The organism is Cupriavidus sp. 2TAF22 (genome assembly GCF_052115045.1).
Classification (GTDB): Bacteria; Pseudomonadota; Gammaproteobacteria; order Burkholderiales; family Burkholderiaceae; genus Cupriavidus.
The window spans coordinates 1-115,343 of sequence record NZ_JBFRFX010000009.1; the positions used below are offsets into that span (position 1 = coordinate 1).

Genomic DNA, 115,343 nt, shown 5'->3' on the forward strand with positions numbered 1-115,343 from the left:
GCGCGCCATCGATCTGCAGATGAATCACGGCAAGACCACCATCATCGAGATCATGTGCACCCGCGAGCTCGGCGACCCGTTCCGCCGCGATGCGCTCGCCAAGCCCGTGCGCACCCTCGACAAGTACAAGGACTTCGTCTGAGTCCCTGTGAGGCCGGCAGGTATCGGCAGCCATGCAGATCAGCAGGCGAGCACGCGATACGCCCTTGCCCGGCCCGCCGGGCAAGGGCGTATCCGACCCTCGCGTCAGGCGGCCGCGCGCAATGCGGCACATGACGCAACGACCACGGCCCCCGGGGCGGCGAGCCAATCGCCGACCTACTATAGAAACCGTGGCGCATGACCCCTGAGCAATCCAGGAGACTAAGCAAAGTGATTCACGATCAGCAGCAATCAAGCGGCCTCAAGCACGGGCTGAAGCAGCGCCACATGACCATGATCGCGCTGGGCGGCGTGATCGGCGCCGGCCTCTTCGTCGGCAGTGGCGTGGTCATCCGGTCCGCGGGTCCCGCCGCCGTCCTCTCCTTCCTCATCACCGGCCTGCTGGTGGTACTGGTGATGCGCATGCTGGGCGAAATGGCGTGCGCGCTGCCCACCGTCGGCTCCTTCTACGAATACGCCCGCGAGGCCTGGAGCGACCGCCCGGCACTGGGCGGCCTCGCCGGCTTCCTGACCGGCTGGATGTACTGGTATTTCTGGGTGATCGTGGTCGCGCTCGAGGCCGTCGCCGGGGCCGACCTGGTGCGCTTCTGGCTACCCGATGTGCCGGGCTGGAGCATCAGCCTGGTCTTGCTGGTGATGCTCACGCTGACCAACCTGATCTCGGTGAAGTCCTTCGGCGAGTTCGAGTTCTGGTTCGCCTCGATCAAGGTTGCCGCCATCGTGGTGTTCCTGTTCCTGGCGGGGCTGTTCGTGCTGGGCATGTGGCCCGGCGCCAGCGCCAGCGTGGCGCACCTGAGCGCGCATGGCGGCTTCGCGCCGAACGGGATCATGCCGGTGCTGACCGGCGCGGTCGCGGCAACGGGCTTCTACTTCGGCGCGGAGATCGTCACCATCGCCGCGGCCGAGACCGCCGAGCCGCAAAAGGCAGTGGCCAAGGCAACCAGCTCGGTCATCACCCGCGTGCTGGTGTTCTACGTCGGCTCGGTGCTGCTGGTGGTCTGCCTGGTGCCGTGGAATTCCGCCGGCATCGCCACGCCGTATGTGAGCGCGCTCAAGGCCATGGGCATCCCGGCGGCCGCGCAGATCATGAACGCGGTGGTGCTGACCGCCGTGTTGTCCGCGCTGAACTCCGGCCTGTACGCCTCCTCGCGCATGCTGTTCGCGCTGACCAAGCGTGGCGATGCGCCCAAGGCGCTCGCCACGCTGAGCCGCAACGGCGTGCCGGTCAGGGCCATCCTGTTCGCCACGCTGTTCGGCTACGGCGCGGTGGTGATGTCCTACGTCTCGCCGGACAAGGTGTTCGCCTTCCTGGTCAACTCCTACGGCACCGTCGCGATCTTCGTCTACATCCTGATCGCCATCTCGCAACTGCGCCTGCGCAGCCGCCTCGAGCGCGAAGCGCCGCACCGGCTCAAGGTGCGCATGTGGGCCTTCCCCTACCTGACCTATGTCGCCATTGCCGGCATGGTCGGCATCGTCGTCGCCATGGCCTTCATCCCCGACCAGCGCACCCCCCTGCTGCTCGGCGTGGCCAGCCTCGGCATCCTGCTCGTCGCCTACGCCGTGCGCCAGCTATGCCGCAAGCATGGCGTCGCCGCGCACATGCCGGAGATACGGCGCGCCGACTGACGCACCGCCCGGCCGACCCGCCCCGCGATGCCGGCATCGCGGCGCCAGCGCGCCGCCGGGACCGCGCTCGTGGCCGTGTACATGCTGCCTGCGGCGCTCCTGATGCGCAGCTGCGGCTAGCCCATCGCAGCGGCCCGTTCCGCCCGCCGCTGGCCCAAACGATTGGCGCGCTCTGGCCCTACTGCATTGCACGCCATCTCACTATGCTGACGTCATAAGGCGCGCCGCTCCGCGTGGCGCGCCATTCACCAACGATATCCCGGAGACCCCGATGACCACGTCCCAAGTTACCACCACGACCCTGCAGGCCTTCGCCGACGCCTGGAACCGCCACGATATCGAAGCGCTGATGAGCTTCATGGCCGACGACTGCGTGTTCCATGCCGTGGCCGGCGGCGAGCTGTTTGGCCGCACCTTCGCGGGCAGGGAGGCGGTGCGCGAGGGCTTCCAGCTGGCATGGCAGGCATTCCCCGATGCCGCCTGGCTGGATGGTGAGCACTTCGTCAACGGCGAGCGCGGCGTGAGCGAATCCACCTTCCGCGGCACCAGGGCGGACGGCACGCGCATCGAAGCGCGCATGGTCGATGTGTTCACCTTCCGCGACGGCAAGATCGCCGTGAAGAACGCCTACCGCAAGGACCGCCCCCCTGTCGCGGTGAACCGCGCAGGCAACTGAACCGGATCCGGCCCCGCCAGAGGGCACATGAGGAAGACAGACATGGATGCCACCGCAGCACGACTGATCCTGCCCGAAGACCGCGCCACCGCGCCTTCGCGGCCCTACGATCCCGCCTACGACCCGCTGGTCGCGCCCACCCCTGGCCAGGGGCGCGAGTACGCGCCCACCTACTGGATCGGCACTGCCGGCGAGCCGCCGCCCGACGACGGTCCGATCACCCACGATATCGACGTGGACGTGGCCATCATCGGCTCCGGCTTCACCGGCCTGACCTGCGCGATCTTCCTCGCGCAGGAACACGGCATCAAGGCCACCGTGCTGGAGGCAAACCGCGTGAGCTGGGGCTGCAGCACGCGCAACGGCGGCCAGGCGCAATGCGCCTCGGGCCGGCTCAAGCGCTCGCAGTGGATCCAGCGCTACGGCCTGGACACCGCGCTGCGCCTGCACGAGGAAGTCTGCGACGGCATGGAGACCTTCAAGGGCCTGATCAAGGACATCGACTGCGATCCGCAGCCGGGCGGCCATCTCTATATCGCCCACCGCGCCAAGGTCATGCCCGCGCTGGAGAAGGAAGCCAAGGTGCTGCGCGACGTGTTCAAGTACGACGCGCGCATCCTGGACGCCGACACCGTCAAGCGCGAATACGTCGACGACAAGGAAGCGGCAGGCGCCATGCACGAGCCGGAAGGCATCGGCATCCACGCCGGCAAGCTGGCCTTCGGCTACTTGCGCCGCGCGCGCGCGCTGGGCGCCAGGGTGCATCCGTCCAGCCCGGTGCTGAGCTGGGAGACCCGTGGCGGCGTGCATTACCTGAAGACGCCGGGCGGCATCGTGCGCGCCCGCGCGGTCGGCGTGGCGACCGGCGGCTACACCTCGCCGGACCTGCACGCCCAGCTCAAGAACCGCCTGTTCCCGATCCTCTCGAACTCCATCGTCACCCGCCCGCTGACGCCCTCGGAGCGCGCCGCGTGCAATTTCCGCACGACCCAGGTCATCACCGATACCCGCATCCTGCGGCACTACTACCGGCTGATGCCGGACGGGCGCCTGCAGATCGGCAGCCGCAGCGCCATCACCGGCAACGATGCACCGCAGCACAAATACAAGGACAAGCTGGTCAGCGACCTGCACCGCAAGTTCCCCGCGCTCGAAGGCATCCAGATCGACTATTCTTGGTGGGGCTGGGTGGATGTCAGCCACGACATGATGCCGCGCATCTTCCAGCCCGACCCGGCCCAGACCATCTATTACGCAATGGGCTACGGCGGCAATGGCGTGATGTACTCCGCGCAGGCGGGCAAGCGCATGGCGGCGCTGATCGCGGGCAAGAGCGCCGGGCCGGAGCTGCCGATCTTCCGCTCGGCGCTGCCGTTCCCGAATGTGCGCGAGATGGTGGAGGCGCAGGCGTTCGCGCCGTTCCGCCGCTTCGGGCAGTGGTTCCTGTATCGCTGGTATCACATGAAGGATGAAGTGATCTAGCCGATCACGGGCTGGCACCAAGACCCAAGACCATAAGAAGACGAGGAGACAGGCATGGACCAAAAGCACCATCCCGCACCATCCCGGCCAGGCCGCCGCGGCGCGCTGCGCGCCCTCGGCGCGCTGGGCGCAGGCGCGGCGCTGACCCATCCCGCGCTCGAAGCGCTGGCGGCCGGCGCTGCCGGTGCGCGGGTCGAGATGCCGTTCGAGAATGGCGAGCGCGAGCTCATCGCCTTTCCCCAGAAGCGGCCGCTGATCCTGCTCACCAGCCGGCCGCCGCAGCTCGAAACGCCCTTTGCCGTGTTCAACGACGGCGCGATCACGCCCAACGACGCCTTCTTCGTGCGCTACCACTGGAGCGGCATCCCCACCAGCATCGACCCGCAGGCTTACCGCCTGCGCGTAGGCGGCAAGGTCAACACGCCGCTGGAACTCTCGCTCGACGAGATCAAGCGCCTGTCCACCCCGGTGGACCTGGTGGCGGTCAACCAGTGCTCGGGCAACAGCCGCGGCTTCTTTTCGCCGCGCGCCAACGGCGGCCAGCTGGGCAACGGCGCCATGGGCAACGCGCGCTGGACCGGCATCCCGCTCAAGGTATTGCTGGAGAAGGCCGGAGTGCAGGCCGGCGCCTTGCAGGTGAGCTTCGACGGCATGGACCGCCCACCGCTGGAAGGCGGCCCGGACTTCGTCAAGGCGCTGGCCATCGACCACGCGCTCGACGGCGAGGTGATGCTCGCATGGGCCATGAACGGCGCGGACCTGCCCATGCTCAACGGCTACCCGCTGCGGCTGGTCGTGCCCGGCCACTACGGCACCTACTGGGTCAAGCACCTGGCCAACATCCAGGTGCTCGACAAGCCGTTCGACGGCTTCTGGATGACCGCCGCCTACCGCATCCCCGACAACGCCTGCGCCTGCGTGGCGCCCGGCACCGCGCCCGCCCGCACGGTGCCGATCAACCGCTTCAACGTGCGCTCCTTCATCACCAGCCTGGCCGATGGCGCCAGGCTGCATGCCGGGCGCCAGACCGTGCTGCGCGGCATCGCGTTCGACGGCGGCTTTGGCGTGGACGAGGTCGCCTTGTCCACCGACGGCGGCCGCACCTGGCGCGCGGCGCAACTGGGCAAGGACCTGGGCCGCTACTCCTTTCGCGAATGGACCGCGACGTTCACGCCGCCGAAGAAGGGCGAGTACGAGCTGAAGGTACGCGCCAGCAATCGCATCGGGCAGAGCCAGCCGCTTGCCGCCCTGTGGAACCCGGCCGGCTATATGCGCAACGTGGTGGAAACCACCCGCGTGGTGGCGGCATGAAGGAGGCAGCCATGCAACTCGTCAAACCCGGGCGCCGTGCCGGCTTCATGCTGGCGCTGGGCTGCCTCGCCGGCGTGCCGGCCGCGCACGCGCTGGAGATCACCCTGCCGCCCGAGACGGCGCGCTACACGCCGAGCGAATTGCCCGGCTACCGGCTGGTGCAGCAGAACTGCATGACCTGCCACTCCGCGCAGTACGTGCAGACGCAGCCGCCGTCGTCGCCGCGCGGCTACTGGGATGCCACCGTCAAGAAGATGAAGAAGCCCTTCGGCGCGCCCTTCCCGGATGAAGACATTCCGGCCATGGTCGACTACCTCAGCAAGACATACGGGGCGGAGCGCACGGCCTACGCGGGCACGGCGGCGCCGCAAGGCGCAGGGGCCGCGGCACCGGCTGCCGTCGCCACCGCCGGCAGTCACGATCCCCTGGCCCTGATGGCGGCCAACAACTGCAGCGCCTGCCATGCCGTCGACAAGAAGATCGTAGGACCGGCGTTCAGGGACGTGGCGGCAAAGTACGCGAACCAGCCCGGCGCCGCGGCGCTGGTGGCGCAGAACATTGCCGCCGGCGGCGCGGGCAAGTGGGGCCAGGTTCCGATGCCGCCCTACCCGGGCCTGGCCAAGGAGGACCTGCAGAGCCTGGCGCAGTGGATCCTCGGCCGTTGAGGGGAGCGCAGCGGCCACGCCATCGCTTCTTGCACGCCGCCCGCCGGCCTGCGGGCAACCCGCATATCGCCGGGGCGCGGCATCGCCCATAATCTGCCGCTCGTCACGACGGTCACGACAACTCAGGCAGGAGCGGGAGCGCAAGCGGCATGGCAAGCATGGGCAAGGCGAACACTTTCTGGAACCGGCTGTTGCAGCTATCTCCCGATTCCGGCGTCAGCCTGCAGGCGCAGTTGCGCCAGCGGCTGGTGTCGGCCATCCTGGCCCGGCAGTTGCCGGAAGGCAGCGCCCTTCCCTCCAGCCGCGAACTGGCGGCCACCCTCGGCATCGCGCGCAATACGGTGATCCTGGCCTTCCAGCAACTGGTCGAGGAACACTTCCTGGAGACCCGCCCGCGGCGCGGCTACTTCGTGGTGGAGCAACTGCCCAGCGCGGCCAGGCCGGCAACGGCATCGTCGCAGGCGGCGTCCACCGGCGCCAACGGCGCCTGCGCGGGCGAGACCGCGGACGGCGCCCAGGGCGGCGGCCCCGACTGGACCGCGCGCCTGCCGGACATGACCGGCAGGCGCGCCATCGTCAAGCCCAGCGAGTGGCAGAACTATCCCTACCCCTTCATCTACGGCCAGTTCGATCCCGCCTTGTTCCCCACCGCCGACTGGCGCGAATGCTCGCGCATGGCGCTGGCCGTGCTGGAGATCCGCGGCTGGGCCTCGGACCTGATCGACCGGGACGATCCGCTGCTGATCGAGCAGTTGCAGAAGCACATCCTGCCCCGGCGCGGCGTGTGGGCCAACCCGGACGAGATCATGGTTACGATGGGCGCGCAAAACGCGCTCTACCTGCTGGCCGACCTGCTGATGCAGGGCGCGCGGGTCGGGCTGGAGGAGCCGGGCTACAACGACGCGCGCCACATCTTCGGCATGCGCGCGCGCGAAGTGGTGCCGCTGCCGGTGGACGAGTCCGGCCTGTGTCCGGATGCCGCGCTGGCGCAATGCGACTACGCCTTCATCACGCCCAGCTACCAGTGCCCCACCACCGTCACCATGCCGCTGGAGCGGCGCGAGACGCTGCTGCGCGAGGCGCGCCGCCACGACGTGGTGCTGATCGAGGATGACTACGATACCGAGAACCCGGCGCTGACCCAGCCCGTCCCCGCGCTCAAGAGCCTGGACCGCGACGGCCGCGTCATCTACGTGGGCAGCCTGTCGAAGTCGTTCGTGCCCGGCATCCGGCTCGGCTATATCGTCGCCCCCGCCGCCGTGATCCGGCAGGCGCGCGCGCTGCGGCGCTTCATGCTGCGCCATCCGCCCGCCAACAACCAGCGCGCCACCGCGCTGTTCATCTCTCTGGGCCACCACGATGCGCTGCTGCGCCGCGTGGCGCCGATCTTCCAGCGCCGCGCCGGAATCCTGCGCGAGATGCTGGCACGCCACCTGCCGCAGGCGCGCGCGCACAACTCGCCCGGCGCTTCGTCGTTCTGGGTGGAAGGCCCGCCGGGGCTCGACGCCCGCAAGCTGGCCGCGACCGCGCTGGCGCACGGGGTCATCATCGAGCCAGGTGACGTGTTCTTCTCCACCGATGCGCCCTCCCCGCATTTCCGCATGGGCTACACCGCCATTGCCGACGAGCGCATCGAAGAGGGCGTCAAGCTGCTCGGGCAGCTGGTCGGCCAGGCGGCGGGCCCGGCCGGGCGCTGATGCGGCCCCTGGCCGTGCGGCCCTGCCGCCGGCACGCACACGGCGGGCAAGGAGTAGCATGACGCCCTGCCCCAGCCATCGATCCAGCTCATGCGTTCCACGCGATCCCTGCCGCCCCTCCTGTCATTGCGGGCCTTCGAAGCCGCCGCGCGGCGGCTGAGCTTCAGCCAGGCCGCGCAAGAACTGTTCGTGACGCAAAGCGCCGTCAGCCACCATATCCAGCGGCTGGAGGCCGACCTGGGCGTGGCGCTGTTCGAGCGCCGCACGCGGGCCGTGGCGCTGACCGAGGCCGGCCAGGCCTACTACGCGCAGGTACACGCGGCGTTCGAGCTGCTGCGCCTTGGCACCGAGCAGGTTCGCGCCCCCGCCGCCGCGCGTACCGCGCTGAGCGTCGGGCTGCTGGCGTCGTTTGCCACCCGCTGGCTGGCGCCGCGGCTGCCGGCGTTCACCGCGGCCCGTCCCGACATCGACCTGCATCTGCGTCCCGATATCGCGCTGGCCGACGTCGCCGGCGGCGAGGTGGACATGGCGATCCGCTATGGCCAGGGCGCATGGCCCGGCGTGCGCGCGCAGCTGCTGATGTCCGAGCGCCTGTCGGTGGTATGCGCGCCCGCACTGATCGCCGGTCCCGCCCGCCCGCGCCAGCCGCAGGACCTGCTGCGCTACCCGCTGCTGGCCTCGCATGCGAAGCAACCGTTCGAGTGGAACGCGTGGGCGCATCGCTTCGGCCTGGACCTGAGGCAGGCGCAGACCGTGCAACTGCACGACTACAACATCGTGGTGGAGGCGGCGCTGGCCGGGCAGGGCCTGGCGATGGGCCGCCACCGCCTGATCGCCCCGCAGCTGGCCAGCGGCAAGCTGGTCCAGGCGCTGCCCGGCACCATGCTGGACGACCCCCGCATCGGCTGGTGGCTGGTCATGCCGCGCGGCACGCCGGGCGAGGCCGCGCAGGCCTTCCGCGCCTGGCTGATGGAGGCCGTGGCGCAAGATCCGGCAGGCGCCATGCATTAGCCCTGCTCATGCATGGTGCGCAAGAACTGGTTTGTCACAGGCTCCCGCTGCCCGTAGGATGAGGCTTTCCCGTCCCGGCCGGCCGAAGCTGCGCCAGCCGGGCTAACCAGGCATCCCCGACATGACCCAATCCCTCGGCGCCCGCGTGGCCGATCTCGGCCTCACCCTGGAACCGGCGGCCGCGCCCGCCGCCAACTACGTGCCGTTCGTGCTGGAGGGCAATGTGCTCTACGTCTCCGGCCAGATCTCGCGCAGGGACGGCCAGCCGGCCTATCTCGGCCGCCTCGGCGACAATATCGCCGAGGACGACGGCGTGCAGGCCGCGCGCCTGTGCGCGCTGGGCCTGCTGTCGCAGATCGCCGCCGCCACCGGCGACCGGCTGGACCGCGTGGCGCGCGTGCTGCGCCTGGGCGTGTTTGTCGCCAGCACGCCTGACTTCCACCGCCAGAGCGCCGTCGCCAACGGTGCCTCGGACCTGATGGTGCAGGTTTTCGGCGAAGCCGGCCGCCATGCGCGCAGCGCGGTCGGCGTGGCGGCCCTGCCCAGCGGCGTGGCCGTGGAAGTCGAGGCCGTGATCCTGCTGGCCCAGCCCTGAACCCTGTCGCGCGCCTCCGGAGGTCCCATGCCTGCTCCCCTCACACCCGCCGCCGTGGAGGCGCTGCGCGCCCGCGCGCCCGGCACCCGCACCACCACGCATTTCAACCATGCCGGCGCCTCGCTGCCGTCCGCCGCCACGCTGGAGGCGATACAGGCCCAGCTCTTGCGCGAAGCCACGGCCGGGCCGATGGAAGCCGGCGTGGCCGCGCGCGCGCAGACGGCACGCGCGCGCTCCCTCGCCGCGCAGCTGGTCAACGCCGAGCCCGCCGAGATCGCCCTGACCACCGGCAACTCGCCCGGCTGGGGCGCGGCATTCGCCGCGCTGCCGTCGTGGCGGCCCGGCGACCGCATCCTGGTCGCGCGCCACGAATGGGGCGGCAACCTCGCGGCCATGCGCCTGGGCGCGCAGCGCGCGGGGGCGACGATCGAGGTGATTCCGTCCGACCACAGCGGCGCGGTCGATCCGCGGGCGCTGGAGGCCATGCTCGATGAGCGCGTGCGGCTGGTCTCGCTGACCTGGCTGCCGGCCAATGGCGGCCTGATCAATCCCGCCGCGGCCATCGGCCAGGTGACACGCCGCCATGGCATCCCGTACTTCATCGATGCCGCGCAGGCCGTAGGCCAGCTGCCCATCGACGTGGCCGAGCTGGGCTGCGACGTGCTGACCGGCGCAGGCCGCAAGGCGCTGCGCGGCCCGCGCGGCACCGGGCTGCTGTACGTGCGCAAGGACTTCCTGCCCCGGCTCACGCCCGCCTTCGTCGACACACACTCGGCGCCGCTGGGCGCGGACGGCGAGCCCGTGCTGCGCGGCGACGCCGCCCGCTTCGAGTCGGCCGAAGCCGCGAAGGCAATGCACTGCGGGCTGGCCAATGCCTTGCAGGAAGCCCTGGAAATCGGCCTCGGGCCCATCCGCGCGCGCATCGACGCCACCGCGCAGGCACTGCGCGCGCAACTGGCGGCGATCCCCGGCGTGACGGTGCTGGACCAGGGCCGCGAGCGCTCCGGACTGGTGGCCTTCAACCTGGCCGGCCATGGCGCGGCAGACGTGCAACGCAGCCTCGCGCAGCGCGGCGTGACGATCGGCAGCAATGGCATTGCCTATACGCCGCTGGACATGAACGCGCGGGGGCTCAGCGAGGTTGCGCGCGCTTCGGTCAGCTACCTCACCACCGAGGCGGAGATCGACAAGTTGATCGAAGCGCTGCGCGCGCTGGCCCGCTAGCTAGCCCGCAAGCCCGGTAGCCCGGCAGGAACCGGCTATGCAAGACCGGAGCCGGGCGTCATGTCAGGCCTTGATTTCATTGCTCAGCGCCTGGCCCGACGCGAATTCGGTCACGTTGCGCAAGGTCGTCTCGCAGATCGTCGTCATGGCTTCCCGCGTGAAGAAGGCCTGGTGGCCGGTCACGATGACGTTGGGAAAAGAGACCAGGCGCTGCACCACGTCGTCCGAAATGATGGTGCCGGAGAGATCGCGGAAGAACAGATCGGCCTCCTGCTCGTACACGTCGAGGGCCAGCCCGCCCAGCTGCCCGCTCTTCAGCGCCTCGATCGCGGCCTCGGTATCGACCAGCCCGCCACGGCTGGTATTGACCAGCAACGCGCCGCGCTTTGCGCGGGCCAGCGAGTCGGCATTGATGATGTGATACGTCTGCGGGGTCAGCGGACAGTGCAGGGAAATGATATCGGCGCTGATGCCGATCTCGCCCGGAACGGCATAGCGAGCCCCCAGGGCCTCGAACTCGGGCGAGGGGAAGGCATCGTAGCCGATGACCTCGCATCCGAAACCGATCATGATCCTGGCGAACACACGGCCGATCTTGCCGGTGCCGACCACGGCGACGGTCTTGCCGCAGAAATCGAACCCCATCAGCCCGTCGAGGGAAAAATTGAAGTCCCGCGTGCGGTTGTAGGCCCGGTGGATCTTGCGGTTGACCGCCAGCAGCAGGGCAACGGCATGCTCGGCGACCGCGTTGGGCGAGTAATTGACCACGCGTACCACCTTCATGCCAAGCCCTTGCGCGGCCTTCAGATCAACGTTGTTGAATCCGGTGCAGCGCAGTGCGACCAGGCTCGTTCCGCCACGCTTGAGCGCATCGAGCACCGCGGCATCCGCCGTGTCGTTCACGAAGATACAGACCGCGTCGCAGCCCGCGGCAAGGCCGACCGTGTCCATATCCAGCAGGTCATCGAAGTACTTGAGCTGATGCCCCTCGGCGGCGTTGGCCGCATCGAGATACTCGCGGTCGTAGGGCTTGGCGCTGAATACGGCAATTTTCATCGCGTGTCTCCCAGGAGGATGGAGGTTCGCTGTTCCGGGGAACGTGACGACCTGGCGAGGCTAGCCCCCGGCCAATGCCCCGACGATCTGCACGAACAGGATCTTTGCAATCGTCATCGAAGGAAAAATCATGGCACAGCCGAGGTCGGGCTGGTCCGTGGGGGCCACACGATTGGCAAAGGCCAGGATCGCCGGATTCCCGGTCGCGCCGGAAATGACGCCCACGGTGATGTCGAACGGCAACTTGAAAACCCACAGGCAGATCAACGCCGTGATCAGCACCAGCGCCAGCACGATGGCAATGCTGTAAAGCAGGAAGGAGATCCCCGTCACGCTGATGGTGGCAAAGAACTTCGGCCCCGAGGCGATGCCCACCTGCGCCAGAAAGATGGTCAGGCCGAAATTGCGCAGAACCAGATTGGCCGACAAGGGCATGGTCCACACGAACGGCCCGGACCGGCGGATCTTGCCAAGATAAAGCGCGACCAGCAGCAGCGCGGCCAGCCCGAGGCTCAGCTTGCCGGCGCCCGGAATCGGCAGCGGGATCATGCCAGCGAGCAGCCCCACCGCCGCACCGATGCCGATCGAGATGAAACTCAGCTCGGCGGTGCCCTTGATGGAGTCACCGAAGAACTTGCGCATCGCTTTTACGTGGGCACGATTCACCAGCAGGCCGACGCGGTCGCCGACCTCGAGGACGAGGCCGGGGCCAGGCAGCATGTCGGCATCGCCCCTGCGCAACTGCACGATCGAGCAGACAACCCCCTCGGGAAAGCGGATGTCGCGCAGCGCCAGCCCGACCACCGCGCGGCTCGATGCAAACACGCGGGCATAGTCGAGATCCTCCCGGTGGCTGCTCATCCGCCCCGGCTGCAACTCGCCCAGGAGCGCGGCTGCGTGCTGGAGCACCGCCGGGTCGGTGGCGGTCGCCAGCAGGACATCGTCGGCCCGCAGGACCAGGTCCTCGCTGGGCAACTGGTTATGGTGTTCGCGGCGCACCGCGGCAATTGCCATCCCGGCGGGCAGGCGCGCCTTCAGTTCGGCGAGCTTCAGGCCGATGAACTCTCGGTTCATCAGGGAAATCTCCGCCGTTTCGATGACCTTTTCCGGCGGCGGCTCGATCTTTACCTTGAGCACCGCGCCAAGGACATAAAGGGCCAGGATCGGACCGGCCACGCCGAAGGGATAGGCCACGCTGTAGCCAACCGCGGCGCCGTCGTTCTTCATGACCGCAATGATCGCCTGCAAGGTCGCCGTGCTGGTGCCTGAACCCGCGAACATCCCCAGCGATTCATCCAGCTTGACACCGAACAAGGGCACCAGCGCCAGCGACACGAATCCGGCGCCGACCACGCCCAGGGCGGCGGCGGCATTGGCCTTCAGTCCTCGAGCACTGCTCAGGCCCGCGAAAAACTGGCCGCCGTACTGGATACCAATGCCATAGAGGAACAGCAGCAGGCCGAGAGTCCCGATGAGTGCGGGTGGCGCCGCTTTCGGCGCAAATCCCCCAATCGCCAATCCGACGAACAGCACGGCCCCCGATCCAAGCGAGACCCCCTTTACATTGATCTCGCCGACAACGTAACCCAGGGCCACGGTGAGGAACAAAGTGAACAGCGGCTGGGTCTCGAACAGCGTCCTGACTGCATCCATGGCCGGCTCCTTCTTGTCGGAACAGAGGATCCGCGCATCGGCGCGCGCACGGATCAGCTCAAGCCGTCGCGCGCGACCCGGATTCCCTCAATCGGGTGAGATTCGCTCGGCAGGTAAACCTGGCCATCGTTTCGCGCCCGGTGGCGGAGGGCGGAACGGCATTCAGTGCGGCATCACGTCGATCAGCGACCTGGTATGCCTTGCGATCATCAGTTCCTCGTTGGTCGGGATGACCCACACGGACACCTTGCCGGAGGCCGTGCTGATCCTCGGCCCGCCCGCGGCGTTCGCCGCGTTATCCAGGGCAACGCCAAGCCAGGCCGCCTGCCGGCAGACCTGCTCGCGAATCAGCGCCGCATGCTCGCCGACGCCCGCGGTAAACACCAGCGCGTCCAGGCCTTGCGCCGCGGCGGCAAGCGAGCCCAGCTCCCGCCCGATCCGGTACGTATAGAGCTCGATGGCGAAGCGGGCGAGCGGCGCATCGCTGGCGAGCAGCGCGCGCATGTCGCTGGAGACGCCCGAAACGCCGAGCAGCCCGGACTGGCGGTAGATCAGGTCTTCGATGGCACGCGCATCCATGCCGAGCTCATCCATCAGGTAAAGGATGACACCGGGATCCAGATTGCCGCAGCGCGTGCCCATGGGCAGCCCGTCCACCGCGGTGAATCCCATCGTGCTGGCGACACTCCGGCCAGCCACCAGCGCGCACATGCTGCTGCCGTTGCCCAGATGGGCCACCACCGTCCGGCCCGCCGCGGCGCCAGCGTCGACCGCCGGCAGGACGCTGGCGATGTATTCGTAAGACAGCCCGTGAAAGCCGTAGCGCCGCACGCCGTGCCGCGTGACCGAGGCAGGGAGCGCGAATGCCTGCGCCACTTCCGGCTGCGCCCGGTGAAACGCGGTGTCGAAACAAACCACTTGCAGCAGTTCCGGTCGCCGCTGCGCGAGAATGCGGATCGGCTTGAGGTTGTGCGGCTGGTGCAAAGGCGCCAGCGGGCTCAGGGCCTCGAGCGCCGAGACCACCTCGGGAGTGGCCCTGGTTGCCTGCGTGAACTGCATCCCGCCGTGCACCACGCGGTGCCCCACCGCGACCAGATGATGGCCTTCGCCGTGCCCGCGCAGGAAATCCGCGAGGAATGCGATGGCCCCGCCATGCCCCAGTTCATTCCCGTCGCCCCAGTGCTTGCTCTCCACCTCCGCGCCGGACGCATTGGTGGCGCGAAAGGCGGGCGAGGTGTAGATCCCGTCGAGACTGCCGCGCAGCACCAGTTCCGGCTCGTCGCCGTGCGCACCGAACGCACTGAACTTGATGCTCGACGAGCCTGCGTTGAGTACCAGTATCAAGTCGGCCACAGCGTCACCCCATTGTCTTTCCCGCCTCGCGGCGCGCCTTTGCCACCAGCGCGGCAACCGCGCAGGATGCCAGCCGGGTCGACACGGAGTCTGCCCTGCTGGTGAGAATGATGGGCACCCGCGCGCCGAGCACGACGCCGGCCGCATCGGCGCCAGCGAGAAAGGACAGGCTCTTGGCAAGCATGTTGCCGGCCTCCAGGTCGGGCACCAGCAACACATTGGCGCGACCCGCGACCGGCGAATCGATCTGCTTGATGCGCGCGGCCTCCATGTCGATGGCGTTGTCGAGCGCCAGCGGGCCGTCGACGATCGCGCCGGTGATCTGGTGGCGGTCTACCATCTTGCACAGCGCGGCAGCCTCGATGGTGGACGGGACCTTCGGATTGACGGTCTCCATCGCCGACAGGATCGCCACCCTTACTTCCTTGAATTGCAGCGCATGGGCCAGATCGATGGCGTTCTGGAGGATGTCGGCCTTCTCGGCGAGCGTGGGCGCAATGTTGACAGCCGCGTCGGTGATGATCAGGGCTTCCTCGTGCCCCGGCACGTCCATCACAAAGCAGTGACTGACACGCCGGGCAGTGCGCAAGCCGGTGTCGCCCCTGACCACGGCCGCCATCAGTTCATCGGTGTGCAGGCTGCCCTTCATCAAGGCCTCGGCCTTGCCTTCGCGCACCAGTTGCACGGCAGCGGCGGCGGCCGCCTGGCTGAAGGGCGCATCGACGATCGGGTACAGGCTGATGTCGATACCGCTGGCCCTGGCCGTTTCCTCGATGCGCGCGCGGGGGCCTACCAGTGCGGGGGCGATCAGCCCCAGCTCCGCGGCTTCTACCGCGGCCTCCAGCGAGCTCCGGTCACACGGATGCACCACCGCCGTCGGCGTTGGCGGGATGGACCTGCAAAAATCGATCAGCCGCTGGTACTTCTCGTGCTTGGTGTCCACCCGCAATCCTCCTGCTGTCAACGGCCGTGGCAAGCTGTATCCCGGCGCCCTCAGGCACGCGCAAGGGTGGCCGCGCGGCGCGCGCGCTCTGGCTTGCCTGCCAGGGTTGTCCGGATGCGCGCGAGCATCGCCACCTGCTCGGCCGTGGGCTTGCTGCCAAGCACGCGCGCGTCTGCCGACAGCTTGTCGAGCAGCGCCAGCAGCCGTTCGCGGTCGGCGGGATCCTGGAGCAGGACCGGCAGCGTCTCCAGGGCCTGCTCCGGTGCATACCGCACGGTGATCTCCTGCTGGCCGCGAATCTTGCGCCATTCGTGGGGCGCCAGTTCGGGCAGGTATTCCGCATAGTCGGCGACCATCTCCTTGCGCATCTCCAGGCGCGAGAGCGGCAGCGGCTCCCCGTGGCGCATCAGCAGCAAACCCACCCGGCTGAGCGCCTCCACATAGCCGCCGCTGGCCACCGCGGCCAGGGCCGCCGTGACCTCCGGCAATGCCGCCGGATCGACAGCCGCGGCCGGCGCGGTCCGGGCAGACCCCTTGTCGCCAAAATACAGCGAGAACATATTGGCGTAGATGCCGAAGAAGGACGCCTCCGTCATGGCGTCGCGCATGGCCCTGTAGCCATCGAGCGCCGCACTGACGACCTCGGCCCCGGCCTGCTCGCGCTGGCGCAGCGGATGGTCGGGCTCCATGGCCTGCCGGTTTGCCCTGACGGCGTCGGCGGCGGGGCCCAGCCAGGCAAGCCAGGGATTCATATCCGACAGCGCCCAGTTCTGCACGCGCAGCGGGTGAAACTCCCGCAATAGCCGTGCGGACATATCGCTGGACATTGCCTGCACGAACGGTTGCGCGAACAGTTCATAGGCGCGCTGGTTGAAATCGGACAGCGCAGCCACCGCCTCGAACGGCTTCTCGTCGGCACGCTGGAAGCGATTGAGACGCGCAGCGACGTCTTCGAGGCGATGCTCGCGGAACTCGACGTCATATTCGACCTCGCCGTTTTCTCCTTTTTGCGCGCGCTCGGTAATGACCATGCCATACAGCCCGGGCGGCAGCAACTCGATGCTCTTGAGTACCGAAACGATCTGCGCGTGCTCCTTTTGCGCAACCTTCCCGGAAACGAAGATGCCCAGGTGACCGATATTCTGGTGAACCATGCCGACGATGACCTGGCCTAGCGCCTTGATCTGCTCGGTGCTCTCATACAAATCCACGACCCAGTTGAATGCCTGCTGCGGCGGGGTGATGTTGTCCCCCATCGAGGCGAACAGCACGATGGGGGATTTGATGGCACGCAGGTCGAAACCCTTGCCGCCCGCGCCCTTCACATCGCCGGACCACAGCTTGTTACCGACAAACAGATTGCGGGTGATCCACTCGATCTCCTCGCGGTTCATCAGGTAGTAGCCACCCCACCAGCGCTCGAACTCCAGGAAGCGCGGCGGTTCCGTGTCAGCCTTGTTGTAGAGGTTGAAGTATTTGTCCCACAGGCTGTTGGCGGGATTCAGGTTCTCGAAGTTCTGCACCAGATGGGCGCCATCGAACTTGCCGTTGCCGAGATCCGCGGTGAAAGAGGACAGCCAGGTCCCGCCCAGCAGCCCCCCTGCATAGCGCATCGGGTTATCTCCCTCGTCCTCGCTCCAGGCTCCGCTCCAGTACGACATCGGCGCACCGTTGATCACGATGGGGCCGGTGTCGTCCGGGTCGGACGCGGCCAGCATCATGGCCGCCCAGCCACCCTGGCAATTGCCGATGATGGCCGGCTTGGGGCTGTCCGGATGCAACGCACGGACCTTCCTCACGAACACCTGCTCCGCTTCGCAGACGTCGAGCAAGGTCTGGCCCGGTTCGGGATCGCGGAAGAAAATAACGAAGTAGACCGGATGACCCGCACGCAATGCGACGCCCACCTGCGAATCGTCCTTGAAGCCCCCGATGCCGGGACCATGACCGGCGCGGGGGTCGATGATCAGGTAGGGGCGGCGGTCCTCGCCGACCTGCACGCCCTCGGGAGGCGTGATGCGCAGCAGCGCATAGTTCACCGGCCGCGCGAACTGGCGGCCGTCGAGGACGAATTCGTAGTCGAAGTGCAGCACCGGCTTCAGGCCCTGCACCGCGTTCTCGACAAACTGATTGCCGCGCTGGCGCAGCGTGTCCCAGAAGAGAATGGCGCGCTGCGCCGCATCCCCCCCGTATGCGTAACAACTCAAGGGATCGGCGCCGGCCATCAGCCTGGCGGCGGCCACCGCGCCATCCCCACTGCCATCGCCATCGCCATCGCCATAGGCGGACCTTACCCGACGACCCAAGGCCGCTTGCGCGTTCTTGATGCGTTTCTGGAGCACCAGACCGGTCTTGATTCCGATCTCATGGGCATGCTCAAGTTGCTTTCYGGCATCCATGGTATTGACCTCGACAGCGAGTCCTTCGGGCATCCGGGTCCCAGTACTCTCCGGGCAACCGGCGCAGTGCATCTCGTTCGTCCAAGCTAAAACCCGCCGCCGGCAGAGCGCCTGTTCCTGCGACGCTGCAGGGCTCGCATGAGCGGCTCGCGCCATCGGACGTGCGGCAAAGCGAAAACGCCAACCACTTGCTGCTTGTGTCTCTATCTTCTTCGCTCCACCCGCCGACACATTGACTCGTCGCAAAGAAATGGCTGCCTTGTGACAGGAATACGTCCTGGCGAGCCTGCGGGGCCACGACATTGGGGTGCATAAGACACATCTACAAAACCACGCCGCCATGGAAGCGCCGATTCTGCTGGAAGGCCTGTGTCAAAGGCGGGATGCCGCCTGAAATAAAAAGCCACGATGTGGCCGGCTGGTGGAGTATAGGAAGGGTTGCCGCCGATCGCTAGGTTGCCCCGCTTCAGTTCCTTGGGCCGGGATGCCGGCGCCGTGTGTTCTTCACCGATCCACGGTGGCGCAGCTCGGGATGACCGAGCTGGCGCTCGACGACGCGAAACGGGCGCTCCATGTGGTGCGCCAGCAAGTCCGCCCGACTTCAATCCGTGGGCGTTTTCCCGCCGCCATCGTCAGTGAAATTGTAGAGATGCGTGTTGTCCGGAGTCTCCCCGATCTTTGTACCGCGCGGCTGGAACCGGATATGGCGACGGAAATTCTCGCTGTCCGACCTGGCGCTCTGGGTGGCAAGCTCGACTGCCTCGGGATAAGCCATCGGGCGCTTCTCCTTTTCGATCTCGAGCAGCATCGTCTGTTCGCTCACCCGCACGCTGTATTTGCCCAGATTGTAGAGGAGATACATGGCGAAGAGGTTGTCGAAGTCCTGGTAGGCGCCCTCCTCCCTGCGGAAGTCCAGGGACAAGACCGAGGGGAAGCGATTGGGCAGGTCTTTGAAGGCCACCTTCTCCTCCTCGTGCGGATCCACATAGGTCGAGCCGCCGTACTTCTTGTACAGCACCACCTCCATGCCGTACTGGCGCTTGCCCCACTCCTTGATCAGCTTCATCGCCATCTCGGTAGGGACGTTGGCCCTGGCGGCCGCCACCACCCGCCGTCCGGACAGAAACCTGGCGCTGGTCACTTCCAGGTCCTTGTAGCCAGCGCCAAACTTGAATGCGGCGCCGATGGTCTTGGCGCAGTTGAGGCGCAAGTAGTCGTACTTGACCTCGCCGCTGTGATACTCGGTATCCCTGGCCCGCTGGTGATAGTCGTCATTGATGCGTCCGAAGTAAGCCGCCAGGGCCTCCTTGTCGCTGGCCGGTACGCCGTGCACGCGCACGCCGATAACCGAGCGTTTGTAGATCTCGCCGAAGTCGAGGCCAAACGAGGCCGTCTCCCCGACCGAGGAGACAGTCTTGAACAGGTATTCCTTCTTCGGGATGGCAACCATCAGGTCCGTGGTGTAGTAGCCACTTTCGTGCTTGCGCGTACGGTCGGCATAGAAGTTGGCCGAGTAGACCAGATCGTCGCCACGCGCGTCGTCCCGGATCGCCAGCGCGAAATGGCCGGCCGATCCGCCCTTGGAGGTGCCGAAACTGATCAGCAATTCCAGGTCATAGGGATCCTCGCGAAGGAGGTCGGCAATCTGATCGATATTGGCGGGCTCGGGACCGGCCTTGCTACCGAAGTCGGCGGCGGCCGCCCCCGCTGACAAGAGAACGGCTATCACCACGAAACAAAGCGCCAGCCTCGTCTTCATGACTCCCCCTGTGCCCTCGAATACCTCGGATACCGCGGCTCCGCCCGCAGTGGTTCATGGCCCATTATCGGCTGCCGGGGGCCTTGATGCATCGCTGAATATCCGTCGAGGGGCCCGGCGAGTCTTCAGGTTCCGGCCTTGCCCGTTGAATCCGCCCCAGCCAAGGCCGAAGCCAGCTTGCCGGCCCGGTGACGACAAGCTGTGCGGGCGGGCCCTGTCTCTTGCTGCGCTACCGCGACAAGACGCCGTCATGGGCTTGATCGAGCACAATCATTCTGGATGGATTCTTCTTATTTCGACTTCTGAAAAATTTCATGGTGGCGTGCGTGACGGTTGCGCCTAGAGTGGGCACAAAGGACCTACAGAACACAAATGTCCGTCCGGTTTCCCTCTGACTTGTGGCGCGGGCTTCGAGGGAAGCCGGAGCTTGTCTCGCCCTGGTTCCGGAGCAGCCCAGGCTACATAGCCACCGGACCCAAGAATACGGCTCTCCAGATCCGGGCGGGAACGTTCGCCGGTGCGCTTGCCGGACATTGCCGTGTCCCTGAGCGAGCGCGGAGCTGGGGCACGAAGTCCGATAGGGTGTCCGGCTAAACCGGGCCCTGGGAGGATTGGGGATGAACCTTTGGCTGAGGTGTTTGTTCCGTCATGCCGGCGCATGGCTGTTCGCCGCTCTGACGATGATTTCCTTCAACGCTCATGCGCAAGCCGCATCGGACCAGCCGGCCGCCTTCAAGCCGGAAGAACTCGAGGCACTGGTCGCGCCCATCGCGCTCTACCCCGATTCCGTGCTGTCCCAGGTCCTGATGGCATCGACGTATCCGCTCGAGATCGTGCAGGCCGCACGCTGGGTCAAGGCCAACCCGAAAGTAAAAGGCGACGCCGCGCTCAAGGCGGTAGAGAACCAGTCATGGGATGTCAGCGTGAAGTCGCTGGTTGCCTTTCCGCAGGCTCTCGAGCCGATGAACGACAAGCTCGACTGGACGCAAAAGCTGGGCGACGCTTTCCTCGCCCAGGAGAAAGACGTGCTGGCGGCGGTGCAGCGTCTGCGGGCGCGGGCGCAGCAATCGGGCAACCTCAAGTCGAACGAGCAGCAGAAGGTGATCGTGGAGCCGGCCGCGGCGCCGGCTGCGGCGGCGCCGGCGCAGGGACAGCCCGCCAGCCAGACGGTCGTGCGGATCGAGCCGGCGGACCCGCAGGTCATTTACGTGCCTTCCTACAATCCGACCGTTGTCTACGGCGCCTGGAGCGCCCCCGCCTATCCGCCGTACTACTGGCCACCCTATCCTGCCTACTATCCGGGTGCCGCACTGGCCACCGGCTTTGCATGGGGCGTCGGCCTGGCCGCCGCCGGGGCCATCTTCGGCAACTGCAACTGGGGTGGCGGCGACGTGAACATCAACGTCAACAAGGCCGCCAATATCGACCGCAACTTCGACCGCACCAAGGTGCAGGGCGGCGGAAAATGGCAGCACGACGCCGCGCATCGGAAAGGCGTGGCATACCGGGATAACGCTTCGCGCGAGAAGTTCGGCGGCAGGAGCGGGGCCGGTGCCGACAGGCGCGACGATTATCGTGGCCGGGATGGCGGTCGGGGCGCGTCTGACCGGGCGTCCGTGGCCGACCGCCAGGGGCGTGGCGACCGCGGTGGTGCCGGTGACCGTGGTGGTGTCGGCGACCGCGGTGGTGCCGGTGACCGTGGCGGTGCCGGCGACCGCGGTGGTGCCGGCGATCGTGGCGGTGTCGGCGACCGCGGTGGTGCCGGCGACCGTGGCGGTGCCGGCGATCGCGGTGGTGCCGGCAATCGTGCCGGCGTGTCGGATCGTGCCGGGGGCGGTGGCGGAATCGGAGGCGGCGCGGGCGGCGGTCGCGATAACGCCTTCCAGGGCGTAGGCGGGGGTGGCGCCTCGGCCCAGCGTGACTTCGACCGGGGCCGCTCCAGCACGCAGGCTGCCGGACAACACCAAGGCGGCGCGGCCAGAGGTGGCGGTGGCGGATTCAGTGGCGGTGGCGGTGGCGGCGGTGGATTCAGTGGTGGTGGTGGTGGTGGTGGTGGTGGCCGTGGTGGTGGCGGATTCGGAGGTGGTGGCCGTGGCGGCGGTAGGCGCTAACCTGGGGGAAGCGATCATGGACTCGACACAACGACTTCCCCGCTCCCGGTCTTGCGCCTGGGGCAGTGCCATCGCCATGGTGCTGGCGCTGCTTGCCTGGGGTATGGCCCCGGCCCATGCGCAGAAGGATTTCAGCTCTCCCGAGGCTGCGATGAACGCCCTTGGCGACGCAGTGGCCACCAGCGACGATGATGCGATGAAGTCCCTGTTTGGCGCCAACTATCACGACCTGATCCCGCCGGTCGGCGCAGACATTCGCTACCGCTTCCTTGAGGCCTGGAGCCAGTCGCATGCCATTCGCCCGGAAGGGAAAGACCGCGCCCGGATTACGGCCGGCAACGATGGCTGGACCTTGCCCATACCACTGGTGAAGAACGCCAAGGGATGGCATTTCGATATCCGCGCCGGCGCCGAGGAAATGCGTGTGCGCCGCATCGGCCGTAACGAGCTGGCGGTGATGCAGACCTTGCTCGCCGTTTGCGATGCGCAGAACGAGTACGCGCAGATGAGCCAGCAGGCACAGGGCATATCGGTGTATGCCATGAAGCTCGTCAGCACGCCCGGCAAGCGCGATGGCCTGTATTGGCCAACCAAGCCCGGTGAACCGCAAAGCCCGCTGGGACCTGCGTTCCTCGAGGCAGGCATGCGCAGCAAGGCCCAGGGCGGCTACTACGGCTATCACTACAAGCTGCTTACCTCGCAGGGCAGCCATGCCCCGGGCGGCAAGTATGACTATGTCGTCAATGGCAAGCTCTTCGGCGGATTCGCGGTGATCGCGTGGCCGGTTCGCTACGGGGATACAGGGATCAAGAGCTTCATGGTCAGCCATGACGGGCGGGTCTTCGAAAGCGACCTTGGCCCGAACGGCCAGGACAAGGCGCTGGCGACAAGGTCCTATGACCCGGGCCCGGGCTGGAAAGAGGTGACCCCGTGATATCCATCCCGATGCCTGCAAGTATCGGCGCCGATGCCGACGATAAGGAAACAGGCGCCTTCCTGGCCAGCTACGGGTTTCCTGCATCCGACAAGACCGGTTTCTGGAAAGGCAGCAAGGCCGGCGCGCCGGTGCTGCAGGAGCGCTTCAATTAGCACACCGCCCGCCGGGATCGTGGGGCGATTCGCAAAAACACGGAAGGGAGAACAGCATGAAAGGAAAGACACTATTGGCCATGGCCATGCTGATGGCAGCTACCGCATCGGTCCGGGCACAGCCCGAAACGAAAATGGATGTCACGCAGGCCCCCGGGCAGACGAGTGCCACGGCTACGGCCAAGACGACCGCCAAGATCACCAAGATCGACGCGCCGACGCGAACGGTTTCACTAAAGAGGAGCGACGGCAAGGTCGTGGACCTGGTGGTAGGCGAGGAAGCCAGGAACTTTGACCAGCTGAAGGTTGGCGATGTCGTGTCCGTCGAATACCGCGAGGCCTTGAGCCTGAGCCTGAAGAAGGGCAGCGGTCCGCTCTCCCTGCACGAGCGCGAGATTTCTGACCGCTCCGCGCCGGGCGCAAAGCCCGGTGGCACGATTGGCCGGGAAGTGACGGCCACGGCCGATGTGGTTGCGGTGAACACCGCGGCCAAGACCGTCACCCTGAAGGGGCCAAAGGGACGCACCGTCGACCTGATGGTTGACGATCCGGAACGGCTCAAGAATATCAAGAAGGGAGACCGGGTCCAGGCGGTCTATACGGAGGCCCTGGCGGTGTCCGTGGAGCCGGCCGCCGCCAAGTAGCGGCACGGCAGGACCGGCGTTCCCGGGCGTTCATCCTGGCAGCGTTTGCCGTGGCGGCCACACCCCGTCCCGGCAGCCATGACGTGTTGCCGGATGCCGCCACCTGCTTCGAGGAAGTCCATTTTCGCGACGGAGACACGACATGGCTGCGACTGAAGCAATGGCACCCGGGTTCGAGCTCAATCAGTTCTTCTCGGCCTGGGAAGCGCGTATCGACCGCTGGCGCATCCTGAACCGCATCGCCCGGACCCTGGCCGCCCGGCGGGCGCAAGACACCGACGAATTGCGCCAGCAAGCCAGTGCGGTGCTGGAAGAAATACGTCCCATCGAGGAACTGAACGCATACCCTGGACCGAACCTGACCGCACAGGTGAAAGAGCGCCTCGACAAAGGCGATTGGGTCGGCCTCGAACGCCTTGTGCAACGTATCAGCGGCGCCCTGCTTTCCAATAGCTACCGGGATGACAGAGAGGCCTGGATCGCCGAGGACGAAGGCGAGTCGCACCTCCCGGATATCCTGCCACCATCGATCGGCCACGGACAGAGCCGCAAGCCGTATTTCGAGGTGTTGCTGGTGGCCGCCGGCGAGCGCTCGACCTGGCCCGACTTGCGGGAGACATTTCGCAGGCTGCGGCGCAATGACGATCATTTCATTTATGAAACGGTCGTGGTTGGCAGTTTCGAAGATGCGCTGCTTGCGGCAATCTTCAATTGCAACCTGCAGTCGGTGGTGATCGTCGATGGCTTTGGCTTTACCTCGCAATACACGTCGCCGGTGTTGCGAGACATCATCGTGCGCAATACCCCGACGGGGACCGGAGCGGCCATGGAGGACTCGGGTACGGCGCTTGCGCGCCTGCTCCGCGGCCTGCGCCCTGAGCTCGACATGTTCCTGTCCACCGACCGCGACGTCGGTCACCTCGCCGGCTCCGAGGAGGCCGCGCCACTGCGCCGGATCTTCTACGGCGCGGAAGAAACGATGGAAATCCATCTGGCCATTCTCGATGGCATCAAGGATCGCTACGAAACGCCGTACTTCGACAACCTGAAGGACTACGCGGCGCGTCCGGTTGGAACCTTTCACGCCTTGCCGATCGCGCGCGGAAAGTCGATTTTCAAGTCGAACTGGATCCGCGACATGGGTGAATTCTATGGCGCCAACCTCTTTCTCGCGGAATCATGCGCCACCACCGGCGGGCTGGACAGCCTGCTGGAGCCGACCGGCAATATCAAGCTGGCCCAGGACAAGGCCGCGCGCGCCTTCGGCGGCGACCGCTCCTTCTTTGTCACGAATGGCACCTCGACCGCCAACAAGATCGTTCACCAGGCGCTGCTCACCCCGGGCGACATCGTCCTGATCGACCGCGACTGCCACAAGTCGCACCACTACGGCATTGTGCTGGCTGGCGCGCAGCCGCTCTACATCGATGCATACCCGCTCACGCAATACTCGATGTACGGCAGCCTTGCGATCCGCCCCATCAAGCAGGCCCTGCTGGCGCTCAAGGCCGAAGGCAAGCTCCACCGGGCCAAGATGCTGGTGCTTACCAACTGCACGTTCGACGGCCATATCGCCAACGTGGAACGGACCATGCTGGAATGCCTTGCCATCAAGCCCGACCTGGTCTTCCTGTGGGACGAGGCATGGTTCGGCTTTGCGCGCTTCTCGCCATTGCTGCGCATGCGCACCGCGATGGGCGGCGCCGCCAGGTTGCGCGAACTGATGCATGACGCGGCCTATCGCGACAAGTACGAGGCGTTCAGACAATCGATCGATGGCATCGGCGACACCGATCCGCGGCTGCTCGACATCCCATTGCTGCCTGACCCGGACCAGGTCAGGATACGGGTCTACCAGACGGAGTCAATCCACAAGTCGATGTCGGCCCTGCGCCAGGGTTCGATCATTGTCGTGGCCGACCAGCAATTCCACACAGTCGAGCCGCAGTTCAAGGAAGCGTTCTTCACGCACACCTCGACCTCCCCGAACCTGCAGATCATTGCGTCCATCGACCTGGCCAGACGGCAGATGGAACTAGAAGGCTACGAGCTGGTGCAGCGCGCCATACAACTGGCCATCGAGATCCGCAAGGAGATCAACAATCATCCGTTGATCTCGAAGTACTTCCACGCCGCCACGCCGGCGGAAATGATTCCGGCGGAGTATCGCGTCACCGGATTTGCCGATTACGGCATGCCAGGCAGCACCATCGCGGATGCCACACAAGCCTTGCGCACCGACGAGTTCTTCCTCGATCCGACCCGTATCACGCTGCTTTGCGGCAACGCGGGGTACGACGGCACCCGTTTCAAGGGGCTCCTGGCCGAAAGCTACGACATCCAGATCAACAAGACCTCGCGCAACAGCGTGCTGGTGCAGATCAATATCAACAATACCCGCAGCGACATGGCGCACCTGATCAAGGCGCTTGCCGATATTTCCCGCGCGCTGGATCGCGAACTGGACGAGGGCGACGAAGCCGCGCGCGCCAGTTTCCAGGCTCGCGTGAAGGGATTGGTGGAGGACGTGCCGGAACTGCCGAACTTCAGCCGCTTCCACAACGCGCTGCGCGAGAACAGCGAGAGCGCAACGTCGGAAGGTGACATGCGTGCCGCCTACTACCTGGCCTATGACCCGCAGGCTTGCGAGTGCATCCGCCTGAACGACCCCCGCATCGACGAGCGACTGAAGAATGGCCCCGAGCTGGTGTCCGCCAAGTTCGTGATCCCCTACCCTCCCGGCTTCCCCATCATGGTCCCCGGGCAGGTGATTACGCCGGAAACCATTGCCTTCATGCGCAAGCTGGATGTGAAGGAGATCCACGGATTCAACGCGGCGCGCGGCCTCGAGCTGCTTAAGCCGGAAGCCCTGGACGCCCTGAACAAGGCACGCTGACCCGACGCGCGCTTGCATCCTATCCGTGATCCGCAGGAAGCACTGGATGGACTGAAGCGGAAACGTGTGACTTAACCTATCGAAAAAAAAGCGGGAGAAACGCCATGTCCTGGTTCGTGACAACGCTCAGAGCCTATCCGGAAATCGCCATTTTCCTTGCGCTGGGGATCGGATACTGGATTGGCGGGAAAAGCTTCAAGGGCTTCAGCCTGGGCGCCGTCACCTCGACGCTGCTTGTGTCGATTGTCATTGGCATCCTCGGCGTGAAGATTTCCCCCAACGTGAAGTCCGTCTTCTTCCTGATGTTTCTGTTCGCCGTCGGCTATGGCGTAGGTCCGCAGTTCGTACGCGGCATCGCCAAGGATGGGGTGCCACAAGCCATCTTCGCCTTGGTCATGTGTCTGTTGTGCCTGGCCTCCGCCGTCGGCGCGGCGCTGATGGCCGGATACGACCTGGGCTCCGCCGCGGGGCTTTTTGCCGGATCGCAAACGATCTCCGCATCGATGGGCCTCGCCACCGACGCGATCAATCGCCTTGGCTTGCCACCCGACGAGGCAAAACAACTACTCGACAGCATGCCGATCGCATACGCCGTTACCTATATCTTCGGCACTGTCGGCTCGGCGATCATCCTGGCGCAGATCGGCCCGAAGCTTCTGGGCATTGATCTGGTAGCCGCGTGCAAGGACTACGAAAGAGAACTGGGCGCCGGAGCGCCGGGTGAAGCCGGCACGGAATGGCATGAATTCGAATTGCGCGCCTATGCCCTGGCGCCAAACAGCCCTTATATCGGCAGGTCGGTGGGCGAGCTCGAGGCGGGAACCCAGGAGGGCGTGCGAGCCTTTGTCGAACGCATTCGCCGCGGCGGCAAGATCATGGAGGTGGACCTCAGTACCAGGCTCGAGGCCGGCGACGTTGTCGCGATCGGCGGAAAGCGCAATCAGCTGATCGAGCGCCTCGGCCCAAGCGGACGGGAGGTCGAAGACGCGGAACTGCTCGATGTCCGCACCGAGGGCGTCGATATCTACGTCACCAACAAGGAAGTCGATGGTCGTCCTTTGCAGGACCTGGCCCGCTGGCCGGGCGCGCGCGGCGTGTTCCTCAAGAAGATCAAGCGCGGGCCGACCGAAACCGTGATCCCGGTGCTGCCCAAGACGAAGCTCTATCGGGGCGACGTGATCACGGTGGTCGGTCGCACACAGGATATCAACGCGACCGCGAAGCAACTTGGCTATATCGATCGGCCCACGTCGGTCACGGACGTGGCATTCATGTCACTCGCGATCACGGTTGGCGCGCTGATCGGCGCGGTCGTCCTGAAGATAGCGGGGGTTCCGATCACCCTATCCACGGCGGGTGGCGCGCTGATCGCCGGCATTATCTTCGGGTGGTACAGAGCCATACATCCGACCTTTGGCCGCATCCCGGAGCCGACCGTCTGGTTCATGAACTCCGTCGGGCTCAATGTCTTCATCGCCGTGGTGGGAATCTCCGCCGGCCCCGGCTTTGTCGCCGGCCTGCAAAAGCTTGGGATCAGTCTTTTCCTTTGGGGCATCTTTGCAACGGCGGTGCCGCTGATCATTGGCATGCTGCTCGCCAAGTTCGTGTTCCGCTTTCATCCCGCCATCCTGCTCGGCGCGTGCGCTGGCGCGCGGACCACCACGGCTGCACTGGGCATGATCTGCGAAGCGGCACAGAGCCAGGTTCCGGGTCTTGGCTACACCGTCACCTACGCCGTAGGCAATACGTTCCTGACGATATGGGGCATGGTGATGATCATGATTCTCGCGTGAGCGCACCATGAAGAACCTGCTCGCGACCCTGACGATCGGCGCCATCCTGTCCGTCTCGGGTTGTACCTACTATGGCTATCCGGCCACCACCGCGCCCGCGAACTACGACCGCTCGTTCTTCGCGGCGGCGGACGCCTTGCGTGAACAGGGTGTGGCGATCAACGTGCAGGACCAGGCAAGCGGGACGGTCGCGGGCCTGCGCGATGGCACCAGTGTGAGCGCCAGCGTGCGGCAACAGCCCGACGGCAGCGTGCGGGTGCAGTTCAACGCCAGCGATGCGCGCGATCCCGGACTACTCGACCGCGTCTCGCGCAGCTACGACCGCCGGATGGGCCGCTGATCCCGCGTTTGCATCGATTCGCAAGTCTTTTTTGCCACGTACCATTTTTGGAGGAATGCGCCATGAGCAAGCCAGATCCGTCGAAGTTAGCGAATCTCTCGCCTTTTGAACTCAAGGACGAATTGATCAAGCTGGCTGGAAGCGTCTCGAACCGGTTGATGCTCAACGCCGGACGCGGCAACCCCAATTTCCTTGCAACCGTTCCGCGCCATGGCTTCTGGCAGCTTGGCCTGTTTGCCATGACCGAATCCGAACGGTCCTTCTCTTACCTTTCGGAAGGTGTCGGGGGTTTTCCGCGCAGGGCTGGTATCGAGGAGCGCTTCGATCTCTTCGCGCGATATCACCGCGACACGCCGGGAGTGAAGTTCCTGACCGGCGCCGTCTCGTTCGTGCGAGACCAGCTCGGCCTGGATGGGGGCGACTTCCTCTATGAAATGTGCGAAGGCATCCTGGCCTGCAACTATCCGGTGCCGGACCGGATGCTCAGGATCAGCGAAAAAATCGTCAAGCAATACCTGCGCAAGGAAATGATCGGCGCGCATCCCTTCCTGGGCGATTTCGACTTGTACGCGGTCGAGGGCGGTACTGCCGCCATGACATATCTGTTCAATTCGATGCGGGCCAACCGGCTACTTAAGGCGGGTGACAAGATTGCATTGGGCATGCCCATATTCACGCCATATATCGAAATTCCGGAGCTGAAGGAATATGACCTGACCGAGCTCACGATCGACGCCGATCCGGCGGCTGGCTGGCAATACCCCAAGAAGGAACTGGACAAGCTGCGCGATCCGGACGTAAAGGCTTTTTTCCTGGTGAACCCGAGCAATCCGCCTTCCGTCCGAATGAGCGACGAGGGTCTTGAGTATCTCGCTTCCATCGTCAAGGAGCGGCCGGATCTGATCATCCTGACCGACGACGTGTATGGCACCTTTGCCGACAACTTCGTGTCGCTGTTTGCCATGTGCCCAAAGAACACCATCCTGGTGTACTCCTTCTCGAAATACTTTGGCGCGACCGGCTGGCGACTGGGCGTCATCGCCACCCACAAGTCGAATCTGTTCGACGAGAAGATAGCGGAATTGCCGAAGGCGGAACGCCAGGAGCTGAACCACCGCTATGCCTCCATCACCACGGAACCCGACAAGTTGCTGTTTATCGATCGTATCGTGGCCGACAGCCGCACCGTGGCGCTCAATCACACGGCGGGCCTCTCCACTCCGCAACAAGTGCAGATGGTGCTGTTCTCCCTGTTCTCCCTGATGGATTCGTCGGACAACTACAAGGACGCCATGAAGCGGCTGATCCGCAGCCGCAAGGCCGCCTTGTATCGCGGAATGGGCGTCGCCCCCGAGCCGGTGGATTCGAACGTCGTCGACTATTACACGCTGCTCGATGTCGAGCAGCAAAGCAGGGAAGTCGGCGAGGATTTCGTCAAATGGCTGCTTGATACCGTCGAGCCGCACGAATTGTTGTTCCGGCTAGCCGAGGAAGCCGGCGTGGTGCTGCTGCCCGGAAAGGGATTCGGTACGCGCCACCCATCGGGACGGGTTTCGCTGGCCAACCTGAACCAGGAAGACTATGTGAAGATCGGTCGTTGCGTTCGCAAGCTGCGCGACGAGTACCTGGAGCGCTACAGGAAGTCCGGCGGGAAGGCGGAGAAGGGCAAGAAGAAGTAGACAGACCGGCCGGATGACGTTGATAGCGCCGCGGCCCCCCCGGTGCCGGCCATGTCGRCCGGGCTGCCGGGAACGGCCGCGGCGCGGACATGGTGAGCTGGCACGGGTGTCGCACGAGCCGACGGGTTGCATCCGGCACATCATCCATTCGGCCATGTCGCCCGCGGTGCCCCGCAAAGAACCGGCAGCCCGGTCGTGCGGTCATGCAACGACCAGCGAACACCCGGAGGCAACTCCCGACGGCGGCGCAGCCCGGTACGCCGGCAACCCGCCCGTCAACTTCGTAGCAGGCATCCCCGGTTTGCGCCGCGAGGCAGCGGCAGGCACATGAGACGGGTCGCCGAATGCGGTAGCGAGAACGCACAGTCCATCCGCTTGCGTAAGGCCCGAGCCAAGCGCCTCAGGTTTTCCCTGACTGTCCCAGGATGCAAAATTGATGTCCCGGATCATCAAACCGTGTGCAACTGATCCTAGATACTTGTCATCAGTTGCGACCGGACGCTGGCAGGTGCCGTGGAAGGAAGCGTCGACTCACCGGCCCAGACCGCCGGGAGTGCAGTCAAAGTCTTCCATCAGAGGCATTTATGCTTGGACAACGTTCCACACATTCCATCATGGCAGTAAATCCGGTCAGGCCAGCCGGGACGCATCCCTACTCGTGGGTGGTCTTCGCACTGGGCTTTGGCCTGCTGCTGTCAGACTACATGTCCCGCCAGGTGCTCAATGCAGTATTTCCGCTGCTGAAGAACGAATGGGCACTGACCGACACAGAGCTGGGGGCACTCGGCGGCGTTGTTGCGCTGATGGTGGGCGTGCTGACCTTGCCGCTGTCGGTCCTGGCCGACCGCTGGGGCCGCGTCAAGAGCCTCACGCTGATGGCGGCCCTGTGGAGCCTCGCCACGCTCGGCTGCGCGGTGGCGACAAACTTCGGCGAGATGTTCATCGCCCGCATGTGCGTGGGCATCGGCGAAGCCGCCTACGGCAGCGTGGGCATTGCCATGGTGCTGTCGGTGTTCCCCCGTCGCCTGCGATCCAGCCTGAGCGCCGCGTTCATCGCGGGCGGCCCGTTCGGGTCGGTTTTGGGGATGGCACTGGGCGGCGCCCTCTCCGCCCACCTCGGGTGGCGCTGGGCGTTTGCCAGCATGGCCATCTTCGGCCTGGTGCTGGTCGCACTGTTTCGCGTCGTGGTGACCGAGCCGCGCCTGAAGGCGCAGCGCGAACTGATCGGCGAGGACAAGGGCGACGAGGCGGCACCCAAGCGCCTGGCATTGCGGCCCCTGGTTTCCGCCCTGTTTTCGGCGCCTTCGATTCTTTGTGCCTATGTCGGCAGCGCCATGCAGTTGCTCGTCACAGGTGCGCTGCTTGCGTGGATGCCAAGCTACCTGTCGCGCTACTACGGCATGGCCACGGACCGCGCAAGCCTGACGGCCGCCGCCTTCGTGCTGGCCGCCGGCGCCGGCATGATTGTCTGCGGCGCGCTGACCGACTGGGTTGCCCGCAACGCCCCCACCCGCAAGTGGCTGATGGCCATTGCCTACAGCACCACCAGCTGCGCACTGCTCCTGGCCGCCTTCCACACGCCCCCCGGCGCGGCGCAAATGGTCCTGATCTGTGCCGGCATGTTGCTGGTCGGCGGTACGGCCGGACCGGCAAGCGCCGTGGTGGCCAACCTGACGCATCCAAGCATTCACGCGACAGCCTTCGCCACGCTCACGCTGGCCAACAACCTGCTGGGCCTGGCACCCGGGCCTTTTGTGACGGGCGTCATCGCCGACAGGATCGGTCTGCTCGGCGCCCTGCAGATCATTCCGCTGGCCGGGCTGTGCGCCACCTTGGCATTCGCGATCGGGCGCAAGTACTACGCCAACGACCTGCGTCGCATTCAAAGCCAGCGCGCCGCGCAGGCGCGGCCCTGACCTCTCCACCCCCCACCCTTTCATAATGATTGACCCCAACACCACAATCCTGATGGTGCCTGGTCTGCGCGACCATGTGCCGGAACACTGGCAGACGCTGCTCCAGGCGCAACTGCCGAATGCCCGCTCGGTGCCCCCGCTGGAACACGACAAGCTGAGCTGCGCGGCGCGCGTCGCGGAGCTGGACGCAGCGATTGCCGAGATCGACGGGCCGGTGGTCCTGGTGGCCCACAGCGCAGGCGTGATCATCACCGTGCACTGGGCCGCGCAGCACCAGCGTCCGATCCAGGCTGCGCTGCTGGCGGCGCCACCGGACTTCGATCACCCGCTGCCACCGGGGTACCCGGATCCGGCGGCCCTGGCACAGAACGGCTGGCTGCCTACGCCAGCGCAGCTCCTGCCCTTCCCCAGCATCGTCGGGGCGAGCCGCAATGATCCGCTGGCGAAGTTCGAACGGGTCGCCGGGATGGCCCGCGCGTGGGGCAGCCGGCTGGTTGACCTTGGCCACGTGGGTCACCTCAATCCCGCCGCCGGATACGGGCCGTGGCCACGCGCCACGGAATTGCTGGCGGCGTTGACGCCTGCCAGCTAGAGTGGAAGATAGGTCACGCTCCGGCGCTCGCGTTCGAACGTGGCCGCAAGAGAAAGTAGCACCCAAAGCAAATCCGTCTGTCAACGGAAAAATCGGACGCCGTAACCCGGTGAAAGAAAGAAGAGGAGACCAAATGAAATTGAAGAACATTGCCATCGCATCGCTGCTGGTGTGCTCAGGGGGCGCATATGCGCAGTCCAGCGTCACACTCTATGGCGTCGTCGACGCCAACATCGAATACGTCAACCACGTCGGCGCGGTACCCACGGCGGCCAACCAGTTCAATCGCGGCCCGTCCAATGACGTCTACCGCATGGATTCGGGCGGACTGTCCGGCTCGCGCTGGGGCCTGCGCGGCGTCGAAGACCTTGGCGGTGGCCTCAAGGCAGTGTTCGTCCTGGAAAGCGGCTTCAGCCTGGATACCGGCAATGCGCTGCAGAGCGGCCGCCTGTTCGGCCGCCAGGCCTTCGTGGGCGTGCAAAGCAGTTTTGGCCAGTTCACGCTTGGCCGCCAGTACACCTCGATCTTCGAGGCGCTCGCCAACTACTCGCCGACCGCTTATGCCACGCAGTACGAGCCGGTCGTTCTGCAGTCGGGCGCCAATTTCCGCGAGGACAACACCGTCAAGTACACCGGCCAGTTCGGTCCGGTGAAGGCGCTGGCCCACTGGTCGTTCGGCACGGGCGTGGCCCTGCCCGCGACAGTCGGCGTGGCGACGCCCATCGGCGGCAACGGCGAAGTGCCGGGCCAGTTCCGGCGCGACACCGCCTACGGTGCCGCCGCGGCGTACGAGGCCGGCCCGTTTGGCGTCACCCTCGGCTACGACCAGTGGAATCCGACCATCGGCACCGGCAGCGGCACGCTGAAGAAGGCCGTGGTCGGCGCAAGCTACACCTACGGCACGGCCAGGTTCATGGGCGGGTATCGCTGGGGCCAGAACAAGAATGCGGCAGGCTCCGTGATCCAGCGCGACGACTATTACTGGATCGGGGCGAACTACCAGGTCACGCCTGCCGTGGGGCTCACGCTCGAGTACAACTACGACGACGTCAAGAGCCTGTTCGGCAGTACGCAGACAGCCAACCCCTGGCAGATCGCCTTCGTCGCGAACTATTCGCTGTCCAAGCGTACCGACGTCTACGTGACCACCGCGTTCGCCAAGAACGCCGGCCTGATGCTCGAATCGCTGGCTACCACCTACGCCAACAGCCTTTCACTGGGCAACAGCTATGCGCTGGCCAACGGGCAGAGCACGATGATCGGCGCGGCCGTAGGCCTGCGCCACAAGTTCTGACCGGACCGCATCCGGCGGGAAATGACTGGAAATGGCGGGCGATGGCGGAAAATGGCGGGCCGGCATCCGGCCCGCCATCGCCACGCCAGCCCGCACGAATGGTGCTCGTTACGGCCGCCAGGGGATCACCCTGTGCGGCCGTTTTTTTCGGGCATCGCGCGGGATTGCGGGATCGCGGGCTTTGTCATGGCATTGCAGGATCGGGAGGGGCGGCACGGCACGCGCGGCCCGAAGGCGCTTCTTTCGTGCGGCGGACAAGGGGCAGCGCAGGCAGCGGCCCCTTCAAAGGGGCGCCCGGGAAGCCGGGCACCCGCGGCGTCAGGCTTGAGGCTGACGCAGGAAGCGCAGCACCACCTGTGCCGCTTCACCGACGCGTGTCAGGAGGAAGAGGTGGCCGTCCTCGAATACATGGAGTCCGGCCTGGCGAATGCGCGAAGCAAGGATCCTGGCATTGACCAGGGGCACGATCGGGTCGTCGGAGCCGTGCATGACCAGCGTGGGCTGTTCCAGGGCACCGAGCCACAACAGGCTGCTCCATCCCCAGGCCGCCAGCAACTGGTAGACATAGCCGCGGCCGCGCGGCGGTTGCATATGGCGGCCGTGCTCTTCCAGCAAGCCGGGGTCGTCGCGGAAGGCGCCGCCATAGATATCGGCGCCCACGCGGCGCAGGTAGTCCGGATCAGAGTAGCGGCGTACCCCGATCATCTTCGAGAGGACCGACACGCTTCCCGGCACCATGATCACGCCCGGCGAGGTCGCCGCCAGCACAAGGCGCCGGCAACGCTGCGGATAGAGATGCGCGAACTCCTGCGCAAGCGCCCCGCCCCAGGAGACACCGAGCGTATCGACCTGTCCTTCGTAGCCGAGATGGCTGAGGAGCTTGTCGGCGATCACGCACAGGCTGGAAAGGCGATAGGGAAGCAAGGGCGCGGGGGAACCGCCCGCGCCGGGCACGTCGAAGATGATCACTTCGGTACCGTCGAGCGCGTCCACGAACGGCTCGACGAGTTCGAGGTTGGCGCCGATGCCGTTGAAAATAAGCAGCGGCGGCCCGGCATCGCTGCCGCAGGCCGCTCACCGCCTTGTTCACGGTGCGCGGCAGCAGCTCGGTCACGCGGACCGCGGAGGCCTCGGCGCCATCGGCCTGCTTCGTCGTGCCGAGCGACTGCAGATCGGCCGCGGTCCCGCACAGGTACTCCGCCTGCAGGCGGACCAGCGACTGCAGGCCCGACAGCACCGTGAGATTGACGCTGGCCAGCGCCTCGATGTCCTTGCGACGGGACTCCAGGATCGCCACCGGGTTGAGGCGGTTCTGCTTGACGAATTCGAGCAGCTTCTTGTGCGGGGCGAACGTGTTCGCGGTGTTGGTCGATTCCATTGTCATGGTCTCCATTCAGGTTGCGTTAAAAAACTCATGGACTGCGGCGTGCCGCGCGTCAGGCTTCCATCACATAGCGTCCGGGCGCTGCGCCGCACGGCGCATGGCGTGCGTTACCCGGCGCCGCGGGTGCCTTGCACTTCGGCCCGGACCGCTGCTTCAGCCACTGGCTCCAGTGGCTCCACCACGAATCGGGCGTGGATTCGGCGCCGGCCAGCCAGGCCTCGGGATCGGTCGTACTGTCGCTGTTCGCGAAGAACTTCGCCTTCGGGTTGCCGGGCGGGTTGATCAGGCTTTGAATGTGGCCGCTCGAACTGAGAACGAATTCGGTCTGTCCGCCGAAGGCGCGCGCCGACCGGAACACGCCCTGCCACGGGGTGATATGGTCGGTTACACCGGCCACCACGAATTTGTCGCACTCGACCTCGGACAGGTCGATGGGGGCGCCCAGCACATTCAGCGCCCCTGGCGTCGCGAGCAGGTTGTCAGAGAGGATGTCGAGCAACTGGCAGTGAAACCCCGCCGGCAGTCGCGTGGTGTCGTTGTTCCAGTACAGGACGTCGAACGCCGGCGGAGCCTTGCCCAGCAGGTAGTTGTTCACCCAGTAGTTCCACACCAGATCGTTGGGCCGCATCCATGCGAACACCCGCCCCAGTTCCTCGCCGTCGAGCACGCCGCTGGCCCGGCTGCTTTGCCGTGCCATCGTGACAGCTTCCGGCGTGGCGAACAGGCCGAGCTGTGACTGCTCGTCCAGGCCGAAGACGGACACCATCAGCGTGGCGGCATTCACCAGTTTCTCGCCACGGCTGGCGCAATAGCCCATCAGCGCCGCCATCGTCATCGCGCCGGCGCAGGCGCCATGCAGGTTCACATCGTCGCTACCGGTGATATCGCGGATCGCATGGATGGCTTCGATCAGCGCCGTCACGTAGGTGTCGAGGTCCCATTCACGCTGCGCCACGGTCGGGTTGCGCCAGCTCACCATGAAGACCTGGAATTCCTGCTTGAGCAGGTACTCGACGATGCTCTTGCCCGGAGCGAGGTCGAACACATAGAACTTGTTGACCTGCGGCGGCACGATGAGCTGCGGGCGCGCGTGCACCTTGGCCGTGACTGGTGTGTACTGGATCAGTTCGAGCACTTCATTGCGAAAGACCACCGTGCCCGGCGTCGTCGCCAGGTCCCGGCCAACACGAAACGCGCTCTTGTCGACCTGGGACGGCATGCCCTGGTTGGTCAGGGTGTCGGTCAGCAGGTTGGTCATGCCGGACAGCAGGCTGAGACCGCCCGACTCGAACGTCTCCCTCAGCGCAGCCGGGTTGCCCAGCACCGTATTGGTCGGCGCCAGCGCGTCGAACACGAGCGACGTGAAGAACTGCGCCCTCTCCTTGCTGCGCGCGTCCATGACGGAGCGGCTGACAAAGCCGGTCATGGCATCGCGCCAGGCAAGATAGCCCTGCAACGGCATACGGTACAGCGGGTTGTCGTGCCATTCCGAATCCGCGAATCGACGGTCGCGCGCTGGCGGGGGAGAAGCCGTGCCGTCCAGCACGCTCAGCAGGTCATGCGCCAGCTGCGTCTGCTGTTCCAGCAGCAGCGCGGGCTCCTGGACGCATTGCGCGCCGATCTGCTGGGCGGTGGAGACCAGGTCCTCCGGGCGCAAGCCCACGAAAGGATTGGGGCTGGCCACAGCCAGGCCGCCGTTGTCGGGCAGGACCTGCGGGGTGACCTTCGCCGGCTTCCTGGCTTTGCTTGTGCGCGCTTTCGTCGTTGTCATCGCATCTCTCCTCAGGCAACCAGCAGTGCCAGCGATTCGGCGACCAGGGCCGGCTTGGCCTGGCCTTCGATCTCCATCGTGTTTTCCGTGCGCAGCATGACGCGGCCCTCGCCTTTGTCCTCCGCCGCCAGCAGCCTCACGCGATTGCGCACGCGGGCACCCGCCTTCACCGGCGCCAGGAAGCGCGTCTTCTCCAGCCCGCAGTTCACCGCGGCCTTGGCATCGCCGGGGACGATACCCATGCGGGTGATCTGGCCGCCCAGCAGGGAGAGCGTGAGGAAGCCGTGCGCGACGGTGCCGCCAAAGGGGCTCTCCCGGCCCGCCCGGTCCACGTCCACGTGAATCCACTGGCGGTCTTCCGTGCAGTCCGCAAATGCATCAATGCGCGCCTGATCCACTTCGACCCACTCCGATACGCCCAACTCCTGGCCGACGAACGCGCCAAGCGTCGCCATGCTGTAACCATCGATTGCCATGTTGTCTCTCTCCACCTTCTCTAAATCTGCCCTGACTTCGTCAGAACGTTGCATCGTTTCGGGGCCACGAATCCATGCCCGCGGGGCGCGCCAGGCGCCAGGACATGGCCGGCAAGGAATTCTGCGGTTGCGACCCTGGCGCCGTAGAACGCCTCGTCTTCGCCGTGCATCTCAACTGCAGCGATGTGCGCCCGCGGCTGGTTGGTTTGCTGCACTGCGACATCGATGGGGTGATCGTAATATCGGGCAGCGCGAAGGCGATTACCGGAACCGGCCCTTTCACTGACAAATCCCGCCGTTTTCAGCCGCAATGCGCGGCGCCCGGGCGCCAGATGCCGCTAGCGCCTCCCGAGGTGGCAGGATTTGTCAGTCGACGGCCAGCCTTGCCAATCGGCGCCAATGGCCGACAGTGGCCGACAGTGGCCGAGAAAGTGGCCGAGAAAGTGGCCGAGAAAGTGACCGAGAAAGTGACCGAAAGTGGCCGGCAATGGGCGGGTCAGAGGGTGCGGCGGTAGGCGTTTGGCGTGCTGCCAGTCCAGTGCCGGAAGGCGCGATGGAAGGCGGTGGGATTGTCGAAGCCTACGTCGTAGGCAATTTCGGCGATGGTGTCTTCGGAGCGCGTCAGGCGCTGGATCGCAATATCGCGCCGCACCTCATCCTTGATGGCCTGGAACGTCGTGCCCTCGGCCGACAGGCGCCGGCACAAGGTGCGCACCGAGTGGTGGAGCGCCTGCGCGACAGCGTCGACGGTGGGCGACGCGGGCAGGCATTCGGCCAGGTGCTGACGCACGCGGTGACAGGTCAGCTGCTCAGCGAAGGCGACGAAAATCCAGTCTTCGGGCGCGCGCGCGAGAAATGTCTCGAGGTCCGGCTTGCGTTGCCTGACCGGCAGGTCAAGGTAAGCCGCATCGAAGCTGATCTGCGTGTGCGCGCAGTCAAAGCGCACCGGGCCCGGAAACAGGTAGAGGTGATCGCTGCTCTGCGGCGGAATCGGAAAAGCGAACTCCGCACCGTTGAGCGGGATCCGCTGGCGGATGAGCCACGAGGCCATTCCATGCACCAGTTTCAGCATCAGTTCGCAGCCAATCACGCTGACGCCGGGGCCAGCCGGGTTCGCCACCAGCTCGACATATCCAGCCGCGCCTTCGCGCCGCGACGCCAGGCGGAATTCGTCCAGGACCAGATGGAGGAACTGGCCAAAGCGATGCAGCGCCACCTCCAGCCTTGGCGCGTCGAGCAGGCTGAGACCGAGAAACTTCAGCACGCCGTTGCGCAGTGGGCGGCTGAAAATGCCCGGCATTTCATCGTCGAGTTCCATCGCCAGCCTGCGATAGAGCGTGGCGAACTGTTCCTGGGTCACCCGTGCGCCGGGTTCGCGCAGCAGCTCGTGCGCGATCCCGGACTGCTCGGCAAGCCGCCCGATAGCGGCCGGATCCGCGCCCGACAGGAAGGCGTTGACGACGGAAATGGGGACGGTAGCGGACAGGCCTGTCAAATGGGGGGCGCAGGCAGTGAATGCCGGTCGGGGATGGTGACGGTACATTCTGGCACAGGTGCGCTGCAATGAGAGCGTGGCCCGGTGCCAGGCCTTCGCCTGCCCGCTGCACCACGCCCGCCATTGCGCGACACCGCGCGAGCCACGAGACCAATCCAGGGCGAAATGGGCGTGCCTGGCCGCCTCAGACCGGCTTCTGGTCGCCCGGCTCGCCGGTATGCGGCTGGTCCTCGACCCATTGCCAGAACAGCTGGTAGCCCACCGCGAGCACCACCGGGCCAATAAACAGGCCGATGATGCCGCCGGTAACCATGCCGCCCAGCGCGCCGATCAGCACCACCGCCATCGGCGCGTCGACGCCGCGGCCCAGCAGCAGGGGCTTGAGCACGTTGTCGACCAGGCCCGCGATGAAGACATAGACGGAGAAGGTAATGGCGGCCACGGTGGGACCCTCGGTGGAAAAAACGTAGAGGATCACGGGGATGGTAATCAGCGTGACCGGCAACTGCATGGTCGCGAGCAGCAGCACCGCCAGGGCCAGCAGGCCGGCGGCGGGAATACCCTTGATCACGAAGGCCACGCCAATCAGCAGCATCTGAACGAAGGCAATGCCTACCACGCCCTGGGCTACCGCGCGAATGGTGGCGGTGCACAGCACGGCGATGCGCGAGCCCCGGTCCGGGCCGAAGATGCGCGAGGCAATCTGCACGGCGCTGCGGCTACCCTGCTCGCCATGCGCCATGAAAATGCCCGCGATGATCAGGGCGAAGACAAAGATCAGGAAACCCTCGCCGAGGCCTGCAAGCATGCCCAGCAGCGCGAGGCTGACGTCCTTGAGCTGAGGCGCGACCTTCTGCAACAGACCGGTCAGGTCGGTGGCGGCGTGCTGCCAGAGGGCATAGAGTCGCTCCCCCACCACCGGCCAGCCCGCGACCGACTCGGCCGGCGGCGGAATATGGAATTTCCCGCTCTTGACGATGTCCATGGCATGGCTCACCGAATCGGCCATGGTCGTGCCCAGCATGTAGGTGGGAACCATGATGATGCCGATGGCAACCAGGACGATCAGCGTGGCGGTGCGGCCGTCTTTGTTGCCGAGCTTGCGCCTGAGGCTTATCTGCAGCGGATAAAGGGTGACCGCCAGGATCAGTGACCAGACGATGAGATTCAGGAACGGGCGGAATATCTGGAAGCAGAAGATCGCCAGAACGGCGATCATCCCGGCACGGATCAGTACATCGAGCAAGCCACGGGACAGGGCCTTCTCGGAAATGGGCGTGGGCAACATCCGCTGTCTCCTTGCAGGTCGCTGCAAAGGTATCGCATGGGTAAGCCGTGCCACGGCTTCTTGTCCGCGCCGCCGGGGCATGTCCAGGCAGCCCGATACGTCCAGGTTCGTGCACCGGGGAGCCACGACGGATCGAGGCATGACGCCCGGACTACGGTGATGTCCATCCACGCAACGCACGCCACGCTCAATCCTGATGCCAGTGCGTTCGCCAGACGATGTTAAAGATAGGTCCTATATTCGGTGAATTCCAGTCTAGGCCAGCAGGAAAGCAGGGACAACCTCGAAGGGTACGCCCCAAAGACATAGCCACGGCCCCATGGCGCCGCTTACCGGCGCCCCCTTGTGGTAGCCGCGGTCCGGGTCCGTGCCGCTCGCCAAGGCTTGCTCCCGGTTCGATGCCACGTCGGCGGGGCGATCACGTGAGAATTCGCGATTAAAGAAATGAACGCGCTCTGGCGCGGTCAACGGCGTTCGTGCCGTAGTCACCAGTGGTGCGATGCGCCGGCGCGACATCGTGGAATGGCTGTTCGAACGCGGCGCGGTTGTGCTTCACGCTATCGCAAACACCTCGCCGGTCGCGAGATTCTCCGGCTGGCACGATTTCACTGAAGTGGCCCGGAAGTAGCGGGCAAGACTGGCACGGCGAAGGGGAGCAGGCCAGCGGATATCGCGTTTTCCCTGACTGTCCCGAGATGTAAATTGAGTGTCCCATATTGTCAAATTGTTCCCGGCCGTTGTCCGATACTTCCGTTACCGAAGGCCATTTCATATGAATCAGTTCCGCCGCTGCGCAGCAGCGCCGGCAGACACCAGATACCAGGAGCACACTCATGCAATTCCTCGACGATTCCCTGCACCCCGAAAACATGGACAAAGTAGTCATCACCGTGGCCCCGTACGGTCCCGAGTGGATGCCGGCGGATTTCCCGGATGACATTCCGGTGACGATGGAAGAACAGGTCCAGAAGGCCGTCGATTGCTACAACGCCGGCGCCACCGTGCTGCACCTGCACGTGCGCGAACTGGACGGCAAGGGCTCCAAGCGCCTGTCCAAGTTCAACGAACTGATCGCCGGCGTGCGCGCCGCGGTGCCCGACATGATCATCCAGGTGGGCGGCTCGATCTCCTTCGCGCCGGAAGACGACGGCCAGGCCGCCAAGTGGCTGTCGGACGACACCCGCCACATGCTGGCTGACCTGGACCCGAAGCCGGACCAGGTGACCGTGGCGATCAACACCACGCAGATGAACATCATGGAGTTGCTGTACCCCGCATACCTGAAGGGTACGTCGCTCGAGCACCCGGCCTACCAGCAGGCCTACCGCGAAATGACGGTGCCGGCCGGCCCGGGCTGGGTGGAAGAGCACCTGCGCCGCCTGAGCGCCTCCGGGATCCAGCCGCACTTCCAGCTCACCGGCATCCACGCCATGGAAACGCTGGAGCGCATGGTGCGCGCCGGCCTCTACAAGGGCCCGCTGAACCTGACCTGGATCGGCATCGGCGGCGGCTTTGACGGCCCCAACCCGTTCAACTTCTTCAACTTCGTCCACCGCGCGCCGGACGGTTGCACCCTGACCGCGGAATCGCTGCTGAAGAACGTGCTGCCGTTCAACATGATGGCCATGAGCATGGGCCTGCATCCGCGTTGCGGCATCGAAGACACCATCATCGACCAGCACGGCAACCGCATGACCTCGGTGCAGCAGATCGAGCAATGCGTGCGCGTGGCCAAGGAGCTGGGCCGCGAGATCGCCTCGGGCAAGGAAGCCCGCGAGATCTATCGCATCGGCACCTGGTACGACAGCGCCGAGGAAACCCTGGCCGCCCACGGCATGGCGCCGAACCGCAAGGCCGGCCAGAAGAACCTGCCCCTGCGCGCGGCCTGACGCGCGAAGCACTGGCCGCAGGCGCAAAGCCTGCGGCCAGTCCGTTGCCCGCGCCCGGCGCGCCCCACCTAGCCTCATCGAAATCATGAACCCGTCCCCATCCGTCGCGAATCCGTGCATCAACATCTGCCGCATGGACCATGCGGGCAGGCACTGCCAGGGTTGCGGCAGGACGCCGCTGGAAATCGGCTGCTGGGAGCGGATGACCGAAGCCCAGCGCGCCGAAGTGATGGCCTTGCTGCCGGCGCGCCTGCCCTGGCGCAGCGGGCAGGCCTTGCCCACCCCCTGATCCTGAACTGCCTGCCGCGGCCTGCATCGGGCACGCCGGCCGGCGTCATCAAGCCGCCGCCATGAACAATCCGTCCACGCTCTCGGTCGAGGCCTATTTCGACCTGATCTGCCCCTGGTGCCTGATCGGAAAAAAGCACCTGGAAAACGCCATTGGCCTGCTCGGGCGTGAGCGCCCGGACGTTACCGTGCACGTGGAATGGCGCTCCTACCCGCTGATCCCCGCCACGCCTCCGGCCGGCTTGCCCTACCGTGATTTCTACGTGAACCGCCTGGGCAGCCCCGAGGCCGTGGCGTCACGGCAGGCGCAGGTCCGTGCCGCCGCGCGCGAGGCCGGCCTCACGCTGGCGCTGGACCGTATCGAGATCTTCCCGAACACCTTGCTGGCCCATCGCCTGGTACGCCTTGCCAGGCAGCAGGCAGGTGCCGAAGCGGCATCCGCCCTGATCGATAACCTGTTCACGCGCTACTTCATCCGCGCGGCGAACATCGGTGATCCCGTCGTGCTGCGACAGGCCGCGACAGAATGCGGCATCCGCATGCCGGACCAGGGCGCTGCCCCCGGGCACCATGACCTGGACTGGCTGCCGTCACTGCACGCCCCGGCGGATCCGCCCTTGCGCAGCGGGCTCGGCGTTCCGCACTTTGTCTTCAACGGCACCCACAGCGTGTCTGGCTCGCGGCTTCCCGACGCGTTGCTGGAAGCCATGCTGCGGGCGCTGGCGCGCGCGAAGCAACGCGCCACCCTGGCTGCCACCTGAACCCCTTCGCGAAGGCGGAATTTCATCCGCCGGCGCCTCGCTTTCCCGCATGATCCCGTGTACCGCCCCCGACAAGGGAAGACTGGCACGGCTTTCCATATTCCATATCCCATATCCATAACGGAGACAGACATGCCCAACCGCCCCGCCCTCTTTCGCGTGCGCCACGCCGCCGTAGCCGCCGTGCTGGCCCTGTCCGTGCCGGCGGCGATGGCGTGGACCAACAAGCCTGTGCGCATGCTGGTGCCGGCCCCGGCCGGCGGCACCATGGACGTGATCGCCCGCCTGCTGGCCGACCAGCTCTCGGCGGACCTGGGCCAGCCCGTGGTGGTCGACAACAAGCCAGGCGCCGGCGGCGGCATCGCCATCAACGCCTTGCTGGCGGCGCCACCCGACGGCCAGACCATCATGGTGACGGCCACCAACGTGCTGACCGAAGTGCCGCATGTGCTCAAGACGCCGTACAACACCATGAAGGACATCCAGCCGCTGGCCGCGGTCGCAAGATCGCGCCTGCTGCTGGTTGGCGCGCCATCCCTGCCTGCCAGGGACTTCAAGAGCCTGGTCGGCTACGTGCATGCCAACCCCGGCAAGCTGAGCTTTGCCTCCTACAGCGCCGGCACGGCGTCTCACTATGCCGGCGTGATCATGAACCAGAAGGCCGGGCTGGACCTGCAGCATGTGCCTTTTGCGGGCTCCGGGCCGGCGCTGGTCCAGGTGATGGGCGGCCAGATCCCGCTCATGTACGACGGCATGGTGACGTCGTTGCCGATGATCAAGGCCGGCAAACTGCAGGCCTATGCGGTTGCCTCCAAGAGCCGCTCGCCACTGCTGCCGCAAGTGCCCACCTTCGCCGAACTGGGTTATCCGGATGTGGAGTTCAGCAACTGGGTGGGCGTGATTGCCTCGGCCCGCGTTCCGGCCGAGATGGCGCAAAAGATCCAGGCAGCCACCTACAAGGCGGCCGCCACGCCAAAGCTGCAGGAACGGATGCAGGCCCTGAGCTATGAGCCGATGGCTGCGCAGACGCTGCCGCAGCTCAGCCAGTCGCTGCATGAAGAGTTCGAGCGCAATGCGGGGATTGTGAAGGCCTTCAATATCCAGCCCTGACTGCGGCAGCCCTCCGGCTCGCTTGTACGACGCGCCTCCTTCGGGAGGCGCTTTGCTTTGCGCCTGTCGTGGTGGCAAGGATGGTCCTTCGCCGGGTAGCGGGAACGATGGAGGTGGTTGCTGCGCATTTCGCGCGGCTCGCCCTTCCGGCAAGAAAAAGCGCCAGCCCCCGCCTGAGGACTGGCGCATAGTTTTCCTTACTTCACTTACTTCCCTTACTTCCCTTACTTCCCTTACTTCCCTTACTTCCCTTCAGACCGCTTTTTCACGCAGCTGCTTTTTATTGATCTTGCCTACGCTGGTCTTCGGGATCGCCTCGACAAAGACGATGCGTTCCGCCTCGGGCACCGCGTACTTGCTGATGCGGCGGGACGCCACGTGCCCCATCAGCTGATCGCGGATCTGCGCGGGGCCCACTTCCGCCCCTGCCTCGCGCACCACGAAGGCCATCGGGCGTTCGCCCCACTTGGCATCCGGCACACCAATCACCGCGCACTCCAGCACGCCGGGTATCTCCGTGATCAGGTGCTCCACCTCGATGGAGGAAACCCATTCTCCGCCCGTCTTGATCACGTCCTTGATGCGGTCCACGATCTGCACGAAGCCGTCCGCGCCCATCACCGCGACATCCTGGGTATGCAGGTAGCCGCCCGCCCACAGTTCCTCCGAGGCTGCCGGCTTCCCGAAATAGCCCTTGGTCAGGAACGGTGCGCGCAGCACGATCTCGCCGCGGCTCTTGCCGTCGCGCGGCAGGTCCTGCATGTCTTCGCTGACGATACGGTAGTCCACCAGCGTCACCGGGCGGCCTGTCGAGCAGCGCATGCGGACTTCTTCCGCACGGTCGCTCGGCTTGCACCCTGGCGGCAACTGGGCCAGCGAGACGATCGGGCCGGTCTCCGACATGCCATAGCCGGCGAAGATGTCGATGCCTCGCGCCAGTGCCGCTTCGCACAGGACCGGCGGCAGCGCCGAGCCACCGATGATGATCTTCCAGCCCGAAAGATCCTGGGCGCCGTCCTGCGAGGACTGCAGCAGCATCTGCAAGATGGTCGGCACGCAGTGCGAGAAGGTGACCTTCTCCGTCTCACGCAGCTTCAGCAGCATGTCGGGCGCGTAGCGGCCCGGCAACACGGTGCGCAGGCCCAGCATGACGGCGATGTACGGGATGCCCCATGCCAGCACGTGGAACATCGGCGTGATCGGCATGTAGACATCCTCGCGGTGCATGCGCTGGCCCTCGCGGGGCGAGCACAGGCTCGCAGAGGTTGCCAGCGTGTGCAGCACGATGTCGCGGTGGCTGTAGCAGACGCCCTTGGGGTCGCCGGTGGTGCCGGTGGTGTAGAAGGTGGCGGCCTTGGTGTTCTCGTCGAAATCCGGGAAGGCGAAATCGGGCGAGGCCGCATCCACCAGGGCCTCGTACTCGCCCGCCAGCGGCAGCGTCAGCGCCGGTGCGGCCTCGCCGTCCGCCATCAGGACCAGGCGCGGGTTGCCTGTGAGCTGCCCGCGGATCTCTTCGAGCACCGGCGCGAAGTCGGGGTGAAACAGGATGACGTCCGCGCCGGCGTCGTTCAGCGTGTACAGGATCTGCTGGGGCGAAAGCCGCACGTTTACCGTAAACAGCGTCGCGCCCATCATCGGCACGCCGAAGTAGCATTCCAGGTAGCGATGGCTGTCCCAGTCCATCACCGCGACCGTGGTGCCGTGCCCGGCGCCGAGCGAGGTCAGCGCCGAGGCCAGCTGGCCGATGCGGCGGCGGAAATCGCGGAAGGTGTAGCGCATCTGGCCGCGGTAGCTGATTTCCTGGTCGCCATGGAGACTCAGGGAATTGATCAGCAGCTGCTTGACCAGCAGCGGGTAGGCGTACGCGGACTGCGTGGGAATAACCAGGTTGTCTTGCATGATTGTGTTGCCTCCACGCGCGCTCAGAACGGCTTGCTGCCGATGATACCCGCGCGCTCCATCTTGCGGTGGCACGGCGCATAGTCCATCACCGCATAGTGCTGGGTAGCACTGTTGTCCCAGATGGCCACGCTGTCGGGTTGCCAGCGCCAGCGCACCTGGTACTCAGGGACATATGCCTGGCTGACGAGGTAGCGCAGCAGATCGGCCGCGCCGGGATTGGCGTCCTGGCCAAAACGTACGCGGGCGGCCGTGTGGTAGTTGGTGAAATGCGTGGTGAAGGCATTCACGTAGAGGATCTTTTCGCCGGTCTCCGGGTGCGTGCGCACCACCGGGTGCTCCGCATCGGGAAACTGGGCCTTGAGCGACAGCCGCTTTTCGATCGGCATGGCCGCGCCGAAGGAGGCCTCGATGCTGTGGCGCGCACGAAGGTCGGCAATCTGCTCCTTGATGTGCGCCGGGAGCCTTTCATAGGCAAGCGCCATGTTTGCCCACATGGTGTCGCCGCCCACCGGCGGGCACTCCACGCAGCGCAGCACGGCGCCGAACTGCGGCGCTTCGCGCCAGGTGGTATCCGAATGCCAGGCGTTCTCGTAACGGTCGTTGGGCTGGTCCGGGGTCTTGTAGATGCGCACCAGGCCCGGGTGCTCGGGATCGCTGCCGGCAACGGGGTGATCCTCGAGCTCGCCAAAGCGGCGCGCAAAGGCGACATGCTCATCACGGCTGAAATGCTGGTTGCGCAGGAACAGCACGCGATGCTTGAGCAGCAGTGAGCGGATTTCGGCGAACAGGCCAGCGTCGCCAACGGCGTCGGCAAGATTGACACCGGCCAGTTCCGCGCCCAGTGCGCAGGTGAGTTGATGGACTTGCATGTGCATCCCTCCTCAGATGACGAAGATCGACGAGCCCGTCGTCTTGCGCGATTCCAGGTCACGATGGGCCTGCACCGCATCCTCCAGGGCGTAGCGCTGGTTGATTTCGATCTTGATACGGCCGGCGCCGACGTGATCGAACAGTTCCGAGGCCAGTGCCGTCTTCTCCGCCGGATCGAAAATGTAGTCGGCCAGTGCCGGCCGGGTCAGGAACACGGACCCCTTCATGGCCAGCAGCACGGGGTCGAACGGCGGGATCGGGCCCGAGGCCGTGCCGACGCACACCATGGTGCCGCGGCGCTTGAGCGAATCCAGCGACGCCATGAAGGTCGTCTTGCCCACGCTGTCGAACACCACGGACACACCCACGCCGTCGGTCAGTTCGCGCACCCGCTTTGCCACGTCCTCATGGCTGTAGTTGATGATGTGGTCGCAGCCGTGGGCGCGGGCCACTTCGGCCTTGGCTTCGGTGGAGACGGTGCCGATCACGGTCAGGCCCAGCAGCTTGGCCCATTGCGAAACGATCAACCCGACGCCGCCGGCCGCGGCATGCAGCAGGATGGTGTCGCCCGCCTTGAAGGGATGGATCCGGCGCATCAGGTAGGCCGAGGTCAGGCCGCGCATGGTCATGGCCGCGGCGGTCTCGAAGCCGATGGTTTCCGGCAGGCGGATCAGCGGCGCGGCCGGCACCAGCCGCTCGGTGCTGTAGGCACCCAGCGTGTTGATGAAACCGGTGTAGGTCACGCGATCGCCGACGGCCACGTTGGTCACGCCCGGGCCAATGGCCTGCACCACGCCGGCGGCTTCCACGCCCATGCCCGCGGGCAGCGGTACCGGGTAAGTGCCATTGCGGAAATAGGTGTCGGCGTAGTTCAGGCCGGCCGCCACGTGGCGGATGCGCACCTGGCCGGGGCCGGGATCGCCGACTTCCATGTCCTCGTAGCGAAGAACTTCCGGCGCTCCGGCCTCGTACATGCGGACTACCTTTGCCATGCTTATCTCCTTGATCTGTCGCTGCGGCGCAGAGTGCGCCGCGCATGCAGAGAATGTAGGCCCTGGCTGGCCGCGGCGCTTTGCATTTGCCCCCGCGGACTTTGCATTTCATGCCACGCGCGCCTATCATCCGGCTTGCGAAGACAAGACGGGCAACCCGCCAAGGGCAAACCCGGAGCAGGCAAAAGAGCAAAGAGGAGACTGAATTGGAGACGCTGGTGCGTGCGGCTGCACTGACCAACTTCTTTGAAGTGGCAGGAGACCTTGGCATCAACCCGCAGTCGCTGCTGCGCGCGGCGAAACTGAGCCGTATGCTGCTGGCCGATCCGGACCAGCGCATTCCCGTCAATGCCTGTGCCACGCTGCTGGAGTCCGCCGCGCTGGCGGCCGATTGCCCGACCTTCGGCCTGCGCATGGCCGAATCGCGCCAGTTGTCGGACTTTGGCGTGATGAGCCTGCTGATCAGCCAGCAACCCACGCTGCGGGATGCGCTGGTTACCACCATCCGCTACCGGCACCTGGTCAACGAGTCGGTGGCAATCGTGCTGGAGAACGCTGGCAAGGCCGTCATCATCCGGCAGGAACTCGTGCTGAACGCGCCCTCGCGGCAGGCCACCGAACTTGCCATCGGCGTGGTTTTCCGCATGTGCAGGGCGCTGCTGGGCCCGCACTGGCGACCGCACAGCGTCAACTTCACGCACCCGGCACCCGCCGACCTGGGTGTCCACCGGAGGCTGTTCGGCTGCCCGCTGGAGTTCGACAGCGAGTTCAACGGCATCGTCTGCCTGGCGGCAGACCTGGACGCGCCGAATCCAACCGGGGATCCGGCCATGGCTCGCCATGCGCAGCGCTTCGTCGAGATGCTGCCTCGCGTCAATGAGCCGTCCATCGGCCGTGACGTGCGCAATGCCGTCTACCTGATGTTGCCGATGGGCCGCGCCACCTGCGAGGGCGTCGCCCAAGGCCTGGGCCTGAGCCTGCGAACCATGCAGCGCCAGCTTGATGAAGCGGGCGAGACCTTCACGGACATCCTCAATGAAGTCCGTAGCCAGCTGGCACGACGCTATGTGGGGAACCCGCAGTATTCCCTGCTGCGGGTGTCCGAACTGCTCGGCTACGGCTGCGCTAGCTCGTTCACGCGCTGGTTCTCCGCCCAGTTCGGTGAATCGCCGGTGGCCTGGCGCCGCAGGCATGCCGCCAGCACGCCGGCATCCAGGCAAAGCGAAGGCGCAGCCACAGAGGTGACGCAGAGCGATCCCCCATAGCTGTGTTCCATTGAGCACAGTCGGCGTGTTGCCTTCTTGCATCCCGGACCGGTAAGACGCCACGCTTCAGCTATATTCGAGCAAGTGGGTCAAGCGGCATCCCGCCAGCGGCGCGCCCCGGACTTGCGGGACGCTGGCGAAGACCCGCGCGGCAGAATGCGCTCCTTAAATACGTAGACGGCTTTCCCGAAGTTGCGCAGGTCACCAGGATCGTCAGGGGAGACGGGTGCCATGGTCTTCTACATCTGTGTCTTCGTTGCCGGCATTGCCGACAACGCCGATGACGTGTTCCAGCCCCTGCCGCCTGGACCCGGCGTCGATGCACGCATGGCGAAGACAAGCAGGCCTGATGCGGGCGCGTGCGCCATATGCCGGCCCTGATCCGTCCACGGCGCGCACTGTTGGCCGGCCTGCTCGCGTTGAGCGGCTGCGCGCGCGTGGGTCCGGACTTCCAGGCGCAGCGCGAGAACTGGACCAGCCAGTGGAACAGCCCGGCTGTCGGACAGGCCAGCGAGCAACGGTTGCAACCCGATTTGCGGCAGTGGTGGCAGGTCTTCGCCGACCCGACCCTGGAACGCCTGATCGCCGAAGCCGATGCGCACAATGCCGGCTTGAGGATTGCCGGGCTGCGCGTGCTGGAAGCCCGCGCCCAGTTGGGCATTGCCCTGAGCGGGCGCTATCCGCAACGCCAACAGGTCAGTGCCGACGCCCTGTACATGGATCGCCGGCAGTCCGGCGGCCGCAACGCCCAGAATAGCCGCTTCTGGCAGTACAGCGCGGGCTTCGACATCGGCTGGGAGCTGGATTTCTGGGGACGCTTCAGCCGCGCCATCGAGTCGGCCGATGCCGCTTATTTCGCCGCCATGGCCAACCATGAGGACGTGCTGGTCTTGCTGCATGCGCAGATGGCCGAGACCTACTTCGCCCTGCGCACCGCCGAAGCGCGCCTGCGCATCGCCCGCGAGAACGCCCGCCTGCAGAAGCGCAGCTATGAGATCACCGAGCGCCTGTTCAAGGGCGGCGAAAGTGATGAGCTGGATCTCCAGCAGGCCAAGACGCAGTACCTTGGCACCCTGAGCAGCATCCCCGAACTGGAAAACCAGATCGTGCTTACCCGCAATGCCCTGGCTATCCTGATCGGCCGCCCCCCCGGGCAGTTGCCTGAACTGCCGGAGCTGGCGCAGAGGGAGGGAGTGATCCCGCTGATTGACCGCGCGGTACTGCAAGACGTGCCAGCCAATCTGCTGCTGCGCCGTCCGGATATCCGCGCCGCCGAACTGCAGGTCGCGGCGCAATCGGCGCTCATCGGCGTGGCGAAGGCAGATCTCTATCCTTCGCTGTCGCTGCTCGGCAGCATCTCCTGGTCCGCCAGCTCTCTGGCGGGCACGCCGAATAACCTCGCCCTGATCGGTGGTCCCAGCCTGCGCTGGAACGTGTTCGACTATGGCCGCATCAAGAACAATGTGCGCGTGCAGGATGCGCGTCTGCAGCAACTGATTGTCGCCTACCAGGACAGCGTGCGGCAGGCGGCGCGCGAAGCCGACGATGCCGCCAGCAGCCTGGTCAGGGCACTGGAGCGCGAGGACATCCTGCGCGAGGCGTCGCTGGCCGCCGACCGCTCGCTGACGCTGGCCAGCGCGCTTTTCCGCGAGGGCTACTCGGACTTCCAGCGCGTGCTGGATGCCCAGCGCGCGCTGTTTGCCCAGCAGGACGCCTACCTGGTCAACCGCAGCAATGCCGTGAGCGACCTGATTGCCCTCTACAAGGCACTGGGCGGGGGCTGGTACAGCGGGCAACCGCTGGTCGACCCGGCCACCCGCGAACAAATGCGGCAACGGACCGACTGGGGCGATCTGCTGGATGAGGCGGACCGCCAGCACACCAGCGCGAAGCTCCCCTCGCAGAGGCCCGACTCCGATGAGTGATACCCAGCGACCCCTGGCATCCACCCCGCCCGAAGTGCCGGCCAGTGCGCCAGCCGATGCGCCAGCCAATGCGCCAGCCGATGCGTCGGCCGCGTCGTCGTCCAATACGCCGGCCAGCACACAACCACAGGCCGACCCCGGCAGGAAGGCGCTCAGGCTTGTCATCGGCCTGATTGTGCTGAGCCTGGCCTGGTATCTGCTGGCCGACCGGTTTACCCCTTACACCCAGCAGGCCCGGGTGCAAGCCTTCGTGGTACCGGTCGCCGCGGAAGTGTCCGGGCGGGTGACGCGCGTGCATGTGCGCAACAACCAGGATGTCGCGGCCGGCGCGCTACTGTTTGAAGTCGATCCGGTGCACTACCGGATCGCGGTAGACCGCGCCCGTGCCGACCTCGAATCCACGCGCCGCCAGATCGGCGCCAACACTGCCGGCATCGATTCGGCGCGGGCATCCCTGCGCGCCGCCATCGCCAACGAAACCAAGGCACGCCAGGACAGCGAGCGCCTCGAACGCCTCTACAGCGAGGACCAGGGTACCGTCTCGCTGCGCCGCCTGGAGGTGGCCCGCGCCACCCACGAACAGGCCGCGGGCCAGGTCGCCGCGGCCCGCGCCGAAGTGGAGCGCGCGAAAGAACTGCAGGGCGGCAGCGAGGAAGAGAACGCCAAGCTGCGCAGCGCCGCCACGGCCCTGGAAAAAGCCGAACTGGACCTGGCCAATACCCAGGTACGTGCGCGCACCGCCGGCCTGATCACGGATCTGCGCACCGAAGCCGGGCTGTATGCCGCGGCCGGCGCGCCAGTCATGACACTGATCGCCATCCACGATGTGTGGGTGAGCGCGGACCTGACCGAAAACAACCTGGGCCACGTCGACGTCGGCACACCGGTTGGCATCGTGCTCGATGCCTTTCCAGGCAGGGTCTTCGAAGGCCGCGTGCGCAGCATCGGCTACGGCATCAGCACGGGCCAGAGCACCCCGCCCGGCAGCCTGCCGACAGTACAGAACAGCCGCGACTGGCTGCGCCCGGCCCAGCGCTTCCCGGTGGTTGTCGAGTTCGCGCCCGGCCAACTGGCCGCGCTTCGGGGCATCCGCGTGGGCGGGCAGGCCGAAGTCATGGCCTTTCCCGGCGAGGGCAATCCGCTCCATCCGCCCGGCCGCCTGTTCCTGCGCTTGATGAGCTGGCTTTCCTATGTCTACTGATTGCGTTCATGCCAACGTAGCCGCGCCGCCGTCCCGGGGTCCGCTGCGCCTGGCCAGCGGCACGGCGTTATGCCTGGCAATCAGCTTCGGCCTGGACTTTTCCATCCCCATGGTCGCGCCGGTGCTCGCCGTGTTCCTGCTCGCCACGCTCGACCGCCCGCTCCCGCTCAAGGCAGGGTTGGGGCTGGCCCTGATGGTGACGCTCACCACCGGCAGCGGCCTGCTGCTCATCCCCGTGCTGCGCTATTACCCGTTCAGCGGCGTGTTGCTGGTCGCGCTATGCCTCTACCTGGCCTTTCGCTTCGGCCTGCGCGGCGGAAACAACCTGGTCGCCACCTTCCTGGTGGCTGGCCTCACCATGATCTCCGCCGCCGGATTTGCTGATTTCGGGCTGGCCCTGACGGTCATCGGCGCCCTGGCCAAGGGGCTTCTGCTCGGCGTGCTGGTGCTGGCGCTCAGTCACTGGCTGTTTCCCGAACCCGCCCGCAGGCGTCCCGGGCCCGCCGCCCCGGCCGTGCCGGCCGGCGACGCCGACCGGCTGGCCCTGCGCGCCGCGCTGGTGGTGTTGCCGGCCTTCCTGCTGGCACTGACCGCGCCGGACAGCTACATGCCGATCATCATGAAATCCGTCACCCTCGGCAGGCAAAGCTGCACCACCAAGGCTCACGGTGCCGCCCGCGAGCTGCTGGGATCCACCTTGCTCGGCGGGCTGCTGGCGGTCCTGTTCTGGTGCGCACTCAAACTGTTCGTGCACCTGTGGATGTTTTACCTGTGGATGCTGCTGTTCGGCCTGCTGCTGGGGCGCAAGCTCTATGCGACCAGCCCGACACGCCAGCCGCCCGGCTTCTGGGTGAACACCTTCGTGACCCTGATCATCCTGCTCGGCCAGTCGGTCCAGGACAGCCGTGCCGGCAAGGACGTCTACACGGCCTTTGCGATACGGATGGGGCTTTTCATTGCCGTCACCCTGTATGCCTGCCTGGTGCTCCAGCTCCTCGACCATCGCCGCCGCGATCGACCGCGCGGCGCCTGACCAACATATCGACCATGCTCCTCCAATTCCTGGCTGCAGCCCCCGTCATGTTGCTATGCCTGCCGCTGCAGGCCGTCGTCGTTGCCATCTGCCTGCGCCGTTATGCGCGCTTCAGGCGGACCCGGCAAGGACATGAATCCCTATGGGCGGATATCGTGCTGCTGTCTGGCGTGATGCTGCTGACCTTGCTCTGCAATATCGCGCAGATTGCCATATGGGCTACCTTGTTCCTGATGCTCGGCGAGTTCCGTGATTTCTCCACGGCGCTGTATCACTCTGGGGTCAACTTCTCCACCCTTGGCTATGGCGATATCGTGATGTCCGAACGCTGGCGCCTGCTCGGGCCACTGGAAGCGGCCAACGGCATCCTGATGTTCGGTGTCTCTACCTCGTTGATGACGGCTGCGGTGCTGGATGTGATCAGGTATGGCAAGACCGAGGGCGGATCGCCTTGATCGGGTGCGGTCCGGCCCTGCCTGCCCGGACTGGCGTTGGCGCCGCAGACGCGGGCGCCGCCAGTAGTCATTGCGCGACACCGCGCGCCTTCGGATTTGACATACGTCCGGGCATGACTACGCTTAGTCTGGTCTGCACCTCAGGGCCAGACCAGTCGGTTCGAGCACGCCAGCGTCATCGTCACTCAATGGAGAGCGTATGCGGATGTCCCGGAAATCCATGCTGGCCAGCCTGATGGCGCTGGGAATTGCCACCGCTGGCCTGGCCCAGCCCGCGCCGGGCCAGGGTGCCGCCAATGCCATATCCGAGGCCGTACAGAGCGGCGCCAGTCCCTATCGCCCTCCGTCGGCCGACGCACTGAGTCCGGATGACGCCAGGCGCGCCAGGTGCGAGGAGCTCAAGGAGCAATTCAACGCCACCTCGAGCCAGCGGTCTTACCAGTCATCCGGCCCGGCCACGCAAAACGCGCAGGGGCGCACCATTCCCAAGATCGAGCGCGACCAGACGCGCAAGCAATTGCAGGAGACCTACCGCGCCAACTGCACGTAGCGAGGCGGCAACGCGGGGCTGCCCTTGTGGGACTGCCTTGCCGCGTGCGAAGCACGACACCGTGTCTCGACCATGTGCGTCAAGGATGTTGCGGTGTTCCGGAGTACCATGAAAACGCGGATTCCCGAGGAGAATGCGATGGCGATGAAACACAAATTACGCGTGGCGATGGCCGTGGGATGCATGACGCTGGCGCTGGTATCGGGTACTCCCCGCGCGGAAGACATCCCGTTGGTCACCGGCAGGCATTGGACCGAGTCATCGGAACAAATGAAAAAGGCTTACCTCGTCGGTATCGCCAATCTGGCCCTGGTCGATATCGCCTATCAGGCTGGCAAGCCGCCGACCGACTCCCAGAGCATCGTCCCACGCCTTGCGAAAGGGCTGAAGGGCCAGACCCTCGACACGGTGCGCGAAGGACTCGACCGCTGGTACGCCGCGCATCCGGACCAGTTGCAGCGACCCGTCCTCGAAACGATTTGGTTCGAAATGGTTGTGCCCGGGCTTCAGCGCACCAAGTAGGAGAATCAGATGAAACGACTCGAACGAATTGGCGTGACGCTCGCCCTCGCCGGCGTTGTTGGCTGCACGAACATGACGCCGCAGCAACAAGGGACGGTGACCGGCGCGGGCGTGGGAGCCCTGGCGGGCGCAGGCATTGCGGCCATCGCGGGAGGCAGTGGCTGGACGGGGGCCGCCATAGGTGCGGTCGCCGGCGGCGTCGCGGGCAATATCAAGGGAAGCAAATAGCGCTGAGAGAGCGAGCCTCGGGGACCTCAACCCGGCTGGGGGGGGTGAAGATGGACGCACCGAAGCAGTCGTCCAGGCTTCAACGCGCCGACTGCCAGGCCCGATGCCCGCCAGCCAGCGAGGCGTGCCAGGATTTGCCTCTCCACTCAGCCATCGGTCTCCTCCCGGTCCACCCAATCCACGGGATAGGTCGCGAGATAGCTGCTGACGGCGGCGCCCAGTGTCGGGAAGAATGCCGTCTCGCCTATCCGCGCGAACAGCCCGAATCGTTTCAGCTTGTCCTTGACGGGATCCTTCATCTCGGCCACGCACAGCTCGATGCCAGCCGCGTGCAAGGTTCCGTCCAGCTCGGCAAGCATGTCCGCGGAGGTGACGTCCACGCTGGTGACCGGCTCCGCCGAAACGACCAGCCAGCGTACCGGCGTGGGCGATGCCGCCACCGCATCCAGCACGCGGTCATGGAACAGTTCGGCGTTGGCAAAGAACAAGGGCGCATCCCAGCGAAACAGGACCAGGCCGGGGATCAGGCGCGCTTCGGGGTAGCGCTTGATGTCATGGTAGCCCTTGACGCCCTCGGCGCGACCCAGCACCGCAGAGTAAGGGCGCCAGCCGTCCCAGAGGAATTCGATGACGGCAATCACGATGGCCAGGCCAATGCCTTGAATCGCACCCAGCACAGCCACGCCGACCGTACAGACGATCGATAGCCAGAACTCCCAGCGCTGGATGCGATAGATCCGTCGCAGGTCGGCGACCTCGATCAGCCCGATGGCCGATGCGATCACCACCGCGGCCAGTGCGCTGGTGGGCAGATCCTGCAGCAGGTCCGGCGCCACCAGCAGCAGCAGGGCAACGGCAAGCGCGCCGACTACGCCGGACAGCTGGGTCCTGGCACCGGCGGCCTCGGCCACGGGCGTACGGGACGAACTGCTGCTGATGGCGAAGCCCTGAAAAAATCCGGCGGCCAGATTGGCGACGCCGAGCCCCACCATCTCCTGGTTCGGGTCGACATAGGTACGAGTCCGCGCCGCATAGACACGAGAGAGCACGCTGGTGTCCGCGAACGAGACAAGGGCAACGGCGAAACCGCCGGTCAGGACGGGGACGATATCGCCGGTGGTGATCCACGGGATGGCGAATGCTGGCAGGCCTTGCGGAAGAGGACCCAGGACCGACACCCCGAAGCGCGCGGCAAGGTCCAGCATGCCGACGGCGACGGTCGCTCCCACCACGGCGACCAGGATGGCCGGCACGCGCTTGTTTCCCTTGAGCAGCAGGATCACCACCAGGGTGGATGCGCCGACCATGAACGCGACCCAGTTGGTCTTTCCATCGATCACCGCTGTGGTGATAGCCCACGAATCTCTCAGCGGTCCGTCGGACTTGATCGAAAAGCCGAAAAGCTTGGGCAACTGGCTGATCAATACCGTCAGCGCGATTCCGTTCATGTACCCATAGCGAATCGGTTTGGAAAGAAGCTCGGTGATGAAGCCAAGGCGCGCTATGCCGGCCAGGATACACACCGCACCCGACACGACCGCCATCATGCCCGCAAGGGCGACCGCGCGATGCGCATCGCCCCCGGACAGTGGCAGGATGACAGCGAGGATGACGGCGGCCAGCGAGGAATCCGGGCCCAGCACCAGAATGCGGCTGGGCCCGAACAAGGCATAGACGAACAGCGGAACAATGGTCGCATAGAGACCATGGATGCCAGGCAGGCCCGACGCCACCGCGTAGGCGATGCCCACGGGTACCATCATCGTGGTGAGCACGAGCCCCGCCACGATATCGTGCCGCAGCCACGCCGCCTGGTACGCGCGGAGCGTGCGCAGTCCCGGCAGCCACCGGCCCCAGCCGGCATGATCGGTGACCCGGCGCGGAATCCGGCCAGGTTCGGGGTGCGGGGGTGGAGAATCCGGAGGGCTCATGAGGCCGCGGCTGTTCAGCCTGTTGTACGGCACAGCAAGGGTCCGACCCGGATCTTGGCGACGGCATCGTCACCGCCAGGAACGGAGCGCTCCCTGGCGCCGGTCCTCGCTAACGCCTGAACGCAGGAACAGGCGGGCCAACCGGCCTGCCAATCATTTCTGCCCGGCCTTGGCGCGTGCGGCAGAGATCGCCGTGTCACGCTCCTTGGCCGCGGCAGATTTCTGCTCGTCGAAGACCTTTTGCGCTTCGCCGACCTTGCGCTTGTATTCCTTCCTGGCGGCGGCGATTTCCTCGCGCATCTTCACGATTTCGTCATTTTGACCTTGCGCGGCCGCGGCCGAAGCGGCGTGGACCCAAGCCGGTGAAGCACTGAACGCCATCGCAAGCATGATGGATGTTGCCATCTTTACCATGATCCTCTCCCGCTTCGTTTATCTTCATCGCGGCAGCATTGAAGCCTGCCGCCACCTCGCCACATCGGCGCCTCAAACCAAGCGCTAATATAGTGCCCGGTTCACGAGAATCAAAGGAGCATCGAGAAGCACCACGCTCACGGTGCCTGGAGCACCAGGCAGGAATCCTTCATGCAACGCCGTTCCACCTGCCGCGCCCCGGTGGCGGTTTCATGGCCGGCTGGCCTGCGCCACGACCGAGGCCTGATAGCTGTCGACTGCCTGCTCCAGATCGAAGAACATCCGTTCGCGCCCCAGTGCAGCGCCCAGGGGCGCGCGCTGCACCAGTGCGAGCACCCCCGGGTTCAGCCCGACCAGCCACAACGCCCCGCCGTCCTCGCGCCACCTCGCCTCCGCCTCCGTCAGCATCTTGAGCGCCGTGTATTCGAGATCGAACACGGCACCGAGATCCAGCGCGATGACCTGCGGCTTCGTGGCGACGATCTGCAGGCGCAGCTTCTGGCCAAGCCGCTCGGCATTGGCGAAGAAGATACGGCCTTCCGGCCGCAGCATCAGCAGGCCCGGGAAGCTTTCATCCTCCGGGTGCTCGGCGCAGGCCGGCCGGAACACGTTGGTGCCCGGCTTGCGCCCGAGCACATGGAGCGGAGGGTCGGACACCTGATGGGCAAGCGCCACGAGCGAGACGACAATGGCGACGACGATCCCTTGCAGCGTGCCCAGCAGCACGACGCCGACCATGGCGATCAGCGCCCACAGGAACTCGGTGCGGCGCACATCGAGGATCGCGCGGAACTCCGCCGGCTGGATCAGGCCGACCGAGTACACGATCACCACCGCGGCGAGGGTGGCTTGCGGCATCTTCCCGATAAACGGCGCAAGCAGCAGCATCGTGCCCAGGGTCATGGCCGCGGTCACCAGCGTCGACAACTGCGTGCGCGCCCCGGCGACCCGGTTCACCGCGGTCTGCGACGTGCCGCCACCGGCCGGCATGGCGCCCGATAACGCGCCTGCGACATTGGCCAGGCCCGTCGCCAGCAGTTCCCGGTTTGCTGTCGGCGTGCGCTCGCCTCGCTGCGCAAACGCGCGGCCTGCCGCGATCGACTCGGTAAAGCTCATCAGCGCGATGCCCGCCGCTGCGGGCCAGAGGTCGGCAACCAGAGCGAAGTCCGGCATGACAAGCGTGGGCAAGCCGGTGGGTACGTGGCCGACCACTTCGACCCCGTGGCCTTGCAAGCCGAGCAGACCAACACCCGCTATCCCGGCGGCCACGGCAATCAGCGGGGCCGGCGCGCGCGGGAACACCCGCTCGATCGCCAGGAGCATGACAACGGTGACGGCCGCCACCGCCACGGTGTACACCGACGTGTGCCCAAGCCCGGTGCCGATGGCCAGCACATTGTGGAAAAACGTGCCCTTCGTAAAATGTATGCCCAGCAGCTTCGGGATCTGGTCCACCACGATCACGATCGCGATCCCCGCCTTGAATCCGGTCAGCACCGGGTCGGAAATGAAGTTGGCGACAAAGCCGAGCCGCAGCAGCGCGGCCAGCACGAGGATGACGCCCACCAGCACGGTCAGGGTCGCGCAAGCGGTCAGCAAGGTGCCAGCGTCGCCGCCAGGGGCCACCCGCCCGAGCGCGGTCGCCGCGAGGATGGCAAGCGTTGCCGTCGAACTCACGCTGAGCGGCCGCGACGTGCCGAGCAGCGCGTACACCACCATCGGCAGGAACGCGGTATAGAGCCCCACCTCGACCGGCAATCCGGCGACGGTCGCGTAGGCCAGCGCCTTGGGAATCACCACTGCGCCCGCCGTCAGGCCGGCCACGACATCCGGCTTGATCCAGTCTTTGCGGTACTCGCGGATCCACTCCGGCACCGGCAAGGGAAAGCCGCCGGACGAGTGCTTCGATGACTCATGTTCCATGCGAACCTTGCCTTCGCGCCCTGGACATCGCTACTTACTTGATCGAATAGCCGCGCCCTTCCATGCAGGCCGCGTAGGCCCGATAGTAGGTATCCATCGCGCCTTGACTCTGGGACTGCGCAGAGGCCTGGGCCGAGCGCTGGTTCTGCCGTGCCCGCGCCCCGCCGGCCATGGTCCCGACGGCAGCACCCGCGGCCGCGCCCTTGCCGGCATCGCCCGCAATGGCCCCGATGGCCGCGCCACCCGCCGCGCCGCGCGCCGCACCCCGCACGCGCTCCCCTCCGCCCACCGCGGGCCCGGACGGCGGCGGCGGCGCCGCGGCGACCGCTGCCGGATCGATGCCAGTATTGCTCTTTGCCCACGAGTAGCACGCTCCGTCATCCTTTTGCTGCTGCTGCGAACTCTGGCCCTTGGCCGGGTAGGCGATCGGCTTGGATTGCGCCAGCGCCCCGAGCGGCACCATGGCGGCGACGGCAGCGCAAACCAGGCGCTTGTTCCACGTGTTCATGACAACTCCTTCATTGCAACTGCCCCGGGCTCGCTCATTTGCCGTTTGCCAGTGTGTCGGCCTGCTGCAGCGGCCACCCGGCACCCAGCGACTTGTAGAGCGAGACCATCAACCCGAACTCCGAGCCGCGCAGGCTTGACTGGTCCAGCTGCGCATTGAACAGCGCGCGCTGGGAATCCAGCACTTCGAGGTAGCTCGTGTAGCCGCCCTCATAGCGATCCTGCGCAAGCGACACATAGCGCTGCAGCGCGTCCACTTGCGTATCCTTCGCCGCGCGCTGCTCGCGCGTGCGTTGCACCCCCACCAGCGCGTCCGCGACTTCCTGGAAGGCCGTCTGGATCGCCTGCTGATACGCGAACAGCGCCTGCTGCTGGCGCGCTTCGGCTTGCTTGACATCCCCCGCGATGCCGCCGGCAGTGAAGATCGGCATGCTCACGGCGCCCGCGAATGACCACGTGCGCGCCGAGCCCACCCACAAGCCGGACAAGGCCGTGCTTGCCGCGCCGAACAGTCCGGTCAGGGAGATCGTGGGAAAGTACTCGGCGCGCGCCGCGCCGATCTGCGCGTTGGCCGCGATCAGTTGCTGTTCGGCCTGCAGCAGGTCCGGACGCTGTTCAAGCAGCGCCGACGGCAGCCCGGCGGGAATCTCGGGCGAAGTCAGCTCGCCGATGGACTTGCCGCGCTGGATGTCGGCCGGATTCTGGCCGACCAGGACCGACAGCAGGTTTTCCTGCTGCGCGACGAGCTGCTCGTAGAGCGCCACGGAGGTGAGCGCCGACGCGTATTCCGACTGCGCCTGGCTGACCTCGAGTTCGGACACCACGCCGCCTTCGAAGCGCTGCTGGAACAAGGTCAGCGCGCCTTGCCGACTGGCCAGCGTCTGCTGGGCGATCAGCAAGCGGTTGTCCAGGTCGCGCAGGCTGATGTAGCCCGTGGCTACCGCCGCCACCACGCTGACCTGGGTGCTCCGCCTGGCCTCGCCGGTGGCGACCCACTGCGCGCGTGCCGACTCGGTCTGCCGCCGGAGCCGCCCGAACAGGTCGATCTCCCAGGTAGCGAATACGTCCGCCCGCACCTGGTTGAACGGATTATTGACAGGTACGACGTTGCCCGCCCCGGTGGCCAGACGCTGGCGGCCACCGCCGATCTCCGCGCCGACCTGCGGAAAGAGCCCGGCGCGAGTCGACATCAGCCGCCCGTAGTATTCCTCGACACGCGCCAGCGCGATCAGGATGTCCTTGTTCTGCGCCAGCGCCTTGGCGATGAGGTCGTCAAGCACCGGATCGTTGAACTGGGTCCACCAGTGCATGTCGATGGCAGGGATCGCGTTGGCATTGGCATTGGCATTGGCATTGGCGCTGGCGCTGGCGCTGGCATTGGCGCTGGCATTGGCGTTGGCGTTGGCGTTTGCGTCGGCGTTTGCGTCGGCGCCGGACTGGGCAAAGCGGTACGCGTCCGGCACGTCCAGCGCCGGGCGCTGGTAGTCCGGCCCGACCGCGCAGCCCGCCAGCACGAGCGCGCCGGCCGCGGCAAGCTGCCGCCTCCGGGCGGGTTTCATGACTCCCCTCCGCTCGATGCCGGCGTCTCCGGACGGGGAGTGGGCGCCGGCGCCGCCGGCGCGCTCCCCGCGGCCTTCCTGGCCGCCCTGGCTTCCAGGCCCCAGAAGAACATCGGGATGAAGAAGATGGCAATGACCGTGGCCCCCAGCATCCCGCCGATGACCCCGGTCCCGAGCGAGCGCCGGCTCGCCGCGGACGCGCCGGAGGCGATCGCCAGCGGAATGCACCCGAGGATGAAGGCCAGCGACGTCATGATGATCGGCCGCAGGCGCAGCTTGGCGGCCTTCACCGCCGCCTCATACGGACTGAGGTGCTCCTTGTGGAGCATCTCCACCGCGAACTCGAAGATCAGGATGGCGTTCTTCGCCGCCAGCGCAATCAGCACGGTAAGACCGATCTGGAAGTACACATCGTTCTCCATGCCGCGTATCAGGATGCCCACCAGCGCGCCGAACAGCGCGAACGGCACGGCGAGCAGCACGCCAAGCGGCAGGGACCATTTCTCGTACTGCGCGGCCAGGATCAGGAACACCATCAACAGGGCGAAGCCAAACACCATGGTGGCGGTGGACCCGGCCTTCTTCTCCTCGAAGGCCTGCCCGCTCCAGCCATAGCTATACCCTTCGCCGAGCACCTCGCCGGCCACCTCCTCCATCGCGGCAAGGGCCTGGCCGGAGCTGTATCCCGGCGCCGCATCGCCGGTGATCTTGGCCGCCGGGAAATTATTGAATCGCGTCACCAGATCGGCGCCGGCCACATAGCGCGAGGTCGTCACCGCCTTGATCGGCACCATGTCGCCCTTCGCGTTGCGCGTGTAGAGCTTTTCGATATCCTCCGGCCGGGAGCGGAACTCGGGCTCGGCCTGCAGGATGACCTGGAACAGCCGGCTGTTCTTGGGAAACTGGCTGACATAGAGCGAGCCGAACATGGTCTGCAGCGCCGAGTAGACCTGTTCCACCGGCACCCCCTGCGTTTCCGAGCGTTCGCGATCCACATCGACCAGGAACTGGCGCGAGCGCGTATTGATGGTGGTACTGACGCCACGCAACTCGGGGCGCTGCCGCGCCTTGGCGATAAAGGCACGTACCCTGTCTTCAAGCTGTTGATACGTGCCGTCTCCCGTGCTCTGCAGCCAGAATTCGAAGCCGCCCGTGGCGCCGAGTCCGGGAATGGAGGGCGGATTGACCGGGATGACCAGGCCCTCCCGGTACGTGGAGAATTCCCGGGTGGCCTTGACGATCAGGTCCTCGGCGCTCTCGCCCTTCCCGCGCTCCTTGAAGCCCTTGAGCGTGACAAACAGCGTGCCGGCGTTGGTCTTGTTCTGGGAATCGATCAGGCTATAGCCGTCCGGCGTCGCCACGGATTTCACGCCGGGCTGGCGGGCGAGCCATTCTTCCGCCCGCTTCGAGAGTTCGCTGGTCCTGTCGAGGCTCGCCGCGTCCGGCAGGATCACCGCGCCCAGCAGATAGCCCTGGTCCTCCACCGGGAGGAAGGACGATGGGATGCGGGTGAACATCAAGACGCTGACGACGATCATCACGACAACCAGGCTCAGCGAGATGACGACCCGCTTGATCACCAGCTGCACCGTGCTGCCGTACCCCTCCACCATCCGGTCGAAGGACTTGTTGAACCAGCGGAAGAACCGGTTCTTCTCATGCTCGCCGGGCTTGAGCAGGATGGCCGCCAGGGCCGGGGAAAGCGTCAGTGCCACCACGCCGGACAGCAGCACGGAAACGGCGAGCGTGATGGCGAACTGCTTGTAGAGCTGGCCGGTGATGCCCGAGAGAAACGCCACCGGTATGAAGACCGCCAGCAAGACCAGCACGATGGCGACCACCGGACCACCGACCTCGTCCATGGCGGCCTTGGCCGCCTCCTTGGGCGGCATCTTGAACTCCACCATATTGCGCTCGACGTTCTCGATCACCACGATCGCATCGTCCACCACGATGCCGATGGCCAGCACCATGCCAAACAGCGTGAGCATGTTCACGGAGAAGCCCAACGCCGACATCGCCGTGAAGGCGCCGATGATCGACACCGGCACCGCCAGGATCGGCACCAGCGTCGCCCGGAAGCTTTGCAGGAAGAGATAGACCACCAGGATCACCAGGATCACCGCCTCCGCCAGCGTGTGGATCACCTCGTTGATGGATTCCTGGACAAACTCGGTGGTGTCGAGGGCGATTTCGTACTGCAGGCCCGGAGGGAAGCTCTTCTTGAGGTCGGCAAGCGTCTTCTTCACCCCGGCGGCCACCGCCAGCGCGTTGGCTCCCGGCTGCTGGTACACGGCAAGCAGCGTCGCGGTCTTGCCCTTGTAGCGGCTGCGCAGGGAATAGTCCTTCGAGCCGAGCTCCGCCCGGCCGATGTCCTTGAGCCGCACCAGCGCCGCTCCGCTCGAGGCCGCGCGCAGGATGATGTTCTCGAAATCCTCGGGCTCGGTCATGCGGCCCTTGGTGGCAACCGGGAAGGTCTGCTTGACCGGGCCGGCCGTCGGCGCCTGCCCGATGCGCCCCGCGGAGAACTGCTGGTTCTGCGCGCTGACGGCGTTCTTGACGTCATCCACCGTGATGCCCAGCCGCGCCATCCTGTCGGGTCGCAACCAGATGCGCATGGCGTAGTCCGGCGTGCCGAAGATCGATGCCTGGTTGGCCCCCGGGATACGCTTGAGCGCATCCAGCACGTAGATATTGGTGTAGTTGTCGACGAAGTTCTGCGGGTAGCTGTTATCCGGAGAGTAGACCGCGATGACCATCATGAAGGCCGAGGACCGCTTCTGCACGGAAACCCCTTGCTTCGTGACAGCGTCCGGGAGCGTCGGAAGCGCGAGGTTGACACGATTCTGGACATCCACCTGCGCCAGCGACGGGTCGGTCCCGATCTCGAAAAAGACCGTCAGCGTCATGTTCCCCGTGGAGGAACTCGTGGACGACATGTAGAGCATGTTGTCGGCGCCGTTGACCTGCTGCTCGATCGGCGCCGCGACATTCTGCGCCACCACCTCGGCACTGGCGCCAGGATAGGTGGTCGATACGGTGATGGTCGGCGGCGTGATCTCCGGGAACTGGGCCACCGGCAGATTGAACATGGCAACCAGTCCGCCGACCACGATGATGATCGACAGCACCGAAGCGAAGATCGGCCGGTCGATGAAGAAATGGGAGATCTTCATGGCTTGCGACCCTCGCTGCCGGCGGCGGGAGCGCTGGCGGCATGCGCGCCCGCCCCACCCTTTGCTGCCGCCGGGACTGGCTTCACCGGGGCGCCGGGCGCCAGGCGGGTGGCGCCATTCACAATCACCATGTCACCGGGCCGCAAGCCCGAGCGGATCACCCAGTTGTCGCCCGACCACTCGCCGACCTCGACCACGCGAGACTGCGCCTTGTTGTCCTTGTCGACCGTCCAGACCGACTCGCCGCGCTGGCCCTGGATCACCGCCTCCTGCGGCACGGCGACCGCCTGGGTCCGCTGCGCGCCAATCAGCCTGACCCTGACAAACTGGCCCGGACGCAACAAGCCCTGCGGGTTGGCCATTTCGGCGCGCACGAGGTACGTGCCGGTATCCGCGTTGAACGACGCGTCGGCAAAGGCAATCCTGCCCCGGCTGCCGTACACCGTGCCGTCGGCCAGGACGATCTCGACCTCGAGCGCCCCGCGCTCCGGCAGCTTCAGCGAACCGGACTGCTGCTGCGAGCGCGACTGGAGCACCTCGTTTTCCGACAGGCTGAAATTCACCCACATCGGATCGAGCTTCGCCACATAGGTCAGCAGGCTATTGGTTGGGTCGATATACGAGCCGACCTGCCTCTTCGCAAAACTGGACAAGCCATTCACCGGTGAGGTGATCGTCGTATAGCCAAGATTGAGCTTGGCGTTGACAACATTGGCGCGGGCCGCCTCGACCGCCGCCGCGGCCGCCTGCTCCTGCCCGACCGAGTCGTCGAGGTCCTTCTGGCTCAGTGCATTCTTCGCGGCAAGCGGCCGCACGCGGTTGAGATTGGCGCGCGCCGTGCTGAGCCGGGCCTGCTGTTGCGCCAGTTCGGCCTCCGCCGCGGTCAGCGCGGCCTGGAATGGCTTCTGGTCCATCCGGAACAGCAGGTCGCCCTTCTTGACCAGCGAGCCTTCTGTGTAGAGGCGCTGCTCGAGGAACCCGTTGACGCGGGCGCGGATCTCGACCTGCTGGGAGCTTTGCGTCTCGCCGACAAACTCGAACACCACCGGGACGTCGCGCAGTGCCACCGTGACGATGCCCACCTCGGTCGCGACCGCGGCGGGAGGTGGTGGCTTCTCTTTCTGGCAGGCGGCGACAAGGATAGTCGCAAGCAACAGGCAAACGTAGCGATAGCTTCGTTGTTTATTGTTCATCACGACTCCCACCCCCAAGATCCTGTGGAATCACTTCTTTTCTGCCGTACGCCGCGGTGCAGGGCGCGGTGCCGGTGCGTCAACTCGCCGCGGGGCTCCATCTGCGCTTGCCGAAAATCGATGAGCCCCGTGGAGCTCATGGCTCCGCTTTTCCTGGGGACCCTCGCCCTCATGTGTGTTTTAGATCATTCTCGTGCTTCTTGCCGAATTCTCGTACTGCATTTTTTCGATGCCGTGTTTCGCGCAAACAGGTGTGCCGTGTCACCGCCAGCGCACAGGCAGCGATCCATCCACAAGTGCGACCGCAGAGCATGCCGCGGCGAACTGTTCGACCGGTCTTGCGGCGCGCATCCGGGGCGTGCACTACAACAGGCGCTCCGCTTCATCGAGGAGCGACATCGGAGACAGCATGCCGGCGCGCGCAAAGCGCACCAGGGCAAAGGTGCGCACCAGCGGCGGATCGCCCGGGACCCGGGCGCTTTGCAGATCGATTGCATCGCCCGGTGCCGTGCTCTGTTCCGGCAGCAGCACATTCATCCGGCTCAGGCGGATGTTCCGGTGCTCCAGGGAGAACCGCGAACCCGCCTCCTCGAACACTTCGCCGAGTCCGTCGATCTGGCGCTCCAGGGCATCGGATGCCACGCCGAGCCGGGCGAGTTCCTGAGCGTTTTCCTCGATCTGTTCGCGCAGCCTGGCATGTTCCGCGGGCGCCACTTCGCTACCGCCCCCCACCACCGAGCGCATACCGGTGCCCCGCCGCTCCAGCAGATGCAAGCGCGCCTTCAGGAGCTCCAGCTCACGTTCGATCACATTGCGCCGCGACATGCCGGCGGCAAACCGGGCCAGGCCCTCCAGCGCCAGCTGATCCAGCATTCGCCGCACGATCTCCTCGCGCAGCCCGGCGTCAGTCCGGCCACAGATCCGCACCTGGTGATCGCTGAAGCAGATCGTGGTTTGCTGCACATCGGTGCGCATCACGTCTCCCTCCAGCGCGACGCCCAGCGTGTGCCGCTCGGCCATCGCCATGCCCAGCACCGCATAGGCCTCCCGCGCGTCCGGTGCGTGCTCGAAGAACTCGCGCAGGTCCGCTGAGCGGCTGAAGGCAAGCTCCACATCGTGCGCCGTACCGAAAAAGGCATGGATGTAGGGATCCGATCCCCACGCCACCGCGCTGGCTTCGCGCGGCGCAGGAAGGCCCGCCGCCAGCCCGCGGACAACGTCCAGCGCCAGCCCGATCTTCGGCCCGAGCCGTTTCTGGTAGTGCGGCACCAGGCGCAGGCGCGGACTCAGGCCGAGGACGCGCTCCGTCATCTCGGCAATCTCGTGCTTGCTCCGCTTGTCGCGCTTGCCTTGCTCGTGCGCGCCCGGCTCGCGCCGGCGCAGCAGGTCCAGTATGCTCATCGATCGGCTCCCCTCGTTGCGCGCGACCCCGCGCCACCGGTTCGTGCTGCAGTTCGCGCTCAGGCCTGTGCGCGGCTGGCGCGCCGCGGCTTATCCAGGGGCGATGCCGGCCCCGGCCGGCACCGCAAGCCGGAGCTTGACCACGCGCAGCATGGCATCGTCGGGGCATGGCGTATCGTCGAAGCCGAGCCGGCGCGCAAGGCCGCGCATGGAATGGTTGGAAGACAACACGAAGCCCTCCATCCATCGGTATCCCCGCGCGCTCGCGGCACCAATCAACGTTTGCATGAGGTGCCGCGCCAGTCCCAGCCCATGCCAGTTGTCGTCGATCGTCACGGCGAATTCGCAGACCTCGCTGCCAGGACCCGCGGCATAGCGCGCGCCGCCGACGATGACCTCTGCCTCGCCATTGCCTGTGACGGCCACCAGCGCGAACTCGCGCTCCGGCATCGGGTGGGTTGCCGATTCGAGCATGGCGTCCGGCAGTTCCCGCATGGAGGCCATGAATCGCGTATAGCGGGAATCCACCGATAGGCGGTGGAAGGCGGCCAGCAGGGCTGCCTTGTCTTGTCCGCCGATCTGGCGCAGCAGAATCTGCCGCCCGTCGCGCAGTGTCACGCGGGCGGGCAGCGATGGCTCCGGGATGGAATCGTCCGGCATGATGATCTCGCTGGTGCTGACATCAAGGGGGCGCTGGTGCGCGAACCGGGTGCAGTCCGGAGGCCGACGCCGTCAGAACCGCTTGGGGACATGCCTGTAAGGATAATCCGCCTCCTTGTAGCCGCCGGATTTTTGCCGCGCCGGCAGCTTCACCTTCTTGTGCGGCACGGCCTCGTAGGGAATCTTGTCCAGCACGTGGCTGATGATGTTGAGGCGGGCGCGCCGCTTGTCGTTCGAGTTGGCCACGTACCAGGGCGCGTAGTCTGTATCGCTGGCGAGGAACATCTTGTCGCGCGCGCGGGAATAGTCATACCAGCGGCTGTAGGATTTCAAGTCCATATCCGTGAGCTTCCAGGTCTTGCGGCCATCGTCGATGCGCGACGCAAGGCGGCGCGTCTGCTCCTCCTCGCTTACCTCAAGCCAGTATTTCAACAGGATGACACCGGAACCGATAATGGCCTTCTCGACCAGGGGCACGGCCCTCAGGAACGCTTCGGCCTGCTCCTCGGAGCAGAATCCCATGACCCGCTCCACGCCAGCGCGGTTGTACCAGCTGCGGTCGAAGATCACCACTTCGCCGGCGGCGGGAAGGTGCGAGATGTACCGCTGAACGTACATCTGGCTCTTCTCGCGCTCCGTGGGGGCCGGCAAGGCAACCACGCGGAACACGCGCGGACTCACGCGCTCCGTGAGGGCCTTGATGGTGCCGCCCTTTCCCGCGCCGTCGCGGCCTTCGAACACGATGCAGACCTTGCAGCCGGTCGCCAGCACCCATGCCTGCAGCTTGACCAGTTCGATATGCAAGCGCCGGAGTTCCTTCAGGTATTCCTTGTTGCCTAGCCGGTCCCCGGTGGCTTGCTCGTGTTCAGCCGCCTTTTTCGCGTTTGCCATGTCCGTTCTCCTCAGCCCCGCGCTTCGCCTTGCACGCTACTCCGAGATCACAACCTTAGTTTGCGTTCCGGCTTATTGCAAATCTTACTTGCGGGCAAAACAGCACTCGCGAAACGCGTCGGCGAAACGGATAACTTCTACGCTGTATCAACAGTGATACACCCGTGCGGTCGCGTTTTGCTTGCAGGCGGGGCCGCCCAGGGCGATGGCGCAAACGCCGTGCATGGGCACCGCACAAACGGACGGAGATCTATTGGCCGGCATCCCCGTGCCTTACGGTCCGCGCCTGCGCCCGCCATTGCGAAACACTGCAGCCGAACTGGCCGCCGAACCAGCGCGAGAACGCGCTCAGCGAAGAGAAACCCAGCAACGTGGCCACCTCCGAAAGCGGACGCCCGCGGTTTTCGATATACGGGATCACCAGGCCGGCGCGCACGTCGTTGACGATGCCGGAGTACGTTGCCTCCTCCTGCGCCAGACGCCGGTGCACCGTGCGGCGGTCCACGCCGAGGAACTGCGCCACGCGCTCGACCGAGCAGACGCCGGACGGGAGCAAGGCGTAGACCAGCTTCTTCACCTTGTCGGGCATGGTGGTGTTGGCCTGCGCAAGCAGCGTGCCGAGATACTGCTTCACTTGCTGCGCCATCACCGGATCATAGGAGGGCAAGGGCGACTCCAGGTCGGACGCCACGCAGATGATGCCGTCGAAGTCCTGGTTGAACTGCACCGGCATGCCGAAAACGCGCAGGTACGTGGCCGTGCTGGCAGGCGCGGCGCTTGTGAAGCAGATGCTGCGCGGACGCCACGATGCGCCCAGGAACAAGCTCAGCATGCGGAACACCACGCCTACGGCCAGATCCGTGGCCTGGCGCAGCGTACCGGGCTCGTCACTCAGGACCTGCAGGTGGATCATCACCATGCCCTCGGACTCTTCGACGCGCATGGCCAGCGCTTCGTTTTGCAGGCCCATATAGCGGACCATGGAGTCCAGCGCACGGCGCAATGTCGGCTCCTCCCGCACCACGAAGGCGAGTGGCCCGAGATTCGAGAATTCTCGCAACTCGGCCATGCGCAGGCCGAAGTCGTCAACCCGGGCCGCCTTGGCGGACATATCCAGCAGCCGCCCCACCAGTCCGGCCGCCAGCCGGATGTCGGGATCCAGCAGCGCCGCACGGCTGATCTTCGCCGCCCTTAGCTGCTGATAGGGATCAAGGCCGACGGCGCGCGCCACCTCGACATAGTGGGTGAGACTGGCACTGCGGAGATAGTAGGCCATTGCCGAAATCGTGGGTTCGCTGACTCTCCCGAAATGTAAATTGAATGTCCCGGATGGTCAAATCACTGCTGGCCATCAGCCGATATTTGAAGCAAGGAAAAACCGCTTTCTCCGCATCGGCTCCGCTGCAGCAGCGTCGGCCGCCGCTGCCCGGCAGGTCACGCCCACCGGGAATCGGGAATCGGGAATCGGGAATCTGGAATCACGAGTCGCCCGTGCCGGGCCAGAAGCACGGTCTATGCATCTGCGATGCCTGACCTGACCAGCCCGAACTCCAGCAGCGCGGGAACAAAGCAATGGTTCCTCACCCCTCTCAGGGACATCTTCGTCAGCACATATCGCTTGAGGATCGAAAGCCCGGACCAAGCCTCCCCGGTAATCGGCGCCAGTTCGGCCAAGGCGTACTGCGCCAGGACCGAGTCAGGTATTTTCGAAGCCTGGAGCCATGCCGCCTGAGCATCCGGCGGGAATGTCTCTGGCACCTTGTTAAGGTGCTTCTGCATGATGTCCCGGAGGCTGGAGGCAAAATCACCCGCGTTGCCGGCCGTGGCGGGTGGAAAACCGGCGAGCGCCTCACGGGCCTCGACGGGAAGGGCTTGCCATTCCAAAAGGGAGAATGTGTATCCGTAAAAATCCAGATTGAAGCGGAGACACATGGGCACGTATTTCAGGTTGTCACATGCCTCTATCTCAAACACAAACAATGGCAATTTCTCATAGAGAAACATGGCAATCCCCTCGGACCTTGTAGTCGGTGTGAAAAGCCAGGCGTGCCGCTGAACTCGCGATCGCCTCACGCATACCACTGCCGCATCCCTTCGTGACTGAGTATAGGACGCGAAGGGGAACCTCTCGCACGAGGAACAGCGAGACACCGGTGGCCACCAACATACCGCTGGATAGCCTGGCGCTGGCGCCAAAAGCTGGTGCCGGAGGATTTGCGACAACCGGCGGGGCGTGCCCGCCGGAGGATTACAACGCGCGCATCGCGCATCCAGGCGGATTCCACCTGCGGGTGCCCGCGCGGGAGCGGGAGTGGCACACGCCCTCGGGAAAGGCGGTGTTCCTGGTCAATGCACTGACCCCGGACTCGCCCATCGCGCGTGCGCGCGAGGCGTACGGGGAACGGCTGATGACGCTGATGACCACGCGGTCGCATGACCAGTACAACACCACGGTGTATGCGCTCGACGATCGGTATCGCGGCGTGTTCGGCCAGCGGCGCGTCGTCTTCATCAACCGCGACGACCTTGCAATGCTCGGCCTGAAGGCCGGCGAATGGATCGATATGACCACGGTCTGGGAAGACAATATCGAGCGCCGCGCCGATGGCTTCCTTCTGGTCGAGTACGACATCCCGCGCGGATGCATCGGCGCCTATTATCCGGAGACGAATCCGCTGGTGCCACTGGGCAGCGTAGCCGACGGATGCAATACGCCGACCTCCAAGTCGGTCCCGGTCCTGTTGCACCGGAGCGCCGCGCCAACGGCAGCCGGACAGGCGTGACGGGCCACGGGTACCCGGCGCCGGTGGGCGGTACAGCGCTAACGCGGGTCGCCGCCCTCGCCCTGCAGGCCCGTCTCCACCATGTCGATCAGCCGCTGCCCGATGTCGTAGGCCTGCCCCGGCGCCTGCGCCAGCAAGTGCAGCGGCCCGTCGATGACCAGCATGGACAGGCCGTGCACCGCGGACCACGCCAGGTATTCCGCGCCGGGCCGGCGCGCAGCGGGTAGCAGGCCGGCGGCGGTCATCTTGTCGAGCGCCGCGCCCAGCAGCTCGAACGGGTTCAGGCCGCTGTCGCCTTCCCTGGCCGGCATGGGCACGCCGCGCAGTTCGCCCGGCACGGAAAAGGCCGTGCGGAACAGCCCCGGCTCGGCCAGGGCGAAACGCATATAGCCGGTGCCGACCGCGCGCAGGCTGGCGCGCGCCGCATCCGCTGGCGGCGCTGTCCCGTCGACCTCGGCGAGATCGGCCTCGATCGCCATGGCCAGCGCCGACAAGGCCGCGAAGCGCACCGCCTGCAGCAGGTCGTGGCGGCTGGCGAAGTGCCGGTACGCGGCATTGGGCACCACGCCGGCACGCCGCGTGGCCTCGCGCAGCACGACCGCATCCGGGCCGCCGTCGCGCGCCAGGTCCATGCCGGCATCGAGCAGCGCGCGCCGCAGGTCGCCATGGCGATACGTATTGCGGGCCGGAGCGCCGGCCGGCGCGTCCGGGGGTACCGCCGCAGGTGCGGATTGCGCCGCCTCGCCTGGTTCCGACATGGCGGCGGCACCCTTGCCAGCCGCCCGGCCCGCGGTGCCGGAAGTGCGCTTGGCACCCGTCATTTTTCCTCCATGTGGACAGCGTCCATTTTCTCGACTATGGTAGTGGACAGTGTACACAACGATGTGGCCGGATCACAGCAGCGGCGCCCATCACGCAATCCGGCGAAATCCGGCGCAATATCGACGCAGCGTGTGACCAGCACCCCCAGGGCGGCGCGCCGCAGGAGGCCTGGGTGCGCGCCACCTTGTGTTTTCGCAAGATCGCCGGCCGGTGGCTGGTGGTGCACGAGCATGCATCGGTGCCGATGCCGCTCGATCCCGAACGACCCTGAGAACGCCATAAGGAGACAAAATGCTGGTCCAACCCTACCTGTTCTTCGAAGGCCGCTGCGAGGAAGCGGCGGAGTTCTACAAGCGCGTACTGGACGCGAAAGTCGAAATGCTGATGCGCTTCAAGGAAGCGCCGCCGCAACCGGCAGGCGCGCCCGAGGGATGCGCGCCCGCCCCCGGCGACGCAGAGAAGGTGATGCACATGGCCATGCGCATCGGCGAAAGCACGGTGATGATGTCCGACGGCCGTTGCAGCGGCAAGCCGAGCTTCGAAGGCATCGCGCTGTCGGTAAGCGTGCCCGATGCGGCTGCCGCGGACCGCGTCTTCAACGGGCTGGCCGAAGGCGGCCAGGTCCAGATGCCGTTGGGCGAGACCTTTTTCGCGCACCGCTTCGGCATGACCGCCGATCGCTTCGGCGTGTCGTGGATGGTAATCGCGGAGAAGAAGCCCTGAGGCACTTCCTTGCCTGGCGGCGCTGACCGGACGGCGCCCCTGGTTCTGCCGGTCCGACCCGATCCAGGCGCCACTTGCTGCGCGGCGGCCGTAAAGCCCGCCGCGCCGGCTTCTCCCTTCCCGCCCTTCCCGCCCTTCCAGCCCTTCCCGCTTTCCTTTTCATTGCGCCGTCGCTACGCCGTCAAGGCGGGTGACTACGCGATCGAATCCCGGCGGGCACCTTGCTGGCCGCGAGCGTGCGCCCGCGCGCGCCTTGCGATCCGGCCGGTCTCACGCTCAGGGCGTGACRCTGGGCGCGGTCGCGGCTGTGGCGGCGGGCACGGCCGACGGCGCGGCCGGTGCCGCCGCCCCCTGCGCTTGCAAGGGGCAGCGCGCCTGCGCGCTTGCCCGCCTGGCCTGCGCCTGCTTCTGGGCGCGCGCGCGTTCGATCACGGTCCAGTCGGGACCGGCCAATGCCGGCAATGATGCAGCGAGTGCCGAGACGCTTGCCAGCGACAGCACGATCTTGTTCAGGGAAATCATGGGGAGGGTGAGACTGTTGGTTGGTACTGCGGGGGACTGCGGGGGACTGCGGTGAACTGCGGTGAACTGCGTGGCGTGGCGTGGCCAGGGACAATCTGCGCGCAACGCGGCGGCAGCGGTCTCGCCGGCCGGCCCGGCCCCSGGCGGAGGATTCCCGGGGCCGGGCCGGTTGCGCCGGTCAGGCGCTGGCTTTGCCTGCCACGCCGCTGTGGGACGGCGTTGCCGACACACCGGTCAGGTCGCGGCCAGCCAGGTCGAGCGCCGCGGCGCCATGGGCGCCATCGGTGAACGCATCGCGGCGGTCATTGACGCGCGCACCGTCGGTAAACGGGTCGCGGCGGTCATTCGCGCGGGCGCCGTCGGTGAACGGGTCGCGCTTGCCGTTGTGCAGGTTGTAGCCGTACTTGTCGCCGGCACTGGTGCTATCTTTCGGACCCTGTGCACTGGCTTGCGTCGATGCCATGACGCAAAGGCCAAAAGCGGCTGCGGAAACGAGGGTCGTGAAGAGCTTCTTGTTCATGATTGCTGCTGGAGTCCAGAATGGGCGGCACTTTCCACTTGTGGTGGAGCGGGATAGGCGGATCTGCGTCCCGCATGTCGTCTGTTTCGCCTTTTTGCATGTACCGGCGCGGTCGGAAGCGCGGTACAGACGACAGTGTAGCCATCGCCTAGCATTCCCGTGATGAATTAATATTCTGCATTCCAGTCGGAATTTTCACAGTATTGGCCGCGGCTCTGCCATGCCGGCGCAGCCGGGCGCGCCCCACGCAGCAACGCCTCCGCGCGGTCAGTGATGCTCGCCTGTGTTCTGCGCCACCTTCGGGCTGTTCTGCCAGCCGCCCCCGAGCGCCAGGAACAGATTGACCTGGTCCATCGCCACCTGGCTGTCCGACGCGGCCAGCGCCGCCTCTGCCGCTGCCAGCGTCCGGTCGGCATCGAGGCTGGACAGATACGGCGTGCGCCCGGCCTGATACAGCTGGCGGTGTTGCCGCGCGGCCTCTTGCGCGTCATCGCGCGCCACGCGCAGCGAATGGTTGCGCTCCAGCTCGCGCGTGTAGTCGCTGAGCGCGCCCTGCGTTTCCTGCAGCGCCTTCAGCACGACGCCGTCGAAACTGGCCAGCGCGGCGTCGGCACCCGCTTCCATCGCGTGAATGCGTGGCCGCACGCCGTTGGTCGGCAGGTTCCAGGTGATCAGCGGCCCGATGCCCCAGCGCGCCGTGGGCCCGCTGCCGAGGTCGCCGAGGATGCCGCTGAAGCCGGCGGATGCGCCGATGCGGATCGAGGGATAGAGATCGGCGGTCGCCACGCCGATCCTGGCGGTGGCCGAGGCGAGCTCGCGCTCGGCCTGGCGGATGTCGGGCCGGCGCCTGAGCAGCGCGGCGCCGTCGCCGACAGGCAAGGGTTGCCGCAGCCTCGGCTCTTCATGGCAGGCGAACTCCGCTTCAGGCAGCGCGCCGGGTGGCTTGCCGAGCATGACGGCGAGGCGCCAGGCGGCGCCTTCCTGCTCCGCCTTGAAGCGCGGCAGCGCGGCGCGCAAGGTCTCGGCCTGCGCGCGCGCGCGCAGCAGATCGGCGGGCTGGCCGCGGCCGGCGGCGACCAGCTTGCCGGTAATTTCCGCGCCGCGCTCCTGCAGCGCAAGCTGCTGCCCGGCGACGTCGAGTTCATGCGTGGCGGCGCAGCCCTGCACATAGGCACGCACGGTCTGCGCCACCACGCCGACGCGCGTCATGTCGAGCGCGGCCTGGCTGGCTTCGGCACTGGCCAGCGCGGCCTCGTCGGCGCGCGCGAGCTTGCCGAAAAAATCCACCAGGTAAGACACCGCGAAACCGACATCGCCGAGGCTGAAGACCGGGACCTTTTCCTTGAGCAGGAAACTCTCGCCAGCCACCTGCGCGCGTTCGGCCTTGGCGGAGATCGCCGCCTGCGGCAGGTTCTCGGCCTCCACCTCGTGGTAGACCGCCACGGCGCGCCGCAGGTTAGCGGCGGCCACGCGCACGCTGGTATTGGCAGCGAGGGCCTGCCGCACCAGCCGGTCGAGCCTGGGGTCGTCATAGAGCCGCCACCAGTCGTCCGGCACGGCGGCCACCGATACCGCCGCATCCTGCGTGCCCCGCAGCGGGCCATTGGCCTCGGGCGCGCGCATCATCGCGTGCGCGGGCACCTTGTAGTCGGGGCCGACCGTGGTGCAGGCGAACAGCAGCGGCATCACCGCCGGCAGCCATGCCAGGCGGAGCTTGCTCATTGCGCCGCACTCCCGCTGGCACCGTCGCCGGGGGGTGCGCGCCGCGCGGCCACGACCTGGCGCGGCACGGCCACCGACACCGTGGCCGTGCGGCCCGAGACGAGCTGCATGTCGGCCGGGACGTCGTCCAGCACGATACGCACCGGGATACGCTGCGCCAGCCGCACCCAGTTGAAGGTGGGATTCACATTGGGCAGCAGGTTGGCGCCGCTGCTGCGGTCGCGGTCCTCGATGCCGGCTGCAATGCTCTGCACGTGGCCGTGCAGCGTGACGTGCTCGCCCATGATGCGCACCGCTACCGGGCTGCCGATGCGGATGCGGTGCAGCTTGGTCTCCTCGAAATACCCTTCCACATGGAAGGAGCCCGCATCGACCATCGACAGCACCGGGCGGCCGGTGCTTACATAGTCGCCCAGGCGCGGCAGGCGATCGTTCAGGATACCGTCGACCGGGCTGGCCACGCTGGTGCGCGCCAGGTTCAGGCGCGCCACCCCGACCGCGGCCTCGGCCTGCGCCAGCGCCGCTTCGCCTTCCTGCACGCGGGCCTGCCCTTCCTCCACCACCTCGGTGGCGACCACCTCGCTCAGCGCGTGGTTGCGCGCGGCCTCGCGGCGCGCCTGCGCCAGCGTCGCGCGCAAGGCGGCCGCGTTGGCCTGCGCTTGCTGCAGCGCCAGCCGGTAGCGGTCCTGGTCGATCACGAACAGCACCTGGCCGCGCCGCACGCGCTGGTTGTCCCTGACCAGGATCTGCGTGACCAGGCCCGACACGTCAGGCGCGACCTGCACCACGTCGGCACGCACGTGGCCGTCGCGCGTCCACGGCGCCACGGTGTAGTAGTCCCACAAATGCCTGACGACAAACAGCGCTGCCACCGTAGCCAGCAAGGTCAGCGCCACGGGGACCAACAAACGGAACTTGATTTTCATGATTGCAGCCAGCGGGCCAGGGCGACCACGCCGCCGAGCACGATCAGGTAGAGGGCGAGGTTGAAGAGGGAACGGTGCCAGACCAGCCGGTAGAAGCCAGCGCGGGCGAGCAGCGCGCGCAGGCAGGCGGTCATGGCGAAGCTGACCAGCATCAGCGCGAGCAGGCTGGGCACGAACACGCCGTAGACATCGATCTCGGCGCTCAGCATGGTTTCTCCACCGGCGCGCGCGGCAGCGCCGGCGGCGCGGGTACCTTGCCAGTGGGCGCGTGCGGCTGGGCGTGGTAGAGCGTGACCTGCAGGGCGACCAGCGCGGCCAGCGTCTCGCGCACCGCATCGCCGGCGGCCGCATTGTCCACGCCATCGTCCACGCCATCGGCCTGCGCCGCGACCTCGCCGATGGCCTTGTCGATGCGCGCGGACAGCGCCTCGGGCGGCGCCATCGCGTGCCCGGCTTTCAGGCGCGCGCGGAAATGCGCGGCGGCGCCGTTGAGCACGCGCGTGACCGCGCGCCGCGCGGCCGGACGCAGCGCCGCCAGGTTGCGCTGCAGCGCCAGCGCGCCGAAGCCGACCTGCAGTTCGGCGAAGCCGTCGGTGGACATCTTGTCGTCGCTGGCCGCCAGGCGCGGCACCAGCTGGCCGAGGCGGTCCAGCATGCGGCTGCCGAGCCGGGCCTGCTCGGGCGCTTCCCCGCGCGTGGCGGCTTGCGCCAGGTCCTTCCAGCTGGCGCGGATCAGCCGGTGCGCGGCCACGCGCGCGCCGAACGGCCGCGTCGCCATGAACCACAGCGGCGCGAACAGCATGCCGCCCACGCTGGCCAGGCTCGTATTGAAGGTGCCGAGGAAGTTGGCGTCGTAGACACTCTGGAAGTTGCCGAACGATGCCGTATTGACCGACAGCAGCATGGCGATGAGGTTGAAGCCGGGACGCGAGATCAGCATGCCGATGGCCATATAGGGCACCGCCAGCATGCCGACCAGCGTCTCGAAGTTATGGGCCTGCGGCACCACCAGGAACAGGTAGAAGCACGACACCAGGAAGCAGATCACGCTCCAGCGCATGAAGGCGCGCGCCACCGGCCTGGGCTCCTCGACGGTGGCGAAGAAGCAGCTGGTGATGGTGGCCACCACCACGGCGCCGGCACCGTCTTCCCAGCCCGAGGCGATCCACAGCAGGCCCGCGCAGAACACCGCGAGGCTGGTCGAGCAGGCGTAGTACAGCAGCATGCCGTGGTCGTGATGGTGCGCCCGGTCCGCCGCGCGGGCGCGGTAGCGCAGCACCGGCGCGGCGGCCTGGCCCGCCCCGCGCTGGTCGCCGATGCCGCGCTGCAGGGCGTGGCAGTCTTCGCACAGCGCCGCGAGCGTGCGCAGCTGATCGTTGGCGGTGGCCACCAGGCCGGCATGCCAGCCCGGCGCCTTGCCGTATTCGCGCCAGGGCGCGGCCGCCGGCCCGAGCGCGGGCGCCGGCCCGTGGAAGCCGGCATGGATCCAGGCGCGCATGTCGGCCATCTGGCGCGCGAGCTGCGCCGGCATGCCGTGCGCATGGGCGCGCAGCGCCTGCAGCAATCCTGCCAGCGAGGACAGCACCGGCAGCAGCATGGTCATGCGCTCGCGCAAGGCGCGCGCATGGCGCAATGTGTCGGCGCTCTCGGTATCGTAGGAAAGCTGCGCGATCAGCTGGTCGAGCGCGAGGATGTCGGTGGCCAGGCGGTGCCGGCTGCCGTGGCGCGAGGCATTGGCGTCGGGCTCGGGCGAGAGCATGTCGGTTGCCCACAGCGCGGCATCGGCCAGCCAGGTGGCGGAACGGGCGCGCAGCGCCGGCGCCACCTTGGCCGGGAAGACGATCGAGCCGACCAGCCCGGCGCACAGGATGCCGACCACGATCTCTTCGATGCGCGCCACGGCAATGGCGAAGACCTGGGCGGGCTCGCTGACGGCGGGCAGCGCCACGATGGGCAGCGTGTACGCGGCCAGCAGGAAGATATAGCTGCGCGGCGTGCGCTGCAGTAGCGAGAAATACAGCAGGGCGCCGGTCCACAGCGCGATGGCAGCCATCAGCAGCACCGGTTCGTTGACCAGCAGCGGCACCGTGGCGACGGCGCCGGTGGCGCCAAGCAGCGTGCCCGCCACGCGGTAGGCGGCCTTGGAGCGCGTGGCCCCGGTCAGCGGGTGGGAAACGAAATAGACGGTTGCCATGGCCCAGTAAGGGCGGGGCAAACCCAGCGCCAGCGCGATATAGAGCGCGAGCATCGAGGCGGCGAATGCCTTCAGTGAAAAGAGCCATTGCCGTGCGCTCGGCCAAGCCATGACGCAAACCTGTAGAAGAGCGGTGGAATGGAAGTGTAGCCAACTGGCGCTCATTCCGAACATGATTTAAAATTGACGATCACATTCGCTTTTTTCATGGATCAGGAAGCCGCCCGTGCCCATCGATATCCGCGCCCTACGCTATTTCGTCGAGACCGTGCGCCTGCAGAGCTTCACCCAGGCGGCCACCTCCCTGTTCGTCACCCAGTCCACCATCAGCAAGATGGTGCGCCAGCTGGAGGACGAGATCGGCCAGCCACTGCTGATCCGCGAGGGCAAGCAGGTACGGCTGACCGATGTGGGGCGCGTGGTCTACGAGCGCGGGCAGGAGGCGCTGGGCGTGGTGCACCGGCTCACGCTGGAGGTGGCCGATCTTTCCTCGCTGGGGCGGGGCCAGCTCACGGTGGGCATTCCGCCGATGGCCAACCTCTTCTTCACCCCCGCGGTGAGCGCCTTCCGCCAGCGCTACCCCAACCTGGAACTGAGCCTGGCCGAGCATGGCGGGCATACGGTGGAACAACAGGTGGCCAACGGCGAACTGGAGGTCGGCGCGACCGTGCTGCCCGGCGACAGTGGCCTGGCGCTCGCGACGCGCGAGTTTGCCAAGTACCCGATCTGGGTGGCAGGGCCGCGCAAGGCAGGCTGGGCCAGGAACAAGACCGTCAGCCTGGCGGCGCTGCGCGACGAGCCGCTGCTGCTGCTGACCGACGACTTCTCGCTCACGCGCAAGCTGCGCGTGGCCTTCATGGAGGCCCGCGTGGAGCCGCGCATCGTGGCGCAAAGCGGGCACTGGGATTTCCTCGCCTCGATGGCGGCGGCCGGGCTCGGCACCACCTTTCTGCCGCAGCCGCTGCTGGCCAGGGTCCAGCTCGACGACAAGCTCGCCGTGGCGCGCCTGACCGAACCCGCGATGGACTGGGCGCTGGCGCATATCTGGTCGCCGGGACGCTACCTGTCCCACGCGGCGCGCGCGTGGTTCTCGATCTGCGAGGAAGTGCTGGGGGCCTGAGGCAGCGTGCGGCGTGCGGCGCGCGGCCCCCGCCTGCCGCCGTCAGTCCACCGCGATCGATGCGCTCTTGATCAGGGCGCGGCTACGGCCCACTTCGTCGCGGATGGTGCGCGCCGTTTCGTCGGCGCCGGCGCCCCTGACCACGAAGCCCTGCGCGGCAAACAGCTCGCGCGCCTTGGGGGTGGCGAGCGCCTTTGCCATGGACTGCTGCAGGCGTGCGGACACCTCGACGGGCAGGCCGGCCGGGCCGACCAGCGCGATCCAGGCGTCGTACGCATAGTCCTTGACGCCGGCCTCGGCCAGCGTGGGCACCCCCGGCAGGCTTTCCAGCCGCGCCGGCGTGCTCACGGCGAGCGCGCGCAGCTTGCCGGCCTTGATCTGCGGCAGCGCCGACGGGGAGGCCAGGAAGGCGGCGCTGATCTGCCCGCCCAGCACATCGGTCAAGAGCGTATTGACCCCCTTGTAGGGCACATGGAGCATGTCGATGCCGGCCCTGGACTTGAGCAACTCGCCCGCCAGATGAAGCACGCTGCCCTTGCCCGACGAGCCGTAGGTCAACTGGCCCGGCTGCGCCCGCGCCGCCGCGATCAGCGCCTGCGCGGTCTTGTACGGCGAGCCGGCGCCAACCACCAGCACCAGCGGCGTGGTGCCGATCAGCGCCACCGGGCTGATGTCCTTGAGACTGTCGTAGGGCAGGTTGGGATACAGGCCGGGGTTGATGGCATGGTTGGAGGAGACCACGGCCAGCGTGTAGCCGTCGGCGGCGGCCCCCACCAGTTGGCGCGTGCCCGGAATGCCGGCCGCGCCGGCGATGTTCTCCACATAGAACGGTTGCCCGAGATCGTGCCCCATGCCCTCGGCAACCACGCGCGCAACCAGGTCCGCGGTGGAGCCCGGCGAGTTCGGCACGATCAGGCGCACGGTCTTGGCGGGATAAGCGCCGGCGGCATGCGCGGCCGCCACGCCGCAGGCCAGGGCAAGGGCGGCAAGCAGCCGCCCGGCCGCGCGCGTGGCGCGGCTTGGGATATGGAACATGGGTGTCTCCGGTGTCTTGTGGTCCGGCCGGAATCTGCTGCCCGGCTCTGGGGAACCCGGCCCGCGCGGGTGCGGGCCGGTGGCGTGAAACTCAGGCTAGGCCGGCGCTGCCTCCTCGCGGGCGCGCGCCTGCAGTTGCCCGAAGGTGCTGATCTGCCCTGCCAGCGCGCTGGCCGCCACCGTGTAGGGGCTGGCCAGCCAGACCTGCCCCGGGCCCGAACGGCCCGGGAAGTTGCGGTTGATGGCGCTGATGGTGACCTGCTCGCCGCTGGTGGACGCACCGGGGCCGCAATTGGCGCAAGAGCCGCAGCCCGGCATCACCAGCGTGGCGCCGGCGGCGTCAAAGGTCTCCAGGTAGCCGCGCGCCTCGCAATACTCGCGCACGCCCAGCGTGCCGAATTGCAGGTACAGCCGCGTGCGTGGCGATACCTTGAGGCCGTGCTCCAGACCCCAGCGCAGCACCTCGTGGTAATAGTCGAAATCTTCGCGCTTGCCGGCCGTGCAGGAGCCGCCGTAGGCAATATCCACCGGCACGGCCTCGCCCAGCGCCTGCGCCGCCACGCCGTTGCCGGGATCGCCGGGCCGCGCCACCATGGGCGTGATGGCGGCCGCATCGATGCGGATCACGTCGCGGTAGCTGGCGCCGGCATCGCTGCGCATCCAGTCCTCGACGACGAAATCCACGCCGCGCCGCGCCTTGAGGAAGGCCACGGTCTTGTCGTCCGGCGCGACGATGCCGGTGAAGCCGCCCAGTTCCGCCACCATATTGGTGAGCGTGGCACGCTCGTCGACCGAGAGCGCGCGCACGGTGCTGCCGGCGTACTCGAACACCACGCCGATGGCGCCGCCCGAGCGGATCGCGTCCATCTGCAGCAAGTGGAGCACGATGTCCTTGGCGGTCACGCCCGGCGCCAGTTCCCCCTCCACTTCCACGCGCAGGGTCTCCGGCACCTTGCAGCGCACGTAGCCGGTGACCCAGCTGTTCGCCAGGTCGGTGGCGCCGGCGCCGAAGGCCAGGCAGCCGAGCGCGCCCGAATGCGGCGTGTGCGAATCGGTCCCCACCACTACCTGGCCCGGCAGCGCGTACTGCTCGGCCATCAGCGCGTGGCAGATCCCTTCGGAGCCGGGCACGTCGCCGGGCAGCGCGCCGTGCGAGCGCACCGGGTAGTCATGGGCGAAGCTGTCGTGGCCTTGCATCAGGTTGGCCACGCCGGGCAGCAAGCCGTCGCGCACGTGCGGATAGCTCTGCGCCGCCAGCACCAGGTGATCCTTGAACGCAATGATGGTGTCCGGGTCGCGCAGCGCGGCCGGCTTGCCGAAGGCGCGATGCATCAGGTGCGCGCACATGCCGGTGAAATAGTCGTGGGAAAAACGCCAGTCGGCCGCCACGAACACGCCCTGGCCACGGCCGGCGCCCGGGGTGCCGGGCAGCAGGTGACGGTCGATGATCTTCTCCACCAGTGTGCGCGGCGCCGCGCCGGCGGGCGCCGCCGCCGCGGGCATGCTGCCGGGGACCGGCCAGCTCGCCGCGCGGCTGAAGGCCAGCAGGCCGCCGGCGCGGATCACCTGCTGGGTCAGCGCGTCGCGCCCGCTCAGGAAGGCTTCGATGGGAATCGCCTCGCCGGCCAGCACGCGCTCGAGCACGCTGAAATCCGTGGTGGTGAGGATGCCGATGTTGTCGCAGTTCTGCTGGTAGATGCGCTCGAAGCTCTCCGCCACGATCAGGCGGATACCGGCCGACAGCTCTGCCAGCGGGCTGGACTCGCGCGAGGAGCCCTTGCCGTAGCGCTTGCCCGCCACCGTGACCGCAAAGCCACCGTCGCGCACGGCGTTGCGGCCGACCGGCATTTCCCCGCCGGCCTGGAAGCCCACATAGGGGAACTCGCCCAGGCGCTCGTCGTAGGTGAGCATCACTGTCACCGGCGTGATCTCGTCGGTGGAAACATTGTCGCGCAGCGGGCCGGCGTCGGCCAGGCTCACGGCCTTGCCTTCGAGCTGGGCACGCATGCAGGCGGGATCCTGCGACAGGTAAAGCACGCGGCCGCCGAAGCGGATCGTATCGTCCATCATGGGGGCTCCGGATCTGATTGTCGCCGTGGCGAGGTCCTGGTCAGCCCACTATATGGCGCGGCGCACGCGGCGCATAGCATGGAATCGGCACGACAGCCCTCTCGCTTCGAGACGGCTCGCCCGGCGGCGGGCCGCCCGCGCTAACGGCGCTAACGGCGGCAGAGGAAGTCCACCAGCGCCGCGGCGCTGGCCGACAAATGCTCGCGCGAATGGAACACCACCACCAGCTGGCGCGTGGCCCAGCCGTCGACCAGAGGCCGGCACGCCACATCGAGCGTGTTGACGTAAAGCTCGCCCACCTGGCGCGGCACGATAGCGATGCCCAGACCCACATGCACCATGCGGCATAGCGCGTCGAGGCTCGCCACGCGCATCTTGATGCGCAGCGCGCCGTTCAGCCGCGCGGCCTCGCCCAGCAGCAGGCGGCTCAGCGCGCTCTCGTCGCGCAGCGCGACGAAGGTCTCGCCGAGCAGGTCGGCAAAGCGCACCTGCGGCGCCGCTTCCAGCCGGTGCCCGCGCGGCACCAGCACGCACAACTGGTCCTCGCGGTAAGGCAGCGAGACGAACTGCTCCACGCCCTGGATCGCGTTGCAGATGCCGAAATCCGCGCTGCGCTCGCCCACCAGCCGCAGGACCTCGGGACTGTGCTGCTCCTCCAGCGCGATGTCGATGTCGGGGTAGACCCGCCCGAAGGCCGCCAGGTCCTCCGGCAGGAACTGCACGATGGCGCCCAGGTTGCACACCATGCGCACTGCGCCGCGCGCGCCCGAGCTAAAGCGCGACAGCTCCGCGCCGAGCGACTCGATATTGCCGATGATGGCCAGCGCATGGCGCAGCACGGCCTCGCCCACCGGCGTCACCGTGATGCCGCGCGGATGCCGCTGGATGACGGGCAGGCCGATCAGCGCCTCGATTTCCCCGATGCGGCGGCTGACCGCCGATGGCGCGATGAACTCGCGCTCGGCCGCGCGGGCAATGTTCTGTTCCTGGCAGACGGCGACGAACAGCCGCAGCGAGGTGAGGTCGAGTTTTCTGAGCAGGTTGTCCATGGCAGCGATGCTACAACGATCGCCCGGCGCGTAGCCGAAGGCGACTCGCCGAAGCGCTGATTGCAGGCCATGGAAGAGCAGGTCCGGCGAGCCAGCCACCATGAAAAAAGCGACTTGCACCCATAGGTTTTAATCGTTTCTTGAATCGCACACCGGGGCATACACTGCCCTTCGTCGAGCACGCCAGGCACCGGAACCACCGGACGCCGCCGTGCCCGCCAGTGAAGATGAACCATCATGCAGAACCCAGTGACCGCGCGCTCCCTCCTCTGCTTATTGCGCGGCCACTTCTTTCCCGGCTGATGTTTCCCTGGCCGCAGGGAGTGGCCAAAAGCTGCTCCCTGACTTTTTCAGATCGCCCCCTTCGCAATGAAACAAGCGCGCAGCGCCAGCCGCGTCGCACCGGGCGACAACGCAACAACCGCAAACAGGTAACCCTCGTGAAGAATATCGCCCTTATCGGTGCCGGCCTGATGGCACTCTCGTGCTCGCTTTCGGCCTTCGCCGGCCCGGATTTCTCCGTCATCGAAAAGGCCCGCGAAGCCCGGCGCGCCCAGCAGCGCGCGGCTGCCGCCCAGCCGGCAACCAGCCAGCCGCTGGCCGCTGCGACCCCCACGCCGGACTCGGTCACCCCGCGCGGCGTGGTCTACAAGCGCGGCGGCTGAGCGCGGGGGCAAGCCGCTGCGGGAGGCGGGCCAGGGCCATCGCGCTGTGCCGCCGGCGCCGCGAGGGGCTGCATTGCGCAGGCCCACCGAACTGCATCGGCCCCGATATTACCTTTGACGCCCCGGCGTGCCGCGCGTTGAACTTGGCGGATGGTGCCGGGAAGGCCCCTCTACACTCGGGGGAGCACATCCGAATGGGGGCCTGGATGCACATCGAGTATCCCCGTTCGCCGGCATCCGGCGAACCGAACAGTGGCATTGACGCTCCCTGCCCGCAAGCGCTCCTCAAACAACGGCTGGGTGGCGGCCATCTTCGTCCGCTCGATGGAATGCGAGGCGTCGCCGTCCTCCTGGTCTTCTTTCATCACTCCGTGGTCGCGGCAGCCCTGGGCGGTACGGGGACACTCGACCACATCGTGGTGAAGCTGCTGGCGTCCGGATGGGTCGGCGTCGACATCTTCTTTGCGCTATCCGGATTTCTCATCACCGGCATATTGCTCGACGCGAAGGGCACGCAGCGGTACTTCGCCAACTTCTATGCCAAGCGCACCTTGCGGATTTTCCCGCTCTACTATTTCTTCCTGATTCTGTTTTTCCTGGTGTTGCGGCCGTTTCTTGCGGAAATCTATCGGCCGGGCAATGACTATGCCGATCTCCTGCACGCGCAGGCCTGGTTCTGGAGCTATATGCAGAACTGGTACTTCGCAAGGCTCGGGGAAGGCTCGCCCGTCCCTGTCACGCAGCTCTGGTCGCTGGCGATCGAAGAGCAGTTCTACCTGGTCTGGCCGCTGGTCGTGTTTCTGTGCACCGCCCGGCGCGTGGTGGTCGTGTCCCTGGTCCTGTGCGTTGCCTCCCCGGTTCTCCGCTTCCTTCTCATCAGGGACGGATGGGATCAGATGGCGATCTACGTGTCCACGCTCACGCATATCGACCCCCTGCTGTACGGCGCGCTGGTGGCTGCGTATGCGCGGGGTGGATTCGCGCTGCCCACCGGCCGACAGGTCCTGCGCTGGCTCGCGGCGCTGGCCACCATCAGCGCGGCGCTGGTTGTGGTGCTTGACGGCGGCCTGAAGCGCGACGGGCTGGCATTGCAGACGTTCGGGTTCAGCACGCTCGGCGCATGCTCGGCCTTGCTGATTGCCGCCATGCTCCTGCTCCCGGCGGGCTCTCGCCTGAATCTGGTGGCCAGTCATCCCGTGCTTCGGATGTTCGGCAAATACAGCTATTCGCTCTATGTGTTCCACCCGCCGGTCCTGTACGGCCTGGCATGGCTAGTGCGCACACGGTCCGGCCTGCTGCCGCACAACGGCAGCGTGCTTTCAGCCGGCTACCTGGCCTATATGCTGGCTTCGCTGCTGCTTTGCATGCTTGCCAGCCTCACGACCTGGCACTTGTTCGAAGCAAGGCTGCTGCGGCTCAAGCGATATTTCACCGCACAGCCAGGTCACCCTCGCGGAGAGGCTGGCGGCAGCTTGCCCGTGCCCGACCTCTAGCCGATGCCGCAGGCAGGAACCAGCGCATGCGGCCGGCGCCCGCCCGCGTCGTGAGCCCATCGGCGCGCGGCGATCGCACTATGCGACGATCGGGGCGCACCGCCCTGCACGCCCCCGCTCACCGCGCCCAGGGCGGCTCCATCTCCGTGCGAGCCCCGTAGCGCGCCAGCCCCTCGGCATGCAGCGCCGGGGAGATCGCCCGCAGCGCGGCGATCGCGATGTGGTAGCGGTCGATCTCGAAGAAGCGCCGCAGCGCGCTGCGCGTGTCGCTGCGCCCGAAGCCATCCGTGCCGAGCGCGGTAAAGGGCGCACTCACATAAGAGGAAATCAGCTGCGCGTAGGCGCGCACATAGTCGGTCGAGGCAATCACCGGCGTAGCGCCGGGCAGGCATCGCTGCAGGTGGCTTTCGGTCTCGCCGCCGCTGGCGAACAGGCTGCTGCGCTCGCATTCGCGGGCGTCCCGTGCCAGCTCGGAAAAGCTCGTCACGCTCCAGATCTCGGACTTGATGTCCCAGTCGCCGGCGAGCAGTTCGGCGGCGGCGATGACCTCCCGCAGGATCGGCCCGGAGCCAAGCAGCCTGACGGCCGCGGCCGCGTTGTCCGGGCCGCGCGAACCGAAGCGGTACATGCCCTTGATGACGCCGTCGTGCGCGTCTTGCGGCAGCGGCGCCTGCGCGTAGTTCTCGTTGTTGACGGTGAGGTAATAGAACTCGTCGTGCTGGTCTTCCAGCATGCGGCGCGCGCCGTGATCGATGATGAGCGCGGCCTCGCTGGCGAAGGCAGGGTCGTAGGCGCGGCAGTTCGGCACCGTGGAGGCGATCAGCTGGCTGGTGCCATCCTGGTGCTGCAGGCCCTCTCCGGCCAGCGTGGTGCGCCCGGCGGTGGCGCCGATCAGGAAGCCGCGCGCGCGCTGGTCCGCCGCGGCCCAGATCAGATCGCCGACGCGCTGGAAGCCGAACATCGAGTAATAGATATAGAACGGCAGCATGGCCACGCCGTTCACGCTGTAGGAGGTGGCCGCCGCCGTCCACGATGCCAGCGCGCCCGCCTCGGTGATGCCCTCTTCGAGCAGCTGCCCCTGCTGGCTCTCCTTGTAGTACAGCATCGAGCCCGCGTCTTCCGGCTCGTAGAGCTGACCCATCGGCGAGTAGATGCCGATCTGGCGGAACAGGTTGGCCATGCCGAAGGTGCGTGCCTCGTCGGCGACGATGGGCACCACGCGCGGGCCGACTTCCTTGTCCTTGATCAGGTTGGTGAACAGCCGCACCACCGCGGTGGTGGTGGACACCGCGCGCTCGTCCGGCTCCATGGCGAAGCGCCCGTATTGCATCAGGTCCGGCATGCGCAACGCGTGCGCCGTGCGGGCGCGCGCCGGCAGGTAGCCGCCGAGCGCCTGGCGGCGCGCATGCAGGTAAGCCATCTCGGCACTGTCTTCGGCCGGCTTGTAGAAGCGCAGCGCCTCCACCGCGGCATCGTCCAGCGGCAGGTTGAAGCGGTCGCGGAAGGCGCGCAGCGCGTCCACGTCGAGCTTCTTCTGCTGGTGCGCGGTCATGCGCGATTCGCCGGCCTCGCCCATGCCGAAGCCCTTCTTGGTCTTGGCGAGAATGACGGTGGGCGCGCCGCGGTGTTCCTGCGCGGCGCGGAAGGCCGCGTAGAGCTTGCGCAAGTCGTGCCCGCCGCGGCGCAGCGCGTCGATGTCGGCGCTGCTCATGCTGGCGGCCAGGGCCTTGAGCTCGGGATCGCGGTTGAAGAAGTTGGCGAGGTTGTAGTCACCGTCCTTGGCGCCCAGGTTCTGGTATTCGCCATCCACCATCGCGGCGAAGCGGCGCAGCAGCGCGTGGCTGGTATCGCGCGCGAACAGCGCGTCCCACTCCGACCCCCACACCACCTTGACCACGTTCCAGCCGGCGCCGGCGAACAGCGCCTCCAGCTCGTTGATCACCTGGCCATTGCCGCGCACCGGGCCGTCCAGGCGCTGCAGGTTGCAGTTGATGACGAAGGTCAGGTTGTCGAGCTGCTCGCGCGCGGCCAGCGAAAGCGCGGCGAGCGATTCCGGCTCGTCCATCTCGCCGTCGCCGAACACGCCCCACACGCGCCGCCCGGCAGTGTCGGCAATCCCGCGGTGGCCGAGGTAGCGCAGGAAGCGGGCCTGGTAGATCGCGCTGATCGGGCCGATGCCCATCGAGCCGGTCGGAAACTGCCAGAAGTCCGGCATCAGCCAGGGATGCGGATAGGAGGAAAGCCCCCCTTCGCCACCTTCGCCGCCGCCCGTCTCCTGTCGGTAGCTTGCGAGCTGGGCCTCGGACAGCCGCCCTTCGAGGAAGGCGCGCGCATAGACGCCCGGGGCGGAGTGCGGCTGGAAGTAGACCAGGTCGCCCTTGCGCCCGCCATCGTCGGCGCGGAAGAAATGATTGAAGCCCACCTCGAAGATCTCGGCCGCCGACGCGTAGCTCGACAGGTGCCCGCCCAGCTCGCCGTAAGCCTTGTTGGCGCGCACCACCATGGCCAGCGCGTTCCAGCGGATGATCGAGCCCAGGCGTTGTTCCATCGCCAGGTCACCCGGGTAGCGCGGCTGCTCGCCCACGCCGATGGTGTTCTGGTAGGCGGAGTAGGGATGCGCGCGGTGGCCCAGGCCGAGATGGCTGGCGTGCTCGGCCAGCCGCTCCAGCAGGAAGCGCGCGCGCGGCGCGCCCTCGGCGCGGACCACGGCAGCCAGGGCATCGAGCCATTCCCGGGTTTCCTCGTGGTCGGTGTCGTCGCCGTGGGCGGGATCGGTGGCTGCGGCTTGTTGCGGGGCGTGCATGGCTATCTCCGTGGGCATTCGTCGTTTCGTGGCGGGCGACGGCGTCGACGGCGGCGCATCGCCTCAGCGCAGGCTCCCTCCCCCGACAGGGCCCGGAGGAACCTCGCATGCAGGATTTCATTGTAGGGAGAGGGGTGCCGCAGAAGCTGCCGAATTGACGTGCCAGGCCGCGAGATGGCAGTGGAACATGCCGGTAGTTACACGATTTCGCGATGTCCATGCCGCCCTGCCTGGAAATGCCGGAATGACGTGCCGCAGGATAAGAGACGCGCCCGCCCGGGAGGCGGCGCCGGCCGGCGATTGCAGGTTGCGATTCTCCGTCGATTGCCTGGCCATGGCACCGGCATGCAGCGCGGGCGGCTGCCGCACGCGCTGCGTGCGCGCGCCCTTATACTCGCGCACATGGCCTACGATCTCACCGACAAACTCGTCATCGGCATCTCGTCCCGGGCGTTGTTCGACCTCGAGCACGAGAACGGTATCTATCAATCCCAGGGCGTGGCGGCCTACTCCGCCTACCAGCGCCAGCACGAGGACGAAGCCCTGCCGCAGGGCACCGCCTTTCCGCTGGTGCAGGCCCTGCTCGAACTCAACAGCCTGATCCCCGGGCGGCGGCTGGTGGAAGTGGTGGTGATCTCGCGCAACTCGCCCGACACCGGGCTGCGCGCCTTCAACGCCATCGAGACCCACGGGCTGGACATCACCCGCGCGGCCTTCACCGGCGGCGAGCCGATCGCGCGCTACCTGCAGGCCTTCAAGGTCGACCTGTTCCTGTCGCGCGAAGCCGCCGACGTGCAGGCCGCCATCGACGGCGGCGTGGCGGCCGCGCAGCTGTACGACGCACCCTCCGCCTACCGCGCCCCGGCTGGCCAGATCCGCATCGCCTTCGACGGCGACGCCGTGCTGTTCTCGCCCGAGTCCGAGCAGATCTTCAAGCAAAAGGGGTTGGAAGCCTTTATCAAGAACGAAAAGCGCCATCGCCACAAAGCCATGGCCGAAGGCCCGTTCGCCAAGCTGCTGCTGCGCCTGGCCGAGATCCAGGCGCATTTCCAGCCCGGCCAGAGCCCGGTGCGGATCGCCATCGTGACCGCGCGCAACAGCCCCGCCCATACGCGCGTGGTGCACACCCTGCGCGCCTGGAACGTCAGCATCGACGAAGCCTTCTTCCTGGGCGGCCTGCCCAAGGACCAGGTGCTGCAGGCCTTCGGCGCGCATATGTTCTTCGACGACCAGGAGGGCCATGTGGAACTGGCCTCCGCCGTGGTGCCGTCCGGGCGGGTGCCTTATCAGGGTGGGGAGCTTGGCGGCGGCAAGCGCAAGCCGGCGGCGCGCAAGCGGGCGAAGCAAACGCGCGCCTCACCCTCCGCCTCCGCGCCGATGCCGGCGGCGGAACCGGCGGCATGAAGATCTTCGGCCTCTACCTGATCACCGCCTGCGCCGAAATCCTCGGGTGCTACCTGCCGTATCTGTGGCTGCGCCAGCATGCGGGCGCCTGGGTGCTGTTGCCCGGCGCGCTGTCGCTGGCCCTGTTCGCGTGGCTGCTGTCGCTGCATCCGGACGCGTCGGGGCGGGTCTACGCGGCTTATGGCGGGGTCTATATCGCGGTGGCGATCGCCTGGCTGTGGCTGGTGGATGGCGTGCGGCCGAGCCCCTGGGACATTGCCGGGGTCGCGGTGGCGATCGCGGGGATGGCGATTATTGTGTTGCAGCCGCGGTGAGGGGGCTTTCGGTCAGCCGCGTCGCGCAGGAAGCGGGGACGAGGCGTTGAAGGTTTGGCCAGCTTGTCTCCGCGTACCGCGACTGCGACAGCCCGAAAATTGAAGCGGTATGGTGCGACAGGCATGGCGGCGGCGCACCATGCGCCGGCCGCTGTGCCTCCCGCCACCGCTCAGGCCGCCACCCGCGCCCCCGCCTCGCGGTATTGCGCCAGCAGCGTCGCCTGGCGCGCAGCCACCTTTTCCATATTGGCTTCCTTGACGTGGCCGAAGCCGCGGATATCGTCCGGCAGGCTGGCCAGCGCCACGGCCGTATCCAGGCGCCCGGCGTCGAGCGAAGCGCAGAGTTCCTCCGTCATCCCGATATAGTCGGCGACCAGCTTGCGCTCGGCGCGCCGCTCGGCGGTCTTGCCGAACACGTCGAAGGCGGTGCCGCGCAAGCCCTTGGCGCGTGCCAGCAGACGGAACACGCTCAGCATGCCGGGCCCGAAACGGCGCTTGACCAGGTGCCCGTGCGCGTCGCGCTTTGCCAGCAGCGGCGGCGCGAGGTGGAAGCCTAGCTGGTAGTCGCGGCCGGGTTCGCCTTCGAACTGGGTGCGCAGCTTGTCGAGGAAGGCCGGGTCGGCATACAGGCGCGCGACTTCGTATTCATCCTTGTAGGCCATCAGCTTGGCGAGGTTGCGCGCCACCGCTTCGGTGAGCAGCAGGCGGCTGCCGGCGCCGAGCGCCTTCTCCGCGTTGCGCACGCGCTCCACCACCGTGCTGTAGCGGGCCGCATAGGCGGCGTTCTGGTAGGCCGTCAGCATCGCTTCGCGCTGGCGGATCACGCCGTCGAGCGTTTCCGGCATCGCCACCACCTGCGCGCGCGGCGCGGGCTTGAGCTGCGCGCTGAGCGCGGCTTCGCCGTGATGGGCCAGGTAGCGGCCCCAGTCGAAGGCCAGCAGGTTCTTCTCCACCGACACGCCGTTGAGCTCGATGGCGCGCACCAGGCTCTCGCGCTGCAGCGGGATCCAGCCCTTCTGCCAGGCAAAGCCGAGCAGCAGCGGGTTGGAGTAGATCGAGTCGGCCAGCAAGGTCACGGCCCAGGCGTTGGCATCGATAAAGGCGCAGGCATCGCCCACGCTCGCGCGCAGGTCCTGCTCGGCCGAGGCGCCGGGGAACTTCCACTTCGGGTTGTGGATGAATTCGGCGGTGGGCGTGCTGGCGCTGTTGATGGCGGCGGCCGTCACGCCCGCCCGGGTCTTGGACAGGACTTCGGGCGAGGCCGAGACGATGGCATCGCAGCCGATCACCAGGCGCGCCTCGCCCATGGCAATGCGGGTGGCATGCAGCGCGGACGGGGTCGGCGCGATCTGCACGTGGCTGATCACGGCGCCGCCCTTCTGCGCCAGGCCGGCCATGTCGAGCACGGTCACGCCCTTCTTTTCGAGGTGGGCCGCCATGCCGAGCAGGCCGCCGATGGTGACCACGCCGGTGCCGCCCACGCCGGTCACCAGCACGCCGTAGGCGCGCTCGAGCGCCGGCAGCGCCGGCAGCGGCAACGCCGAGAAATCGGCACCGGCCCCCTTGCCGCCCGCGGCGGCCGGCTTCTTCACCTGCGCGCCTTCGGCGGTGACGAAGCTCGGGCAGAAGCCGTTGACGCAGGAGAAGTCCTTGTTGCAGGAGGACTGGTTGATCTTGCGCTTGGTGCCGAGCGGCGTTTCCAGCGGCTCCACCGACAGGCAGTTCGACTTGACCGAGCAATCGCCGCAGCCTTCGCAGACCGCATCGTTGATAAAGGCGCGCTTGGCCGGATCCGGATAGGTGCCGCGCTTGCGGCGGCGGCGCTTTTCGGTAGCGCAGGTCTGGTCGTAGATCAGCACGGTGACGCCGGCGGTATCGCGCAGCTGGCGCTGGATTTCGTCGAGCGCGTCGCGGTGGTGCACGCTTACGCCGCCGGGCAGCATGCCGCCGTCGCCGTATTTCTCCGGCTCGTCGGTCACCACCACGATCTTGCTGGCGCCTTCGGCCTGCACCTGGTGGGCGATCTGCGGCACCGTGAGCACGCCGTCGACGGGCTGGCCGCCGGTCATGGCCACGGCGTCGTTGAACAGGATCTTGTAGGTGATGTTGGCCTTGGCCGCGATCGATGCGCGCACGGCCAGCAGCCCGGAGTGGAAGTAGGTGCCGTCGCCGAGGTTGACGAACACATGCTTCTCACCGGTGAAGTGCATCTGGCCGGTCCACGCCACGCCTTCGCCGCCCATCTGGCTGAAGGTGTCGGTATTGCGGTCCATCCACAGCGTCATGTAGTGGCAGCCGATGCCGGCCATGGCGCGCGAGCCTTCGGGCACGCGGGTGGAAGTGTTATGCGGGCAGCCCGAGCAGAACCAGGGCTTGCGCTCCACCGCGATGCGCGGGCGCGCGGCCTCGCGCTCCTTGGCTTCGATCAGCGCCAGGCGCGCGGCGATGCGCTCGCGCACGTCGGACGGCAGGTCGCTCTTTTCCAGGCGGGTGGCGATGGCCTTGGCGATCAGCGCCGGCGACAGTTCATAGTGCGCCGGCAGCAGCCAGTTGCCGCGCGGCACCGACCATTCGCCACCGTGGTTGCCGCGCTCGTCGAACTTGCCGTAGACCTTGGGGCGCACGTCGTCGCGCCAGTTGTAGAGTTCTTCCTTGAGCGCGTACTCGAGGATCTGGCGCTTTTCTTCCACCACCAGGATTTCTTCCAGCCCGGTGGCGAACTCGCGCGCGTCATGCGCGTCGAGCGGCCACACGCAGCCCACCTTGAACACGCGGATGCCGATGCGGCGGCAGGTGTCGTCGTCCAGGCCCAGGTCGGCAAGCGCCTGGCGCACGTCGAGGTAGGCCTTGCCGGCGGTCATGATGCCGAAGCGCGCATTGGGAGAATCCAGCACCACGCGGTTAAGCTTGTTGGCGCGCACATAGGCCAGTGCCGCGTACCACTTGTGGTCCAGCAGACGGGCTTCCTGCACCAGGGGCGCATCCGGCCAGCGGATATTGAGACCACCCTCGGGCATGGCGAAATCTTCCGGCAGCCTGATCTGCACGCGCTCGGGATCGATCTCCACCGAGGCGTTGGACTCCACCACGTCGGTCACGCATTTCATCGACACCCACAGGCCGGAGTAGCGGCTCATGGCCCAGCCGTGCAGCCCGTAGTCGAGGTATTCCTGCACGTCGGACGGATACAGCACCGGAATGCCGGCAGCCATCAGCACATGCTCGGACTGGTGCGCCACGGTGGAGGACTTGGCCGCGTGGTCGTCGCCGGCCAGCAGCAGCACGCCGCCGTGCGTGGCCGAGCCAGCCGAGTTGGCGTGCTTGAGCACGTCGATCGAGCGGTCCACGCCCGGGCCCTTGCCGTACCACATCGAGAACACGCCGTCGCGGGTGGCGCCGGGGAACAGGTTGACCTGCTGCGAGCCCCATACGGCGGTGGCGGCCAGGTCCTCGTTGACGCCGGGCTGGAACACCACGTCGCTGGCGGCCAGGTGCTTCTTGGCCTTCCACAGCGCCTGGTCCACGCCACCCAGCGGCGAGCCGCGGTAGCCGGAGATAAAGCCCGCGGTGTTGAGGCCGGCGGCGCGGTCGCGCGCCTTCTGCAGCATCGGCAAGCGCACCAGCGCCTGGGTGCCGCTCAGGTAAACCCTGCCTTTCTCGAGGGTGTATTTGTCGTCCAGCGAAACGCTATCGAGGGACGCCAGCGCGGCTTGCAGGTCGGGGGATAGGGGTGCATTCATCGATGCTGTCTCCGTGTGCTCTCAGGGGCTGCGCTGAGTGTAGGAAGGCCGCTCGATATCGTAAAATCATGAATTCAGAGAGCAGGTATCTGAAAATCGGATAGCGAGCGTTAACCCGTAGCGCCGGAGACGCAAAGCCGAAGCGCCACTTTCACCACCAGCGGCGCCACCAGCCGTGCAGGAAAAGGAGATGCCATGCCGAAGGACCGCACCGGGGGACAGGACAGCGCGCCGCGCCTGGCCAAGGAAATCACGCTGCGGCAGTTCCGCTACTTCGCGGCGGCGGCCGAAACCGGCCAGTTCTCGATGGCGGCTACCGCCGAGCATGTGTCGCAGTCGGCCATCACCAATGCCGTGCTGATGCTCGAACAGCAGCTCGGCGTGCGCCTGTTCGACCGCCTGCCCCACGGGGTGACGCTGACGCCTGAGGGCCACCGCCTGCACCAGCGCGCCCGCGAGATACTGGACGCCGTGCAGGACACCCTGCGCGAGCCGCGCTTCCAGGCGCACAATCTCAGCGGCACGGTGCGGCTGGCAGCGTCGTACACCGTGCTCGGCTACCTGCTGCCGGGCCTGCTGGCGCGCTTTCGCACCAACTACCCGGATATCGATTTCGACCTGCACGACATGGACCGCCCCGGCATCGAGCAGGGCGTGCTGTCCGGCGACATCGAGCTTGGCATCTGCCTGCTGTCCAACATCGAGAAACTGCAGCGCTTTGCCCATCACACGCTGATCCGCTCGCGGCGCCAGCTGTGGGCTTCGCCGTCGCACCCCTTGCTGGCCCTGCCCAGGCTGACGCTCAAGGATATCGCGGCGCACCCCTATATCCTGATCACCGTGGACGAGAGCGAGCGCGCCACGCTGCGCTACTGGCGCAGCAAGCGGCTGGCGCCGTCGATCGCCTTCCGCACCAGCTCGATGGAAGCGCTGCGCGGGCTGGTGGCGCACGGCTTCGGCGTGACGGTGCTGTCCGACATGGTGTACCGGCCCTGGTCGCTCGAAGGCCGCCAGATCGAGGCCCGGCCGATTGCCGACGGTGTGCCGGACATGGAGGTCGGGCTGCTGTGGCAGCCGGGACGCAAGCTGGATGCGCCGGCCGACGCGCTGCGCGAATTCCTGATCCACGCCAGCGGAAGCTAGCAAGGCCGGCCTGCGCGCAGCGTGTCACCCTGCCACACGCTGTCACACACTGTTCCAGATTGGCACACCTGCGCCGCGCATGACACATCGGCTGCGGCTGGCATAGCCGGCCGCCGGCCAGTCTTTGCCTGCCTTTCGCCGCCGCCGTGCGCCGCCGCTCGCCGGGCATGCCTCTTGCGGATAAGGGGCCGTGCGCGCGGCATCGCCGCACGGTGCGCTGTCCTTTCGACATCGCACGGAACCAAGCGAAATCAAATAACGGAGCGAGACATGGACATGGCGGAAATCGCCCAGCTGGGCGTTGCGAATCCCTACAAGGACCAGTACGAGAACTATATCGGCGGCGCCTGGGTGGCCCCGGTCGACGGCCAGTATTTCGAGGCGATCACGCCCGTCACCGGCAAGCCGTTCACGCGCGTGCCGCGCTCCAACCAGAAGGACATCGACGCCGCGCTCGACGCCGCCCACCGCGCCAAGACGGCCTGGGGCCGCACCTCCACCACCGAGCGCGCCAATATCCTCAACCGCATCGCCGACCGCATCGAGGCCAACCTCGTCACGCTGGCGGTGGCCGAGACCATCGACAACGGCAAGCCGATCCGCGAGACCACCGCGGCCGACCTGCCGCTGGCGGTGGATCACTTCCGCTACTTCGCCGGCTGCATCCGCGCGCAGGAAGGCGGCATCTCCGAGATCGACCACGACACCGTGGCCTATCACTTCCACGAGCCGCTGGGCGTGGTCGGCCAGATCATTCCGTGGAACTTCCCGCTGCTGATGGCGACCTGGAAGCTGGCGCCGGCGCTGGCCGCCGGCAACTGCGTGGTGCTCAAGCCGGCCGAGCAGACCCCGGCCTCGATCCTGGTGCTGATGGAGCTGATCGGCGACCTGCTGCCGCCGGGCGTGCTCAACGTGGTCAACGGCTTCGGCCTGGAGGCAGGCAAGCCGCTGGCGTCCAGCCCGCGCATCAACAAGATCGCCTTCACCGGCGAGACCACCACCGGGCGGCTGATCATGCAGTACGCCTCGCAGAACATCATCCCGGTGACGCTGGAGCTGGGCGGCAAGTCGCCCAATATCTTCTTCGAAGACGTGATGGCCGCAGACGACGCCTTCTTCGACAAGGCGCTGGAAGGCTTTGCCATGTTCGCGCTGAACCAGGGCGAGGTCTGCACCTGCCCGTCGCGCGCGCTGATCCAGGAATCCATCTACGAACGCTTCATGGAACGCGCGCTCAAGCGCGTGGCGGCAATCAAGCAGGGCCACCCGCTCGACAAGACCACCATGATCGGCGCGCAGGCGTCGCAGGAGCAACTGGAAAAGATCCTCTCCTACCTCGACCTGGGCAAGCGGGAAGGCGCGCAATGCCTGATCGGCGGCGAGCGCAATGCGCTGGGCGGCGACCTGTCCACCGGCTACTACGTCAAGCCCACGGTCTTCGCCGGCCACAACAAGATGCGCATCTTCCAGGAGGAAATCTTCGGCCCGGTGGTGTCGGTGACCACCTTCAAGGACGAGGACGAGGCGCTGGAGATCGCTAACGATACGCTCTACGGCCTCGGCGCCGGCGTATGGAGCCGCGACGGCGCGCGTGCCTTCCGCATGGGCCGCGGCATCCAGGCCGGGCGTGTGTGGACCAACTGCTACCACGCGTATCCGGCGCACGCGGCCTTCGGCGGCTACAAGCAATCCGGCATCGGGCGGGAGAACCACCGCATGATGCTGGACCACTACCAGCAGACCAAGAACCTCCTGGTGAGCTACAGCCCGAACGCTCTCGGTTTCTTTTGATCCAGCGCAAACATGGGCGAGCGCGCCGCTGGTGCACCGCGGCGCGCACGCGCATGATCGGACTGACGCCCGGCCGCGCGCGGCGGGCGTAACTGTCAACGGAATCAGCATCAGGAGTCGACATGACAGCAATGATGAAAGCCGCCGTGGTACGCGAATTCGGCGCCCCGCTCACGATCGATGAGGTCCCCGTGCCGGAGCCCGGCCGCGGGCAGATCCAGGTCAAGATCGAAGCCTCCGGGGTCTGCCACACCGACCTGCACGCCGCCGAGGGCGACTGGCCCGTCAAACCCACCTTGCCCTTCATCCCGGGGCACGAAGGCGTGGGCTATGTCTCCGCCGTGGGCGCCGGCGTGACGCGCGTGAAGGAAGGCGACCGCGTCGGCGTGCCCTGGCTCTACAGCGCCTGCGGCTATTGCGAGCATTGCCTGCAGGGCTGGGAGACGCTGTGCGAGAAGCAGCAGAACACCGGCTACTCCGTCAACGGCGGCTACGGCGAATACGTGGTGGCCGATCCCAACTACGTGGGCCTGCTGCCCGACAGCGTGGGCTTCGTCGAGATCGCGCCGATCCTGTGCGCGGGCGTGACGGTCTACAAGGGCCTCAAGGTCACCGACACGCGCCCGGGACAGTGGGTGGTGATCTCCGGCATCGGCGGCCTTGGCCACGTCGCCGTGCAGTATGCGCGCGCCATGGGCATGCGCGTGGCGGCGGTGGATATCGACGACAAGAAGCTCGAACTGGCCCGCAAACTCGGCGCCGAGGTCACCGTCAACGCGCGCACCACCGATCCGGTGGCCTACCTGCAGAAGGAAATCGGCGGCGCGCACGGCGCACTGGTGACGGCGGTCTCGCCCAAGGCGTTCGGCCAGGCCATCGGCATGGTGCGGCGCGGCGGCACCATCGCGCTCAACGGCTTGCCGCCGGGCGACTTCCCCACGCCGATCTTCGACGTGGTGCTCAGGGGCATCACCATCCGCGGCTCCATCGTCGGCACCCGCAGCGACCTGCAGGAATCGCTGGACTTCGCCGCGCACGGCGCGGTCAAGGCCACGGTTTCCACCGCGCCGCTGGAGCAGATCAACGATATCTTCGCGCGCATGCGCTCCGGCGACATCGAAGGCCGGGTGGTGATGGACTTTTCCGCAGCCTGACCAGGCAAGGAGCGCCCCCGATGTCCGACACCACCATTCCTGCCGGCGCCGTGCAACGCGTGATCGCCACGCCTGCCGCGCAGGCGCTGATCGAGCGCCTGCGCGGGCAGCATGGCGAGCTGATGTTCCACCAGTCCGGCGGCTGCTGCGACGGCAGCGCGCCGATGTGCTATCCGGCCGGCGAGCTGATCATCGGCGATGCCGATGTCTGCCTGGGCGAGATCGGCGGCATGCCCTTCTACATGACCCGCGCGCAATTCGAGTACTGGCAGCACACGCGACTGGTGATCGACGTGGTGCCCGGCACGGGCGGCATGTTCTCGCTGGAGGGGCCGACCGGCTTGCGCTTCCTGACGCGCTCGGAGCTGTTCAGCGACGAGGAGGCGGCGCGACTGGAGAAAGCCGCTCGCTGACTGCGCACACGCAAGGACAGAAGGCTGCTTCGTTGCGCCCGCATGGCGCGGCAAGGCAGCCTCTTTTTCATTGGCGCCCGCGCCAGGAAGCGCGTCGGCCTCCGGCCTTCAGTCGCGCTTCTTCAATCGCCTGTAGATGGTATTCCTGGAAACGCCCAGTTCCCGCGCAGCCAGGCTGACATTGCCCGCATGCCGCGCCAGCGCCTGGCGGATCAGGCCCGCCTCGACATCCCGCAAGGGCTCGGGTGAATCGCACGCCGCCGCGGACGCGGCGCATGGCGCGGCTTCACGGGCAGGGCCGGGCGCAGCCAGTTCGTCGAAGAAATCCTCCGGCAGGTGCGCCACCCCGATCACGTCCTCGCCTTCGGCCATGATCGCCGCGGTGCGCAGCACATTGACCATCTGGCGCAGGTTGCCGGGCCAGGCATGCCGCTGGAAGCGTTCCAGCACTTCGGCAGACACGCGCAGCGCATGCGGGCCGCCGCCCTGCTCCGGCGGCGCGAGCTGCTGCGCCAGGATGCGCTCCACCAGCGCCGGCAGGTCGGTACGCTCGCGCAGGGCGGGCAGCGTGACGGCGAGTGCGTTGATGCGGTAGTACAGGTCTTCGCGGAAGGTGCCGGCGGCGATCATCGCGCGCAGGTCGCGGTGGGTGGCGCAGATGATGCGCAGGTCCACGGGAATCGCGCGCGTGGCGCCGAGCGGCGTCACGGCACGCTCCTGCAGCACGCGCATCAGGCGCACCTGCTGCGCCAGCGGCATGTCGCCGATCTCGTCGAGGAACAGGGTGCCGCCATGCGCCTGGACCAGCTTGCCGGGACTGCCGCGCCGCCGCGCGCCGGTGAAAGCGCCGTCTTCGTAGCCGAACAGTTCGGCCTCGATCAGCGACTCGGGGATCGAGGCGCAATTGACCGCTACGAAGGGTGCGTCGCCGCGCGCAGAGGCACAATGGATGGCGCGCGCCAGCCACTCCTTGCCGGTGCCGGTACGGCCGAGCACCAGGATCGGGATATCGCGCCCGCGCACCTTGTCCACCCGCTGCAGCACGGCTGCCATGCGGGCGTCGCCGGTGTCGAGGGCGGCCAGCGCGGAGGCCTGGCTGCACGGCGCGGCGGGCGCCGCGGCGGCAGCGGCACGGCGTGCGGGCATGAGCCGCGTCGTGCGCGCGAACACATGAACGCGACTCGGCAGCGTGAGCGTGAGCAACTGGTCGCTGGCCTCGCCGCCCTGCCTCAGCGCGGCGCCCAGCGGCATGCCGAACAGGTCGGCGAAACCCTGGCGGTCCAGCGTGTCGGGCGAAAGCCCCAGCTGGAACAGGCCGCTGCGGTTGGCGGCGAGAAAGGTACCGTCGGGCGCAAACGCGGCCATGCCTTCGAACAGCGTGCCGACGAATTCCGGGCGCGCATGAAAGCGCACCAGCACGCCATCGCTGAAATGCGTGGCGAACAGGTGGTTCTCGATCATCTGCGCCGACATGCGCACCAGCGCCAGGGTGTGCTTGTGAAAGCCGCGGTGATCGCCGCTGACATCGAGCGCGCCGAGGACCTGGCCGAACGGACCGGCGATCGGGGCGCACGAGCAGGTCAGCAGACGGTTGGCACGCAGGAAGTGCTCATCGGCATGGACCACCGTGGCGCGCGCCTCGGCCAGCGTGGTGCCGATCGCGTTGGTGCCCTTGCTGGACTCCGCCCACGACACGCCCGGCGCCAGCGCCACGCGCCGGGCCTGGTCGGCGAAATCGCCGTCGCCCAGGCTGTGCAGGATCACGCCGCCACTGTCGGTAAGCAGCACCATGCTTTCGGTGCCGGCGATCTGCGCGTGCAGGGTTTCCATCACCGGCAGCGCATGCCGGTAAAGCGCCTGGCTGGCGTCGACCAGTTCGTGCAGCGCGTGCTTTGGCAAGGGGTGGAAATCGGCCCCGTGGGCGACTTCGAGCCCGAAGGCGGCGGAACGCGCGTGCGCGCGGGCGATCAGGGAGCCGCGCTCCGGGTCGTCGGGCGACGCCGCGGCGTGGCGGGCAAGCGGGCTGCTCATGACGGCTGGTCTCCTGTTATGGATCCCGGTCGGTCCGGGTCAGGCCGTCTCTATGCGCGGATGTCGGGGCGGCATGGCGACCTTGCCGCGAAACCTTATCACAAGCAGGGCGCGCGGCGCGCGGGCATACGTCCGAAGTCGGGTGTAAAGTACATGCATTCCCGGCCCACCCCTTCCTTCATACCAGCGTCACCCCCTCCGGCATTTCCATTTCCGAAAGGTGCAAGATGAGCATCGTGATTGACCGCTTCGACCATATCGTCCTCAATGTGAAGGACGTCGAGACCAGCGCCGCGTGGTACGAAAGCGTGCTGGGCATGACGCGAGAGGATTTCGATTCGCGCACCGGCAAGCGGGTCTCGGTGCGCTTCGGGCAGCAGAAAATCAACCTGCGCCCGATCGGCACCGACACCGTGGCGTGGTTCACCGGCGTGCATCCCACCCCAGGCAGCGACGACCTCTGCTTCATCACGCGCAATTCGCTGGAGAGCGTGATCGCGCACTGGCTGGCGCACCGCGTGCCGATCGAGGCGGGGCCGGCTGCCCGCACCGGCGCGCTTGGCCCGATGACCTCGGTCTATTGCCGGGACCCGGATGGCAACCTGATCGAGGTGGCCGCCTACCCTGCGAACTGAGCGGCGCACCGAGCGGCGAACCGAGCGGCGGACGGCTTCTAGCGCTTGCCGTCGAGCAAATCGTTCAGCAGTTCGTCGAACGCCGCCTGGGCGTCTTCGAGTGCCTGCAGCGCCGCGTCGAAGGTCGTCAGCGCCATCTTGGACGGATTGCCCGAGCCCTGCGGCGCAAACTGCCCTTGCAGCGAGGTGAAGGCCACCTGCACCTGGCGGCTGGCGCTGACCACGCGCTCCATTGCCTGCGCTTCTTCCGCGCGTCTCTGGCCGGCCAGGGCCGGATCGTTTTGCTCGCTCATGTTGCTTTGGCTCCGTGCGCGGCCGCACGGGCCGCCGTTGATGTGGAGCGTATCGTACAAGAACTTGTAGCCGCCTGGCCCGGTCGAATGCCGTGGCCGCGGGAAATGCCCCCGGGGCTCCCCCGCTGCGCGCAGGCCGCGCCGGACATTTTTGCGAATCAAGCATGCCGTCATCCCTTTCCCGCAAGACGCTCGCCGTTGCCCTGTTCACGGCCGGCAGCTTTACCTGCTACTGGACCTATCTCACGCTGAACCAGGACAGACTGCTGTTCGACGCCCGCCGCCGCCCGCCGCGCGACCTGCCCGACGGGATCACCACCTATGCGCACGAGGTGCCCGGCGGCCTGCTGCACGGCTATGTCTATGGCGCCCCGGCGGCGCCCGACGGCTCGCCGGCGCTGCCCGAGGACGATGCCCCGCCGGTGCGTGACCTGCTCTTTTACCTGCCCGGGCGCGGGGAGGACGTGCTGCTCACCATGCAATACCTGGAATGGTTGCCACCGGGGGTAGGCTTTGCCACCATGGACTACCGGGGTGTGGGCGACTCGGACGGCACCCCGTCGGAAGCTTCCGCGGTGGCGGATGCGAGCCAGTTCCTGCTGCACGTGCGCCGCGTGTTCCCGGGCACGCGCGTGCACGTGGTCGGGCGCAGCCTCGGAACCGGCATCGCCATCCAGCTGGCGGACCTGCAGGACTTCGAAAGCCTGCAACTGATCACGCCCTACGATTCGCTGCTGGAAATCGTGCGCAAGCGCTTCCCGCTGGTGCCGCTGCGGCAACTGATGCGCCATCACTTCGATTCGATCTCGCACTGCAAGAAGGTGGTGCAGAGCACCAAGGTGCTGCTGGCGGAGACCGACGAGGTGGTACCGCATGAATGCTCGGAGCGCCTGATCGCAGCGTGGCCCATGCCGGTCGCGCAGGAAACCGTGCCGGGCACCGACCATTTCACCATCATCGAGCGACGCGAGACCTGGCGCGCGCTGGCCGGATTCGCGCAGCAGGTGGGCTCGCCGGAGATGCGTCCGGTGGCATCGCCACCCCCGGCGCAAGCAGCCGGCATGGGCGCGGCGGCCCCCGCCGACGAGCTTGTGCATCGCCTGTCGGCGGTGGCGGCCCTGGCCCCAAGGTAGAATGCGCGCATGAAACGAGTCGTAGCAAAGGCAGCCAGCGCCACTTTGGCGCTGGCTGCAGCCTCCATCCTGCTTGTCGGGTTCGCCGCTGTCGTGAGCCTGCGCCAACTCCCCGCCGTCGACGCCCTGCGCGATTACCGCCCGGACCTGCCGCTGCGCATCTTCACCGCCGACAACGTCCTGATCGGCGAATTCGGCAACGAGCACCGGGAATTCGTCCCGCTCGAACGCATGCCGCGCCAGATGTCCAATGCCCTGCTCGCGGCCGAGGACGACCAGTTCTACGAGCACGCCGGCGTGGACATCCCCGGCATCTTCCGTGCCGCCCTGGCCAATATCGGCGAGGGCTATGCGCAGGGCGCCTCCACCATCACCATGCAGGTGGCGCGCAATTTCTACCTGTCGCGCGAGAAGACGCTCTCGCGCAAGTGGTATGAAATCCTGCTGGCCTGGAAGATCGACCACTCGCTGTCGAAGGACCGCATCCTCGAGCTGTACATGAACCAGGTCTACCTGGGCGAGCACGCGTACGGCTTCGGCAGCGCCGCGCAGGCGTACTTCGGCAAGCCGCTGGATGCGCTCTCGCTGGCCGAATCGGCCATGCTGGCCGGCCTGCCCAAGGCGCCCTCGACCATGAATCCGGTGGTGAACTTCCAGCGCGCGAAGCTGCGCCAGCAATACGTGCTGGGACGCATGCAGGCGCTGGGCATGATCACGCACGAGCAATACCAGGCGGCCCGCAAGGAGACGCTGCAGGTGGCAGGCGGGCGCAACGGCCACTTCGACGGCCACGCCGAGTATGTCGCCGAGCTGGCGCGCCAGCTGGCCTACGAGCGCTTCGGCGAAGATGCCTACACGCGCGGGCTGAACGTCTACACCACGGTATCCTCGGTGCGGCAGAGCCTGGCCTACGAGGCCGTGCATGCCGGCCTCGACCAGTACGGCCGGCGCCATGGCGCCGCGCCGGGGCCGCAGGCCGCGCTGGTGTCGCTGGACAGCAAGAGCGGCGCCATCGAAGCCATGATCGGCGGCGCCGACTTCGGCACCAGCCGCTTCAACCATGCCACCCAGGCCGAGCGGCAACCCGGCTCGACCTTCAAGCCGTTCATCTATTCCGCCGCGCTCGAACGCGGCCTGTCCTCCAACACGATGATCAACGACGCGCCGCTCGATGCCTCGTCGCGCTGGCAGCCGGGCAACGACGACGGCCGCTTCCTGGGCGCCGTGAGCGTGCGCCAGGCGCTGGCCGAGTCGCGCAACCTGCCTGCCATCCGTACGCTGCAGGCCATCGGCATTCCCTATGCGGTGGACTACGCGGGCAAGTTCGGCTTCGCCGAGCAACGCCTGCCGCACTACCTGCCGATGGCGCTGGGCACCGGCACCACCACCCCGCTGCGGCTGGCCGCCGCATATGGCGTGTTCGCCAGCGAAGGCTACCGCACCGAGCCCTACCTGATCGAGCGCATCGCCGACGCCGAGGGCAACGTCCTGTTCACCGCGGCCAGCGAGCCGCAGCCGCGCCGCGTGATTCCGGAGCGCAATGCCTACGTCATGAACAACCTGCTGCGCAGCGTGGTGACCAGCGGCACCGGGGCCGGGCTGCAGCACTACCTGCGGCGCGCGGACGTGGCCGGCAAGACCGGCACCACCAACGACTCGGTGGACGGCTGGTTCGCCGGCTACGCATCGGGCATCGTCACCGTGGCCTGGATGGGCTTCGACGACAACCGCACGCTGGGCCGCCACGAATTCGGCGCGACCACGGCACTGCCGATCTGGGCCGCGTACATGGAGGGCCGCCTCGCGGGCCAGCCCGAGGAGGAATTCGCCGCGCCCGCGAACCTCGTGCGCAGCGGCGACGACTGGATCTATCCGGAATACGCCGACGGCGGCCACGGTATCGCCTCGCTGGGTTTCCCGGCGCCGGCGCCCGAGCAGGAGCCTGCCGCCAGCCCGGCACAGGATGGCCCGGCTGGCCCCGCGGCGCCGTCCGACCCGCTGCGCACTGCCGCGCCCGTGGCACCGCCATCGGCCATCGTGCCCCGCGCGCCACAGTCGAGCACCTGAGCGCCTGAGCACCCGGGCGCCTGAGTACCTGAACACCGCGGGCACCCGCAGCTGACGCCGCCGAATCCGCCGCGCCCTGGCGCGGCGCCACGACACCCACGACACGAACTGCCGCCCATACGATGCTGCCGACCAGCCTGTCTCCCTACAATGGCCTCCTGATCTGGGCGGTTGCGGCGGCCGCCACCGTCGGCGTCATCACGCGGCCGTTCCGCTTGCCCGAGGCCGTCTGGGCCGTGGCCGGCGCGCTGCTGCTGTGCATGACGGGGCTGCTGGCCCTGCCTGATGCGCTGGCCGCCGTGGCGCGCGGCTACGACGTCTACCTGTTTCTCGGCGGCATGATGCTGGCCGCCGAACTGGCCCGCAAGACCGGACTGTTCGACCACCTGGCGGCGGTGGCGGTGCGCCGGGCGAAGGGTTCGGCGCGGCGCCTGTTCGTGCTGGTCTATGGCATCGGCACGCTGGTCACGGTGTTCATGTCGAACGACGCCACCGCGGTGGTGCTCACGCCCGCCGTGCTGGCCGCGACACGCGCCGCCAGGGTCAGGCATCCGCTGCCCTACCTCTACATCTGCGCCTTTATCGCCAATGCCGCCAGCTTCGTGTTGCCGATCTCGAACCCGGCCAACCTGGTCGTCTTCGGCGAGCGCATGCCCACGTTGCTGGGCTGGCTGGCGCGCTTCGCGCTGCCTTCGGCGCTGGCGATCGCCGCCACCTTCGCCGCCCTGTACTGGACGCAGCGCCACGCGCTCGACGAGCGCATCGCGGCCGACGTGCCGGTGCCGCCGCTTTCGCCCGAGGCCCGGCTCACCGCCGCCGGGATCGTGGTGATGGGTGTGGTACTGCTGGCCGCCTCGCTGCTGGGCGCCGAACTCGGTTGGCCGACCTTCCTGGCCGGCCTGGCCACGCTGGTGCTGGTGTGCGCGCGCCGGCCGGGCCTGTGCCTGCCGGCGCTGCGCGAGATTTCGTGGGGCGTGCTGCCAATGGTGGCGGGCCTGTTCGTGCTGGTGGCGGGGCTCGAGCAGACCGGCGTCATCGGCCGGCTGGCATCGGAGATGCAGGCGCTCATCCGCCATGCGGCCACGACCGGGCTGTGGCTGCCCGGCGCCGTGGTGGCGCTGGCATCGAACGTAGTCAACAACTTGCCGGCCGGGCTCATTGCCTCGTCCGTGCTCGCGGCGGGACACGCCTCCACCGATCTCACCAGCGCCGTGCTGATCGGCATCGACCTGGGGCCCAACCTCTCGGTCACCGGCTCGCTGGCCACCTTGCTATGGCTGACCGCCTTGCGGCGCGAGGGCCACGAAGTGGGCGCGCTGCAGTTCCTGCGTCTCGGTGCCCTGGTGATGCCGGTGGCGCTGGCGCCCGCGATCGCCAGCCTGCTGTGGTGAGAAGCAGCGCCGCGTTCCGCGGCACTGCCCGGCAGCAAGTACTCAGGCCGGGTGCGCCTGCGTGTGCGCGCGTTCCTGCTCCCGATGAAACTTCGTGTGGCGATACAAGCCATAGATGCTGGTCGCGGTAAAGCCCAGCTGCTGGACGAACAGGCCATAGGTGCCGGTCACCAGCGCGAATACGCTCCATACCAGGTTGGAACAGAGATAGGCGATCCAGCCCCAGCGCGACGCCTTGTTATGCAAGGCAACCAGCAGGGAGCCGCTCATCGCCAGCGCGCAGCCGGACCATTCGAGGCCATTGAGCAGATTGGGAATGTACTGTTGCGCCAGATCCATCGCGCTTGTCTCCTGAATGATTTCAGATTTATTTTGTGTTCATCTTTTGCATACAATGCAGGCCGAAGCTTAGCCTGCCGGGGCGCGGCAGGGCAAGCGTTTTTGCTCGGGTTTTGCGCGATCGATGGAATACCCCAGGGCCTTGGCTGGATTATTTCGTCAGATAGATGACGATGGCGATGACCCCGAGCGCTGCCAGGGTGAGCATGAGGAAAACAAGCATCGGCAGCATGTGGTGTTGTCGTTCCATCCAGTATGGAGTGGCCGCAACGACACTGGCGTAGGGCGATGGCTGATTCGGGCCAGACGGCCTCCTACATGCCGCCGTTGCGCGCACACCAGCACGCATCCGGCCGCATCCGGCACGCACGCCTCAGCTGCGCGCCAGGACCTGCGCCAGGGCCTCCAGCGCCAGCGGCTTGGCCAGGTGGAAGTCGAACCCGGCCGCCGCGCCGCGTTCCCTGTCGGCCGTGGACGCGTAGCCGCTCAGCGCAACCAGGCGGGTGCCCGCGAAGGACGGCAGCTGGCGCAGGTGCCGGGCCAGTTCGAAGCCGTCGATGCCGGGCAGGCCAATGTCGATCAGCGCGACATCCGGCGTGAAGTCCGCGGCGATCTCCAGCGCGTCCTCGCCGCTGACGGCCAGCCTGACTTCGTGGCCGTCGAGTTCGAGCAACATGCCGAGCGCGCGCAGGCCCTCGGCATTGTCGTCGACCAGCAGGATGCGCATCGGGGCGAGCTTGCCGGTGGTCTGCGCGGCCACCTCGGCCAGTCCGGCGCACACCACCGGCAGGCGCGCCTGCACCTCGGTACCGAGACCCCTGCCATCACTGCGCACCGTGACCGTTCCGTTGTGCAACTCCACCATGCGCTTGACGATAGCCAGCCCCACGCCCAGGCCACCCCCATGCGCATTGGCCGCATACTGGCTGAACATGTCGAGCACATTGGGCAGGAAGGCGGGATCGATACCCACGCCGTTGTCCTTGACCGTGATCACCAGCACGTCGTACGGGCCGGCATCCTCGTCGTTCGCATCCGCTTCCCCCATCGGCGACGGCTCGACCTGCAGCGACAGGTCCATGGTGCCGCCGCGCGGCGTGTACTTGATCGCGTTGGACAGCAGGTTGGTCAACACCTGCGTGAGCCTTGCCGCGTCGGCATACACTGTCACCGGCGCGTCGGGCAGCGAGGTGGTCAGCACGTTGCCGTGCCATTCGATGTCCGACGCCACCGCGGCCAGGGCATCCGCCACGATGTCCTGCATATTGGCGTGGGTGCGCACGATCGGCACCTTGCCCTGCTTGATGCGCGAGGCATCGAGCAGATCGTCGGTCAGCCGCTTGAGCTGGCGCATCTGGCGCTCGGCGATATCGAGCATGCCCGAGGTGGACTGCTGCGCCGTCGCGAGCCGGCGGCTGACCTTGATCGCGCTGTCGATGGCGGCGATCGGGTTGCGCAGTTCGTGCCCGAGCATGGCGAGGAATTCATCCTTGCGCGTATCCGACAACTGCAGCGCCGCGCGCGCGGCCTTGGCCTGCGCCGCTTCGGCGATGGCTGCGTCCTTGCTGCGTGACATGTTGAGCACCGCGCCGGCGAAGCTGGCCAGGCTCTCGAGCAGGCGGCAGTCTTCCTCGTCGAACCAGCGTCCCGGCTCGTGCGTCGCGACCCAGATGGTGCCCCAGGGTCCGCCATCGCCGGGAACCGGCACGACCAGTTCTTCGACCGCCTCCGGCACGGTGGCCGGCAAGCAGGAAAAATGCCGTTGCGGATAGGCCAGCAATTGCGGGCTGCCCAGTTCCAGCGTCACGCCGGACGGGCTCGCGTCGCACGACACCACATGGCCGACCTGCGCGGCGCTGAGCCCCGCGGTAGCGATCCAGCGCAATGCCGGCGTGCCGTCGTTGCCGGGCTCCGGCAGGCAGATGCCGGCGCTGCCCGCGCCGCAAAGCTGTAGCGCGGAATCGGCCAGCGATTGCAGCAGCGCCAGGTCGGACGACACCAGCGCGCGCGCCAGGCGGCGCAGCGCCACGCACTCCGCTGCGTAGTCGGGCGAGCGGGCCGTCCGCTTGCCGAGTTCGTCGGTCTTCAGGATGCCCGCGCTGCGCGCGCGCATCAGCGAAGGGGATGGTGACGCCATGGCAAGTCGCTCCCGGGGACCGGAACAAGTTCCGTGGCAGGCACCGGCGCGCCGGGCGCGCGCGAAACATCCCGCCAGCAAGGAATGTTAGCGGATTTCGGGCCAGCCGGACCGCACCCGGCCCCGCGGGCCAGCGTCCCGTCATCAACACCGTCAACGCCATCGACGCCATCGCTATCGAGGGTCGGCAGCGATAGTTCGCAACAGCCGATCCGCCACGCAGAGGTGCGGAGAACGCGATACGCGAATCTACTTAAGAAGTTTCCCTAGGCACGATGGAAGCCGTCTGAACTTAAGATAGGGATAACAGCCCGAAGTACAGGAGGGCACGATGCGCCCGCACAATGCAACCGAAAAGGACCGCGAGGAAGTAGAAGATCTGCTGCGGGCTTGCGCCTTGCCGCTGGAGGGCGTCGCCTGTCATATCGGCAATTTCCTCGTGGTGCGCGACAACGCAGGCCTGCTTGGCTGCGCCGGCGTGGAGAACTATGGGCACGTCGCGGTACTTCGCTCCGTGGCGGTGGCCCAGCGCGCACGTTCGGCCGGGCTCGGCGAACTGCTGGTGGCCGCCATGCTGGCCGAGGCACGCACGCGCGGTGCCCAGTCAGTGGTGCTGCAGACCACCACCGCGGCCGCCTACTTCGCGCGGCTCGGCTTCGAGCAGGTCGAGCGCGCCTGCATGCCGCCCGAGCTGCAGGACGCGATTTCGCTGCGCGAGGCCGGTCCCGCGCCCGCCACCGTGATGCAGGCCGCGCTGTAGCCGGTCCTGCGCGGGCAGGCGCGGGGACACGCGCCTGCCTGTCTTCGCCCCGCCACCCCCTCCGCTGCCGTCTCTGTTGCGTGCAACGCACCCCGGCACGCAGATCGGCGTAGGATATCGTTCTGTCCGGACCGCAAGCCAGTCTGCGCGGCGGCCGCCACATGCCGGCAGGGCTTGCGCCAACCCTTTCTCCTCGATCACGAAACGCACGATATGGAATCCGATCACCACGCATCCCCTGCGCAACTCGACGAAGCGGCGGGCAGTGCGTCGTCCCGCATCCGGTCGCGCCTGCAGGCAGCGCATGAGCGTTTTCATGCCAACGACAATATTTCTGCCTACGTCCAGCCGGGCGAACTCGACGAACTGCTCGATGAAGTGCAGGCGCGCATGGAAGACGTGCTGCGCAGCCTGGTGATCGACATCGAGCGCGACCACAACACGCGCGAGACCGCGCGCCGCGTGGCCAAGATGTACCTGAAGGAGATCTTTGCGGGGCGCTATGTCAGCCCGCCCAATGTCACCGAGTTCCCCAACGCGGAGCGCATCAACGAACTGATGATCGTCGGCCCGCTGCGCGTGCGCAGCGCATGTTCGCACCACCTGTGCCCGATCATCGGCAAGCTGTGGGTAGGCGTGATGCCCAACCAGCATTCGAACCTGATCGGCTTGTCCAAGTACGCGCGCCTGGCCGAATGGATCATGTGCCGCCCGCAGATCCAGGAAGAGGCGGTGACCCAGGTAGCGGACCTGCTGCAGGAAAAGATGAGCCCGGACGGGCTGGCCATTGTCATGGAGGCCGAGCACTTCTGCATGCACTGGCGCGGCGTGCGTGATACCGACGCCAAGATGACCAACAGCGTGATGCGCGGCTCCTTCCTGAAGGACGACAGCCTGCGCCGCGAATTCCTGACCTTGCTCAACCGGCACCGGGAATAGGCGCGCACGGCGCCACACACAAACACACGCACGCACGCACGCACAAACACCGCAGATCCCCACTGGAGACAACATGCTCGTACGCCTGCTCTATGCCAGCCGCGCATGCAAGCCGGCCGATCCCGCGCTGGTCGACGACATCATCGCGACCAGCATCGCGAACAACCCGAGGCACGGCATCACGGGCGTGCTGTGCCATGGCAACGGCATCTTCATGCAGGCGCTCGAGGGCGGCCGTACCGAAGTCTCGCGCCTGTACCAGCAGATCGTCCGCGATGCGCGCCACGAAGACGTGGTGCTGCTGCACTATGAAGAAATCCTCGAGCGCGAATTCGCCGGCTGGGCAATGGGCCTGGTCAATACCGGCAAGGTCAACATGGCCACCATCCTGAAGTACTCGGCGCACGGCGAGCTCGATCCCTACCGCACCAGCGGGCTGGCCTCGCAGGCACTGCTCAAGGAACTGATCGCGGGCGCGTCGATCGTGGGGCGCACCCCGGAGCGGCATCGCGTCTGAGCGCAGCCCGCCGGCCCGCCGACCGGTTATGCTGTCGGCCCGGCCGCGCGCAGCCGGATCTTGCGCGCGTGGCTTCGCATTCACGACACCAACGATAGGAAAACCCTGTGAGCGCAAACTTCAATCCCGGCACCGCGGCAGCACTGCTGGCCGACGCCTGCCGGCGCGGCGTACAGTTCCGCGACCTGCCCGCCGACGCCAAGCCCGCCACGCTGGCCAGCGGCTATGACGTGCAGGACAGCTTTATCGCGGCGCTCGGCGACCCGGTGGCTGGCTGGAAGCTCGGCGTGGGCAGCGCCAACGCCATGCGCCGCGCCAATCTGGCGCGCCCCCTGGTAGGCCAGGTCGGCGCCTCGCGCTGCCTTGCCGCGGGCGATACGGTCACGGTGCCGGCGGGCGCGGTGGTCACCATCGAATTCGAGATCGCGGTGCAGCTCGCGCGCGACGTGGCGCCGGTACGGGACGCCCTCGCGCCGGCGGAACTCGCGGCGCTGATTGGGCACGCCCAGGTCGCCTTCGAGGTTGTGCTGTCGCGCTACGAAGACCGCACCGCGGTCGGCATGCCTGCCTTTGCCGGCGACAACGTGGGTTTCCACGCGCTGGTGCTCGGCCCGCAGATCGACGCGGCGAGCATGGAAGAGGTGCGTGCCAGCGCCAGCGTCGCGCTCGACGGCCAGGTCTGCGCGCTGCCGCTTGCCGGCGACGACGCCATCTATCCCCTGGAGGCCCTGGGGTCTTTGCTGGCACATGCGGCCGAACGCGGCATCACGCTGCGCAAGGGCACCGTGGTCACCACCGGCACGCTCACCCGCCCGTTCGACGTGCCTGCCGGCCCCCACGAGATCCACGCCGCCTATGCCGGCGGAAATTTGGCGATGAAGCTCGCGTGCCGGGCTTGACAAGCCCTTAAGATTTCGCGCATTCTCGTTTTTTGCCTTCCCGTGTTATCCACACTTTGTGTGGATAACACTGTCGACAAGCTCCGCAAACGGCGCTGGCACGCGGACCCCATCGGACTGCTCACAAAACGGGCAGCTACCGGCTCCGCGGCCGCGCGGATCTCCAGGAGCGGGCTGCCTACCCCGGAACGAATCAAGCGTCAAGGAATGTGAAGGTCCTCCACGCCATCCGATCCCGCAGGGATGACCGGCAGAAAAAGTAGCCGCGACAACCAAGACAACCAAGACAATCGCGAAGTGAGTGCAGGCTAGCCTGCCGGCGTCCTCGCCGAAGGACGCGGGCAGTTGCCGGCAAGGATCAGGCGACGGTCAGGCGAAGATCGGCCGATGCATCTCAGGCAGCAAGCCTGGCGGCGGCATCGCGCAGCGCGGTGCGCAGGCCCTCTTCCACCACCGGGTGGTAGTACGGCATGGCCAGCATCTGCTCCACGGTGAGCGCTTGCTGATAGGCCCAAGCCAGCAGGTGCGCGATGTTCTCGGCGCGCGGGCCGGTCCATTCGGCGCCGAGGAAGCGGCCGCTGCGCTTGTCGGCATAGACGTGCATCAGCCCGCGGTTCTTGAGCATGACGCGGCTGCGGCCCTGGTCCTCGAAGCTCACCTCGCCGGTGACGAAGCTGTCCGGCGCAAGGTCGGCATGACGTTGTCCCACCATGGCGATCTGCGGATCGGAGAACACCACGCCGATCGGCGCGCGGCGCGACAGCGCACGCACTGCGGGATAGGCGGCCGCGTTCTCGCCGGCGGCCTTGCCCTCGTCGGCGGCTTCGTGCAGCAGCGGCAAGATATCGTTGGCATCGCCGGCGATAAAGACCGGCGCCGGGCCGCATTGCAGCGTGGCCGGATCGAACACCGGCACGCCGCGCGGGTCGAGCTCGAGGCCGCTGTTCTCCAGCCCCAGGCTACGCACATTAGGCACGCGGCCGGTGGCGGCCAGCGCGTAGTCGAAGCGCTCCGTGACAAGCCTGCCCTCGATGTCGGTGAAGCTGATCACCACCTCGTCGCCATCGCGGCGCATCTCGCCGAGCGCGGCGTCCGGGTCGATATAGAACTCCTCGCGGAAACTGGCGACGGCGTTGGCCTTGATGGCCGGATCGGTCAGCGGGCCGACACCGCCGCGCAGGCCGAACACGCGCACGTGCACGCCCAGACGGGACAGCGCCTGGCCCAGCTCGAGGCCGATCACGCCGGGGCCGAACACCGCCACGCGGCGCGGCAGGTCGTCCCAGGCGAAGACGTCGTCGTTGACCACCAGGCGCTCGCCGAACACCTTCAGCGGCGGCGGCACCATCGGGCTGGAGCCGGTGGCGATCACCACGCGGCTGGCGCGCACCACGGTGTGCCCGTCCACTTCGAGCACGGTATTGTCGATAAAGCGGGCATGGCCGCGGATCTTGTCCTCGGCCGGAATGCCGTCCACGCCGCGCACCACGAAGCCGACGAAGCGGTCGCGCTCGCGCTTGACGCGGTCCATCACCTCGCGGCCGTCGACGCGGATCTGTCCGTCCACGTGCACGCCGAACGGCGCGGTGTGGCGCAGTTCGTGCGCGGCCTCGGCCGCCGCGATCAGCAGCTTGGAGGGCATGCAGCCTACGCGGGCGCAGGTGGTGCCATACGGTCCGCCTTCTATGATGACGGCGCGCTTGCCGGCCGCGCGCGCCGCGCGGTATGCAGCCAGGCCGGCGGTGCCGGCGCCGATCACTGCGACGTCGGTGTGGATGGTCTGCGCGGTCTGCTTCTGCTGGCTCTGCGTGGTGGTCATGAGAATGTTTTCCTGGTGAGTCTGCTTCAATCAGCGGACCCGATGGCAGCGGCGGCTTGCGCCGGCACTGGTGCTGGTGCTGGTGCCGGTGCTGGTGCTGGTGCCGGTGCTGGTGCTGCCATCGGGTCCGCCGACTGGGGCGAGGCTGCCGGCATTGCCGGCGCCATGCCCTTGCGGCGGTGAAGCGCGGCGGATCCGTCTGCCGGTCCGCCGGTGCGGGCGCGCTTAGCGCACGAGATAGGTCTCGAGCGCTTCGGCGCCGCCGATCAGGCTGCCGTTGATGAAGATCTGCGGCGCGGTCATGTTGCCGGACACGGCGCCCAGCACCTTGCCGCGGATCTTGTGTTCGAGCGGCACGTCGATGTACTCGTAGCCGTTGTCGGACAGCATCTGCTTGGCCTTGGCGCAGAACGAGCAGCCCACCTTGGAGAAGACCACGACCTGGTCGGGCTTCTTCGCGCCGGGAGCGATGTAGTTCAGCATGGTGTCGGCATCCGAGACCTTGAACGGGTCGCCCGGCTCTTCCGGCTCGATGAACATCTTGTCGACCACGCCGTCCTTCACCAGCATCGAATAGCGCCAGCTGCGCTTGCCGAAGCCCAGGTCGGTCTTGTCCACCAGCATGCCCATGCCCTCGGTGAACTCGCCGTTGCCGTCGGGGATCATCACGATGTTTTCGGATTCCTGGTCCTTCGCCCATTCGTTCATCACGAAGGTGTCGTTGACCGAGACGCACAGGATCGCGTCGACGCCATGCTTGGCAAAGACCGGGGCCAGTTCGTTGTAGCGCGGCAGGTGGGTGGATGAACAGGTCGGGGTGAAGGCGCCGGGCAGCGAGAACAGCGCGATGGTCTTGCCCTCGAACAGGTCAGCGGTGGTCACGGTCTTCCATTCATTGTTTTCGCGGACGCGGAACGTGACATTGGGAACGCGTTGACCTTCACGGGA

The 115,343-nt window shown here is 66.9% G+C and carries 96 protein-coding genes and 2 pseudogenes (1 of these 98 running past the window's edge); 54 read left to right on the forward strand and 44 right to left on the reverse strand.

Annotated features, from left to right (window positions below):
- Positions 1-339 precede the first annotated feature (339 nt).
- The 9 genes from AB4Z48_RS12770 to AB4Z48_RS12810 all read left to right on the forward strand — a co-directional run bounded on the left by AB4Z48_RS12770 (position 340) and on the right by AB4Z48_RS12810 (position 10,452).
- A complete protein-coding gene (locus AB4Z48_RS12770) occupies positions 340-1,791 on the forward strand; it encodes an amino acid permease (RefSeq protein ID WP_441614370.1) in 1,452 nt (483 codons plus the stop codon).
- A gap of 271 nt (positions 1,792-2,062) precedes the next feature.
- Positions 2,063-2,467: a nuclear transport factor 2 family protein gene (locus AB4Z48_RS12775; protein ID WP_441614372.1), complete on the forward strand. Its 405-nt coding sequence runs from the start codon at positions 2,063-2,065 to the stop codon at positions 2,465-2,467.
- A gap of 42 nt (positions 2,468-2,509) precedes the next feature.
- On the forward strand, positions 2,510-3,949 hold the full coding sequence (locus AB4Z48_RS12780) for an NAD(P)/FAD-dependent oxidoreductase (protein WP_441614374.1): 1,440 nt from the start codon (positions 2,510-2,512) through the stop codon (positions 3,947-3,949).
- Positions 3,950-4,003: 54 nt separating this feature from the next.
- The gene (sorA, locus tag AB4Z48_RS12785; RefSeq protein WP_441614376.1) at positions 4,004-5,260 is read left to right on the forward strand and encodes a SorA family sulfite dehydrogenase catalytic subunit; all 1,257 of its coding nucleotides are present in this window, start codon (positions 4,004-4,006) and stop codon (positions 5,258-5,260) included.
- 11 nt (positions 5,261-5,271) lie between these two features.
- On the forward strand, positions 5,272-5,925 hold the full coding sequence (gene sorB, locus AB4Z48_RS12790; RefSeq protein WP_441614378.1) for a SorB family sulfite dehydrogenase c-type cytochrome subunit: 654 nt from the start codon (positions 5,272-5,274) through the stop codon (positions 5,923-5,925).
- A gap of 149 nt (positions 5,926-6,074) precedes the next feature.
- Positions 6,075-7,622 (forward strand): MocR-like pyridoxine biosynthesis transcription factor PdxR, encoded by a 1,548-nt coding sequence (pdxR, locus tag AB4Z48_RS12795; RefSeq protein ID WP_441614380.1) that lies wholly within the window; start codon positions 6,075-6,077, stop codon positions 7,620-7,622.
- 90 nt (positions 7,623-7,712) lie between these two features.
- Positions 7,713-8,633: a transcriptional regulator GcvA gene (gene gcvA, locus AB4Z48_RS12800; protein ID WP_441614382.1), complete on the forward strand. Its 921-nt coding sequence runs from the start codon at positions 7,713-7,715 to the stop codon at positions 8,631-8,633.
- Positions 8,634-8,754: 121 nt separating this feature from the next.
- A complete protein-coding gene (locus AB4Z48_RS12805) occupies positions 8,755-9,228 on the forward strand; it encodes a RidA family protein (RefSeq protein WP_441614384.1) in 474 nt (157 codons plus the stop codon).
- Between the two features lie 27 nt (positions 9,229-9,255).
- A complete protein-coding gene (locus tag AB4Z48_RS12810) occupies positions 9,256-10,452 on the forward strand; it encodes an aminotransferase class V-fold PLP-dependent enzyme (protein ID WP_441614386.1) in 1,197 nt (398 codons plus the stop codon).
- Between the two features lie 63 nt (positions 10,453-10,515).
- On the opposite strand, the gene AB4Z48_RS12815 is transcribed toward AB4Z48_RS12810, so the two are convergent.
- The 6 genes from AB4Z48_RS12815 to AB4Z48_RS12840 form a co-directional block, all read right to left on the reverse strand.
- Positions 10,516-11,508 (reverse strand): 2-hydroxyacid dehydrogenase, encoded by a 993-nt coding sequence (locus AB4Z48_RS12815; protein ID WP_441614387.1) that lies wholly within the window; start codon positions 11,506-11,508, stop codon positions 10,516-10,518.
- A gap of 60 nt (positions 11,509-11,568) precedes the next feature.
- Positions 11,569-13,161, reverse strand: coding sequence for an aspartate:alanine exchanger family transporter (locus tag AB4Z48_RS12820; protein WP_441614389.1), 1,593 nt, complete (start codon positions 13,159-13,161; stop codon positions 11,569-11,571).
- A 162-nt stretch (positions 13,162-13,323) separates the two neighbouring features.
- Positions 13,324-14,514 carry an acetate/propionate family kinase gene (locus AB4Z48_RS12825; RefSeq protein WP_441614391.1) on the reverse strand — a complete coding sequence of 397 codons (1,191 nt, stop codon included), beginning with the start codon at positions 14,512-14,514 and terminating at the stop codon, positions 13,324-13,326.
- 4 nt (positions 14,515-14,518) lie between these two features.
- The gene (locus tag AB4Z48_RS12830) at positions 14,519-15,457 is read right to left on the reverse strand and encodes a phosphate acetyltransferase (protein ID WP_441614393.1); all 939 of its coding nucleotides are present in this window, start codon (positions 15,455-15,457) and stop codon (positions 14,519-14,521) included.
- 50 nt (positions 15,458-15,507) lie between these two features.
- A complete protein-coding gene (locus AB4Z48_RS12835) occupies positions 15,508-17,856 on the reverse strand; it encodes a DUF3141 domain-containing protein (RefSeq protein ID WP_441614733.1) in 2,349 nt (782 codons plus the stop codon).
- Between the two features lie 601 nt (positions 17,857-18,457).
- Positions 18,458-19,615: a hypothetical protein gene (locus AB4Z48_RS12840; RefSeq protein WP_441614395.1), complete on the reverse strand. Its 1,158-nt coding sequence runs from the start codon at positions 19,613-19,615 to the stop codon at positions 18,458-18,460.
- A 617-nt stretch (positions 19,616-20,232) separates the two neighbouring features.
- On the opposite strand from AB4Z48_RS12840, the gene AB4Z48_RS12845 reads away from it, so the two are divergent.
- The 11 genes from AB4Z48_RS12845 (at position 20,233) to AB4Z48_RS12895 (ending at position 33,969) form a co-directional block, all read left to right on the forward strand.
- Positions 20,233-21,726, forward strand: coding sequence for a DUF3300 domain-containing protein (locus AB4Z48_RS12845; RefSeq protein WP_441614397.1), 1,494 nt, complete (start codon positions 20,233-20,235; stop codon positions 21,724-21,726).
- 16 nt (positions 21,727-21,742) lie between these two features.
- Positions 21,743-22,660: a DUF2950 domain-containing protein gene (locus AB4Z48_RS12850; protein WP_441614735.1), complete on the forward strand. Its 918-nt coding sequence runs from the start codon at positions 21,743-21,745 to the stop codon at positions 22,658-22,660.
- Between the two features lie 11 nt (positions 22,661-22,671).
- Positions 22,672-22,815: a hypothetical protein gene (locus AB4Z48_RS12855; protein ID WP_441614399.1), complete on the forward strand. Its 144-nt coding sequence runs from the start codon at positions 22,672-22,674 to the stop codon at positions 22,813-22,815.
- Between the two features lie 56 nt (positions 22,816-22,871).
- Complete coding sequence (locus AB4Z48_RS12860) at positions 22,872-23,459, forward strand: hypothetical protein (protein WP_441614401.1); 588 nt, start codon at positions 22,872-22,874, stop codon at positions 23,457-23,459.
- 142 nt (positions 23,460-23,601) lie between these two features.
- Positions 23,602-26,355 carry a decarboxylase gene (locus AB4Z48_RS12865; protein ID WP_441614403.1) on the forward strand — a complete coding sequence of 918 codons (2,754 nt, stop codon included), beginning with the start codon at positions 23,602-23,604 and terminating at the stop codon, positions 26,353-26,355.
- Between the two features lie 104 nt (positions 26,356-26,459).
- Positions 26,460-28,148: an aspartate-alanine antiporter gene (gene aspT / locus AB4Z48_RS12870; protein ID WP_441614404.1), complete on the forward strand. Its 1,689-nt coding sequence runs from the start codon at positions 26,460-26,462 to the stop codon at positions 28,146-28,148.
- A 7-nt stretch (positions 28,149-28,155) separates the two neighbouring features.
- Complete coding sequence (locus tag AB4Z48_RS12875) at positions 28,156-28,488, forward strand: hypothetical protein (RefSeq protein WP_441614406.1); 333 nt, start codon at positions 28,156-28,158, stop codon at positions 28,486-28,488.
- 62 nt (positions 28,489-28,550) lie between these two features.
- Positions 28,551-30,167 (forward strand): bifunctional aspartate transaminase/aspartate 4-decarboxylase, encoded by a 1,617-nt coding sequence (locus AB4Z48_RS12880; protein WP_441614408.1) that lies wholly within the window; start codon positions 28,551-28,553, stop codon positions 30,165-30,167.
- 584 nt (positions 30,168-30,751) lie between these two features.
- The gene (locus tag AB4Z48_RS12885) at positions 30,752-32,083 is read left to right on the forward strand and encodes an MFS transporter (RefSeq protein WP_441614410.1); all 1,332 of its coding nucleotides are present in this window, start codon (positions 30,752-30,754) and stop codon (positions 32,081-32,083) included.
- Positions 32,084-32,108: 25 nt separating this feature from the next.
- The gene (locus tag AB4Z48_RS12890) at positions 32,109-32,675 is read left to right on the forward strand and encodes an RBBP9/YdeN family alpha/beta hydrolase (RefSeq protein WP_441614412.1); all 567 of its coding nucleotides are present in this window, start codon (positions 32,109-32,111) and stop codon (positions 32,673-32,675) included.
- A 133-nt stretch (positions 32,676-32,808) separates the two neighbouring features.
- Positions 32,809-33,969, forward strand: a complete 1,161-nt coding sequence (locus tag AB4Z48_RS12895) for a porin (RefSeq protein WP_441614414.1) — start codon at positions 32,809-32,811, stop codon at positions 33,967-33,969.
- Positions 33,970-34,287: 318 nt separating this feature from the next.
- Here the strand turns inward: AB4Z48_RS12895 and phaZ are convergent.
- The 3 genes and pseudogenes from phaZ to AB4Z48_RS12910 form a co-directional block, all read right to left on the reverse strand.
- Positions 34,288-35,034 (reverse strand): annotated as a pseudogene (gene phaZ, locus AB4Z48_RS12900) (poly(3-hydroxyalkanoate) depolymerase); the annotation flags it as partial.
- Positions 35,035-35,405: 371 nt separating this feature from the next.
- Positions 35,406-37,124 (reverse strand): alpha/beta fold hydrolase, encoded by a 1,719-nt coding sequence (locus AB4Z48_RS12905; RefSeq protein WP_441614416.1) that lies wholly within the window; start codon positions 37,122-37,124, stop codon positions 35,406-35,408.
- A gap of 11 nt (positions 37,125-37,135) precedes the next feature.
- Complete coding sequence (locus AB4Z48_RS12910) at positions 37,136-37,600, reverse strand: MaoC family dehydratase (protein WP_441614737.1); 465 nt, start codon at positions 37,598-37,600, stop codon at positions 37,136-37,138.
- Positions 37,601-37,704: 104 nt separating this feature from the next.
- On the opposite strand from AB4Z48_RS12910, the gene AB4Z48_RS12915 reads away from it, so the two are divergent.
- Positions 37,705-38,115, forward strand: coding sequence for a hypothetical protein (locus tag AB4Z48_RS12915; RefSeq protein WP_441614418.1), 411 nt, complete (start codon positions 37,705-37,707; stop codon positions 38,113-38,115).
- On the opposite strand, the gene AB4Z48_RS12920 is transcribed toward AB4Z48_RS12915, so the two are convergent.
- Both AB4Z48_RS12920 and AB4Z48_RS12925 read right to left on the reverse strand, forming a co-directional pair.
- The gene (locus tag AB4Z48_RS12920; RefSeq protein ID WP_441614420.1) at positions 38,097-39,143 is read right to left on the reverse strand and encodes an AraC family transcriptional regulator; all 1,047 of its coding nucleotides are present in this window, start codon (positions 39,141-39,143) and stop codon (positions 38,097-38,099) included. The two genes, AB4Z48_RS12915 and AB4Z48_RS12920, sit on opposite strands and share 19 nt — an antisense overlap.
- A gap of 136 nt (positions 39,144-39,279) precedes the next feature.
- Entirely contained in the window at positions 39,280-40,383 is a 1,104-nt protein-coding gene (locus tag AB4Z48_RS12925; protein WP_441614422.1) for an AI-2E family transporter, read from the reverse strand.
- Positions 40,384-41,216: 833 nt separating this feature from the next.
- Between AB4Z48_RS12925 and AB4Z48_RS12930 the strand changes: the two genes are divergently transcribed.
- From AB4Z48_RS12930 to AB4Z48_RS12945, 4 genes are all read left to right on the forward strand, one after another.
- Positions 41,217-42,272, forward strand: coding sequence for a 3-keto-5-aminohexanoate cleavage protein (locus tag AB4Z48_RS12930; protein ID WP_441614424.1), 1,056 nt, complete (start codon positions 41,217-41,219; stop codon positions 42,270-42,272).
- 85 nt (positions 42,273-42,357) lie between these two features.
- Entirely contained in the window at positions 42,358-42,561 is a 204-nt protein-coding gene (locus AB4Z48_RS12935; protein WP_441614426.1) for a DUF1289 domain-containing protein, read from the forward strand.
- Positions 42,562-42,622: 61 nt separating this feature from the next.
- Positions 42,623-43,321 carry a DsbA family oxidoreductase gene (locus AB4Z48_RS12940; RefSeq protein WP_441614428.1) on the forward strand — a complete coding sequence of 233 codons (699 nt, stop codon included), beginning with the start codon at positions 42,623-42,625 and terminating at the stop codon, positions 43,319-43,321.
- A 132-nt stretch (positions 43,322-43,453) separates the two neighbouring features.
- Positions 43,454-44,431 (forward strand): Bug family tripartite tricarboxylate transporter substrate binding protein, encoded by a 978-nt coding sequence (locus AB4Z48_RS12945; RefSeq protein WP_441614430.1) that lies wholly within the window; start codon positions 43,454-43,456, stop codon positions 44,429-44,431.
- A gap of 252 nt (positions 44,432-44,683) precedes the next feature.
- On the opposite strand, the gene AB4Z48_RS12950 is transcribed toward AB4Z48_RS12945, so the two are convergent.
- The 3 genes from AB4Z48_RS12950 to AB4Z48_RS12960 are packed head-to-tail and all read right to left on the reverse strand — an operon-like array spanning position 44,684 to position 48,195.
- The gene (locus AB4Z48_RS12950) at positions 44,684-46,330 is read right to left on the reverse strand and encodes a fatty acid--CoA ligase (protein WP_441614431.1); all 1,647 of its coding nucleotides are present in this window, start codon (positions 46,328-46,330) and stop codon (positions 44,684-44,686) included.
- Between the two features lie 23 nt (positions 46,331-46,353).
- Positions 46,354-47,202 (reverse strand): TauD/TfdA dioxygenase family protein, encoded by an 849-nt coding sequence (locus AB4Z48_RS12955; RefSeq protein ID WP_441614433.1) that lies wholly within the window; start codon positions 47,200-47,202, stop codon positions 46,354-46,356.
- A gap of 12 nt (positions 47,203-47,214) precedes the next feature.
- Positions 47,215-48,195: a quinone oxidoreductase family protein gene (locus AB4Z48_RS12960; protein WP_441614435.1), complete on the reverse strand. Its 981-nt coding sequence runs from the start codon at positions 48,193-48,195 to the stop codon at positions 47,215-47,217.
- Between the two features lie 206 nt (positions 48,196-48,401).
- Here AB4Z48_RS12960 and AB4Z48_RS12965 point away from each other — a divergent pair, with 206 nt between their 5' ends.
- The 9 genes from AB4Z48_RS12965 to AB4Z48_RS13005 all read left to right on the forward strand — a co-directional run bounded on the left by AB4Z48_RS12965 (position 48,402) and on the right by AB4Z48_RS13005 (position 55,374).
- Positions 48,402-49,460: an AraC family transcriptional regulator gene (locus tag AB4Z48_RS12965; protein ID WP_441614437.1), complete on the forward strand. Its 1,059-nt coding sequence runs from the start codon at positions 48,402-48,404 to the stop codon at positions 49,458-49,460.
- A 231-nt stretch (positions 49,461-49,691) separates the two neighbouring features.
- On the forward strand, positions 49,692-49,841 hold the full coding sequence (locus tag AB4Z48_RS12970; protein WP_441614439.1) for a hypothetical protein: 150 nt from the start codon (positions 49,692-49,694) through the stop codon (positions 49,839-49,841).
- Positions 49,829-51,385, forward strand: coding sequence for an efflux transporter outer membrane subunit (locus AB4Z48_RS12975; RefSeq protein WP_441614441.1), 1,557 nt, complete (start codon positions 49,829-49,831; stop codon positions 51,383-51,385). Before AB4Z48_RS12970 ends, AB4Z48_RS12975 begins: the two co-directional genes overlap by 13 nt.
- A complete protein-coding gene (locus tag AB4Z48_RS12980) occupies positions 51,378-52,586 on the forward strand; it encodes an HlyD family secretion protein (protein ID WP_441614443.1) in 1,209 nt (402 codons plus the stop codon). The genes AB4Z48_RS12975 and AB4Z48_RS12980 overlap by 8 nt, the downstream gene beginning before the upstream one ends.
- The gene (locus tag AB4Z48_RS12985; RefSeq protein ID WP_441614445.1) at positions 52,576-53,619 is read left to right on the forward strand and encodes a DUF2955 domain-containing protein; all 1,044 of its coding nucleotides are present in this window, start codon (positions 52,576-52,578) and stop codon (positions 53,617-53,619) included. The genes AB4Z48_RS12980 and AB4Z48_RS12985 overlap by 11 nt, the downstream gene beginning before the upstream one ends.
- 14 nt (positions 53,620-53,633) lie before the next feature.
- On the forward strand, positions 53,634-54,074 hold the full coding sequence (locus tag AB4Z48_RS12990) for an ion channel (protein WP_441614447.1): 441 nt from the start codon (positions 53,634-53,636) through the stop codon (positions 54,072-54,074).
- A gap of 199 nt (positions 54,075-54,273) precedes the next feature.
- Positions 54,274-54,624 (forward strand): hypothetical protein, encoded by a 351-nt coding sequence (locus AB4Z48_RS12995; RefSeq protein WP_441614448.1) that lies wholly within the window; start codon positions 54,274-54,276, stop codon positions 54,622-54,624.
- Between the two features lie 168 nt (positions 54,625-54,792).
- Positions 54,793-55,146, forward strand: a complete 354-nt coding sequence (locus AB4Z48_RS13000) for a hypothetical protein (RefSeq protein ID WP_441614739.1) — start codon at positions 54,793-54,795, stop codon at positions 55,144-55,146.
- A 9-nt stretch (positions 55,147-55,155) separates the two neighbouring features.
- A complete protein-coding gene (locus tag AB4Z48_RS13005; protein ID WP_441614450.1) occupies positions 55,156-55,374 on the forward strand; it encodes a YMGG-like glycine zipper-containing protein in 219 nt (72 codons plus the stop codon).
- A 146-nt stretch (positions 55,375-55,520) separates the two neighbouring features.
- Here AB4Z48_RS13005 and AB4Z48_RS13010 read toward each other — a convergent pair whose 3' ends face one another.
- From AB4Z48_RS13010 to AB4Z48_RS13065, 12 genes are all read right to left on the reverse strand, one after another.
- Positions 55,521-57,305 carry a SulP family inorganic anion transporter gene (locus AB4Z48_RS13010; protein ID WP_441614740.1) on the reverse strand — a complete coding sequence of 595 codons (1,785 nt, stop codon included), beginning with the start codon at positions 57,303-57,305 and terminating at the stop codon, positions 55,521-55,523.
- A gap of 153 nt (positions 57,306-57,458) precedes the next feature.
- Positions 57,459-57,710, reverse strand: coding sequence for a hypothetical protein (locus tag AB4Z48_RS13015; RefSeq protein WP_441614452.1), 252 nt, complete (start codon positions 57,708-57,710; stop codon positions 57,459-57,461).
- A 219-nt stretch (positions 57,711-57,929) separates the two neighbouring features.
- On the reverse strand, positions 57,930-59,642 hold the full coding sequence (locus AB4Z48_RS13020; RefSeq protein WP_441614454.1) for a SulP family inorganic anion transporter: 1,713 nt from the start codon (positions 59,640-59,642) through the stop codon (positions 57,930-57,932).
- Between the two features lie 34 nt (positions 59,643-59,676).
- The gene (locus tag AB4Z48_RS13025; RefSeq protein WP_441614456.1) at positions 59,677-60,150 is read right to left on the reverse strand and encodes a glycine zipper family protein; all 474 of its coding nucleotides are present in this window, start codon (positions 60,148-60,150) and stop codon (positions 59,677-59,679) included.
- A gap of 34 nt (positions 60,151-60,184) precedes the next feature.
- Positions 60,185-61,708: an efflux transporter outer membrane subunit gene (locus AB4Z48_RS13030; protein ID WP_441614457.1), complete on the reverse strand. Its 1,524-nt coding sequence runs from the start codon at positions 61,706-61,708 to the stop codon at positions 60,185-60,187.
- The gene (locus AB4Z48_RS13035) at positions 61,705-64,884 is read right to left on the reverse strand and encodes an efflux RND transporter permease subunit (protein WP_441614459.1); all 3,180 of its coding nucleotides are present in this window, start codon (positions 64,882-64,884) and stop codon (positions 61,705-61,707) included. The genes AB4Z48_RS13030 and AB4Z48_RS13035 overlap by 4 nt, the downstream gene beginning before the upstream one ends.
- Complete coding sequence (locus AB4Z48_RS13040; RefSeq protein ID WP_441614742.1) at positions 64,881-66,077, reverse strand: efflux RND transporter periplasmic adaptor subunit; 1,197 nt, start codon at positions 66,075-66,077, stop codon at positions 64,881-64,883. The genes AB4Z48_RS13035 and AB4Z48_RS13040 overlap by 4 nt, the downstream gene beginning before the upstream one ends.
- A gap of 363 nt (positions 66,078-66,440) precedes the next feature.
- Positions 66,441-67,478 carry a hypothetical protein gene (locus AB4Z48_RS13045; protein WP_441614461.1) on the reverse strand — a complete coding sequence of 346 codons (1,038 nt, stop codon included), beginning with the start codon at positions 67,476-67,478 and terminating at the stop codon, positions 66,441-66,443.
- Between the two features lie 90 nt (positions 67,479-67,568).
- Positions 67,569-68,138 (reverse strand): GNAT family N-acetyltransferase, encoded by a 570-nt coding sequence (locus tag AB4Z48_RS13050; protein WP_441614463.1) that lies wholly within the window; start codon positions 68,136-68,138, stop codon positions 67,569-67,571.
- A gap of 72 nt (positions 68,139-68,210) precedes the next feature.
- Positions 68,211-69,029, reverse strand: coding sequence for a polyphosphate kinase 2 (gene ppk2 / locus AB4Z48_RS13055; protein WP_441614465.1), 819 nt, complete (start codon positions 69,027-69,029; stop codon positions 68,211-68,213).
- Between the two features lie 250 nt (positions 69,030-69,279).
- Entirely contained in the window at positions 69,280-70,305 is a 1,026-nt protein-coding gene (locus AB4Z48_RS13060; protein WP_441614467.1) for an AraC family transcriptional regulator, read from the reverse strand.
- A 236-nt stretch (positions 70,306-70,541) separates the two neighbouring features.
- Positions 70,542-71,033 carry a nitrate reductase associated protein gene (locus AB4Z48_RS13065; protein ID WP_441614469.1) on the reverse strand — a complete coding sequence of 164 codons (492 nt, stop codon included), beginning with the start codon at positions 71,031-71,033 and terminating at the stop codon, positions 70,542-70,544.
- A gap of 242 nt (positions 71,034-71,275) precedes the next feature.
- Between AB4Z48_RS13065 and AB4Z48_RS13070 the strand changes: the two are divergent.
- A pseudogene (locus tag AB4Z48_RS13070) lies at positions 71,276-71,812 on the forward strand (molybdopterin dinucleotide binding domain-containing protein); the annotation flags it as partial.
- A gap of 38 nt (positions 71,813-71,850) precedes the next feature.
- Here the strand turns inward: AB4Z48_RS13070 and AB4Z48_RS13075 are convergent.
- Positions 71,851-72,570 carry a TetR/AcrR family transcriptional regulator gene (locus tag AB4Z48_RS13075; RefSeq protein ID WP_441614744.1) on the reverse strand — a complete coding sequence of 240 codons (720 nt, stop codon included), beginning with the start codon at positions 72,568-72,570 and terminating at the stop codon, positions 71,851-71,853.
- A gap of 170 nt (positions 72,571-72,740) precedes the next feature.
- On the opposite strand from AB4Z48_RS13075, the gene AB4Z48_RS13080 reads away from it, so the two are divergent.
- Entirely contained in the window at positions 72,741-72,905 is a 165-nt protein-coding gene (locus tag AB4Z48_RS13080) for a nuclear transport factor 2 family protein (RefSeq protein ID WP_441614746.1), read from the forward strand.
- Positions 72,906-72,925: 20 nt separating this feature from the next.
- Complete coding sequence (locus tag AB4Z48_RS13085) at positions 72,926-73,357, forward strand: VOC family protein (RefSeq protein ID WP_441614471.1); 432 nt, start codon at positions 72,926-72,928, stop codon at positions 73,355-73,357.
- 276 nt (positions 73,358-73,633) lie between these two features.
- On the opposite strand, the gene AB4Z48_RS13090 is transcribed toward AB4Z48_RS13085, so the two are convergent.
- From AB4Z48_RS13090 to AB4Z48_RS13115, 6 genes are all read right to left on the reverse strand, one after another.
- The gene (locus AB4Z48_RS13090; RefSeq protein WP_441614473.1) at positions 73,634-73,879 is read right to left on the reverse strand and encodes a hypothetical protein; all 246 of its coding nucleotides are present in this window, start codon (positions 73,877-73,879) and stop codon (positions 73,634-73,636) included.
- Positions 73,880-74,057: 178 nt separating this feature from the next.
- Positions 74,058-74,399: a hypothetical protein gene (locus AB4Z48_RS13095; RefSeq protein WP_441614475.1), complete on the reverse strand. Its 342-nt coding sequence runs from the start codon at positions 74,397-74,399 to the stop codon at positions 74,058-74,060.
- 267 nt (positions 74,400-74,666) lie between these two features.
- Positions 74,667-76,121 carry an efflux transporter outer membrane subunit gene (locus tag AB4Z48_RS13100; protein ID WP_441614477.1) on the reverse strand — a complete coding sequence of 485 codons (1,455 nt, stop codon included), beginning with the start codon at positions 76,119-76,121 and terminating at the stop codon, positions 74,667-74,669.
- A complete protein-coding gene (locus AB4Z48_RS13105) occupies positions 76,118-77,047 on the reverse strand; it encodes an efflux RND transporter periplasmic adaptor subunit (protein WP_441614479.1) in 930 nt (309 codons plus the stop codon). The genes AB4Z48_RS13100 and AB4Z48_RS13105 overlap by 4 nt, the downstream gene beginning before the upstream one ends.
- On the reverse strand, positions 77,044-77,256 hold the full coding sequence (locus AB4Z48_RS13110; RefSeq protein ID WP_441614480.1) for a DUF1656 domain-containing protein: 213 nt from the start codon (positions 77,254-77,256) through the stop codon (positions 77,044-77,046). Before AB4Z48_RS13110 ends, AB4Z48_RS13105 begins: the two co-directional genes overlap by 4 nt.
- Entirely contained in the window at positions 77,250-79,352 is a 2,103-nt protein-coding gene (locus AB4Z48_RS13115) for an FUSC family protein (RefSeq protein ID WP_441614482.1), read from the reverse strand. The genes AB4Z48_RS13110 and AB4Z48_RS13115 overlap by 7 nt, the downstream gene beginning before the upstream one ends.
- Before the next feature lie 115 nt (positions 79,353-79,467).
- Here AB4Z48_RS13115 and AB4Z48_RS13120 point away from each other — a divergent pair, with 115 nt between their 5' ends.
- The gene (locus AB4Z48_RS13120; RefSeq protein ID WP_441614484.1) at positions 79,468-80,361 is read left to right on the forward strand and encodes a LysR substrate-binding domain-containing protein; all 894 of its coding nucleotides are present in this window, start codon (positions 79,468-79,470) and stop codon (positions 80,359-80,361) included.
- A 42-nt stretch (positions 80,362-80,403) separates the two neighbouring features.
- Here the strand turns inward: AB4Z48_RS13120 and AB4Z48_RS13125 are convergent, their stop codons facing one another.
- The 3 genes from AB4Z48_RS13125 to AB4Z48_RS13135 form a co-directional block, all read right to left on the reverse strand.
- Positions 80,404-81,396, reverse strand: a complete 993-nt coding sequence (locus AB4Z48_RS13125; protein WP_441614486.1) for a Bug family tripartite tricarboxylate transporter substrate binding protein — start codon at positions 81,394-81,396, stop codon at positions 80,404-80,406.
- 96 nt (positions 81,397-81,492) lie between these two features.
- Complete coding sequence (locus tag AB4Z48_RS13130; RefSeq protein ID WP_441614748.1) at positions 81,493-83,463, reverse strand: aconitase family protein; 1,971 nt, start codon at positions 83,461-83,463, stop codon at positions 81,493-81,495.
- A gap of 152 nt (positions 83,464-83,615) precedes the next feature.
- Positions 83,616-84,515 (reverse strand): LysR family transcriptional regulator, encoded by a 900-nt coding sequence (locus tag AB4Z48_RS13135; protein WP_441614488.1) that lies wholly within the window; start codon positions 84,513-84,515, stop codon positions 83,616-83,618.
- 440 nt (positions 84,516-84,955) lie between these two features.
- On the opposite strand from AB4Z48_RS13135, the gene AB4Z48_RS13140 reads away from it, so the two are divergent.
- Positions 84,956-85,180, forward strand: coding sequence for a hypothetical protein (locus AB4Z48_RS13140; RefSeq protein WP_441614490.1), 225 nt, complete (start codon positions 84,956-84,958; stop codon positions 85,178-85,180).
- A gap of 206 nt (positions 85,181-85,386) precedes the next feature.
- Positions 85,387-86,673, forward strand: a complete 1,287-nt coding sequence (locus AB4Z48_RS13145) for an acyltransferase family protein (RefSeq protein ID WP_441614492.1) — start codon at positions 85,387-85,389, stop codon at positions 86,671-86,673.
- 118 nt (positions 86,674-86,791) lie between these two features.
- Here the strand turns inward: AB4Z48_RS13145 and mdeB are convergent, their stop codons facing one another.
- Positions 86,792-89,476, reverse strand: coding sequence for an alpha-ketoglutarate dehydrogenase (gene mdeB / locus AB4Z48_RS13150; RefSeq protein ID WP_441614494.1), 2,685 nt, complete (start codon positions 89,474-89,476; stop codon positions 86,792-86,794).
- A gap of 402 nt (positions 89,477-89,878) precedes the next feature.
- Here mdeB and AB4Z48_RS13155 point away from each other — a divergent pair, with 402 nt between their 5' ends.
- On the forward strand, positions 89,879-90,880 hold the full coding sequence (locus tag AB4Z48_RS13155; protein WP_441614496.1) for a 5'-nucleotidase: 1,002 nt from the start codon (positions 89,879-89,881) through the stop codon (positions 90,878-90,880).
- On the forward strand, positions 90,877-91,194 hold the full coding sequence (locus AB4Z48_RS13160; protein WP_441614498.1) for a YnfA family protein: 318 nt from the start codon (positions 90,877-90,879) through the stop codon (positions 91,192-91,194). The genes AB4Z48_RS13155 and AB4Z48_RS13160 overlap by 4 nt, the downstream gene beginning before the upstream one ends.
- A gap of 170 nt (positions 91,195-91,364) precedes the next feature.
- Here the strand turns inward: AB4Z48_RS13160 and AB4Z48_RS13165 are convergent, their stop codons facing one another.
- Positions 91,365-94,934, reverse strand: a complete 3,570-nt coding sequence (locus AB4Z48_RS13165) for an indolepyruvate ferredoxin oxidoreductase family protein (RefSeq protein WP_441614500.1) — start codon at positions 94,932-94,934, stop codon at positions 91,365-91,367.
- 195 nt (positions 94,935-95,129) lie between these two features.
- Here AB4Z48_RS13165 and AB4Z48_RS13170 point away from each other — a divergent pair, with 195 nt between their 5' ends.
- The 4 genes from AB4Z48_RS13170 (at position 95,130) to AB4Z48_RS13185 (ending at position 99,435) form a co-directional block, all read left to right on the forward strand.
- Entirely contained in the window at positions 95,130-96,077 is a 948-nt protein-coding gene (locus AB4Z48_RS13170) for a LysR family transcriptional regulator (RefSeq protein ID WP_441614502.1), read from the forward strand.
- Between the two features lie 270 nt (positions 96,078-96,347).
- On the forward strand, positions 96,348-97,868 hold the full coding sequence (adh, locus tag AB4Z48_RS13175; RefSeq protein ID WP_441614504.1) for an aldehyde dehydrogenase: 1,521 nt from the start codon (positions 96,348-96,350) through the stop codon (positions 97,866-97,868).
- 122 nt (positions 97,869-97,990) lie between these two features.
- Positions 97,991-99,022, forward strand: coding sequence for an alcohol dehydrogenase AdhP (adhP, locus tag AB4Z48_RS13180; RefSeq protein WP_441614506.1), 1,032 nt, complete (start codon positions 97,991-97,993; stop codon positions 99,020-99,022).
- Between the two features lie 20 nt (positions 99,023-99,042).
- Positions 99,043-99,435 carry a DUF779 domain-containing protein gene (locus AB4Z48_RS13185; protein ID WP_441614508.1) on the forward strand — a complete coding sequence of 131 codons (393 nt, stop codon included), beginning with the start codon at positions 99,043-99,045 and terminating at the stop codon, positions 99,433-99,435.
- Between the two features lie 108 nt (positions 99,436-99,543).
- Here the strand turns inward: AB4Z48_RS13185 and AB4Z48_RS13190 are convergent, their stop codons facing one another.
- Complete coding sequence (locus tag AB4Z48_RS13190) at positions 99,544-101,466, reverse strand: sigma-54-dependent Fis family transcriptional regulator (RefSeq protein WP_441614510.1); 1,923 nt, start codon at positions 101,464-101,466, stop codon at positions 99,544-99,546.
- Positions 101,467-101,693: 227 nt separating this feature from the next.
- On the opposite strand from AB4Z48_RS13190, the gene AB4Z48_RS13195 reads away from it, so the two are divergent.
- Entirely contained in the window at positions 101,694-102,101 is a 408-nt protein-coding gene (locus AB4Z48_RS13195; RefSeq protein WP_441614512.1) for a VOC family protein, read from the forward strand.
- A 38-nt stretch (positions 102,102-102,139) separates the two neighbouring features.
- Here AB4Z48_RS13195 and AB4Z48_RS13200 read toward each other — a convergent pair whose 3' ends face one another.
- Positions 102,140-102,394, reverse strand: a complete 255-nt coding sequence (locus AB4Z48_RS13200) for a hypothetical protein (protein ID WP_441614514.1) — start codon at positions 102,392-102,394, stop codon at positions 102,140-102,142.
- A 164-nt stretch (positions 102,395-102,558) separates the two neighbouring features.
- Between AB4Z48_RS13200 and AB4Z48_RS13205 the strand changes: the two genes are divergently transcribed.
- From AB4Z48_RS13205 to AB4Z48_RS13215, 3 genes are all read left to right on the forward strand, one after another.
- Entirely contained in the window at positions 102,559-103,527 is a 969-nt protein-coding gene (locus tag AB4Z48_RS13205) for an alpha/beta hydrolase (protein ID WP_441614516.1), read from the forward strand.
- 9 nt (positions 103,528-103,536) lie between these two features.
- Positions 103,537-105,594 carry a PBP1A family penicillin-binding protein gene (locus AB4Z48_RS13210; protein ID WP_441614518.1) on the forward strand — a complete coding sequence of 686 codons (2,058 nt, stop codon included), beginning with the start codon at positions 103,537-103,539 and terminating at the stop codon, positions 105,592-105,594.
- Positions 105,595-105,716: 122 nt separating this feature from the next.
- Positions 105,717-106,985, forward strand: coding sequence for an arsenic transporter (locus AB4Z48_RS13215; protein WP_441614520.1), 1,269 nt, complete (start codon positions 105,717-105,719; stop codon positions 106,983-106,985).
- Between the two features lie 42 nt (positions 106,986-107,027).
- On the opposite strand, the gene AB4Z48_RS13220 is transcribed toward AB4Z48_RS13215, so the two are convergent.
- Positions 107,028-107,324, reverse strand: a complete 297-nt coding sequence (locus AB4Z48_RS13220) for a nicotinamide mononucleotide transporter (RefSeq protein WP_441614522.1) — start codon at positions 107,322-107,324, stop codon at positions 107,028-107,030.
- Between the two features lie 373 nt (positions 107,325-107,697).
- A complete protein-coding gene (locus AB4Z48_RS13225) occupies positions 107,698-109,461 on the reverse strand; it encodes an ATP-binding protein (RefSeq protein ID WP_441614524.1) in 1,764 nt (587 codons plus the stop codon).
- Between the two features lie 331 nt (positions 109,462-109,792).
- On the opposite strand from AB4Z48_RS13225, the gene arsN2 reads away from it, so the two are divergent.
- The 4 genes from arsN2 (at position 109,793) to AB4Z48_RS13245 (ending at position 112,576) form a co-directional block, all read left to right on the forward strand.
- Positions 109,793-110,221 (forward strand): arsenic resistance N-acetyltransferase ArsN2, encoded by a 429-nt coding sequence (gene arsN2 / locus AB4Z48_RS13230; protein WP_441614526.1) that lies wholly within the window; start codon positions 109,793-109,795, stop codon positions 110,219-110,221.
- A gap of 213 nt (positions 110,222-110,434) precedes the next feature.
- A complete protein-coding gene (gene folE, locus AB4Z48_RS13235; RefSeq protein ID WP_441614528.1) occupies positions 110,435-111,160 on the forward strand; it encodes a GTP cyclohydrolase I in 726 nt (241 codons plus the stop codon).
- A gap of 73 nt (positions 111,161-111,233) precedes the next feature.
- Positions 111,234-111,677 carry a BLUF domain-containing protein gene (locus tag AB4Z48_RS13240; RefSeq protein WP_441614530.1) on the forward strand — a complete coding sequence of 148 codons (444 nt, stop codon included), beginning with the start codon at positions 111,234-111,236 and terminating at the stop codon, positions 111,675-111,677.
- A gap of 107 nt (positions 111,678-111,784) precedes the next feature.
- Entirely contained in the window at positions 111,785-112,576 is a 792-nt protein-coding gene (locus tag AB4Z48_RS13245; protein WP_441614532.1) for a fumarylacetoacetate hydrolase family protein, read from the forward strand.
- A gap of 394 nt (positions 112,577-112,970) precedes the next feature.
- On the opposite strand, the gene AB4Z48_RS13250 is transcribed toward AB4Z48_RS13245, so the two are convergent.
- The gene (locus tag AB4Z48_RS13250; RefSeq protein ID WP_441614534.1) at positions 112,971-114,395 is read right to left on the reverse strand and encodes a dihydrolipoyl dehydrogenase; all 1,425 of its coding nucleotides are present in this window, start codon (positions 114,393-114,395) and stop codon (positions 112,971-112,973) included.
- A gap of 225 nt (positions 114,396-114,620) precedes the next feature.
- Positions 114,621-115,343, reverse strand: the 3' portion of a protein-coding gene (locus tag AB4Z48_RS13255; protein ID WP_441614536.1) for a glutathione peroxidase. It continues 9 nt past the right edge of the window; only the last 723 of its 732 coding nucleotides appear in the window; the start codon falls outside the window, past its right edge; it ends in the stop codon at positions 114,621-114,623.

Bases quoted from the DNA above. Each gene is read 5' to 3' on its own strand.
- AB4Z48_RS12910 (WP_441614737.1), bottom strand. From the start codon at position 37,600: ATGGCAATCGATGGTTACAGCATGGCGACGCTTGGCGCGTTCGTCGGC.
- AB4Z48_RS12980 (WP_441614443.1), top strand. From the start codon at position 51,378: ATGAGTGATACCCAGCGACCCCTGGCATCCACCCCGCCCGAAGTGCCG.
- AB4Z48_RS12805 (WP_441614384.1), top strand. From the start codon at position 8,755: ATGACCCAATCCCTCGGCGCCCGCGTGGCCGATCTCGGCCTCACCCTG.
- gcvA (WP_441614382.1), top strand. From the start codon at position 7,713: ATGCGTTCCACGCGATCCCTGCCGCCCCTCCTGTCATTGCGGGCCTTC.
- sorB (WP_441614378.1), top strand. From the start codon at position 5,272: ATGCAACTCGTCAAACCCGGGCGCCGTGCCGGCTTCATGCTGGCGCTG.
- AB4Z48_RS12940 (WP_441614428.1), top strand. From the start codon at position 42,623: ATGAACAATCCGTCCACGCTCTCGGTCGAGGCCTATTTCGACCTGATC.
- AB4Z48_RS13075 (WP_441614744.1), bottom strand. From the start codon at position 72,570: ATGTCGGAACCAGGCGAGGCGGCGCAATCCGCACCTGCGGCGGTACCC.
- AB4Z48_RS12975 (WP_441614441.1), top strand. From the start codon at position 49,829: ATGCCGGCCCTGATCCGTCCACGGCGCGCACTGTTGGCCGGCCTGCTC.
- AB4Z48_RS13210 (WP_441614518.1), top strand. From the start codon at position 103,537: ATGAAACGAGTCGTAGCAAAGGCAGCCAGCGCCACTTTGGCGCTGGCT.
- sorA (WP_441614376.1), top strand. From the start codon at position 4,004: ATGGACCAAAAGCACCATCCCGCACCATCCCGGCCAGGCCGCCGCGGC.
- AB4Z48_RS12990 (WP_441614447.1), top strand. From the start codon at position 53,634: ATGCTCCTCCAATTCCTGGCTGCAGCCCCCGTCATGTTGCTATGCCTG.
- AB4Z48_RS12880 (WP_441614408.1), top strand. From the start codon at position 28,551: ATGAGCAAGCCAGATCCGTCGAAGTTAGCGAATCTCTCGCCTTTTGAA.
- AB4Z48_RS13065 (WP_441614469.1), bottom strand. From the start codon at position 71,033: ATGTTTCTCTATGAGAAATTGCCATTGTTTGTGTTTGAGATAGAGGCA.
- AB4Z48_RS13100 (WP_441614477.1), bottom strand. From the start codon at position 76,121: ATGAGCAAGCTCCGCCTGGCATGGCTGCCGGCGGTGATGCCGCTGCTG.
- AB4Z48_RS12925 (WP_441614422.1), bottom strand. From the start codon at position 40,383: ATGTTGCCCACGCCCATTTCCGAGAAGGCCCTGTCCCGTGGCTTGCTC.
- AB4Z48_RS12960 (WP_441614435.1), bottom strand. From the start codon at position 48,195: ATGGCAAAGGTAGTCCGCATGTACGAGGCCGGAGCGCCGGAAGTTCTT.
- AB4Z48_RS12885 (WP_441614410.1), top strand. From the start codon at position 30,752: ATGCTTGGACAACGTTCCACACATTCCATCATGGCAGTAAATCCGGTC.
- AB4Z48_RS13000 (WP_441614739.1), top strand. From the start codon at position 54,793: ATGGCCGTGGGATGCATGACGCTGGCGCTGGTATCGGGTACTCCCCGC.
- AB4Z48_RS12985 (WP_441614445.1), top strand. From the start codon at position 52,576: ATGTCTACTGATTGCGTTCATGCCAACGTAGCCGCGCCGCCGTCCCGG.
- AB4Z48_RS12945 (WP_441614430.1), top strand. From the start codon at position 43,454: ATGCCCAACCGCCCCGCCCTCTTTCGCGTGCGCCACGCCGCCGTAGCC.
- AB4Z48_RS12810 (WP_441614386.1), top strand. From the start codon at position 9,256: ATGCCTGCTCCCCTCACACCCGCCGCCGTGGAGGCGCTGCGCGCCCGC.
- AB4Z48_RS13145 (WP_441614492.1), top strand. From the start codon at position 85,387: ATGCACATCGAGTATCCCCGTTCGCCGGCATCCGGCGAACCGAACAGT.
- AB4Z48_RS13015 (WP_441614452.1), bottom strand. From the start codon at position 57,710: ATGGCAACATCCATCATGCTTGCGATGGCGTTCAGTGCTTCACCGGCT.
- AB4Z48_RS12905 (WP_441614416.1), bottom strand. From the start codon at position 37,124: ATGACAACGACGAAAGCGCGCACAAGCAAAGCCAGGAAGCCGGCGAAG.
- AB4Z48_RS13215 (WP_441614520.1), top strand. From the start codon at position 105,717: ATGCTGCCGACCAGCCTGTCTCCCTACAATGGCCTCCTGATCTGGGCG.
- AB4Z48_RS13135 (WP_441614488.1), bottom strand. From the start codon at position 84,515: ATGGACAACCTGCTCAGAAAACTCGACCTCACCTCGCTGCGGCTGTTC.
- AB4Z48_RS12970 (WP_441614439.1), top strand. From the start codon at position 49,692: ATGGTCTTCTACATCTGTGTCTTCGTTGCCGGCATTGCCGACAACGCC.
- AB4Z48_RS13170 (WP_441614502.1), top strand. From the start codon at position 95,130: ATGCCGAAGGACCGCACCGGGGGACAGGACAGCGCGCCGCGCCTGGCC.
- AB4Z48_RS12775 (WP_441614372.1), top strand. From the start codon at position 2,063: ATGACCACGTCCCAAGTTACCACCACGACCCTGCAGGCCTTCGCCGAC.
- AB4Z48_RS13110 (WP_441614480.1), bottom strand. From the start codon at position 77,256: ATGCTGAGCGCCGAGATCGATGTCTACGGCGTGTTCGTGCCCAGCCTG.
- AB4Z48_RS13225 (WP_441614524.1), bottom strand. From the start codon at position 109,461: ATGGCGTCACCATCCCCTTCGCTGATGCGCGCGCGCAGCGCGGGCATC.
- AB4Z48_RS13200 (WP_441614514.1), bottom strand. From the start codon at position 102,394: ATGAGCGAGCAAAACGATCCGGCCCTGGCCGGCCAGAGACGCGCGGAA.
- AB4Z48_RS12930 (WP_441614424.1), top strand. From the start codon at position 41,217: ATGCAATTCCTCGACGATTCCCTGCACCCCGAAAACATGGACAAAGTA.
- mdeB (WP_441614494.1), bottom strand. From the start codon at position 89,476: ATGCACGCCCCGCAACAAGCCGCAGCCACCGATCCCGCCCACGGCGAC.
- AB4Z48_RS13050 (WP_441614463.1), bottom strand. From the start codon at position 68,138: ATGCCGGACGATTCCATCCCGGAGCCATCGCTGCCCGCCCGCGTGACA.
- AB4Z48_RS13250 (WP_441614534.1), bottom strand. From the start codon at position 114,395: ATGACCACCACGCAGAGCCAGCAGAAGCAGACCGCGCAGACCATCCAC.
- AB4Z48_RS13130 (WP_441614748.1), bottom strand. From the start codon at position 83,463: ATGGACGATACGATCCGCTTCGGCGGCCGCGTGCTTTACCTGTCGCAG.
- AB4Z48_RS13105 (WP_441614479.1), bottom strand. From the start codon at position 77,047: ATGAAAATCAAGTTCCGTTTGTTGGTCCCCGTGGCGCTGACCTTGCTG.
- AB4Z48_RS13195 (WP_441614512.1), top strand. From the start codon at position 101,694: ATGAGCATCGTGATTGACCGCTTCGACCATATCGTCCTCAATGTGAAG.
- AB4Z48_RS13035 (WP_441614459.1), bottom strand. From the start codon at position 64,884: ATGAAGATCTCCCATTTCTTCATCGACCGGCCGATCTTCGCTTCGGTG.
- AB4Z48_RS12895 (WP_441614414.1), top strand. From the start codon at position 32,809: ATGAAATTGAAGAACATTGCCATCGCATCGCTGCTGGTGTGCTCAGGG.
- AB4Z48_RS12875 (WP_441614406.1), top strand. From the start codon at position 28,156: ATGAAGAACCTGCTCGCGACCCTGACGATCGGCGCCATCCTGTCCGTC.
- ppk2 (WP_441614465.1), bottom strand. From the start codon at position 69,029: ATGGCAAACGCGAAAAAGGCGGCTGAACACGAGCAAGCCACCGGGGAC.
- AB4Z48_RS13205 (WP_441614516.1), top strand. From the start codon at position 102,559: ATGCCGTCATCCCTTTCCCGCAAGACGCTCGCCGTTGCCCTGTTCACG.
- AB4Z48_RS12860 (WP_441614401.1), top strand. From the start codon at position 22,872: ATGAAAGGAAAGACACTATTGGCCATGGCCATGCTGATGGCAGCTACC.
- AB4Z48_RS13085 (WP_441614471.1), top strand. From the start codon at position 72,926: ATGCTGGTCCAACCCTACCTGTTCTTCGAAGGCCGCTGCGAGGAAGCG.
- pdxR (WP_441614380.1), top strand. From the start codon at position 6,075: ATGGCAAGCATGGGCAAGGCGAACACTTTCTGGAACCGGCTGTTGCAG.
- adh (WP_441614504.1), top strand. From the start codon at position 96,348: ATGGACATGGCGGAAATCGCCCAGCTGGGCGTTGCGAATCCCTACAAG.
- AB4Z48_RS12845 (WP_441614397.1), top strand. From the start codon at position 20,233: ATGAACCTTTGGCTGAGGTGTTTGTTCCGTCATGCCGGCGCATGGCTG.
- AB4Z48_RS13095 (WP_441614475.1), bottom strand. From the start codon at position 74,399: ATGAACAAGAAGCTCTTCACGACCCTCGTTTCCGCAGCCGCTTTTGGC.
- AB4Z48_RS13020 (WP_441614454.1), bottom strand. From the start codon at position 59,642: ATGGAACATGAGTCATCGAAGCACTCGTCCGGCGGCTTTCCCTTGCCG.
- AB4Z48_RS12820 (WP_441614389.1), bottom strand. From the start codon at position 13,161: ATGGATGCAGTCAGGACGCTGTTCGAGACCCAGCCGCTGTTCACTTTG.
- AB4Z48_RS13005 (WP_441614450.1), top strand. From the start codon at position 55,156: ATGAAACGACTCGAACGAATTGGCGTGACGCTCGCCCTCGCCGGCGTT.
- AB4Z48_RS13030 (WP_441614457.1), bottom strand. From the start codon at position 61,708: ATGAAACCCGCCCGGAGGCGGCAGCTTGCCGCGGCCGGCGCGCTCGTG.
- AB4Z48_RS13160 (WP_441614498.1), top strand. From the start codon at position 90,877: ATGAAGATCTTCGGCCTCTACCTGATCACCGCCTGCGCCGAAATCCTC.
- AB4Z48_RS13155 (WP_441614496.1), top strand. From the start codon at position 89,879: ATGGCCTACGATCTCACCGACAAACTCGTCATCGGCATCTCGTCCCGG.
- AB4Z48_RS12995 (WP_441614448.1), top strand. From the start codon at position 54,274: ATGCGGATGTCCCGGAAATCCATGCTGGCCAGCCTGATGGCGCTGGGA.
- AB4Z48_RS12780 (WP_441614374.1), top strand. From the start codon at position 2,510: ATGGATGCCACCGCAGCACGACTGATCCTGCCCGAAGACCGCGCCACC.
- AB4Z48_RS12770 (WP_441614370.1), top strand. From the start codon at position 340: ATGACCCCTGAGCAATCCAGGAGACTAAGCAAAGTGATTCACGATCAG.
- AB4Z48_RS12950 (WP_441614431.1), bottom strand. From the start codon at position 46,330: ATGCAAGACAACCTGGTTATTCCCACGCAGTCCGCGTACGCCTACCCG.
- AB4Z48_RS13125 (WP_441614486.1), bottom strand. From the start codon at position 81,396: ATGTTCCATATCCCAAGCCGCGCCACGCGCGCGGCCGGGCGGCTGCTT.
- AB4Z48_RS12915 (WP_441614418.1), top strand. From the start codon at position 37,705: ATGGCCGGCAAGGAATTCTGCGGTTGCGACCCTGGCGCCGTAGAACGC.
- AB4Z48_RS13185 (WP_441614508.1), top strand. From the start codon at position 99,043: ATGTCCGACACCACCATTCCTGCCGGCGCCGTGCAACGCGTGATCGCC.
- AB4Z48_RS13165 (WP_441614500.1), bottom strand. From the start codon at position 94,934: ATGAATGCACCCCTATCCCCCGACCTGCAAGCCGCGCTGGCGTCCCTC.
- arsN2 (WP_441614526.1), top strand. From the start codon at position 109,793: ATGCGCCCGCACAATGCAACCGAAAAGGACCGCGAGGAAGTAGAAGAT.
- adhP (WP_441614506.1), top strand. From the start codon at position 97,991: ATGACAGCAATGATGAAAGCCGCCGTGGTACGCGAATTCGGCGCCCCG.
- folE (WP_441614528.1), top strand. From the start codon at position 110,435: ATGGAATCCGATCACCACGCATCCCCTGCGCAACTCGACGAAGCGGCG.
- AB4Z48_RS13040 (WP_441614742.1), bottom strand. From the start codon at position 66,077: ATGAACAATAAACAACGAAGCTATCGCTACGTTTGCCTGTTGCTTGCG.
- AB4Z48_RS12815 (WP_441614387.1), bottom strand. From the start codon at position 11,508: ATGAAAATTGCCGTATTCAGCGCCAAGCCCTACGACCGCGAGTATCTC.
- AB4Z48_RS13190 (WP_441614510.1), bottom strand. From the start codon at position 101,466: ATGAGCAGCCCGCTTGCCCGCCACGCCGCGGCGTCGCCCGACGACCCG.
- aspT (WP_441614404.1), top strand. From the start codon at position 26,460: ATGTCCTGGTTCGTGACAACGCTCAGAGCCTATCCGGAAATCGCCATT.
- AB4Z48_RS12865 (WP_441614403.1), top strand. From the start codon at position 23,602: ATGGCTGCGACTGAAGCAATGGCACCCGGGTTCGAGCTCAATCAGTTC.
- AB4Z48_RS13045 (WP_441614461.1), bottom strand. From the start codon at position 67,478: ATGAGCATACTGGACCTGCTGCGCCGGCGCGAGCCGGGCGCGCACGAG.
- AB4Z48_RS13025 (WP_441614456.1), bottom strand. From the start codon at position 60,150: ATGAACACGTGGAACAAGCGCCTGGTTTGCGCTGCCGTCGCCGCCATG.
- AB4Z48_RS13220 (WP_441614522.1), bottom strand. From the start codon at position 107,324: ATGGATCTGGCGCAACAGTACATTCCCAATCTGCTCAATGGCCTCGAA.
- AB4Z48_RS12840 (WP_441614395.1), bottom strand. From the start codon at position 19,615: ATGAAGACGAGGCTGGCGCTTTGTTTCGTGGTGATAGCCGTTCTCTTG.
- AB4Z48_RS12935 (WP_441614426.1), top strand. From the start codon at position 42,358: ATGAACCCGTCCCCATCCGTCGCGAATCCGTGCATCAACATCTGCCGC.
- AB4Z48_RS12955 (WP_441614433.1), bottom strand. From the start codon at position 47,202: ATGCAAGTCCATCAACTCACCTGCGCACTGGGCGCGGAACTGGCCGGT.
- AB4Z48_RS13240 (WP_441614530.1), top strand. From the start codon at position 111,234: ATGCTCGTACGCCTGCTCTATGCCAGCCGCGCATGCAAGCCGGCCGAT.
- AB4Z48_RS13060 (WP_441614467.1), bottom strand. From the start codon at position 70,305: ATGGCCTACTATCTCCGCAGTGCCAGTCTCACCCACTATGTCGAGGTG.
- AB4Z48_RS13115 (WP_441614482.1), bottom strand. From the start codon at position 79,352: ATGGCTTGGCCGAGCGCACGGCAATGGCTCTTTTCACTGAAGGCATTC.
- AB4Z48_RS12855 (WP_441614399.1), top strand. From the start codon at position 22,672: ATGCCTGCAAGTATCGGCGCCGATGCCGACGATAAGGAAACAGGCGCC.
- AB4Z48_RS12920 (WP_441614420.1), bottom strand. From the start codon at position 39,143: ATGTACCGTCACCATCCCCGACCGGCATTCACTGCCTGCGCCCCCCAT.
- AB4Z48_RS12890 (WP_441614412.1), top strand. From the start codon at position 32,109: ATGATTGACCCCAACACCACAATCCTGATGGTGCCTGGTCTGCGCGAC.
- AB4Z48_RS12850 (WP_441614735.1), top strand. From the start codon at position 21,743: ATGGACTCGACACAACGACTTCCCCGCTCCCGGTCTTGCGCCTGGGGC.
- AB4Z48_RS13010 (WP_441614740.1), bottom strand. From the start codon at position 57,305: ATGAGCCCTCCGGATTCTCCACCCCCGCACCCCGAACCTGGCCGGATT.